At 62.6% G+C, this 111,914-nt stretch carries 107 protein-coding genes, 2 tRNA genes and 3 pseudogenes (2 of these 112 running past the window's edge); 54 read left to right on the top strand and 58 right to left on the bottom strand.

The window, feature by feature from the left end; translation table 11 throughout:
- Positions 1-632, top strand: the 3' end of a protein-coding gene (locus ACFORG_RS18355) for an MFS transporter (RefSeq protein ID WP_386736992.1). It extends 688 nt beyond the left edge of the window; only the last 632 of its 1,320 coding nucleotides appear in the window; its start codon lies off the left edge, out of view; the stop codon is at positions 630-632.
- Between the two features lie 486 nt (positions 633-1,118).
- Here ACFORG_RS18355 and ACFORG_RS18350 read toward each other — a convergent pair.
- Together ACFORG_RS18350 and ACFORG_RS18345 are read right to left on the bottom strand one after the other, a co-directional pair.
- A tRNA-Val gene (locus ACFORG_RS18350) sits at positions 1,119-1,193 on the bottom strand.
- A 19-nt stretch (positions 1,194-1,212) separates the two neighbouring features.
- Complete coding sequence (locus ACFORG_RS18345; RefSeq protein WP_386736991.1) at positions 1,213-1,638, bottom strand: HU family DNA-binding protein; 426 nt, start codon at positions 1,636-1,638, stop codon at positions 1,213-1,215.
- Between the two features lie 193 nt (positions 1,639-1,831).
- Here ACFORG_RS18345 and ACFORG_RS18340 point away from each other — a divergent pair, with 193 nt between their 5' ends.
- Together ACFORG_RS18340 and ACFORG_RS18335 are read left to right on the top strand one after the other, a co-directional pair.
- Positions 1,832-2,707: a sulfurtransferase gene (locus ACFORG_RS18340; RefSeq protein ID WP_386736990.1), complete on the top strand. Its 876-nt coding sequence runs from the start codon at positions 1,832-1,834 to the stop codon at positions 2,705-2,707.
- A 54-nt stretch (positions 2,708-2,761) separates the two neighbouring features.
- Complete coding sequence (locus ACFORG_RS18335; RefSeq protein ID WP_386736989.1) at positions 2,762-3,148, top strand: lysozyme inhibitor LprI family protein; 387 nt, start codon at positions 2,762-2,764, stop codon at positions 3,146-3,148.
- Positions 3,149-3,235: 87 nt separating this feature from the next.
- On the opposite strand, the gene lon is transcribed toward ACFORG_RS18335, so the two are convergent.
- From lon to tgt, 3 genes are all read right to left on the bottom strand, one after another.
- Positions 3,236-5,647 carry an endopeptidase La gene (gene lon, locus ACFORG_RS18330; protein ID WP_386736988.1) on the bottom strand — a complete coding sequence of 804 codons (2,412 nt, stop codon included), beginning with the start codon at positions 5,645-5,647 and terminating at the stop codon, positions 3,236-3,238.
- 206 nt (positions 5,648-5,853) lie between these two features.
- A complete protein-coding gene (locus ACFORG_RS18325) occupies positions 5,854-6,930 on the bottom strand; it encodes an alkene reductase (protein WP_386736987.1) in 1,077 nt (358 codons plus the stop codon).
- Positions 6,931-7,158: 228 nt separating this feature from the next.
- Positions 7,159-8,289 (bottom strand): tRNA guanosine(34) transglycosylase Tgt, encoded by a 1,131-nt coding sequence (gene tgt / locus ACFORG_RS18320; protein WP_386736986.1) that lies wholly within the window; start codon positions 8,287-8,289, stop codon positions 7,159-7,161.
- Positions 8,290-8,468: 179 nt separating this feature from the next.
- Between tgt and ACFORG_RS18315 the strand changes: the two genes are divergently transcribed.
- The 6 genes from ACFORG_RS18315 (at position 8,469) to tpiA (ending at position 13,189) form a co-directional block, all read left to right on the top strand.
- Positions 8,469-9,362: an SPFH domain-containing protein gene (locus ACFORG_RS18315; RefSeq protein WP_386736985.1), complete on the top strand. Its 894-nt coding sequence runs from the start codon at positions 8,469-8,471 to the stop codon at positions 9,360-9,362.
- Positions 9,359-9,637, top strand: coding sequence for a hypothetical protein (locus tag ACFORG_RS18310; RefSeq protein ID WP_386736984.1), 279 nt, complete (start codon positions 9,359-9,361; stop codon positions 9,635-9,637). Before ACFORG_RS18315 ends, ACFORG_RS18310 begins: the two co-directional genes overlap by 4 nt.
- A gap of 88 nt (positions 9,638-9,725) precedes the next feature.
- Positions 9,726-11,384: a mechanosensitive ion channel family protein gene (locus ACFORG_RS18305; RefSeq protein ID WP_386736983.1), complete on the top strand. Its 1,659-nt coding sequence runs from the start codon at positions 9,726-9,728 to the stop codon at positions 11,382-11,384.
- Positions 11,385-11,538: 154 nt separating this feature from the next.
- Positions 11,539-11,901 carry an SUF system Fe-S cluster assembly protein gene (locus ACFORG_RS18300; RefSeq protein ID WP_386736982.1) on the top strand — a complete coding sequence of 121 codons (363 nt, stop codon included), beginning with the start codon at positions 11,539-11,541 and terminating at the stop codon, positions 11,899-11,901.
- A gap of 104 nt (positions 11,902-12,005) precedes the next feature.
- On the top strand, positions 12,006-12,371 hold the full coding sequence (locus tag ACFORG_RS18295; RefSeq protein WP_386736981.1) for a HesB/IscA family protein: 366 nt from the start codon (positions 12,006-12,008) through the stop codon (positions 12,369-12,371).
- A gap of 68 nt (positions 12,372-12,439) precedes the next feature.
- Entirely contained in the window at positions 12,440-13,189 is a 750-nt protein-coding gene (tpiA, locus tag ACFORG_RS18290; RefSeq protein WP_386736980.1) for a triose-phosphate isomerase, read from the top strand.
- On the opposite strand, the gene tsaA is transcribed toward tpiA, so the two are convergent.
- From tsaA to ACFORG_RS18275, 3 genes are all read right to left on the bottom strand, one after another.
- Complete coding sequence (gene tsaA, locus ACFORG_RS18285; protein WP_386736979.1) at positions 13,186-13,662, bottom strand: tRNA (N6-threonylcarbamoyladenosine(37)-N6)-methyltransferase TrmO; 477 nt, start codon at positions 13,660-13,662, stop codon at positions 13,186-13,188. The genes tpiA and tsaA overlap by 4 nt on opposite strands.
- 58 nt (positions 13,663-13,720) lie before the next feature.
- Positions 13,721-14,617 (bottom strand): RNA polymerase sigma factor RpoH, encoded by an 897-nt coding sequence (gene rpoH / locus ACFORG_RS18280; RefSeq protein ID WP_386736978.1) that lies wholly within the window; start codon positions 14,615-14,617, stop codon positions 13,721-13,723.
- Between the two features lie 132 nt (positions 14,618-14,749).
- The gene (locus tag ACFORG_RS18275) at positions 14,750-15,799 is read right to left on the bottom strand and encodes an RluA family pseudouridine synthase (RefSeq protein WP_386736977.1); all 1,050 of its coding nucleotides are present in this window, start codon (positions 15,797-15,799) and stop codon (positions 14,750-14,752) included.
- On the opposite strand from ACFORG_RS18275, the gene ACFORG_RS18270 reads away from it, so the two are divergent.
- Positions 15,798-16,109, top strand: coding sequence for a DUF6476 family protein (locus ACFORG_RS18270; RefSeq protein ID WP_386736976.1), 312 nt, complete (start codon positions 15,798-15,800; stop codon positions 16,107-16,109). The genes ACFORG_RS18275 and ACFORG_RS18270 overlap by 2 nt on opposite strands.
- A 72-nt stretch (positions 16,110-16,181) precedes the next feature.
- Here ACFORG_RS18270 and ACFORG_RS18265 read toward each other — a convergent pair whose 3' ends face one another.
- Positions 16,182-16,907, bottom strand: a complete 726-nt coding sequence (locus ACFORG_RS18265) for a Hint domain-containing protein (protein ID WP_386736975.1) — start codon at positions 16,905-16,907, stop codon at positions 16,182-16,184.
- Positions 16,908-17,093: 186 nt separating this feature from the next.
- Positions 17,094-17,741 (bottom strand): sulfotransferase family 2 domain-containing protein, encoded by a 648-nt coding sequence (locus ACFORG_RS18260; protein ID WP_386736974.1) that lies wholly within the window; start codon positions 17,739-17,741, stop codon positions 17,094-17,096.
- Between the two features lie 130 nt (positions 17,742-17,871).
- On the opposite strand from ACFORG_RS18260, the gene ACFORG_RS18255 reads away from it, so the two are divergent.
- Positions 17,872-18,885, top strand: a complete 1,014-nt coding sequence (locus ACFORG_RS18255; protein WP_386736973.1) for a hypothetical protein — start codon at positions 17,872-17,874, stop codon at positions 18,883-18,885.
- A gap of 7 nt (positions 18,886-18,892) precedes the next feature.
- Here the strand turns inward: ACFORG_RS18255 and ACFORG_RS18250 are convergent, their stop codons facing one another.
- On the bottom strand, positions 18,893-19,564 hold the full coding sequence (locus tag ACFORG_RS18250) for an SPOR domain-containing protein (protein WP_386736972.1): 672 nt from the start codon (positions 19,562-19,564) through the stop codon (positions 18,893-18,895).
- 145 nt (positions 19,565-19,709) lie between these two features.
- On the opposite strand from ACFORG_RS18250, the gene ACFORG_RS18245 reads away from it, so the two are divergent.
- Complete coding sequence (locus tag ACFORG_RS18245) at positions 19,710-19,964, top strand: hypothetical protein (protein WP_386736971.1); 255 nt, start codon at positions 19,710-19,712, stop codon at positions 19,962-19,964.
- A gap of 480 nt (positions 19,965-20,444) precedes the next feature.
- Here ACFORG_RS18245 and upp read toward each other — a convergent pair whose 3' ends face one another.
- From upp to ACFORG_RS18200, 9 genes are all read right to left on the bottom strand, one after another.
- Positions 20,445-21,077, bottom strand: a complete 633-nt coding sequence (upp, locus tag ACFORG_RS18240) for a uracil phosphoribosyltransferase (protein ID WP_386736970.1) — start codon at positions 21,075-21,077, stop codon at positions 20,445-20,447.
- A gap of 64 nt (positions 21,078-21,141) precedes the next feature.
- Positions 21,142-22,353, bottom strand: coding sequence for a phosphopentomutase (locus tag ACFORG_RS18235; protein WP_386736969.1), 1,212 nt, complete (start codon positions 22,351-22,353; stop codon positions 21,142-21,144).
- A complete protein-coding gene (locus ACFORG_RS18230; RefSeq protein ID WP_386736967.1) occupies positions 22,350-23,657 on the bottom strand; it encodes a thymidine phosphorylase in 1,308 nt (435 codons plus the stop codon). Before ACFORG_RS18230 ends, ACFORG_RS18235 begins: the two co-directional genes overlap by 4 nt.
- 5 nt (positions 23,658-23,662) lie before the next feature.
- On the bottom strand, positions 23,663-24,055 hold the full coding sequence (locus ACFORG_RS18225) for a cytidine deaminase (protein ID WP_386736966.1): 393 nt from the start codon (positions 24,053-24,055) through the stop codon (positions 23,663-23,665).
- A gap of 187 nt (positions 24,056-24,242) precedes the next feature.
- On the bottom strand, positions 24,243-24,482 hold the full coding sequence (locus ACFORG_RS18220; RefSeq protein ID WP_386736965.1) for a YdcH family protein: 240 nt from the start codon (positions 24,480-24,482) through the stop codon (positions 24,243-24,245).
- A 118-nt stretch (positions 24,483-24,600) separates the two neighbouring features.
- On the bottom strand, positions 24,601-26,259 hold the full coding sequence (gene betA, locus ACFORG_RS18215) for a choline dehydrogenase (protein WP_386736963.1): 1,659 nt from the start codon (positions 26,257-26,259) through the stop codon (positions 24,601-24,603).
- A gap of 6 nt (positions 26,260-26,265) precedes the next feature.
- Entirely contained in the window at positions 26,266-26,838 is a 573-nt protein-coding gene (gene betI, locus ACFORG_RS18210; protein ID WP_386736962.1) for a choline-binding transcriptional repressor BetI, read from the bottom strand.
- Between the two features lie 84 nt (positions 26,839-26,922).
- On the bottom strand, positions 26,923-27,831 hold the full coding sequence (locus ACFORG_RS18205) for a DMT family transporter (protein ID WP_386736961.1): 909 nt from the start codon (positions 27,829-27,831) through the stop codon (positions 26,923-26,925).
- Between the two features lie 40 nt (positions 27,832-27,871).
- A complete protein-coding gene (locus tag ACFORG_RS18200) occupies positions 27,872-28,468 on the bottom strand; it encodes a LysE/ArgO family amino acid transporter (RefSeq protein WP_386736959.1) in 597 nt (198 codons plus the stop codon).
- Between the two features lie 90 nt (positions 28,469-28,558).
- On the opposite strand from ACFORG_RS18200, the gene ACFORG_RS18195 reads away from it, so the two are divergent.
- From ACFORG_RS18195 to ACFORG_RS18170, 6 genes are all read left to right on the top strand, one after another.
- Positions 28,559-29,440 carry a LysR family transcriptional regulator ArgP gene (locus ACFORG_RS18195; RefSeq protein WP_386736958.1) on the top strand — a complete coding sequence of 294 codons (882 nt, stop codon included), beginning with the start codon at positions 28,559-28,561 and terminating at the stop codon, positions 29,438-29,440.
- Between the two features lie 129 nt (positions 29,441-29,569).
- Entirely contained in the window at positions 29,570-31,528 is a 1,959-nt protein-coding gene (gene thrS, locus ACFORG_RS18190; protein ID WP_386736957.1) for a threonine--tRNA ligase, read from the top strand.
- A 211-nt stretch (positions 31,529-31,739) separates the two neighbouring features.
- The gene (locus tag ACFORG_RS18185; RefSeq protein ID WP_386736956.1) at positions 31,740-32,045 is read left to right on the top strand and encodes a BufA1 family periplasmic bufferin-type metallophore; all 306 of its coding nucleotides are present in this window, start codon (positions 31,740-31,742) and stop codon (positions 32,043-32,045) included.
- 104 nt (positions 32,046-32,149) lie between these two features.
- Positions 32,150-32,998, top strand: a complete 849-nt coding sequence (gene bufB, locus ACFORG_RS18180) for an MNIO family bufferin maturase (protein ID WP_386736955.1) — start codon at positions 32,150-32,152, stop codon at positions 32,996-32,998.
- Positions 32,995-33,750, top strand: coding sequence for an HvfC/BufC family peptide modification chaperone (locus tag ACFORG_RS18175; protein ID WP_386736954.1), 756 nt, complete (start codon positions 32,995-32,997; stop codon positions 33,748-33,750). The genes bufB and ACFORG_RS18175 overlap by 4 nt, the downstream gene beginning before the upstream one ends.
- 3 nt (positions 33,751-33,753) lie before the next feature.
- Positions 33,754-34,272, top strand: coding sequence for a DoxX family protein (locus tag ACFORG_RS18170; RefSeq protein WP_386736953.1), 519 nt, complete (start codon positions 33,754-33,756; stop codon positions 34,270-34,272).
- Positions 34,273-34,275: 3 nt separating this feature from the next.
- On the opposite strand, the gene ACFORG_RS18165 is transcribed toward ACFORG_RS18170, so the two are convergent.
- Both ACFORG_RS18165 and ACFORG_RS18160 read right to left on the bottom strand, forming a co-directional pair.
- Positions 34,276-34,644, bottom strand: a complete 369-nt coding sequence (locus tag ACFORG_RS18165; protein WP_386736952.1) for a hypothetical protein — start codon at positions 34,642-34,644, stop codon at positions 34,276-34,278.
- A 41-nt stretch (positions 34,645-34,685) separates the two neighbouring features.
- Positions 34,686-35,003, bottom strand: coding sequence for an ArsC/Spx/MgsR family protein (locus tag ACFORG_RS18160; protein ID WP_386736951.1), 318 nt, complete (start codon positions 35,001-35,003; stop codon positions 34,686-34,688).
- 184 nt (positions 35,004-35,187) lie between these two features.
- Here ACFORG_RS18160 and ACFORG_RS18155 point away from each other — a divergent pair, with 184 nt between their 5' ends.
- Complete coding sequence (locus tag ACFORG_RS18155; protein WP_386736950.1) at positions 35,188-35,394, top strand: cold-shock protein; 207 nt, start codon at positions 35,188-35,190, stop codon at positions 35,392-35,394.
- 10 nt (positions 35,395-35,404) lie between these two features.
- On the opposite strand, the gene ACFORG_RS18150 is transcribed toward ACFORG_RS18155, so the two are convergent.
- Together ACFORG_RS18150 and thyX are read right to left on the bottom strand one after the other, a co-directional pair.
- A complete protein-coding gene (locus tag ACFORG_RS18150) occupies positions 35,405-35,647 on the bottom strand; it encodes a hypothetical protein (protein ID WP_386736949.1) in 243 nt (80 codons plus the stop codon).
- 117 nt (positions 35,648-35,764) lie between these two features.
- Positions 35,765-36,673 carry an FAD-dependent thymidylate synthase gene (gene thyX / locus ACFORG_RS18145; protein ID WP_386736948.1) on the bottom strand — a complete coding sequence of 303 codons (909 nt, stop codon included), beginning with the start codon at positions 36,671-36,673 and terminating at the stop codon, positions 35,765-35,767.
- Positions 36,674-36,872: 199 nt separating this feature from the next.
- Here thyX and ACFORG_RS18140 point away from each other — a divergent pair, with 199 nt between their 5' ends.
- The 4 genes from ACFORG_RS18140 (at position 36,873) to ACFORG_RS18125 (ending at position 40,552) form a co-directional block, all read left to right on the top strand.
- Positions 36,873-37,916 (top strand): hypothetical protein, encoded by a 1,044-nt coding sequence (locus tag ACFORG_RS18140; RefSeq protein ID WP_386736947.1) that lies wholly within the window; start codon positions 36,873-36,875, stop codon positions 37,914-37,916.
- A complete protein-coding gene (locus ACFORG_RS18135) occupies positions 37,916-39,301 on the top strand; it encodes a surface lipoprotein assembly modifier (protein ID WP_386736946.1) in 1,386 nt (461 codons plus the stop codon). The genes ACFORG_RS18140 and ACFORG_RS18135 overlap by 1 nt, the downstream gene beginning before the upstream one ends.
- Positions 39,302-39,371: 70 nt before the next feature.
- A complete protein-coding gene (locus ACFORG_RS18130; protein ID WP_386736945.1) occupies positions 39,372-39,800 on the top strand; it encodes a VOC family protein in 429 nt (142 codons plus the stop codon).
- A 59-nt stretch (positions 39,801-39,859) separates the two neighbouring features.
- Positions 39,860-40,552, top strand: coding sequence for a DUF1194 domain-containing protein (locus tag ACFORG_RS18125; RefSeq protein ID WP_386737050.1), 693 nt, complete (start codon positions 39,860-39,862; stop codon positions 40,550-40,552).
- Between the two features lie 25 nt (positions 40,553-40,577).
- Here ACFORG_RS18125 and ACFORG_RS18120 read toward each other — a convergent pair whose 3' ends face one another.
- From ACFORG_RS18120 to ACFORG_RS18110, 3 genes are all read right to left on the bottom strand, one after another.
- Entirely contained in the window at positions 40,578-41,075 is a 498-nt protein-coding gene (locus ACFORG_RS18120; protein ID WP_386736944.1) for a MarR family winged helix-turn-helix transcriptional regulator, read from the bottom strand.
- Between the two features lie 76 nt (positions 41,076-41,151).
- Positions 41,152-41,409 carry a succinate dehydrogenase assembly factor 2 gene (locus tag ACFORG_RS18115; RefSeq protein WP_386736943.1) on the bottom strand — a complete coding sequence of 86 codons (258 nt, stop codon included), beginning with the start codon at positions 41,407-41,409 and terminating at the stop codon, positions 41,152-41,154.
- A complete protein-coding gene (locus ACFORG_RS18110; RefSeq protein ID WP_386736942.1) occupies positions 41,406-41,795 on the bottom strand; it encodes a helix-turn-helix domain-containing protein in 390 nt (129 codons plus the stop codon). The genes ACFORG_RS18115 and ACFORG_RS18110 overlap by 4 nt, the downstream gene beginning before the upstream one ends.
- A gap of 106 nt (positions 41,796-41,901) precedes the next feature.
- Between ACFORG_RS18110 and ACFORG_RS18105 the strand changes: the two genes are divergently transcribed.
- Genes ACFORG_RS18105 through ACFORG_RS18090 form a run of 4 tightly spaced genes read left to right on the top strand, consistent with a single transcriptional unit; the run spans position 41,902 to position 45,327 of the window.
- Entirely contained in the window at positions 41,902-43,104 is a 1,203-nt protein-coding gene (locus ACFORG_RS18105) for a pyridoxal phosphate-dependent aminotransferase (protein WP_386736941.1), read from the top strand.
- Positions 43,101-43,478, top strand: coding sequence for a bleomycin resistance protein (locus ACFORG_RS18100; protein WP_386736940.1), 378 nt, complete (start codon positions 43,101-43,103; stop codon positions 43,476-43,478). The genes ACFORG_RS18105 and ACFORG_RS18100 overlap by 4 nt, the downstream gene beginning before the upstream one ends.
- Positions 43,475-43,897, top strand: coding sequence for a hypothetical protein (locus tag ACFORG_RS18095; protein WP_386736939.1), 423 nt, complete (start codon positions 43,475-43,477; stop codon positions 43,895-43,897). The genes ACFORG_RS18100 and ACFORG_RS18095 overlap by 4 nt, the downstream gene beginning before the upstream one ends.
- Positions 43,898-43,956: 59 nt before the next feature.
- Positions 43,957-45,327, top strand: coding sequence for a dipeptidase (locus tag ACFORG_RS18090; protein ID WP_386736938.1), 1,371 nt, complete (start codon positions 43,957-43,959; stop codon positions 45,325-45,327).
- Between the two features lie 5 nt (positions 45,328-45,332).
- Here ACFORG_RS18090 and ACFORG_RS18085 read toward each other — a convergent pair whose 3' ends face one another.
- On the bottom strand, positions 45,333-46,682 hold the full coding sequence (locus ACFORG_RS18085; RefSeq protein WP_386736937.1) for an MATE family efflux transporter: 1,350 nt from the start codon (positions 46,680-46,682) through the stop codon (positions 45,333-45,335).
- A gap of 139 nt (positions 46,683-46,821) precedes the next feature.
- On the opposite strand from ACFORG_RS18085, the gene ACFORG_RS18080 reads away from it, so the two are divergent.
- The 6 genes from ACFORG_RS18080 (at position 46,822) to ACFORG_RS18055 (ending at position 53,565) form a co-directional block, all read left to right on the top strand.
- On the top strand, positions 46,822-48,111 hold the full coding sequence (locus ACFORG_RS18080) for an alpha/beta hydrolase family protein (protein WP_386736936.1): 1,290 nt from the start codon (positions 46,822-46,824) through the stop codon (positions 48,109-48,111).
- A 73-nt stretch (positions 48,112-48,184) separates the two neighbouring features.
- Positions 48,185-49,078, top strand: a complete 894-nt coding sequence (locus ACFORG_RS18075) for an alpha/beta fold hydrolase (RefSeq protein ID WP_386736935.1) — start codon at positions 48,185-48,187, stop codon at positions 49,076-49,078.
- A complete protein-coding gene (locus ACFORG_RS18070) occupies positions 49,075-49,686 on the top strand; it encodes a glutathione S-transferase family protein (RefSeq protein WP_386736934.1) in 612 nt (203 codons plus the stop codon). Before ACFORG_RS18075 ends, ACFORG_RS18070 begins: the two co-directional genes overlap by 4 nt.
- A 67-nt stretch (positions 49,687-49,753) precedes the next feature.
- Entirely contained in the window at positions 49,754-50,755 is a 1,002-nt protein-coding gene (locus ACFORG_RS18065) for an HWE histidine kinase domain-containing protein (RefSeq protein ID WP_386736933.1), read from the top strand.
- Positions 50,756-50,844: 89 nt separating this feature from the next.
- Positions 50,845-52,803, top strand: coding sequence for a DNA topoisomerase IV subunit B (gene parE, locus ACFORG_RS18060; protein ID WP_386736932.1), 1,959 nt, complete (start codon positions 50,845-50,847; stop codon positions 52,801-52,803).
- A 21-nt stretch (positions 52,804-52,824) separates the two neighbouring features.
- Positions 52,825-53,565, top strand: coding sequence for a hypothetical protein (locus ACFORG_RS18055; RefSeq protein WP_386736931.1), 741 nt, complete (start codon positions 52,825-52,827; stop codon positions 53,563-53,565).
- A 342-nt stretch (positions 53,566-53,907) separates the two neighbouring features.
- Here ACFORG_RS18055 and ACFORG_RS18050 read toward each other — a convergent pair whose 3' ends face one another.
- Positions 53,908-54,585, bottom strand: coding sequence for a glycosyltransferase (locus ACFORG_RS18050; RefSeq protein ID WP_386736930.1), 678 nt, complete (start codon positions 54,583-54,585; stop codon positions 53,908-53,910).
- Positions 54,586-54,656: 71 nt separating this feature from the next.
- Between ACFORG_RS18050 and ygfZ the strand changes: the two genes are divergently transcribed.
- From ygfZ to ACFORG_RS18035, 3 genes are all read left to right on the top strand, one after another.
- Entirely contained in the window at positions 54,657-55,394 is a 738-nt protein-coding gene (gene ygfZ / locus ACFORG_RS18045; RefSeq protein ID WP_386736929.1) for a CAF17-like 4Fe-4S cluster assembly/insertion protein YgfZ, read from the top strand.
- Between the two features lie 30 nt (positions 55,395-55,424).
- Positions 55,425-56,237 (top strand): efflux RND transporter periplasmic adaptor subunit, encoded by an 813-nt coding sequence (locus tag ACFORG_RS18040; protein ID WP_386736928.1) that lies wholly within the window; start codon positions 55,425-55,427, stop codon positions 56,235-56,237.
- A gap of 64 nt (positions 56,238-56,301) precedes the next feature.
- A complete protein-coding gene (locus tag ACFORG_RS18035) occupies positions 56,302-57,228 on the top strand; it encodes an ABC transporter transmembrane domain-containing protein (protein WP_386736927.1) in 927 nt (308 codons plus the stop codon).
- A 45-nt stretch (positions 57,229-57,273) separates the two neighbouring features.
- On the opposite strand, the gene efp is transcribed toward ACFORG_RS18035, so the two are convergent.
- Positions 57,274-57,837: an elongation factor P gene (efp, locus tag ACFORG_RS18030; RefSeq protein ID WP_386736926.1), complete on the bottom strand. Its 564-nt coding sequence runs from the start codon at positions 57,835-57,837 to the stop codon at positions 57,274-57,276.
- Between the two features lie 219 nt (positions 57,838-58,056).
- Between efp and ACFORG_RS18025 the strand changes: the two genes are divergently transcribed.
- The gene (locus ACFORG_RS18025; protein WP_386736925.1) at positions 58,057-58,377 is read left to right on the top strand and encodes a DUF6280 family protein; all 321 of its coding nucleotides are present in this window, start codon (positions 58,057-58,059) and stop codon (positions 58,375-58,377) included.
- 609 nt (positions 58,378-58,986) lie between these two features.
- Here the strand turns inward: ACFORG_RS18025 and ACFORG_RS18020 are convergent.
- Positions 58,987-60,459: a DUF3604 domain-containing protein gene (locus ACFORG_RS18020; RefSeq protein WP_386736924.1), complete on the bottom strand. Its 1,473-nt coding sequence runs from the start codon at positions 60,457-60,459 to the stop codon at positions 58,987-58,989.
- 20 nt (positions 60,460-60,479) lie between these two features.
- Between ACFORG_RS18020 and ACFORG_RS18015 the strand changes: the two genes are divergently transcribed.
- Together ACFORG_RS18015 and ACFORG_RS18010 are read left to right on the top strand one after the other, a co-directional pair.
- Positions 60,480-60,824 (top strand): hypothetical protein, encoded by a 345-nt coding sequence (locus ACFORG_RS18015; RefSeq protein WP_386736923.1) that lies wholly within the window; start codon positions 60,480-60,482, stop codon positions 60,822-60,824.
- Positions 60,825-61,521: 697 nt separating this feature from the next.
- Entirely contained in the window at positions 61,522-62,979 is a 1,458-nt protein-coding gene (locus ACFORG_RS18010; protein ID WP_386736922.1) for a cobyric acid synthase, read from the top strand.
- Between the two features lie 3 nt (positions 62,980-62,982).
- Here ACFORG_RS18010 and ACFORG_RS18005 read toward each other — a convergent pair whose 3' ends face one another.
- The 3 genes from ACFORG_RS18005 to ACFORG_RS17995 all read right to left on the bottom strand — a co-directional run bounded on the left by ACFORG_RS18005 (position 62,983) and on the right by ACFORG_RS17995 (position 66,076).
- Complete coding sequence (locus ACFORG_RS18005) at positions 62,983-63,822, bottom strand: hypothetical protein (protein ID WP_386736921.1); 840 nt, start codon at positions 63,820-63,822, stop codon at positions 62,983-62,985.
- A gap of 76 nt (positions 63,823-63,898) precedes the next feature.
- A complete protein-coding gene (locus ACFORG_RS18000; RefSeq protein WP_386736920.1) occupies positions 63,899-65,305 on the bottom strand; it encodes a TolC family outer membrane protein in 1,407 nt (468 codons plus the stop codon).
- Positions 65,306-65,422: 117 nt separating this feature from the next.
- Positions 65,423-66,076 carry a protein-L-isoaspartate O-methyltransferase family protein gene (locus ACFORG_RS17995; RefSeq protein ID WP_386736919.1) on the bottom strand — a complete coding sequence of 218 codons (654 nt, stop codon included), beginning with the start codon at positions 66,074-66,076 and terminating at the stop codon, positions 65,423-65,425.
- A 218-nt stretch (positions 66,077-66,294) separates the two neighbouring features.
- On the opposite strand from ACFORG_RS17995, the gene ACFORG_RS17990 reads away from it, so the two are divergent.
- Positions 66,295-66,368 (top strand) — tRNA-Cys (locus ACFORG_RS17990).
- A gap of 312 nt (positions 66,369-66,680) precedes the next feature.
- Here the strand turns inward: ACFORG_RS17990 and ACFORG_RS17985 are convergent.
- The gene (locus tag ACFORG_RS17985; RefSeq protein ID WP_386736918.1) at positions 66,681-67,205 is read right to left on the bottom strand and encodes a DUF3768 domain-containing protein; all 525 of its coding nucleotides are present in this window, start codon (positions 67,203-67,205) and stop codon (positions 66,681-66,683) included.
- Between the two features lie 195 nt (positions 67,206-67,400).
- On the opposite strand from ACFORG_RS17985, the gene ACFORG_RS17980 reads away from it, so the two are divergent.
- Entirely contained in the window at positions 67,401-68,555 is a 1,155-nt protein-coding gene (locus ACFORG_RS17980; RefSeq protein ID WP_386736917.1) for a type IV secretory system conjugative DNA transfer family protein, read from the top strand.
- Positions 68,556-68,567: 12 nt separating this feature from the next.
- Entirely contained in the window at positions 68,568-70,193 is a 1,626-nt protein-coding gene (locus ACFORG_RS17975; RefSeq protein ID WP_386736916.1) for a recombinase family protein, read from the top strand.
- A 9-nt stretch (positions 70,194-70,202) separates the two neighbouring features.
- Here ACFORG_RS17975 and ACFORG_RS17970 read toward each other — a convergent pair whose 3' ends face one another.
- Entirely contained in the window at positions 70,203-70,346 is a 144-nt protein-coding gene (locus tag ACFORG_RS17970; protein WP_386736915.1) for a hypothetical protein, read from the bottom strand.
- Between the two features lie 134 nt (positions 70,347-70,480).
- On the opposite strand from ACFORG_RS17970, the pseudogene ACFORG_RS17965 reads away from it, so the two are divergent.
- The 3 pseudogenes from ACFORG_RS17965 to ACFORG_RS17955 all read left to right on the top strand — a co-directional run.
- A pseudogene (locus ACFORG_RS17965) lies at positions 70,481-71,119 on the top strand (DUF6880 family protein); the annotation flags it as partial.
- Positions 71,114-71,620: pseudogene (locus tag ACFORG_RS17960) on the top strand (IS66 family transposase); the annotation flags it as partial. The pseudogenes ACFORG_RS17965 and ACFORG_RS17960, both read left to right, overlap by 6 nt.
- 85 nt (positions 71,621-71,705) lie before the next feature.
- Positions 71,706-71,873, top strand: a pseudogene (locus ACFORG_RS17955) (DNA methylase); the annotation flags it as partial.
- A gap of 54 nt (positions 71,874-71,927) precedes the next feature.
- Here ACFORG_RS17955 and ACFORG_RS17950 read toward each other — a convergent pair.
- The 9 genes from ACFORG_RS17950 to ACFORG_RS17910 all read right to left on the bottom strand — a co-directional run bounded on the left by ACFORG_RS17950 (position 71,928) and on the right by ACFORG_RS17910 (position 82,130).
- Positions 71,928-72,584 carry a DUF3299 domain-containing protein gene (locus ACFORG_RS17950; protein WP_224985298.1) on the bottom strand — a complete coding sequence of 219 codons (657 nt, stop codon included), beginning with the start codon at positions 72,582-72,584 and terminating at the stop codon, positions 71,928-71,930.
- A gap of 20 nt (positions 72,585-72,604) precedes the next feature.
- Positions 72,605-73,927 (bottom strand): ABC transporter permease, encoded by a 1,323-nt coding sequence (locus ACFORG_RS17945; RefSeq protein ID WP_386736914.1) that lies wholly within the window; start codon positions 73,925-73,927, stop codon positions 72,605-72,607.
- Entirely contained in the window at positions 73,927-74,613 is a 687-nt protein-coding gene (locus tag ACFORG_RS17940; RefSeq protein WP_386736913.1) for an ABC transporter ATP-binding protein, read from the bottom strand. The genes ACFORG_RS17945 and ACFORG_RS17940 overlap by 1 nt, the downstream gene beginning before the upstream one ends.
- A 43-nt stretch (positions 74,614-74,656) precedes the next feature.
- Positions 74,657-75,712, bottom strand: coding sequence for a carbohydrate porin (locus tag ACFORG_RS17935; RefSeq protein WP_386736911.1), 1,056 nt, complete (start codon positions 75,710-75,712; stop codon positions 74,657-74,659).
- 259 nt (positions 75,713-75,971) lie between these two features.
- Positions 75,972-76,706, bottom strand: a complete 735-nt coding sequence (locus ACFORG_RS17930; RefSeq protein ID WP_386736910.1) for a DUF3299 domain-containing protein — start codon at positions 76,704-76,706, stop codon at positions 75,972-75,974.
- 29 nt (positions 76,707-76,735) lie between these two features.
- Positions 76,736-78,364, bottom strand: a complete 1,629-nt coding sequence (locus tag ACFORG_RS17925) for an aminoacylase (RefSeq protein WP_386736909.1) — start codon at positions 78,362-78,364, stop codon at positions 76,736-76,738.
- A gap of 94 nt (positions 78,365-78,458) precedes the next feature.
- Positions 78,459-78,980, bottom strand: a complete 522-nt coding sequence (locus ACFORG_RS17920; protein ID WP_386736908.1) for a DUF1269 domain-containing protein — start codon at positions 78,978-78,980, stop codon at positions 78,459-78,461.
- A gap of 76 nt (positions 78,981-79,056) precedes the next feature.
- Entirely contained in the window at positions 79,057-80,286 is a 1,230-nt protein-coding gene (locus ACFORG_RS17915) for a serine hydrolase domain-containing protein (protein WP_386736907.1), read from the bottom strand.
- Positions 80,287-80,579: 293 nt separating this feature from the next.
- Positions 80,580-82,130 carry an amidohydrolase family protein gene (locus ACFORG_RS17910; protein WP_386736906.1) on the bottom strand — a complete coding sequence of 517 codons (1,551 nt, stop codon included), beginning with the start codon at positions 82,128-82,130 and terminating at the stop codon, positions 80,580-80,582.
- 203 nt (positions 82,131-82,333) lie between these two features.
- Here ACFORG_RS17910 and ACFORG_RS17905 point away from each other — a divergent pair, with 203 nt between their 5' ends.
- Positions 82,334-83,335 carry an AraC family transcriptional regulator gene (locus ACFORG_RS17905; RefSeq protein ID WP_386736905.1) on the top strand — a complete coding sequence of 334 codons (1,002 nt, stop codon included), beginning with the start codon at positions 82,334-82,336 and terminating at the stop codon, positions 83,333-83,335.
- Between the two features lie 435 nt (positions 83,336-83,770).
- Here ACFORG_RS17905 and cls read toward each other — a convergent pair whose 3' ends face one another.
- The 10 genes from cls to ACFORG_RS17855 form a co-directional block, all read right to left on the bottom strand.
- Entirely contained in the window at positions 83,771-85,201 is a 1,431-nt protein-coding gene (cls, locus tag ACFORG_RS17900) for a cardiolipin synthase (RefSeq protein WP_386736904.1), read from the bottom strand.
- Positions 85,202-85,404: 203 nt separating this feature from the next.
- Positions 85,405-88,863: an indolepyruvate ferredoxin oxidoreductase family protein gene (locus tag ACFORG_RS17895; protein ID WP_386736903.1), complete on the bottom strand. Its 3,459-nt coding sequence runs from the start codon at positions 88,861-88,863 to the stop codon at positions 85,405-85,407.
- Between the two features lie 149 nt (positions 88,864-89,012).
- Positions 89,013-90,398 (bottom strand): FAD-binding oxidoreductase, encoded by a 1,386-nt coding sequence (locus tag ACFORG_RS17890; protein ID WP_386736902.1) that lies wholly within the window; start codon positions 90,396-90,398, stop codon positions 89,013-89,015.
- A gap of 3 nt (positions 90,399-90,401) precedes the next feature.
- A complete protein-coding gene (locus ACFORG_RS17885; RefSeq protein WP_386736901.1) occupies positions 90,402-90,806 on the bottom strand; it encodes a RidA family protein in 405 nt (134 codons plus the stop codon).
- An 11-nt stretch (positions 90,807-90,817) separates the two neighbouring features.
- Complete coding sequence (locus ACFORG_RS17880) at positions 90,818-92,266, bottom strand: M81 family metallopeptidase (protein WP_386736900.1); 1,449 nt, start codon at positions 92,264-92,266, stop codon at positions 90,818-90,820.
- On the bottom strand, positions 92,263-93,747 hold the full coding sequence (locus ACFORG_RS17875; protein WP_386736899.1) for a M81 family metallopeptidase: 1,485 nt from the start codon (positions 93,745-93,747) through the stop codon (positions 92,263-92,265). Before ACFORG_RS17875 ends, ACFORG_RS17880 begins: the two co-directional genes overlap by 4 nt.
- Before the next feature lie 91 nt (positions 93,748-93,838).
- On the bottom strand, positions 93,839-94,360 hold the full coding sequence (locus tag ACFORG_RS17870) for a TRAP transporter small permease (RefSeq protein WP_386736897.1): 522 nt from the start codon (positions 94,358-94,360) through the stop codon (positions 93,839-93,841).
- A 4-nt stretch (positions 94,361-94,364) separates the two neighbouring features.
- Positions 94,365-95,339 (bottom strand): TRAP transporter substrate-binding protein, encoded by a 975-nt coding sequence (locus ACFORG_RS17865; protein ID WP_386736896.1) that lies wholly within the window; start codon positions 95,337-95,339, stop codon positions 94,365-94,367.
- Positions 95,340-95,385: 46 nt separating this feature from the next.
- Complete coding sequence (locus ACFORG_RS17860) at positions 95,386-96,669, bottom strand: TRAP transporter large permease (RefSeq protein WP_386736895.1); 1,284 nt, start codon at positions 96,667-96,669, stop codon at positions 95,386-95,388.
- Entirely contained in the window at positions 96,666-97,808 is a 1,143-nt protein-coding gene (locus tag ACFORG_RS17855) for an NAD(P)/FAD-dependent oxidoreductase (protein WP_386736894.1), read from the bottom strand. The genes ACFORG_RS17860 and ACFORG_RS17855 overlap by 4 nt, the downstream gene beginning before the upstream one ends.
- A 96-nt stretch (positions 97,809-97,904) precedes the next feature.
- Here ACFORG_RS17855 and ACFORG_RS17850 point away from each other — a divergent pair, with 96 nt between their 5' ends.
- From ACFORG_RS17850 to ACFORG_RS17840, 3 genes are all read left to right on the top strand, one after another.
- Entirely contained in the window at positions 97,905-98,507 is a 603-nt protein-coding gene (locus ACFORG_RS17850) for a helix-turn-helix domain-containing protein (RefSeq protein WP_386736893.1), read from the top strand.
- An 876-nt stretch (positions 98,508-99,383) separates the two neighbouring features.
- Positions 99,384-99,737 (top strand): helix-turn-helix domain-containing protein, encoded by a 354-nt coding sequence (locus tag ACFORG_RS17845; RefSeq protein ID WP_386736892.1) that lies wholly within the window; start codon positions 99,384-99,386, stop codon positions 99,735-99,737.
- Positions 99,738-99,747: 10 nt separating this feature from the next.
- A complete protein-coding gene (locus ACFORG_RS17840; protein ID WP_386736891.1) occupies positions 99,748-100,188 on the top strand; it encodes a hypothetical protein in 441 nt (146 codons plus the stop codon).
- A gap of 59 nt (positions 100,189-100,247) precedes the next feature.
- On the opposite strand, the gene ACFORG_RS17835 is transcribed toward ACFORG_RS17840, so the two are convergent.
- Positions 100,248-102,104, bottom strand: a complete 1,857-nt coding sequence (locus ACFORG_RS17835; protein WP_386736890.1) for a ParB/RepB/Spo0J family partition protein — start codon at positions 102,102-102,104, stop codon at positions 100,248-100,250.
- Positions 102,105-102,434: 330 nt separating this feature from the next.
- Positions 102,435-103,151 (bottom strand): DUF932 domain-containing protein, encoded by a 717-nt coding sequence (locus ACFORG_RS17830; RefSeq protein ID WP_386736889.1) that lies wholly within the window; start codon positions 103,149-103,151, stop codon positions 102,435-102,437.
- A gap of 467 nt (positions 103,152-103,618) precedes the next feature.
- Here ACFORG_RS17830 and ACFORG_RS17825 point away from each other — a divergent pair, with 467 nt between their 5' ends.
- From ACFORG_RS17825 to ACFORG_RS17810, 4 genes are all read left to right on the top strand, one after another.
- A complete protein-coding gene (locus tag ACFORG_RS17825) occupies positions 103,619-104,038 on the top strand; it encodes a hypothetical protein (protein WP_386736888.1) in 420 nt (139 codons plus the stop codon).
- Positions 104,039-104,293: 255 nt separating this feature from the next.
- Complete coding sequence (locus tag ACFORG_RS17820) at positions 104,294-104,611, top strand: hypothetical protein (RefSeq protein ID WP_386736887.1); 318 nt, start codon at positions 104,294-104,296, stop codon at positions 104,609-104,611.
- Positions 104,611-107,013, top strand: coding sequence for a type IV secretory system conjugative DNA transfer family protein (locus tag ACFORG_RS17815; protein WP_386736886.1), 2,403 nt, complete (start codon positions 104,611-104,613; stop codon positions 107,011-107,013). Before ACFORG_RS17820 ends, ACFORG_RS17815 begins: the two co-directional genes overlap by 1 nt.
- A 187-nt stretch (positions 107,014-107,200) precedes the next feature.
- Positions 107,201-108,097 (top strand): replication-relaxation family protein, encoded by an 897-nt coding sequence (locus ACFORG_RS17810; RefSeq protein WP_386736885.1) that lies wholly within the window; start codon positions 107,201-107,203, stop codon positions 108,095-108,097.
- 158 nt (positions 108,098-108,255) lie between these two features.
- Here ACFORG_RS17810 and ACFORG_RS17805 read toward each other — a convergent pair whose 3' ends face one another.
- A complete protein-coding gene (locus ACFORG_RS17805; RefSeq protein WP_386736884.1) occupies positions 108,256-109,317 on the bottom strand; it encodes a helix-turn-helix domain-containing protein in 1,062 nt (353 codons plus the stop codon).
- A 169-nt stretch (positions 109,318-109,486) separates the two neighbouring features.
- On the opposite strand from ACFORG_RS17805, the gene ACFORG_RS17800 reads away from it, so the two are divergent.
- Positions 109,487-111,914, top strand: partial view of an arylsulfatase gene (locus tag ACFORG_RS17800; protein WP_386736883.1) — the 5' portion only. Its footprint extends 80 nt past the window's final position; the window shows 2,428 of its 2,508 coding nt (coding positions 1-2,428); its start codon is at positions 109,487-109,489; its stop codon lies beyond the right edge, outside the window.

Here is a 111,914-nt window from a genome sequence, read left to right as displayed (position 1 = left end):
CGATGGTGCTGGTGAACTCGGTGGTTCTGGTACGCGGGCAGCTTGGCCTTGGCGAAAGCGCGCTCGCATGGACAATGGCCGCTTTCGGCGCGGGCAGCATGATTGCGGCGCTGGTCCTGCCCCGGATACTTGAACACCGCGCCGACCGGCCGGTGATGCTGGCCGGTGCCTGCGCCATGGTGGCGACGCTTCTGGCGCTGGCCGCCGCGATCACCGTGACCGGCCTGACATGGCCACTGCTCCTTGCCGCCTGGCTGGCCGTGGGGCTGGGATACTCGACGGTTCTCACGCCTTCGGGCCGTCTGCTGCGCCGCTCCGCCCACCCCGAGGACCGCCCGGCCGTTTTCGCCGCGCAGTTCGCCCTGTCACATGCCTGCTGGCTGGTAACCTATCCGCTGGCGGGCTGGCTGATGACCGCGTTCGGCACCGTTCCCGCCCTCGTGGCGCTTGCCGCATTGGCACTGCTCGGCCTCGCCGCCGCAATGCGCCTCTGGCCCGCCGCCGATCCCGATACGCTCGAACACATCCACGATAACCTGCCGCTCGACCATCCCCACCTGCAAGGCCACAGGCGCCACGCCCACAGCTTCGTGGTCGATGACAACCACCCCCGCTGGGCGACGCGTTTATAGGCTCATGCATTCGCGCGCCATGCCTGGCAAGCTGCCACGCTCCAATCAAAGTATCAAAACGAAACTAACCTGTACTCACTTTCAAACGATACTACCGACAAGGTTGTAAAGAGTGAGAGCACGTAAATGATACCGCGGGCAATAAGGACATTATCCGAATCCGACAGCCCCGTTTTGGTACTCGAGGGCGGGCTCACGATGATCGCGGCCTTTGTAGACGGCCACTGGTGGCGGGTCGGCATATTGACCGAGGACCACAGCACCGAAGGCGGCAGTGTGGGCGACTGGCCGTTCAGACTCAAAGGCCTTGGCATGGCTTCGCACTGGCGACCGATCCCGCCTTGGTTCGGCTAGGCCGTTCGCGTCCCGCCTTGCCCGCACCCCGACACACTTCGCGCCGCTTGCCCCGCATCAGGCAAATGGCCTGGCCGACCAGGACATAAGCCCTTGAGGGCACCGGGACAAGGCGATCACACCGTGAGGAAATGGTGGGTGATAAGAGATTCGAACTCCTGACATCTTCGATGTGAACGAAGCGCTCTACCACTGAGCTAATCACCCGTGAGCCGGGGTATTACCCTCACTCGGCGGGCTCTGCAAGAGGGGTTTTGGGCTCTTCAGAATCGTTGTCGGCCGGAGCGCTCTGGCGGATCTTGGCGACCGTCACGCGGCCATTCGCCTTGTCCTCGGCACGGTTCACGCGCAGCTTTCCAAGCGGTTGCAGGTTCAGCGGGCGACCGTCGGCAATGGCCTCGCCCAGAACGGCCAGCATCGCCTCGACAGCGGGCTTGGCGAATTTCTTCTTCACGCCCGAACGCTCGACCACGAGGTCGATCAGTTCCTTCTTCTTCAGGTCCGGTTCGGCCACGACGGGCTCGGTCGTCTTGACCACCTTGGGCAGGACCGTCTCGGGCGCGGCCTCGGGCAGGTCCAGCGACGGTTTCGCCGTCCGCCGCACCGGGGTCTTGCGCGCAGCGGTGGTGGTCTTGGTTGTCTTGCGTGCCATGTGTTGTGCCTCTTTATCTGGGCTGCTCTTGTGGCCCGACCATAGCGTCTTGTCTCGAAAACCGCCACTGTTTCTCGAAACGGAACCCATATCCTGTGTTTCGGCGGTCTCTTCGGCACAAATCGAGGGCGGTTTGTGCCCATCCATGCCCGTGAGACCGGCACGGCAGGTCGGAACGTGCTATGCTCTGCCCATGACCGATCTCAGACATCCCGACGCCCTTGTCGACACCGCCTGGCTCGAGGCCCATCTCGACGACCCGAAACTGCGCATTTTCGATTGCTCCACGGTGCTCGATTTCAAGACATCCGATGGCCGGCCCTACCGCGTCCTGAACTGTAAACCGGAACACGATGCCGGGCATATCCCCGGGGCCGGTATCTTCGACCTGCAGGCAGAGTTCTCGGACCCTGACAGCCCCTATGGCATGACCCTGAGCCCGCCGGACAAGGTCGCCGCCGCTTTCGCGCGCCACGGCGTGGACGACGAGACCCGCGTCATCCTCTACAGCCGCCGCAGCCCGTCCTGGGCCACGCGCTTCTGGTGGATGCTGCACTGGCTGGGCTTTGACCGGGCCGCTGTCCTCGATGGCGGTTGGGAGAAATGGGCCGCCGAAAAACGCCCGCGCTCCACGACGCCCTGCACCTACCCACAAGGCCACCTTACCGTCAGGCCGCGGCCCGGCGCCTTCGTCGGCAGGGACGAGGTCCTCGCCGCCCTGCCCGAGCCGCAGACCTGCCTCGTCAATGCGCTCGGTGCGGATATCTTTCACGGACGCAACGCCCGCTATGGCCGACCCGGCCGCATCCCGGGCAGCGTCAACGTGCCAAAGGTCGACCTCGTCGATGCACGCACCCATGCGTTCCTGCCGCCGGACCAGATTGCAGCCGCCTTCGCCGCGGTGGGCGCCGACCGCGCGGACCGCCACATCACCTATTGCGGCGGCGGAATCTTTGCCACTGTCGATGCGTTCTGGCTCTACCAGCTGGGCCATGACAAGGTTGCGGTCTACGACAATTCGATGAGTGAATGGGGATCGGACGCAACGCTTCCCATCGAAACCGGGTGACACATGGCCTGTTCTGCCCCCTCATCCCCTTTCGACCGCCAAGGAGCCCACGCCATGTTCAGACCCGCCGCCTGCCTCGCGCTTGTCACCGCCCTCGCCGCCCCCGCCCTTGCCGATCCTGCCACCGAATGCGGCGGCAGCAGCCAGGTCGAGATCGGGGCCTGCGTTGCCGACACGCTCAAACGTGTCGATGCCACGGTCGAGCTGTACCTCGGCTTCGCGCGGGCCTCGGCTCAGGAGCTTGATGACGTCACGGGCCGCAGCGCGGCCGTGCCCGCGCTCGAGGCCGCACAGGCGGCATGGTCGGCCTATCGCGATGCCCAGTGCACTTTCGTCGGCGCCACGTTCGGCGGCGGTTCGGGCACCGGCATCGGGATAGACTCCTGCCGGATCGAACTGGGCCGGGACCGCGCCAAAGAGCTTTTGGCCCAGGTGCAGTAACCGCGACCGGCCAGCCCGGGAACTCATACAGACCAACGAAAAAGGGCGAGCCCGAAGGCTCGCCCCTTGTCTTGACTGGTTTCAGGCTCAGTGCGCCGTTGCACTTGCCGCCGCTTCGGCGGCCTTGGCGGCCGCTGCGGCCGCCGCGGCTTCCTCCGCCGCCTCGTCCCACTCGATGGGTTCGGGCTGACGGACCAGCGCATGTTTCAGCACTTCCGAGACGTGGCCGACGGGGATGATCTTCAGCCCCTCCTTCACGTTGTCGGGGATCTCGGGCAGATCCTTCTCGTTTTCCTCCGGGATCAGCACCGTCTTGATGCCGCCCCGCAGAGCCGCGAGAAGCTTCTCCTTCAACCCGCCGATCGCACTGGCATTGCCGCGCAGCGTCACCTCGCCGGTCATCGCGATGTCCTTGCGAACCGGGATACCGGTCAGCACCGACACGATCGCCGTCACCATCGCCAGACCCGCGCTGGGGCCATCCTTGGGCGTCGCCCCGTCCGGCACGTGAACGTGGATGTCCAGCGTGTCGAACCGCGGCGGCTTCACGCCCAGCTGCGGACTGACCGAGCGCACATAGCTCGATGCCGCCTCGATGGATTCCTTCATCACGTCGCCCAGCTTGCCGGTGGTCTTCATCCGGCCCTTGCCCGGCAGGCGCAGCGCCTCGATCGACAACAGCTCACCCCCGACCGAGGTATAGGCCAGCCCGGTCACGACACCGACCTGATCCTCTTTCTCGGCCAGACCGTAACGGAACTTGGGCACGCCAAGGAAATCAGGCAGGTTCTCGGGCGTCACCGTGACGGCCTCGGTCTCCTTCTTGATGATCTTGGTCAGCGATTTCCGTGCCACCTTGGCGATTTCGCGTTCAAGGTTCCGTACCCCCGCCTCGCGGGTATAGGTGCGGATGATCTCGGTCAGCGCCTCGTCCGTCAGGGTGAATTCCTTGGCCTTCAGGCCGTGGTTCTTCACCTGCTTCGGAACCAGGTGCGCCTTGGCGATCTCGCGCTTCTCGTCCTCGGTATAGCCGGCCAGCGGGATGATCTCCATCCGGTCAAGCAGCGGCCCGGGCATGTTATAGCTGTTGGACGTGGTCAGGAACATCACGTTCGACAGGTCGTATTCCACTTCCATGTAGTGGTCCACAAAGGTCGAGTTCTGTTCCGGGTCCAGCACCTCCAGCATCGCCGAGGCCGGGTCGCCACGGAAATCCTGTCCCATCTTGTCGATCTCGTCGAGCAGGATGAGCGGGTTCGTGGTCTTGGCCTTCTTCAGCGCCTGGATGATCTTGCCCGGCATCGAGCCGATATAGGTCCGGCGGTGACCGCGGATCTCGGACTCGTCACGCACGCCACCCAAGCTGATGCGGATGAACTCGCGCCCCGTCGCCTTGGCCACCGACTTGCCCAGCGAGGTCTTGCCCACGCCCGGAGGGCCGACGAGACACAGGATCGGCCCCTTCAGCTTCTTCGAGCGCTGCTGCACCGCAAGATACTCGACGATCCGCTCCTTGACCTTCTCCAGGCCATGGTGATCGGCGTCCAGGATCTCCTGCGCGCGGCCAAGATCCTTCTTGACGCGGCTCTTCACGCCCCAAGGGATCGACAGCATCCAGTCCAGATAATTGCGCACGACCGTCGCCTCGGCGCTCATCGGGCTCATGTTCTTGAGCTTCTTGAGCTCGGCGTCAGCCTTCTCGCGCGCTTCCTTGCTCAGCTTGGTCTCGGCGATCTTCGCTTCCAGCTCGGCCACTTCGTTCGAGCCGTCCTCGCCATCGCCCAGCTCCTTCTGAATGGCCTTCATCTGCTCATTCAGATAGTACTCGCGCTGGGTCTTCTCCATCTGGCTCTTGACGCGGGTCTTGATCTTCTTCTCGACCTGCAGCACCGACATCTCGCCCTGCATCAGGCCATAGACCTTCTCAAGCCGCTCGCTCACGCTCAGCGTCTCCAGAAGCTCCTGCTTCTGCTCCACCTCGATGCCCAGATGCCCGGCCACGAGGTCGGCCAGCTTGGCCGGTTCCTGCGTCTCACCGACGGCTGCCAGCGCCTCCTCGGGGATGTTCTTGCGCACCTTGGCATAGCGCTCGAACTCGTCCGCAACGGTGCGGATCAGCGCCTGTGTCGTGGTCACGTCACCGGGAATCTCCTGCAGGTACTCGGCCCGCGCCTCGAAGAAGCTGTCATTGTCGATGAAATCGGTGATCTGCACACGCGCCTGGCCCTCGACCAGCACCTTGACGGTGCCATCGGGCAGCTTCAGCAGCTGCAGCACGTTGGCCAGCACACCGGCGCGAAAGATGCCGTCGGCATCGGGGTCGTCCACCGACGGGTCGACCTGGCTCGACAGCAGGATCTGCTTGTCGTCCTGCATCACCTCTTCGAGGGCCCGCACCGATTTCTCGCGGCCCACGAAAAGCGGCACGATCATGTGGGGAAACACCACGATGTCGCGCAACGGCAGAACGGGGTAGGATGCGTTGAGGGGGTCTGACATGCTCTATCCTTATCACTGGCAAGATGGCTCCGGTCCCTCTCCGAGGCGACGCCCGGCCATCTCCTGTCTTGGAGGCTACAAATGGGGCTGAACTGGCCCCGCTTCAACCTCTGTCGCCGATCACAATGACCGACGGTTCTGGCGGGGGCAAGGCACGAATTGATCCGCCCCGCCCGCCGCACCGGTTGGATTACCCGGTTATACGGTTACGCGTTCTCGAGAACGGGATAGTCGGTATAGCCCTCGGCGCCGCCGCCATACCAGGTCGACTTGTCGCCCTCGTTGAGCGGCGCATCCCGGCGCAGACGCTCCGCCAGGTCGGGATTGGCGATGAACGGACGGCCAAAGGCCACGAGGTCCACCGCCCCCGATCCCGCACGCTCTAGTGCAAGATCGCGGTCATAACCGTTGTTGCCCATATACGCCCCGGTCCACAGCTTGCGTAGATCGTCGAACGCGCCGGTACGCGCGCCACCCGTCTCGCCCTCGACCATGTGCAGATAGGACAGGCCCATCCCGTTCAGCCGCTCGATGATGGGGGTATAGGTCGCGACCGGATCGCTGTCGGAAATCCCGTTCGCGGGCGAGAAGGGCGACAGGCGGATGCCCACCCGGCCCGGCTCCCAGACACCCAGAACCGCGTCCATCACCTCGAACAGGAACCGCGCGCGGTTCTCGACGCTGCCGCCATAGGAATCGCTGCGGTCATTGGCGCCATCCTTCAGGAACTGCTCGATCAGGTATCCATTGGCGGCATGCACCTCGATCCCGTCGAATCCGGCCTCCTTGGCGCTGCGCGCGGCATGGGCGTAATCGGCGACCACATCGGCAATCTCGGCCTCCGTCAGCGCGCGGGGGGTCGATGTCTCGACGAACCCCTCGCTGGTAAAGGTCTTGACCCCCGCGGGCTGCGCCGTGCTCGACACAGGGGCCGCGCCGCCCGGTTGCAGATCGACATGCGAGATCCGCCCGACATGCCACAGCTGGATGACGATCTTGCCGCCTTCCGCGTGAACCGCATCCGTCACCTTGCGCCATGCCGCGACCTGCGCGTCGCTGTGAATGCCCGGTGTCGCGATATATCCCTTGCCCTGCGGGCTGATCTGCGAGGCTTCGGTCACGATCAGCCCCGCACCCGCGCGCTGGCGGTAATACTCGACATGCAGATCGCCAACCTCGCCGGTCCGGTCATCGGCCCGGTTGCGCGTCAACGGCGCCATCACCACGCGGTTGGCTACTTCGATATCGCCCGCCGAAAAGGGGTCAAACAGGGGTTCGGTCATGCAAAAGCTCCTTGCTGTCGCGACGGCGCCGCGCGCCGCCTTCGCATCGAAGCTATGGGCGTTCCGGCCGCGAACAACCCCGACCCGCGACAAAGCCCCCCGCCGCTGCGGGAGGGTGGGCGGGGCGATCCGCGCGCATCGCGCGGGAGCGCCGTCCCACCCGACGCCCCCGAACCGAAACAAGATACCGCGCAGGCTCCGCAACCGGGAACCGCGCCTCCGTTTCGCTCACAGCGGCGGAATATCTCCCTCGGCCCGCAGCGCGTGGAACCCGGCTTCCCAGGCATCGAACCGACCCTCGGCAATCGCTGCGCGCATACCGGCCATGATCTCCTGGAAGTAATGCAGGTTGTGCCAGGTCAGCAGCATCCCCGAGATCATCTCGCCCGCCCGGAACACGTGATGCAGATAGGCCCGGCTGTATCCCGTACAGGCAGGACAGCTGCACTCTTCGTCCAGCGGGCGCGGGTCGTCCTGGTGGCGCGCGTTCTTGATGTTCACCACCCCGCGGCGGGTAAAGGCCTGCCCCGTCCGCCCCGACCGCGAGGGCAGCACGCAATCCATCATGTCGATGCCGCGCTTGACCGCGCCCACGATGTCGTCGGGCTTGCCCACACCCATCAGGTAGCGCGGCTTGTCCTGCGGCAGGAACCCCGGCGCATGGTCGAGGCAATCGAACATCGCCTCCTGCCCCTCGCCCACGGCAAGCCCGCCCACCGCGTAGCCGTCGAACCCGATCGCCTTCAGCGCCTCGGCACTCTCTTCGCGCAGGTCGCGCTCCAGCCCGCCCTGCATGATCCCGAACAGCGCATGCCCCGGCCGGTCGCCGAACGCGTCCCGCGACCGCGCCGCCCAGCGCATCGACAGGCGCATCGACTCCGCGATCCGGTCACGGTCGGCCGGCAGCGCCGGGCATTCGTCGAAACACATCACGATATCCGAGCCCAGCAGCCGCTGGATCTCCATCGACCGTTCCGGCGTCAGCTCATGTTTCGAGCCGTCGATATGGCTCTTGAAGGTCACGCCCCGCTCCGTCAGTTTGCGCAACCCGGCCAGGCTCATCACCTGGAACCCGCCCGAATCCGTCAGGATCGGCCGATCCCAGTTCATGAACCTGTGCAGCCCGCCCAGCCGGTCGATCCGCTCCGCCGTCGGCCGCAGCATCAGGTGATAGGTGTTGCCCAGCAGGATATCGGCCCCCGTCGCGCGCACCGATTCCGGCATCATCGCCTTGACGGTCGCCGCCGTGCCCACCGGCATGAAGGCCGGGGTGCGGATCTCTCCGCGCGGGGTCGAGATGACGCCGGTGCGCGCCGCCCCGTCGGTCGCTTTGAGATCGAACGAAAAACGCGCAGACATGCCCAGACCTTTCCCAAGACGTAAAAAACACCGCGGAAGTGCCGCAACCGGACCGGTTTGGCAAGCACCCCGCCATCAACCCGGCCTGATATCCCCGTCCCGCCCTTGCCAAGCGACAGCGCAGGAGGCACTCCTAACATTACCGTAGTCAGTAGCGTATCAAGATCAGGAGCCGCCCCATGAACGAAGACCAGATCCTCGGTCTCATATCCCAGAACATCCTCTACCTTCTGGGTGCGCTCTTCGTGGTCATCGTCGTACTCAAGGGGATCAAGATCGTCCCCCAGTCCGAGAAATACGTGATCGAACGCTTCGGCCGGCTGCACTCGGTTCTCGGACCCGGCATCAACTTCATTGTGCCCTTCCTCGACAACGTCGCGCACAAGATCTCTATCCTGGAACGCCAGCTGCCAACCGCCAGCCAGGACGCCATCACCCGCGACAACGTGCTGGTCGAGGTCGAAACCTCGGTCTTCTACCGCATCCTCAACCCCGAAAAGACGGTCTACCGCATCCGTGACGTCGATGGCGCCATCGCCACCACCGTCGCCGGCATCGTCCGGGCCGAGATCGGGCGCATGGATCTCGACGAGGTGCAGTCGAACCGCGCCGAACTGATTTCCACCATCAAGGCCTCGGTCGAGGACGCTGTCGACAACTGGGGGATCGAGGTCACCCGCGCCGAGATCCTCGACGTCAATCTCGACCAGGCCACCCGCGACGCGATGCTCCAGCAGCTCAACGCCGAACGCGAACGCCGCGCACAGGTGACCAAGGCCGAGGGCGCGAAACGCGCGGTCGAGCTCAACGCCGATGCCGAGCTTTACGCCGCCGAACAGCTCGCCAAGGCCCGCCGCATCGAGGCCGAGGCCGAGGCTTATGCCACCTCGGTCGTGGCGCAGGCGCTGCGCGAGAACGGCATCGAGGCCGCGCAATACCAGGTCGCGCTGAAACAGGTCGAGGCGCTCAACGCGCTTGGCGACGGCGCCGGCAACCAGACGATCGTGGTCCCCGCCCAGGCGCTCGAAGCCTTCGGCGACGCGTTCAAACTCTTCCGAAAGCCCACGTCATGACCGGCGCGCTCTGGTCGACATGGTGGGTCTGGGTCGCGGGCGCGCTGGTGCTCGCCATTCTCGAGGTCCTCGCCCCCGGTTACGTCTTTCTCGGCTTCGCGATCGGCGCGCTCGGCGTTGGCCTCCTGCTTCTGAACACGGGGCTGGGCCTGTCGCTGCCGCTCCTGCTGCTGATCTTCGCCCTGCTGTCGCTTGCGGCGTGGCTGGTGATGCGCCGCCTCTTTGCCCTGCCCAAGGGCCAGGTCACCCGTTTCGAGGACGACATAAACGACTGACCGCCACCGCCCCCGGTGAACCGATCCCCGTTTGACGCGTTACCTCCCCGCACGAGGGCAACACACGGCGGGTGGACGGGATCGGCGAATGAGAGTTTTTGCAAGGTTCGGCCTGATCCTCATCGTGGCCTGCGCGCTGCTGCTGCCCGCCCCCGCGCGCGCGCAGGACAGCCCGCTGGCTTGGTTCGAGGTGGACACACTCAATCCCGGCCTTGGCACGCCCCCCGACATCAACCGCGACAGCCCTCGCGCTGCCGTCGAAACCCTGATGGGCCTGCTCGGTGCCAGGGATTACGAGGGCGCCGCGCATCTTCTCGACCTGTCCGACCTCTCTCCCGGCGAACAGGGTTTTCACGGCCCCGACCTTGCGCGCAAGCTGGGCGTGGTGATCGAACGTCAGGTCGTCATCCCGTGGAACGACCTGACGGACCGCCCCGATGGCTGGATCGCGGGCGCGGACAAGGAACCCGGCACCGGCCGTGTGCGCCGCTCGATCCTCGTCAGCCTGCTCGAACTTGACGACCACCCCGTTCCGCTGCGCCTCAACCGGGTCAAACCGCAGGCCGACGACCCGGTCTGGATCATCGCACGGCAAAGCGTCCGCGACATCCCGCTGCTCTACGACCGGTTTCAACCGACCCGTCTGGAACGCGCCATGCCCGACTGGGCCCGCAAGGAGGGGCCGTTCGGGATGTATGTCTGGGAATGGCTGCTGCTGCCCGTGATCGGCCTTGTGGCGCTGGTTGCGGGATGGCTCGCCTATCACGTCGTCAGCAGGCTGGGTCGCATCAGCGACCGCCGCTTCGTGCAGTCCATCGTGCGCGCCTTTCGCTGGCCCGCCACGATCATCGTGGTGGCCATGATCCTCGGGCTTGCCACCTCGCGGCTGCTTGTCGTTACCGGCCCGGTGTCGCTGGTGGTGAAACCGCTCGTCCTGCTGCTTTACGTCACCGCGATCGCCCTCGCTGCCGTGCTGGTCGCCGACGAGGTGTTCGACCGCGTCTCGCTCAACTCGCCCAAGGATCTCGCCGATCCCGACAATGCCAGCTATCGCAGCCTCGCAACGTTGATCTCGGGCATCCGGAAATTCGTGATCATCGTCGCGGTGATGGTGGGCGCGGGCACGCTTCTCTCCTCGATCGAGGTCTTCAATTCGCTTGGCTACACGCTGCTGGCGGGGGCCGGTGCCATCACCATCGTACTGGGCTTCGCTGCGCGCGAGGTTCTGGGCAACATCCTTGCCGCCGTGCAGATCGCACTGAACCGCTCGGCCCGGATCGGCGACCTCATCGTGTTCGAGGGGAATTTCTGCACCGTCGAGCGGATTCACTTCACCTATGTGCAGCTTCTCATCTGGACCGGAACGCGATACATCGTTCCGGTTTCTGACTTCGTGACCGAGAAGTTCGAGAACATCTCGGCCAGCGAAGAACGCATGGTCCGACCGATCGAGATGACTTTCGCCCAATCCGCAGACGTCGCCGCGCTGCGCGACGCGTTCGACCGGGTCGTCGCGCGCATCGACGACGGCTCGCTTGCCCCCGACTGCGCAGTAACCCGCGTGATCGCGCAGGACGTGTTCGGCAAGACGGTCCGGTTCGAGTTGCCCACCACCAACCAGGCTACCTTCTGGGAATTGGAATGCCGCGCCCGCGAAGAGCTCCTGGCCGAGGCCGCCCGCATCGAGGAAGAAACCGGCCACCCCATCCTGCCCCAAGGTCCCCAGCGCGATCTGCCGGACGGCTGATGCGGGCCCCATACAGGGGGTACCACGATGTACAAAACGGACAAACCGGCCCCGCAGCCATGTACAAAACGGTCAATTCGCAGGGTACCGCCCACTGGACGACGGTTGCGGCATTTCCTATATAATCGCTCGGATACAGGAAACCGAGGACCAGATGACCCAAGCGACCGAACCGCTCGAAGGCGCTCCCCTGATCGCGCCCTCTACCGTGGACCACCCCCTCTACGACCAGGTCGTCGAGGCGTGCCGCACGGTCTACGACCCCGAGATTCCGGTCAACATCTACGAGTTGGGCCTAATTTATACTATTGATATCAATCAGGAAAACGAGGTTCGCGTCATCATGACCCTCACCGCGCCGGGGTGTCCGGTGGCGGGTGACATGCCGGGTTGGGTTGCCGATGCGGTCGAACCCATCGCGGGCGTCAAGCAGGTCGATGTCGAACTGACATGGGAACCGCCCTGGGGCATGGAAATGATGTCGGACGAAGCCCGGCTCGAACTCGGATTCATGTAAAAAACAACGCGGTAGCAAAGGGTTACACACCCGCAGCCGCATCCCTCTTGAGCCACAGGACACGCCCGCCTAGATTGAAATGGCGTGCGAGGATGGAGACACCGATGTTCGGCATACCCGGCAAACAGGCCGTGACCATGACACCCAAGGCCGCAGGCCAGATCGCCAAACTGATGGACAAAGGCGGCCACGCCGGCCTGCGCATCGGCGTGAAAAAGGGCGGCTGCGCGGGCATGGAATACACGATGGAGTATGTCGACACTGCCGACCCACATGATGAAGTGGTCGAGCAGGACGGCGCCCGCATCATGATCGCGCCCATGGCGCAGATGTTCCTCTTCGGGACCGAGATCGACTACGAGGTTTCGCTGCTCGAAGCGGGTTTCAAGTTCAAGAACCCGAACGTGGTCGATGCCTGCGGCTGCGGCGAGTCCATCAAGTTCGACGAAACGCTGAACCAGTCCGGCTGAGCATCCCGAGATTGCCCCGCCCGCCCCCTGATGCTATTGCAAGATCAACAGGATAGGGAGCGAAACTCATGCGGCGCAAACTGGCGGCGGGCAACTGGAAGATGAACGGAACCAGCACTTCGCTGGCCGAGCTCGAGGCGCTTGCACAGGCGCATCCCGCCCCATCGGTCGACGTGCTGATCTGCCCTCCCGCCACGCTGATCGACCGGGCCGCCCGGATCCTGCGCGAATCTTCCGTCGCTACCGGCGGCCAGGATTGCCACAGTGAGATGACCGGCGCGCATACCGGCGATATCAGCGCCGAAATGCTTCGCGACGCCGGCGCAACCGCGGTCATCCTCGGCCATTCCGAGCGCCGCGCCGACCATGGAGAAACCGATGAACGCGTGCGCGCCAAGGCCCGCGCCGCCCTTCAGGCAGGATTGATTGCCGTCATTTGCGTGGGCGAGAGCCTGGCGGAACGCGAAGCGGCGAATACGCTCGACATCATTGGCGGGCAACTCTCGGGCTCGATACCAGACCTCGTGACCGGCGAACAACTGGTTGTCGCCTACGAACCGATCTGGGCCATAGGAACCGGAAAAGTACCGGAAATCAATGAGATCGGAGAAGTGCACGAGTTCATTCGAGCCCGGTTGGAGCGTCGCTTCGGTGCCGGTGTCGGCCGGTCGGTTCGCCTGCTCTACGGCGGCTCGGTGAAGCCATCGAACGCTGCAGAGATCTTTGCCGTGCCCGAAGTGGATGGCGCGCTGGTCGGCGGGGCCAGCCTCAAGGCTTCGGATTTCTCGCCAATCATCACGGCGCTCGAGGCCGCCTAAAACTCCGCGCTTTGCTTGGGCGGTGCGATCGGTGAGAACGCGCAGATGTCCGGCTTGATATCGATCAGCGGCGTTCCGTCGATGCAATCTAGACCGCGAACCACAACTTCGCCCCCGTCAATCCCGACCAGCTTGACCTTTGACAGACCGATCGGGTTGGGCCGCACCGGGGAACGCAAGGCAAAGGTGCCGACCGTGCGCCCATCGCTCTTGGGGCTTTGCGTGACAAGGTCCCTCCGGCTGCGATCAAGCCAGTACAGGACGTCGATCATCTCGAACTTTTCAAGCCCTTGCAGCGCATCGCACCATTGGGGCTGAAGGACAAGCCGACACTCCGGTCCATCCAACCGCCCTTGCCTTGGACAAAGGGACCGATCCGGCCACGGCGTGCGGATAATGCCGATGAAGGCAACGCTTGCATCGGACGACACGGGCGCATCAGCACGAATCTCATTCTCTCGGATATCGGTCATTCGGAAAGACTGCTGAACCCTCCAGCCAAAGGCCAGAGGGTTTCAGGGCTTTGCTGGATCATTTCGCGCCCATCATGCCCTTTTCGCGGGCCAGTTCGCGCATCCGTTTCTGCAACTTTTCGAATGCGCGTACCTCGATCTGACGGATGCGTTCACGGCTGACATTGTACTGGCCGCTCAGATCCTCAAGCGTGACCGGCTGATCCATAAGGCGACGCTGGGTCAGGATGTCCTTTTCCCGATCGTTCAGAACATCGAGCGCCGCAGCGAGCAATTCGCGCCGCGCCTCAAGTTCGTCACGCGCCTCATAATCCTCGGCCTGGTTCGCCTCTTCGTCCTCAAGCCAGTCCTGCCACTGCATGGACCCCTCGCCCTCGGATCCGACCGTGGCGTTCAGAGATGCATCGCCGCCCGACATACGCCGGTTCATGCTGATGACCTCTTCTTCGGTGACGCCCAGATCATTAGCGATCTGCTTGACGTTTTCGGGGCGAAGATCGCCCTCTTCCAACGCACCGATGCGCGCCTTTGCCTTGCGCAGATTGAAGAAAAGCTTCTTCTGTGCCGAGGTGGTTCCCAGTTTCACAAGGCTCCACGACCGCAGGATGTATTCCTGGATCGAGGCGCGGATCCACCACATCGCATACGTCGCAAGGCGGAAGCCCTTTTCAGGGTCGAACCGCTTGACCGCCTGCATCAGGCCAACATTGGCCTCCGAGATGACCTCGGCCTGCGGCAGGCCATAACCGCGATAGCCCATGGCGATCTTGGCAGCGAGCCGCAAATGGCTCGTCACCAGCCGGTGTGCGGCCTCGGTATCCTCGGCTTCGACCCAGCGCTTGGCCAGCATGTATTCCTCTTCCGGTTCCAGAAGGGGAAACTTGCGGATTTCCTGCATGTACCGGTTCAGACCACCCTCGGGCGTCGGCGCCGGCAGATTCCCGTAATTTGCCATCGTCCCTTTGTCCCTCCTTAAATGTTTAAGGACTTAACATGCCATATGTGATCGCTACCACACACAGTCAAGACCGCTGAAGTGATAAGGCAATCAACGCTTGTTGAACGAATTGGTTGCCGTTTTCCGTCGCTAAATCGATTCGACCATCGGATTTTCGCCTCGAAGCGTCAGCAAGAGCAACGTCAGATCTGCGGGCAATTCGCTCTCGAACCGCAAATTTTCGCCAGAAATCGGGTGGTTGAAGCCCAAAACCGCCGCGTGGAGCGCTTGGCGCGGAAAGGACTGCACGGCGTCCTGCGCAGCTTGCGGCAAGGCGTTCGCGGGCAGTTTCCGCTTGCCGCCATAGACCGGATCACCGATCAACGCATGCCCGGCATGCGCCATGTGCACGCGGATCTGGTGTGTCCGGCCGGTTTCCAGCCAGCACTCGAGAAGCGCGGCCACGGACGGCGAACCGAACCGCTCGATAACCCGCGCCCGTGTCACGGCATGTTTGCCGCCATGAAAGGTCACCGCCTGTTTCTGCCGGTCGGTCTTGTGGCGTGCGATCTGCGTGGTCAGGCGCAGTACGTTGCCTGCCTCGAAACTCGCGCCGCGCACACCGCGCAGCCTCGGGTCACCGGCATCCGGCACGCCATAGCACAGGGCGCGATAGACACGCTCGACACTGTGCGCGGCGAATTGCTCGGCCAGCCCATGATGTGCGGCATCGCTCTTGGCCACGACCAGCAGGCCGCTTGTTTCCTTGTCGATCCTGTGCACGATCCCAGGACGCTTGACTCCGCCAACACCGGACAGATCCGCCCCGCAATGATGCAGCAGGGCGTTCACCAGCGTGCCCGAAGGGGTACCGGGCGCCGGGTGCACCACCATCCCCGCAGGTTTGTCGACAACGATCAGGTCGGCATCTTCGTAGACGACCGACAACGGGATCGCCTCGGGTCCGATGTGGCTGTCCTGCGCTTCTTCCACCTCGATCGTCACCTGCGCGCCCTCGGCGATGCTGGCCTTGGGGTCGACCACGACCGTGCCATCCACCGATACGGCTCCCTCACCGATCAGCCGCGCCAGCCGCGTGCGCGACAGCGCCGCCTCGTCTGGCACATCGCGGGAAAGCGCCTTATCAAGGCGGGGCGGCGGTGCGGCCGCGATCGTGAATTCTATCCGGCGGGTGGCCATGTCCGACAATTCCAGTTCGTCCGAGCCTGTAGAGACGCCGCAACTTCGCCTGCTGCGGCGAATGGTGATGCTTCTCACGGCGGTGATGATTGGGGGCGTCATACTGACCTTCGGCCTGATTGTCATCCGCCTGTCGGACCGTACCCCGACCCTGCCCGAAGATGTCGAACTGCCCGACGGCGCGCGTGCGCAGGCCGTAACGATCGGGCCGAACTGGTATGCGGTCGTGACGGCCGATGAACGCATCCTGATCTTCGACAAGGCCACCGGTCGCCTACGGCAAGAGATCCGCCTGAACGCCGCCCCATAAAAAGGGCCGGCACTTTGCAAGGAAGCGCCGGCCAAATAGGGAGACCGAGGGGGGTAGTCTCTCCTGAAAGCGTTACGGGTGCTCTGCGATCATCGCAGGGCGGCGCGGCCTGACGTGGCTGCTCGGGATACCTGCGGGCATGCATTCCGGCGGTGACGCCACGGCGCGAATGTCGTCATCTTCGCGCAGGCATTTCATCAAGAAGCGCCCCGCACGGCCATCGACCCGCTCGTACAATCCGCGGCCCACATCGTCACCACCGGGAAAGAGCGCAACGGGTCGGGGACAATAGGCCAGCATGCCACCTTCGACATAGACCGCCTCATCCCGCGCGAAGGCCAGTGTCACGACCTCAAGCGCATGCGCGGGGCGGCCGCGGTCTATTCCCCGCAACCCGCAAAGAAGACGGGCGGGAACTACGGCATAGGGTTCGCCAACGGCATCATGCACGGCATCGCATTCGATCAGCATTCCCTGTTCGGGCATCAACCACAGGTCACACCGGTTATAAAGCGCGCCCTCGGGGACATGGATCGGGAGGTGATCCTCGCCCAACTCGCACTCTGGCAGGACGAGGCGGTCGCGCTGGATATCCGTAACCGTCTGCATGGCATTGTCGAAGGTCAGCACCTTCTCGCCCACGCGCAGCTCCTCGACCGCGCGCCAGCCCAGGTTCGAGGCGACCTGCGTGCCGGCCATCAGGCCGGTATGGCCTGTAATCAACAGCCCATCGCCGATCGGGCTGGGCATCTCTTCTCGGCGGTCTTGCACCGCACGTCGTTCCAACCATTCGAACACGCCTTGTCCTTTCCTGTGGCAGCAGCAAGTGGCGTCTCGCCGTGTTCTCTATACGAGTGTCATCCAGCCCGATTCGCGTGCCCCCACTGTGCCGTTGTCGCGGCATGATTGTGGCAATGTTTCGGCAAATGCGAAAAATGCCCCCCGTTAACCGCGATTGGCGCATGAACGGAAACGCAGAGTAGGTTACCCGAAAGAATAGCCGAACCGGGCGATATCCTCGGCGCAAGCGGTTGCAATCGCCTCGGCGCTGCGGTCCGAGAAATAGGGACGGTAATCCCTGTCTCGCTGTGACCGGTTCTGGTGTGGCGGATCGAGCTTGAAACCCAGATGCACAGCAAGCGGGGCCTGATCCGCGACCAGTTCCTCGATACGGATGTAGGCGGCACATTGTTCGACCCCGTCGGCGCGCGTCATGTAATGACGTGCTGGCGTTGCCGAAAACGCGGCGAGCGTGTCGGCATGGGTCACGAACCGTTCGAATTCCAAGCTTTTTGCCAACCCTACGGCGGGATGATCGAACGCCTGCACCCGCAACCAGTGATAGTAGCTGACAGCCCGGTCCCACGGGTTGCGTACGAGGGTGAAGGCGAACAAACCGGCAAGCTGCTGAGGGGCGATCAGCCCATCAATATCGGCGAGTGTGGCGTGTTTCCACAATCGTCCCCGGGTCTTTGCCCCCTTGACACGGTGCCTACGCTGCCGGGCCTTGGGCGTGTCACCCAGCATGATATCATCCTTCTTCGCCCGCGCCTCAAGCGCGAGGGCCAGCGAGGTGCCGCCCGTCTTGGGGATGTGCACAAAGATGTAGCCGCGACCCGGCGAGATGATCATGCCGCGCAGGCTAGACGGGCAGTTCCAGCTTGAAAAGACCTGTACTCAAGATGCCGTGTAACCGGTTTGCTCCCGTCATGCACCGCGTGCTAACCTTCCCGCAAAACAAGAATTCGAGCATCCCCGACGCATGACTGCGCTCAAGCAATACCAGCGGATCGAAGCGACCGGGCTGTGGCGTCCCGCGCCGGACGAACAGCGCCGCGAGGTCGTTATCTCGATCGGCGAGGCCACGCTGACGATTTCTGATTTCAACGACCGCGCGCTGACGCATTGGTCGCTGGCCGCCATCGAGCGGCAGAACCCCGGCGCCTTTCCCGCGCTCTACCATCCGGATGGCGACAACGGCGAGACGCTGGAGATCGACAAGAGCGAAACGATGATGATCGAGGCCATCGACCGTCTGCAGGACGCCGTCCGGCGGGCGCGGCCGCATCCCGGTCGGTTACGCTGGATCTCGGTCGCCGCGACCGTTTCGCTGGTTCTGGCGCTGCTGACCTTCTGGATGCCCGGGGCACTGCAACGGCACGCGGTCTCCGTGGTGCCGCCGATCAAGCGGCAAGAGATCGGTGAAACCGTCCTCGACCGGATCGAACGGGTATCTGGCCAGGCCTGCACCAGCGAGGAAACGACCGGGGCGCTTGCCCGCCTTGCCCAGCGAACCGGCGTCAGACGGATCGTGATCCTGCCCGATGGCGTTCCCGACAGCCTTCATCTGCCCGGCGGTATCGTTCTACTGAACCGCGAATTGATCGAGGATCACGAGGATCCTGCCGTTGCGGCGGGTCACGTGCTGGCAGAGCGTGCCCGCGCCGAGACGTTCGACCCGTTGGCGGAGCTTCTCTCCCATGCCGGAATCGGCGCGTCCTTTCGCCTGCTGACAACCGGCGCGCTGACACCCGAGATCCTCGACCGCTACGCGGAGCGGGTTCTGGCACAAGCCCGTCCCGACCTGTCGGACGAGGCCCTGCTGTCGGTTTTCGGGCAGGCGGCCATCCCCTCCTCGCCCTATGCCTATGCGCGCGACATAACTGGCGAGACCGTGCTGCCCCTGATCGAGGCCGACCCGATGGCTGGCCGCACGCTGGAACCGGTGCTGCCGGATCGCGACTGGGTCCTGCTCCAGACGATCTGCGGAAATTGAGCGCCGCTCAGCGTGTCAGGCTTGCACCGCCATAGCCTGCCGCGCGCAGCCGGTTCAACGTGCTGGCTGCCTGATCCCGATCGGAATAGGGCCCTGCAAGCACAACCCGCACATCGCCCGAGCGCCGCTTGATGGTACCCAGACGAACCGGAAGGCCCTGCCCTGCCAGGGCTTTTGCAGCCTTGCGTGCTTCGGCGTCGCTGCCAAAAGTCGCGACACGAACGTAAGACGGTTTGGCGCGGGCCTCGACCGTCGCCGGTGCCGCGCTGCCCGGCGCATTACGTGAGGACAAGCGATAGGTCTGCGCGCCACCCTCTGCGGTATTCACATAGGCCCGGTCAGGATGAGTGACCGTGATCGTACGGGGGTTGGTTGCGACCGGCCGCAATTCACGCGGAATCGTATCGGTCCAGATCTGGTTCGTCGCTGTATCGCCCTGCGCCGTGCGCAGCCCGCGATTCGGATTCAGGCGGTCATCCTCACGATCGACCTTGCGATAGCCTTGTGGCGGCGTGAAGGTGCTGAGCGCAATCGGCGGGCGCAGCGTATGCTCTGCGCGCTGCGGGTTGAGCCGGTCATCGGTCCAGGCCGGACGATACCCGTTGGGCACCGAGACATTGGTCGTGTTCTGACGGTTGTCATAGATATGCTTGGCGACGATCCGTGTCTCAAGCGACATGGGCACACCATCGCTCTGGGCCGGGCGGGTGCTGACCGGCACGGCCGCGGGGGTCGTTTCACGTGGTGTGAGTGCCGAGTTCCTGTCCCACCCCCGGCCGTAGGTGATCGGCGCTTCGGCCTGTGGGCCGCACCGGACACCGCTCTTGTTGATGTATCGCTGGCTGAAGGCCGATGCGTTCGAGCACCCGCCAGATGCCGCCGGTGTGGCGGCCGGCGCCGTTGCTGCGGCACTGGGTGCGGTGGCAGCGGTTGCGGGTACACGCTTTGTAATCGTGGTCTGCGGGGTAACCGTGCTCGCCGGCACCTTGCGGACGGTACGTACCGTGGGCGCTGGCGCAGGTGCCGTCCGCACAGCCGTTGCCGTCGTGGTCGGTCTGGCCGTCGTCGCGGCGGGCTGAGGCGCGGGGCGCGGAGCCGCCGTTCGGGTCGGCGCGGGTGCCGGCGCTGGCGCCGCCTGACGCGGGGCCGCCGAAGCGGTAGCCGTCGGCGGCGACTCGATCGTGATCTCGGTGGGTGTGGAGCTGCGCGGGGCCGCTGTCGTCGCGCCCGCAACCGCAGTAGGTTTATAGCCGCACACCTGGCGCCGGTCACGCGTCACACGCGGAACCCAGGTCGTGTTCCCGTCTATGCCCGCACGGATGTAGATGCATCCGCGGCTGTCCACATATTGCTTGCCCTTGAAAGAGGCCGGAGGAAACTCCGCGGGCGGCGAGGCGTTCCGGAGCGTCTGGGCGTCCAGCTGGCTGAGGCTCGCGGATGCGCCGATAACAATGGCGGCAATAACTCTGGTAAGTCGCATGACATCCCCCACAAGATGTGGAAGGAGGATGACACGGAACCCCGTGGCGAGTAAAGGATTGAGTTGCCTTGATTTCGTCCTATTTCGTTCCGAACATCCGGTCACCCGCATCGCCCAGCCCGGGCAGGATGTAGCCCTTGGAATTGAGCTCGCGATCGAGCGAAGCCGTGACGATCGGCACGTCGGGATGCGCCTCTTTCATGCGTGCCACCCCCTCGGGCGCAGCCAGCAGACAGAGGAAGCGAATGTCGGTCGCGCCTTGCTCTTTCAAAAGGTCGATCGCGGCCGCCGAACTGTTGCCGGTGGCCAGCATCGGGTCGACCGCAATCACGAGCCGGTCCTTCAGCCCCTCGGGCACCTTGAAGTAATACTGCACCGGCTTCAGCGTCTCCTCGTCACGATACAACCCGACAAAGCCGACACGGGCCGAGGGGATCAGTTCCAACACCCCGTCGAGCATCCCGTTGCCCGCCCGCAGAATCGAGATCAGCGCCAGTTTCTTGCCGGCGAGAATGGGCGCGTCCATCTCCTCCATCGGGGTCTCGATTTGACGGGTGGTCAGGTCCATCTCACGCGTGATCTCGTAGGCGAGCAGCATGGTGATCTCGTTCAGCAGCCTCCGGAATTCGGCGGTCGAGGCGCCCTTGTCCCGCATCAGGGTAAGCTTGTGCTGAACCAGCGGGTGGTCGACGACGGTCAGATGCTCGGACATGGGTGCTCTCCGCTGTTGATCTCGCGCGTGTTCTAAGGGCAGCGCGGGGTCGCTGGCAACCCGGTCAAAGGAAACTGCGCCCCGGACCCCGGGCCGGTATGCCAAGGTGATCGGCGATGCTGGCCGCCACGTCGGCAAAGGCCACCTGCCCGACCTCGCCCGCGCCCAACCCTGCGACGAGCACCGGGACTTGCTCACGCGTGTGATCTGTTCCGGTCCATGACGGATCGTTTCCATGGTCGGCAGTCAGGACCATCATGTCGCCTGGCTTCAGGCTTTGCACAATCGCACCTATCTCCCGGTCGAACCACTCCAGTGCGCGGGCATATCCGCAGATGTCGCGACGGTGGCCATAGAGGCTGTCGAATTCGACGAAATTCGCGAATGTCAGGCTTCCGCCCTCGGCCGTGTCCACCAGTTGCGCGAGATGCTTCATCAATTCGGCGTCGCTGCCTTTGACCACGTCGTCGATTCCGCTCATGGAAAAGATGTCGCCGATCTTGCCGACGGCATGCACGGTCCCACCAGCCTCCTGCACCCAGTTCGTCAAGACCGGCGCAGGCGGAGCAATCGCGAAATCGCGGCGGTTCGTGGTCCGGGTGAACCCGGTTTCGGGCGACCCGACAAAGGGTCGCGCGATCACGCGGCCCACCTTCATCGCGTGAAGCGTGGGCGCAAGGCTGCGGCACATGTCCAGAAGCCGCTCGAGCCCGAATGCCTCTTCATGTGCGGCGATCTGGAACACGCTGTCGGCGGAGGTATAGCAGATGGGCCAGCCGGTCCTCAGATGTTCGGCACCGAGCCTTGCAAGGATCTCGGTGCCCGAGGCATGGCAATTGCCGAGAATGCCCGCGGTGCCCGCCGCCTGCGCGGCGGCCTGCGTCACAATCTCGGGGAAGGCAGGTTCCGTATTCGGGAAATAATGCCAATCCCAGGGCACTGGCAGGCCTGCCAGTTCCCAGTGGCCCGAGGGCGTGTCCTTGCCGGGGGAGCTTTCGCGGGCGCTGCCCCACATGCCTGAAGGGGTCGCATCCAGCCCCGGCGTCGGATCGCCCGAGGCGAGGCGGACCGCGGCGCCCAGCCCCAGCGCATCCAGATTGGGCAGGCAAAGCGGCCCGCTGCGCCCATCCTCGGCCCTGCCTTCGGCACAGGCCTGCGCGATATGGGCAAGGGTGTTCGCGCCGGTGTCCGGCACGGTCCCGTTAAAGAAACGATCCGCATCAGGCGCTCCGCCGATCCCGACCGAATCCATCACCACCAGAAAGGCGCGGCTCATCCCCCGACCCTTTCATGCACCAGCTTGGGCGGTGTTACCCGCTGCGGCCCGATTGTGACCGCCTTGCGCAACGCCGCCTCGGCCCGCCGCGCTGCATCCTCGCGCGATGCGTGGATGCGGGCGAGCGGTGTGCCCTTGCTGACCTTGTCGCCCAGCGCCACCATGTTCGACATGCCCACCGCCGGGTCGATCGTGTCGCTTTCGACCTGCCGACCGCCGCCCAGCGCGACCACGGCAAGGCCAAGCGCCTCGCCGTCGATCGCGGTGACATAGCCCGCTTCGCGCGCGGTCACCTCCTGGATCACGTTGGCCTCGGGCAGGAACCGCTCCCACGTGTCGACGAAATGCACGGGGCCTCCGACAGCTGCCATCATGCGGCCGAACCGTTCGGCCGCTGCCCCGCTGCGGATCACATCGCGGATCTGCTCGGCGCCTGCTTCGGCCGATTTGGCGATCCCCGCCGTGTCCAGCAGGGCGCCGCCTAGCAGTGCCGTCAGCTGCGCCAGACGGTTATCTGCCCCGCCTGTCAGCACGCGCATCACCTCTGCCACCTCGAGCGCGTTGCCAAGGCTCGGGGCAAGCGGCTGGCTCATATCCGTGATCATCGCGGCGGTCCGACAACCGGCGGCATTGGCGGTGCGCGTCAACGCCTCGGCCAGCTCGCGCGCGGCATGCAGCGTCTTCATGAAGGCCCCGCTGCCAAGCTTTACGTCCAAGATCAGCGCATCGGGGCTTGCGGCCAGCTTCTTTGACAGGATCGAAGCGGTGATGAGGTCGAGGCTGTCCACCGTCGCGGTCACGTCCCGGATGGCATAGAGCCGCTTGTCCGCCGGGGCGACACGGGCCGATGCCCCGACGATGGCCGCGCCGGTTTCCCGCAGGATCTGGTGCAGCCTCTCCTCGCTGACCTGCGTCGTGACGCCCGGGATCGCTTCGAGCTTGTCGAGCGTCCCGCCGGTATGTCCCAGCCCGCGCCCCGAGATCATCGGCACGTAGGCCCCGCATTCGGCCAGCGCGGGCGCAAGGATCAGCGAAACGCAGTCTCCGACCCCGCCGGTGGAGTGCTTGTCGATCACTGGCCCATCGAGATTCCAGCTCAGCACATCGCCGCTGTCGCGCATTGCAAGCGTCAGCGCAGTGCGCCCCGCCTCGCCAAGGCTTCCCATGCAGACCGCCATGGCAAAGGCCCCTGCCTGCGCATCGCTGACCCCGCCATCTGCAAGGCCCTCGGCGAACCAAGCCAGTTGCTCGGCACTCGGGACCTGCCCGCGCCGCAGCGCTCCAATGATTGCACGTGCATCCATGACGGTCAGCTCCCCGCCATGTGGTCCGCGCCAAAGGCCCCGGGCAAGAGCGCGCCGATCGTCGTCTTGCGTTCGACCCCGTCGGCAGTGGCCAACGTCACCGGAGTGTCGGGCGCGCCGAACTCTGCCAGTTTCTGCCGGCACCCACCGCAGGGCGGCACCGGCTCGGGGCTTGACGCAACGACATAGACCTCGACCAGTCGGGTTTCACCGCCCGCAACCATCGCGGCAATGGCACCCGCCTCGGCACAGGTTCCCTCGGGATAGGCGACGTTCTCGACATTGCATCCGCCATAGACGGCACCCGATGCAGAACGCAGCGCGGCCCCCACCTTGAACCGCGAATAGGGCGCATAGGCATTTTCGCGAAGGGCAAGAGCGGTTTCTTTCAGCGTCATGGCGATTCCCGTGATGGTGGTGACAGGTCAGGTGGCCAGACTAGCCGCCACATCCGGGTAAGGTGAAGCCCAGTTTGCCGAGCGGACGCCACGGGAGGCCAGATGCGCATGCGTGAAAGGAAAAACCGCCCGGTCCATCGCGGGACCGGGCGGCTAGATTCTCGGATGAGGCCCGAGCCTCCTGCCGTCAGGCTTTCGACAGGATCGACCAGATCTCGTCCTTCAGCGCGGCGCGCTTCTTGCGCAGATCGACCTCGGCCAGCTCCTCCATCGGTTCGATATTGGTCTCGGCCCGGTGAACGCTGCGGTTGATCTCGTGATACTCGTCGAAAAGCCGCGCGAAATGCGAATCGTCCTGCTTCAGACGATGCATGAGCTCGACCTTGTCGGGAAATTCCGCGGCGAGTTCATGGGGGGTGTGAGACATCTGTTCGCTCCTTACTTTGCGTTGGACCACAGGCTAGGGAAAGCCCGCTGGCCAGACTTTGACCCGGATCAAATCAATTGGACATCGGGCGGGTTTTTTCAACCGATCCCCGGTTATTCTATCGCTGTGCCTGCTGCCAGTCGGGATGCACCCACGGACGCTCGTTCGCGCGCGGCAGCGGGTCGCGGCCCAACAGGTGATCCGAAACCTTTTCACCCACCATGATCGACGGCGCGTTCAGGTTCCCGTTGGTGATCTGCGGAAAGACCGAACTGTCCGCCACGCGCAGCCCGTCGACCCCGATCACACGCGCCTGTCCGTCGACCACGGCCCCCGCATCGTCTGACCGGCCCATCCGGCATGTACCACAGGGGTGATATGCACTTTCGGCATGATCCGCGATGAACGCATCCAGCGCGGCGTCGCTTTGTGCCTCTGTCCCCGGCTGGATCTCCTTGCCGACATAGGGCTTGAACGCGTCCTGCCCGAAAATCTCGCGCGTCAGGCGGATACAGGTGCGGAAATCCTCCCAGTCCTGTTCATGGCTCATGTAGTTGAACCGAATGACCGGAGCTTCCTTTACCCGGCCGGACCGCAGGCTGACCGACCCGCGCGAGGGGGAGCGCATCGGCCCGACATGCGCCTGGAAACCGTGCCCTTCGGCCGCGGCCTGCCCGTCATAGCGAACGGCGATGGGCAGAAAATGATACTGGATATCGGGATAGGGCACCCCGGCCTTCGACCGGATGAAGGCCGCGCTTTCGAACTGGTTCGACGCTCCAAGCCCGGTCTTGGTAAACAACCACTGCGCCCCGATCCGTGCCTTGCCGAACAGGTTCCAGTGCCGGTAGAGCGTGATCGGCTGACGCGATGCCATCTGGATATAAAGCTCCAGATGATCCTGCAGGTTCTGCCCCACGCCGGGGCGGTCTGCGACCACGTCAATCCCATGCTCGGCCAGATGCGCGCCCGGCCCGATCCCCGACAGCATCAAGAGCTTCGGCGAGTTGATCGATGAGGCCGCCAGAACCACCTCCCGGCGGGCACGGATGACCTGCCGCTTGCCGCCCTGTTCGACCTCGACCCCGCGCGCGCGGCCCTCTTCCAACACCACCCGGCAGGCCAGCCCGTTCACCAGCGCGCAATTTTCACGCTTGAGAGCAGGCCGCAGATAGGCATTGGCCGCCGACCAGCGCCGCCCGCGCCAGACGGTCTGCTCCATCGGGCCGAACCCTTCTTGCTGTTCGCCGTTGTAATCGCCGGTGACCTCGTAGCCCGCCTGCCTACCGGCCTCGACGAAGGCATGGAACAGCGGGTTGTCGCGTGGGCCGCGCGTGATATGCAGCGGGCCGTCGGTGCCGCGCCAGGCCGGGTCGCCCCCCTGCCCGCCATCATGCCAGGTTTCCATACGTTTGAAATAGGGCAGCACATCGGCATACGACCATCCATCGGCTCCCATCTCGGCCCATGTGTCATAGTCCATCGCGTGACCGCGCACATAGACCATCCCGTTGATCGAGGACGATCCGCCGATCACCTTGCCGCGCGGACAGGCAAGCCTGCGGTTGTTCAGATGCGGCTCGGGCTCGGACCGGTACCCCCAGTCATAGCGCTTCATGTTCATCGGGTAGGACAGCGCCGCGGGCATCTGGATGAAGGGCCCCGCATCGGTGCCGCCATGCTCGATCACCAGAACCGAGGCGCCCGCCTCGCTCAGCCGATAGGCCATGGCGCAGCCAGCCGAGCCTGCGCCGACAATCACGAAATCCGCTTCCATTATGATTCAGCGCCCCACCTTCAGCAGCCTGTCCAACACGCGCAGGCCCTGATCGACAGCGCGCTCCGGCGCATCCGGCGCTTCCAGTGCTGCCCGAATGTAAAGCCCGTCGATCAACGCGACGAGCGTTGCTGCATCCTCGACCGGGTCATCCACGTGCCCGCGCAGCGCATGAACGAGGTTCGACCGCAGCCGCGACTGGTAAATCTGCCAAAGTCGCAGCGCCTGCGGATTGGTCTGCGCCAGCACATAGAAGGTCATCCATGCCGCGATCACGTCGGGCGTAAAGCAGGATTGCGCGAAACACGCCCGGATAATCGCCGCAGCGCGGTCTTCGGGGGCGGCGCTACGCAACTCGGACCGGGCCTCGGCCCCGAAATCGGTCAGGATCCGGCGCATCGCGGCCAGGAATATCTGGTCCTTGCCGCCGAAATAGTGATGGGCCAGGGCGCTCGAAATGCCGGCGCGCCGGGCGATCTGGCTGACCGTGACATCCAGCGATTTCTGCACGCCCAACTCGGCAATCGTCGCTTTTACGATCGCATCCCGCCGAAGCGGCTCCATCCCAAGTTTCGGCATAGCTCAACCTTTCACGCTGCACACGCGAAAAGGCTAGGTGGTTTTTATTGACTCGTCAATCAACAACCCGAAGTCCCGGCACCCTCACAACTTAGTCAGCATCGCGGGCGGCGTAATCGCCCGCCTTTTCAGCACGGCTTCGCGCCACGCGATGAAACTCACCGCGCTGACGATCAGAGTGCCGCCCGCGACCACCCAGATATCGACCGGCTCGCCAAAGGCGAAGGCACCCAGAAGCGTGGCCCAGAGCAATTGCAGGAAGGTGACGGGCTGTGTCACCGCGACAGGGGCCGCACGCAAAGCGTGCGACATGAAATAATGTCCCGCCGTCGCGAAAAAGGCCACGCACAGCAGGATGAACAGCTCGTACCAGCTTGGCGGCGTCCAGACCGCGATGGCCGGCGGCAACAGGGCCAGCGTCACCCAAAGCGACAGTTGCGCCACCACCACCGCCGGGTCGATCTCGTCCACCGTGACCTTGGCCAGCAGGTACGAGCCACCCAGAACCAGCGTCGTGCCCAGCATGGCAAGATGCGCCGGTTCCAATTCCCGAAAGCCGGGCCTCAGGATGATGAAGGCCCCGATGACCGCCACGCCGATCGCCGCAACCCGTCGCAGCGCGAACTTCTCGCCCAGAAACAGCGCCGCCCCCAGCGTGACATAAACCGGCGTCAGGTAATTCATTGCCGTGACCTCGGCCAGCGGGATGCGCGCCATGGCGAAAAACCACAACACCACGCCCACCGAATGCAATGCACCGCGCACACCGAACAGCGTCCAGTGCCTGCGCGTCAGCTTGGTCGCGAGGATCATCCTCAACGCTGGAAGAAAGAAGATAAGGCCCAGAACATAACGCAGAAAGGCGGTCTGCACCGGATGCAGCTCGGTCCCCAGCAGCTTGACCAACGCGGTCAGCGCGACAAAGGAAAATCCCGCCGCCAGCATCCACAGCACGCCCGCAACCGGGCGCGAATTGGGAACAACACTCGCCATGAGACCCGTTGAACACCCATTCGGGCGCCGGGGCAACCCTTCACATGACAAGGAGTTTCACGGCAATCCCCAGCATCGTCAGGCCCACCAGCGTGTCCAGCACCCGCCACGCTGCCGGACGGGCAAAGAGCGGCGCCAGTAAACCGGCCCCGTAACCCAGCGAGAAGAAAAAGACGAAACTCGACACCATTGCGCCGATCGCAAACGGAAGGCGCTCGTACTGGGCCGAGATCGAACCGATCAGCACGACGGTGTCGAGATAGACATGCGGGTTAAGCCAGGTGAAAGCCAGAACCGTCAGCAACGCCGAGCGCAAACCCGTTCCTGCGCCGTTCCCGACATCCATGACCGCCCCGCCACGCCAGGCCGATGCAAGGCTGCGCAACCCATACCAGATCAAAAAGCCCGCGCCACCGATCCGCATCGCCGTTTCCAACCAGGGGAGCCGCTCGGCCAGGCTTCCGAACCCGGCCACCCCTGCCGCGATGAGAACCGCGTCGGACAGCGCACAGGTCAGGCAGATGACAAAGACATGCTCCCGCCGCAGCCCCTGCCGCAGGACAAAGGCGTTCTGCGCCCCGATGGCAAGGATAAGGCTGAAGCCGAGAAAGAACCCGGCGGCAAGTGAAACGGTCATCTGGCGAACTCCGGCGCGATACACGGTTTGACTAAGCGCCGGCAGACCATTTATCCAATTAAAGATACTCACGCAGATGAAGCCTGACTAATGCAGTTCGATCCCCATCACCTCTCGGCCCTCTCGGCCATTCTGCGGCTCGGCAGTTTCGAGGCTGCCGCGGCCGAGCTGTCGGTCACGCCCTCGGCCGTTTCGCAACGGATCAAGGCGTTCGAGGATCGCATTGGCGCCGCACTTGTGCATCGCGGGCCGCCCTGCACCGGAACGCCGACGGGCTTGCGGCTTGCCAAACATGCCGAGGATATCGGCCTGCTCGAGGCGCAGCTTCTGCGCGAACTCGGTCTCGCTGGTGCCCCCCGGCCAGCCCGCATCCGGCTGGCCGTGAATGCCGACAGCCTTGCCACCTGGTTCATCCCCGCCCTCGCAGCTGTTGACGATACGCTCTTTGACCTCGTCATCGACGATCAGGACCATTCGGCCGACTGGCTGCAACGGGGCGAGGTCAGCGCCGCCATCTGCGCCGGCGGCAAACCGGTTCCGGGCTGCGACATGCATCCGCTGGGAAACCTGCGCTACCTCGCAACCGCCAGCCCGGATTTCATGGCGCGTTGGTTTGCCGAGGGCGTCACACCGGCCTCGCTGGCGCGCGCGCCCTGTCTGACCTTCAATGCCAAGGACGCTCTGCAAAAGGCATGGATCACCCAGCAATTCGGCACGCGCATCGCGCCGCCCAGCCATTTCCTGCCCGCAAGCCATGCCTTCGTGGATGCCGCGCGCCTTGGGCTCGGCTGGGGGATGAACCCGCTCTCGCTGGTGCGCGACCCCATAGGAAACGGTCGGTTGGTGCCTCTCCTGCCCGACAGCGCGCTCGACGTGCCGCTGGTCTGGGCGGTGAGTCGCGTCATGGCCCCCGCCCTTGCGCCCCTGACCCATGCCATCCGCAACGCGGCGCAGAACGGGCTGAACGGCTAGTCCCCTGCTCCGTGCCAGGCGCCGGGCATTCTCCGTCCTTGACACCTGCCGCGCCGCCTGCCAAGTCAACGCCGAACCATACCCGCAACCGGGCGTTCCGTGGGCGCCAAACCGACGAGGAGACAGGCCATGAGCCTCGATCACAGCAAGATCTCTCTCACTTTCCCCGATGGCAATGCGAAATCCTATGACGCCGGCGTCACGCCCGCGCAGGTCGCATCCGACATCTCGACCTCGCTGGGCAAGAAGGCCATCAGCGCCACCGTCAACGGCCAGCATTGGGACCTGCAATGGCCCATCGACGCGGATGCCGCGATCGCCATCCACACGATGAAGGATGCCGCACAGGCCAACGAACTGATCCGCCACGACCTTGCCCACATCATGGCCCGCGCCGTGCAGGAGATCTGGCCCGCAACGCGCGTCACCATCGGCCCGGTGATCGAGAACGGCTGGTATTACGATTTCGACCGCGCCGAACCCTTCACGCCCGAAGATCTCGGCCTCATCGAGAAGAAGATGAAAGAGATCATCAACCGCCGCGATCCGGTCACGACCGAGATCTGGGAGCGTGACCGCGCGATTGCCTACTACACGGCGAACAACGAGCCCTACAAGGTCGAGCTGATCGAGGCGATCCCCGGCGACGAGCCACTGCGCATGTATTGGCACGGCCATTGGCAGGACCTGTGCCGTGGCCCGCACCTGCAGCATACCGGCCAGGTGCCCGGCGATGCGTTCAAGCTGATGTCCATCGCGGGCGCCTATTGGCGTGGTGACAGCTCGCGCCCGATGCTGCAGCGGATCTACGGCGTGGCCTTCCCGAACAAGGAACAGCTCAAGGCGCATCTCAACATGCTTGAAGAGGCCGCCAAGCGCGACCACCGCAAGCTGGGCCGCGAGATGGACCTGTTCCACATGCAGGAAGAGGCCCCCGGCCAGGTCTTCTGGCACCCCAACGGGTGGACCGTCTATACTCAGCTTCAGGACTACATGCGCCGCATGCAGCGCAAGGACGGCTACCGCGAGGTCAACACCCCGCAAGTCGTTGACCGCAAACTGTGGGAAGCATCCGGCCACTGGGACAAGTACCAGGAAAACATGTTCATCGTCGAAGTGGACGAGGACCATGCCCGCGAGAAGTCCATCAACGCCCTGAAGCCGATGAACTGCCCCTGCCACGTCCAGGTTTTCAACCAGGGGCTCAAATCCTATCGCGACCTGCCGCTGCGCATTGCCGAATTCGGAGCCTGCAACCGGTACGAGCCCTCGGGCGCGCTGCACGGCATCATGCGGGTGCGCGGCTTCACGCAGGATGACGGCCACATCTTCTGCTCCGAGGATCAGATCGAATCCGAGACCGAGAAGTTCATCGCCTTTCTCTCAAAGGTCTATGCAGATCTCGGGTTCCACGACTGGACGATCAAGCTCTCGACCCGCCCCGAAAAGCGGATCGGCTCGGACGAGACGTGGGACATGCTGGAACAGGCGCTTGGCGACGCGTGCAAGGCCGCCGGCTATGATTTCGAGATTCTCGAGGGCGAAGGCGCGTTCTACGGTCCAAAGCTCGAATTCACGCTGACCGACGCGATCGGTCGGACCTGGCAATGCGGTACGCTGCAGGTCGACAGCAACCTGCCGGAACGTCTTGGCGCATCCTACATCGGCAAGGACGGCAACAAGCACATACCGATCATGCTGCACCGCGCGACTCTGGGTTCGTTCGAGCGCTTCATCGGCATCCTGATCGAGGAACACGCAGGCAAGCTGCCCTACTGGCTGGCCCCGCGCCAGGTGGTCGTGGCCTCCATCACCTCCGAGGCGGACGACTACGTGCAAGAGGTCGTCAACCGGCTGGTCGAGGCCGGCGTGCGCGCCGAGGCCGACACCCGCAACGAAAAGATCAACTACAAGGTCCGCGAACATTCCGTCGGCAAGGTGCCCGTGATTCTCGCCGTCGGTCACCGCGAAGTCGAAGAGCGCACCGTTTCGGTCCGACGCCTTGGCGAAAAACAGACGCGCGTCGAATCCCTCGATTCCGTGATCGAGACGCTCGCGCGCGACGCGACACCGCCCGACCTTCTGTAACATTCGCAGCCCGATCTCCGGAAAACGGCCCCCGCGCGGGGCCGTTTTTGTAACATCCGGCCAAATCCAAGGGAAAAACCGCCGCCCGCACGGGTATTTCCGATGACGGAACCTGACAGGGGCGTGAAGGCACGGTCTCGTGAATACCGTGAAACGAAATCCGCCGTTACCTTCCTAAGTGTCTCAACCAACCGCGAAAGGAAGTTCCGAGATGTCCAATACCGCAAAAACCCTCGCCGTCGCCGCATCCGTCGCAGCCGCGATGACCGCAGCCGTCGCCACCTCCGCTTCGGCTCAGGCCAAGGAAAAGTGCTACGGCGTGTCGCTCGCCGGCAAGAACGATTGCGCCGCGGGCCCCGGCACCACCTGCGCCGGCACTTCCAAGGTCGACTACCAGGGCAACGCCTGGACGCTGGTCGACGCAGGCACCTGCGCCGAGATTGAACTTCCCGCGATGTCGGATGGAACCGAGCGTATGGGATCGCTCGAACCGCTCGAGCGCGACCTGCCGGCATAAGCCACCCGCGGCGGGGCGTCCCCCCGCCCCACCGCGAAAGAGCCTCGCCCTCCCTTCCACGGGATGGGCGAGGTCAACAGACCGCCCCCCGACCGGAGGCCATCATGCTCGACGCGACCCGCACCCTCCCCGCCGCACCTGGCGTCGGTTACAAGCCGCAGCATTTTTCCCAGATCCTGGATGACGCGGCACCGGTCGAATGGCTGGAAATCCACGCCGAGAATTACATGGGTGATGGCGGCCGTCCCCTCGCACAGCTTCGCCACCTTGCCGAACGCTTCCCGATCTCCGTGCACGGGGTGGGCCTCTCGATCGGCGGCGAGGCTCCGCTGGACGCCGATCACCTCGCCCGACTGAAACACCTGTTGGGCTGGCTGAACCCGGCAAGCTTTTCCGAGCATCTGGCCTGGTCGACCCATGACAGCCACTTTCTGAACGACCTGTTGCCCTTGCCCTATACCGACGCCACGCTTGCGCGCATCTGCTCCCATATCGACCAGGTGCAAGAGACGGTTGGCCGCCGCATGCTGCTGGAAAACCCCTCCTCCTACCTCGCATTCGACGAAAGCACCTGGGAAGAGCCCGCATTCCTCAAAGAGATCGCCCGCCGCACCGGCTGCGGCCTGCTTCTCGATGTCAACAACGTCTTCGTCTCGGCCACCAATCTCGGCTTTTCGCCACAGGGCTATATCGACGCCTACCCCCTCGATGCCGTGGGCGAAATCCATCTCGGCGGTCATGACGAGGACGAGGATGACCACGGTGCACCGCTCTTGATCGACAGCCACGGGCGCGAGGTGGTCGATCCGGTCTGGGCGCTGCTCGACTACACGCTTGAACGCGCGGGTCCGCGCCCTGTCCTCATCGAATGGGATACGGACGTGCCCGACTGGCCCGTCTTGCAGGCCGAGGCCCTTCGCGCACAGGCCGCTTTGGACAAGGTGCCGGCATGAGCGTGTCGCAACGGGAATTCCACACCGCCCTGCTCGCGCCGGAACAGCCCCACCCGCAAGGTCTGCGCGATGGCGCGGATCGCCCGGCGGGGCGGCGCTTTGACGTCTACCGCAACAACGTGGCCGTGTCGCTGACCGAAGCGCTCCACGATGGGTTCCCGGTCATCGCGAAACTGCTGGGCAAACAGAACCTAGACGGGCTTGCAGGCATCTACCTGCGCCAACACCCGCCGGCCTCACCGCTCATGATGCATTTCGGCGCGGCCTTCCCCGCGTTTCTCGCCGGGATGCCCCAACTGGCGCATCTGGGTTACCTGCCCGACATTGCACGGCTGGAGCTTGCACTGCGGCAGTCCTATCACGCAGGTGATGCAGAGCCTGTTCCGCCACAGTCTCTTGCCCTCTCACCCGAGGCGCTGATGGGCGCGACGCTTGGCTTTGCGCCCTCGGTGCAGCTTCTTCGCTCGCCCTGGCCGATCCACGATATCTGGCGGTTCAACACCGAACCCGGCGCCCCAAAGCCGCGCGCCGCCGCTCAGGATGTCCTTGTGACCCGGCCCGAATACGATCCGCTGCCGCGCCTTCTGCCTCCCGGCGGCGCGGAGTGGATCACTGCTACCCAGGCGGGCGAAACTCTCGGTACCGCACAGGACCGTGCGACCAGCGCCGCCGCAGATTTCGACCTCGCCGCCCTTCTGGCCATGCTGCTGGGTGACGGGGCCATCACTTCTCTCTCCCCACCGAAAGCCTGACCCATGACTGCCATTATCGATCGCTACACCGACGCCTCCGACACGCTGGGGCGCTCGGCCGACCTGCTGACGCCCACCCTCGCACGGCTGGCTTTCGCCGCTGTCCTGCTGGTCTATTACTGGAATTCCGCCGTACTCAAGATCGACGGCTCGATCTTCACACCCTCTGCCGGGGCTTTTGGCCAGATCTTTCCCGCCGCGGCCGAGGCCGCGCTTTACGACGTGACTCAGATGAGCTTCTTTCAGCGCCTCGTCATCTTTGCCGGAACCGTGGCCGAGTTTGTCCTGCCCGCGCTGATACTGGTCGGTTTGCTGACCCGGCTTGCCGCCGTGGGCATGATCGGCTTCGTCTGGGTGCAAACCCTCGTGGACGTGACCGGCCACAATGTCGCGCTCGGCAGCCTGTTCGACCCTTCGCAGGACCTCATCGACCAGCGCGTCCTCTGGACTTTCCTGCTCGCCGTCCTCGTACTGCGTGGCGCAGGCCCGCTGTCGCTGGACCGGCTTATCTTTCGCCGCTGACCCTCAGAAATGCGCCTTTGGCTCGTCGGGTTTTCCGGCGGCCAACGCCATCACCCCGCCCGTCACCGCAAAAGCGATCGGGAACATGGTGAAGACGTTGAAGCCAAAGGCGTGATACATCCCGCCTGCCGACACCAGCAGCAGCACGCCGGCCCACAGTGCACGGGCATGAGCCATCGCCCCGCCCGCCAGCGCCAGCATCGGCGCAATGATCGCGGCGGCTTTCACCAGATCGGGATTGTCCAACTGCTGCGCCAGCCCTTCGACCTCTCCGAAATGCTCGATGGCGGCGACATACCCGTATCCCGCGAATCCGACGATCATCCCGATCAGCCCGGCCACGAGGCCCAAAACCAACGCTGCATTTCGCATCCTGCTCTCCGTCCAGTCCGCGCTTTCACATAAGGACGGGGTCAGGAAACACCAAGGGCGGCGCGCGTCTTGGCGTCCCACCCGAGGTACAGTTCGCCATCGGCTTCGATCAGCGGCCGCTTCATCAGCGTGGGATGCTCGGCCAAGAGCTCCGCCGACGGGCGGCCGCGTTCCGCCTCGGACAGGCCGCGCCACGTGGTCGACCGCGTGTTCACGAGGGCTGCGTCAAATCGTGCCAGCGCGCGATCCATGACATCCGACGGCACACCATCGGCACGCACATCGACGAACTCGGCATCCGGCAAGGATTTCAACGCCTTGCGGCAGGTATCACAGGTTTTCAATCCAAAAAGACGCATCTTTACCTCTCCGGCGAGCGAACAAAAAACGGGCAGCGCGCCCCGCGCGGCCCCCTTGTCCTTGATTTTTTACATGACCGTGCAATCCTTAAAAGGGCGAACACCGCGTCAATTTCAGCGGTAGGCGCTCGACCCCACCCCGACAAGTCCCGGGGCCACTTGAACGTAGAAGGAGACACGGGACATGCCAACCGGCACCGTGAAATGGTTCAATACAACCAAAGGCTATGGCTTCATTGCGCCCGATGATGGCGGCAAAGACGTTTTCGTACATATTTCAGCCGTCGAAAGATCCGGCCTGACCGGCCTCGCCGACAACCAGAAAGTGTCATTCGAGCTTCTGGATGGGCGCGACGGCCGCAAGATGGCGGGTGATCTCAAACCGCTTTGAGCGAGAGGCGTCAGGCCGGGTTTTCAGGCTCTGCCTGGCTCCAGTTCTCCCCCATCGCGACGATGCAGGACGTGCCGCTGGCATAGGTTACCACCAGCGTCCAATCGCCTTGCGCGTCGGTCCAGACCTCCATGATCTGCTCCGGGTCGCGGACGCCGGTCGCGCTGCGTGTTTCACCAAACTGGTGGCGCAGCTTGGCGTGCATTCTGTCGGTCGGCTCGCAGATGATCTCGGCCACAGGCGAACGCGCCACGGCCGGTGCAGCACACATGCAGGCGACAAACAAGACAAAGGGGCCACGTAACACCATGGCCCCAATGTAACGGTTTCACGACATTCTGTATAGCTACTTGCTACACAGATGCAGCGATCAATCCGCCAGCACCGCCTGGAATTCACGCCATTCCCGCGCCGTCAGGCCCGAGTTCTCCTGCGTGACCGCCTCGCCCGCCAGCATCCGACGCAGGCAGGCCAGCATCTGCGCCGACAGCGTCACGGCGCCCAGCCGGTAATCTTCGAACGCGCGATAGGCGAATGGCACCCAGTCGGCCACCACCTTGCAAAGCGCATCGGCATAGACACGGATCTCGTATTGCGCATGCGCGTCTGCCCGTAGCCGCAGGAAATGGAACAGGTTGTGCAGGTCGACCTTCCAATACCATTGCGTGTAGATATTGGCCGGCAGATTCATCCGCGCCAATTCGCGCGCAAGCCCCTGCTGTCCGTCCTGCCCGATCATCTCCTCGTAATGGTCATAGGCACGCGCGCTGTCGGCCTTGAGGTATTCCAGAACGCGCGCGGCCTCCTCTCCCTCCAGCGCAGCGCCGCGGCCCTGGTTGTTCACCTCGCTTTGCGCTGCGAGGTTTTCGGGCGCCGGGATATAGAACTCACGGTCGAGGATCGAGTAGCGCGCCGAGTATTCGTTGACGTTCGCCGTCCGGTGCCGGATCCACTGTCGCGCGACAAAAACGGGCAGCTTCACATGCAGCTTGATCTCGCACATCTCGAAGGGTGTCGAATGCCAGTGCCGCATCAGGTAGCGGATCAGCCCCTCGTCGTTCTGCACGCTTTTCGTGCCCTTGCCATAGCTCACCCGCGCGGCCTGGCAGATGGCCGCATCGTCGCCCATGTAGTCGATGACACGCACGAACCCGTGGTCGAGAACGGGATGCGCGGTGTACAGATGCGCCTCCATCCCTGGCGCGACCACGCGGCGCGTGGGGGCGGTCTGGTTGCGCTGCGCCTCGATTTCCTCGAGTTGCCCGGGCGAAAGCGGCATTGCGGATCCTTTCTCTAGATGAGTCGAGGCCGACTATATCTTGTTTGGCGCCCTCACGAAAACCCCACATCAGGTATGGCTTTTTCGCACCCCCCCGTGAACTTTCTTGCCTAACCCTCCGGCAAAGATTGACTTTCTGCGGCCCCGGCGAAATTGTCAAAAAAAACTCGTTCAGAGAAATGAGCAGAGGCAGGCAGTCATGAAACCAACTTTCGTTGCCCTGGCGACGTGCGCCTTTTTGGCGGCATGTGGCGGGGATGTCTTCAACGTCGAAGAAGAAGATACCGATTCCGGGACCGACACGGAAACGGATACCGGCACTCCCATCGACAGCGATCGCACGATACCGCCGGGAACCGCGTCTCCCTCGCCGCAGGTGGCGATCTTCCGCAGCGAGCCGACCAGCACCGAAGATGGCAAGCAGGGCAACGGCTTTGCAACCGGCATCAGCTATGACAGCCAGAACGACACGTTCACCGTCGACAACCTCGGCTTCGACGGCGACAACACCTATTCCCGCGGCACCGCGGTCAGCAGCCTCGGACCCTACGCCGTCTACGAGGCCGACGCGCAGTTCCCCGACACCGTGACACAGAACCCGATCAACCAGTTCACCCACCGGGCGATCTATGGTGTCAGCACCAGCGGCAATACCCAGTTCGCCATCGTCCGGACCGGTGCCTATGTCGATTACGGCTTTGGCGGCTTTGTCTACCAGCGGGACAATTCCGTCACCCTTCCCAGCACCGGTCAGGCGCTGTTCACCGGGAACCTCGCGGGCATGCGCGACTATCGCGGTCGCGGCGGGCTCGAATACACCACCGCCGACATCACCATCGCGATCGACTTCGACGATTTCAACGATGCCACCGGCACCCGCGGCGACGCGGTACGCGGCCATATCAGCAACCGCGTTATCTATGACACCGCCGGCAACGACATCACCTCGAACGTTCTGGGCCGCATCAATGCCGAGGAGAACATCAACCTCACCGCGCTGCCCAACGCGAATTTCGTCGTCGGCCCCAACGTGATGGATGAAAACGGCGAAATCGTCGGCTCGATCAACAGCTATTATGTGAACTCCTCCGGCGATACCGAGGTTTTCGAGGAAGGCAACTATTACGCCATCCTTTCTGGCGACAACGCAGACGAAATCGTGGGCGTGGTGGTGATGGAATCCACGATCGATCCCACGGCCGACTCGGTCCGCGAAACCGGCGGGTTCATCGTCTACAACTGATGACACGGTCGCGCCTTCGTACGGGCCTTGCACTGGCGCTTGCGCTCGCCGCCCTGCCCGGCGCAGCGCAAGAAGCCACTTTGACCCCCCGCGAATTGCGCGGCACGGCGGTCGAGGCGCTGCGTGCCGGCGCGCCCGGCCGCGCCTACGCCTATTCCGAGGCGTTGATCCAGCGTGACCCCAACGACCGCGAGGCGCACCTGATCCGGTCCCGCGCCGCCCGCGACATTGGCGAGTATGACGAGGCCAAGCGCTCGGCACAGGCGGCATGGAAACTCGCCGAAACGGATGGCGAGAAATTCGCGGCCTCCATGGTCATGGCGCAGGCGCTCTCGTCAAACGGGCAGCGCACCATGTCACAGCTCTGGCTGCGCCGCGCCGTGGAACATGCCCCCGACGAGGCGATGGCCCGCCGCGCCATCCGCGACTTCAAATATGTCCGCGCCCGCAACCCCTGGGCAACGGAACTGTCTTTTGCCATCACGCCCGACAGCAACATCAACAACGGCTCTTCCGAACGCTCCTCCTTTCTCAACTACCAACTGTCCGAGGTGCTCTACGGACAGCCAGTCGAATACCAGCTCGATGGCACCGCGCTCGCGCTGTCGGGCATCGAATACGCGCTTGGCATCAACACGCGCTACCGGTTTTCCGAAACAGCCACGCGCGCGCATGACGTGATCTTCACCGCCGATGTGCGCCATTACACGCTCAGCTCCGAAGCCAAGGCCATCGCTCCGAATGCCGAAGGCAACGATTTCGCCTTTGCCTCCTACTCCTTGGGATATGGTCACCGGGGCATCAACTTCGACCGGCGTGGCGAATACCGCATGTTGGTCGATCTCGGGCAAAGCTGGTACGGCGGCGATGAATATGCCCGCTTTGCCCGGCTCAGCCTCGGACAAAGCTACAAGCTGGAAAACGGCCATCGCGTGAATGCGCGCATTGCGGGCGAACACCAGATCGGCGTCAAGACCAGCGACATGGACACTGTCCGTGCCGATTTCTCGTACACGCTGCCCCTGCCGTCGGGCAGCGTGCTCTGGACCAACCTCACGCTTGCCACGGCCAGCTCGAACGTGGCGGCGGACGAGTTCGACGAGGCGGGGCTGCGTGCGCAGATAACCTTTGCCAAGCCGCTGATGGGCGCGACGGCGCAGCTTGGCCTCTGGGCGCGGACGCGCGACTACGATGTATCGCCCCACAGCCGCGACGGGCGTGAAGACAATCGCGTTCAGGCCGATTTCAACATGATATTCACGCAAGTGGATTACTACGGCTTCAACCCGACAATGCGGATCTCGGCCTCGAAGACCAATAGCAACATCAGCCTGTTCGACGCTGAACGCTTCGGGATAAATTTCGGTATCCAGTCCGCGTTCTGATCGGGTCTCGACACGCCCGCCCCTCGCGCTAAGGTCCCCTCACAACGAAACCACGCGAGGAATGCAAGCGATGGCGCTGAAATATCTCCATGTCATGGTCCGGGTGAAGGATCTCGAGAAATCCATGGCCTTCTACGAACTGCTCGGCTTGCGCGAGATCCGCCGCTACGACAGCGAAGAGGGCCGGTTCACACTGGTCTACCTCGCCGCGCCGGGCCAGGACGAAACACCGGTCGAACTGACCTACAACTGGGATGGCGACGAGGGGCTGCCCAGCGACAGCCGCCATTTCGGTCACCTCGCCTATGGCGTCGACGACATCTACGCAATGTGCCAGCACCTTGCCGATCACGGGATCACCATCAACCGTCCGCCGCGCGACGGTCGCATGGCTTTCATCCGCTCGCCCGACAACATCTCGATCGAGCTTTTGCAGAACGGCGATGCCCTGCCCCCGCAAGAGCCTTGGGCGAGCATGGAAAGCACCGGCCACTGGTGAGACGCGCTTCGGCATCCTCGCATGGCAAACGCGGGTTGAGGCGCGCCGCGGCGGCCTCGATGCTCGCGGTCTGCGCGACCGCGGCGCAGGCAGAGGATTGCCGGCTCGCGCTGGTTCTTGCGATGGATGTGTCCTCCTCGGTCGACGCGGCCGAGGATGCGCTTCAGCGTGGCGGGCTGGCCGCCGCGCTGATCGCTCCCGAGGTGCAAACCGCCTTCTTTGCCGCGCCGCAGCCGGTGGCGCTGGCCGTCTACGAATGGAGCGGTCGCTGGAACCAGGAGCTGCTGCTCGACTGGCGGCTGATCAAAACCCCCGCCGACCTGCTCGCCGCGGCCGAGATCATCGCCCGCTCGGAACGCTCGCAGACGGAATCGCCTACCGCGCTGGGGCATGCGCTGGGATATGGCGCGGGACTGCTCGACCGGGCGCCACCGTGCCTGTTCAAGACGCTCGACATGGCCGGTGACGGCCGCAACAACGAAGGCTATGGGCCGCGCATCGCCTATCGTCATTTCGATTACGGCTCCGTCACGGTGAACGGTCTCGTGGTGAACGGCGCCGATTTCGAGGGCGAGATCGAACTGATCCCCTATTACCGCGAAAACGTGCTGCACGGGCCGGGCGCCTTTCTCGAGATCGCGCAGGGGTTCGAGGATTACGAGCGCGCCATGCGACGCAAACTCGAACGCGAGTTGCGCCCGCGCGTGATCGGCGCCCTGCCCGCTCCCCACAACTCGGGCAGCCCCGGCTGAGCCATCCCCGGACACACCGGCCCCGTCAGTAGATGTACCGGATCTGGTCGGTCCAGTACCGCTCCACCCTCCGAAGCGCGCCGGTGATCTCCTCGATCCCCTCCGGGCCCAGCACGCCCTTGGACTGCAACCCGTCCGCATGTCGCGCAAACAGCGTGCCCACGGTATCGCGGATGTGCCGCCCCTTCTGGGTCAACCGCACCCGGACCGAGCGGCGGTCGATCTCGCACCGCTGGTGATGCATGTAACCCATCTCGACCAGCTTTTTCAGATTGTAGCTGACATTGCTGCCCTGGTAATAGCCGCGGCTCTTCAATTCTCCGGCCGTCACCTCGTTGTCACCGATATTGAACAGCAGCAATGCCTGTACCGCGTTGATCTCGAGCACGCCGACACGCTCGAACTCGTCCTTGATGACATCGAGAAGCAGCCGGTGCAGCCGCTCCACCAGCGCGAGCGATTCGAGGTAGCTCGCCATGAACCCCTTCGCGCCCGCACCGGCGATCTGCTTTTCCATACTCATGCGTCTCTCCGACTCGCTCAACCTTCCATCCAATCTGGAAAGAAAAGCCGAAGAATCGGTTAAACGCCGAAAATCGCTATTTCTGAAAGACTTGCGATATCTCGTCGATCATCTTGGCATAGCGCGCCGGTGCCGGAACCTGACCGGTCACCCATTGGTATAGGTCCTGATCGTTCTCGTGCAGCAACGCGTCGTAGAGGTCCAGCCCCGCCTCGTCCAGCGACTCGAGCCGGCGCTCGGACCAGGCCGTCAGGATCAGGTCCATCTCCTTGATGCCCCGGCGCATCGAACGCATCTTCATGCGCCGGATACGGTTTTCACGCGTCTCGCTCACGCCCCGCTCTCCATCATCCGCCGTATCCGCTTTTCCAGCCGCGCGGCCCGCTCGGCGGAGGTCCGCATCTCGGCGCGGATCCCGCGCAGCTCGGCCACGATGGCCGAGAGGTCGGTCGTCTCCTCGGCATCGGGGGGCTCGGCTCCCGCCCCTTCGCCGGTCAGCAACCACATGATCGACACGTTGAGCAGGCCCGCCATCATCGACAGCTTGTTGGCGCGCGGCTCCGAGACGTCGTCTTCCCAGCCGACCACCGTCGCTTTCTTGACACCCAGCCGGCGGGCCAGTTGCGCCTGGGTCATCCCGGCAGCCTCGCGCGCGCCCGCCACGCGGTCGCCAAAGGTTGCCGAATCCGGTCCGTACCAGTCTGCGCTTTCGCCGGTCATGATCTCTCCGTCCGTTTGCTGGAACTGCCTGTTTTGTCTGGGTGCTTGAACACCCAACCCCCGCACCCTATGACAAAGCCGACCCTGCTGCCAACCGAGGCCGACCATGAGTTTTCTTTCTGCGACATTGTCCCGCGTCAAACCTTCGCCCACCATGGCGATCACCGCCAAGGCCGGGGAGCTGCGCGCGCAAGGCCGCGACGTGATCGGGCTCAGCGCGGGCGAGCCGGATTTCGACACGCCCCAGAACATCAAGCACGCCGCCATCGCGGCCATCACCGCCGGGCACACCCGCTACACACCCGTCGACGGCATCCCGAAGCTGAAAGAGGCGGTCGTCGCCAAGATGAAACGCGACCACGGGCTGGACTACACCACCGCCCAGGTCTCGGTCGGGTCGGGCGGCAAGCAGACACTCTACAACGCGCTGATGGCCACGCTGAACCCCGGCGACGAGGTGATCATTCCAGCCCCCTACTGGGTCAGCTACCCCGACATGGTCCTGCTGGCGGGCGGTGAGCCGGTGGTCGTCGAGGCGACATTGGAAAACCGCTACAAGCTGACCGCAGAACAGCTTGAGGCCGCGATCACCCCAAAGACCAAGTGGTTCATCTTCAACTCGCCTTCGAACCCGACCGGCGCGGGCTATTCGCATGACGAACTCAAGGCACTGACCGACGTTCTGATGCGCCACCCCCATGTCTGGGTGATGAGCGACGACATGTACGAACACCTCGCCTATGACGGGTTCGAATTCTGCACGCCCGCACAGGTCGAACCGGGCCTTTACGACCGCACGCTCACCTGCAACGGCGTGTCCAAGGCCTATGCCATGACCGGCTGGCGCATCGGCTATGCCGCGGGCCCCGAGGTCCTGATCGGCGCGATGCGCAAGATCCAGTCGCAATCGACCTCGAACCCCTGCTCGGTCAGCCAGTGGGCCGCGGTCGAGGCGCTGATGGGTACGCAGGACTACCTCGCGCCCAATGCCCGGATCTTCCGCCGTCGTCGCGATCTCGTGGTCTCGATGCTCAACCAGATCGACGGGGTCGAATGCCCGACGCCCGAAGGCGCCTTCTACGTCTACCCCTCGATCGCGGGGCTGATCGGCAAGACGACATCCAAGGGCACCGTCATCGACAGTGACGAGACCTTCGCCACCGCGCTGCTGGAAGAGGCCGAGGTCGCCGTCGTCTTTGGCGCGGCCTTCGGACTTTCGCCGAATTTCCGGGTCAGCTACGCTGCGTCGGACGAGGCATTGCGCGAGGCCTGCACGCGCATCCAGGTATTCTGCAAGGCGCTTAAATGACCACAGGACGCATCACCGCGAATCTTCCCAGCCGCGACTTCGACCAGACCGAAGGGTTCTATGCCCGTCTCGGGTTCAAGAAGACCTATCGCGATGATGGCTGGATGATCCTCGTGCGTGATGGCATGCAGGTCGAATTCTTCCCCCACCCCGAGCTCGACCACCGGTCGAGCTGGTTCTCGGCCTGTCTGCGCCTTCCCGACATCGCGCCGGTTCTCGACGCATGGTCATCGCTCGACCTGCCCCGCGATCCGGCCGCCATCCCGCGCATCACCGACATCATGCCGGCCCGCGGGCCCGTTCCCGCCATGTTCGCGATGATCGATCCCGATGGAAGCCTCTGGCGCGTGATCGAAGAAAAGGCCGACGCATGAGCCCCGACCTGCCCGAATACTATTTCCGCGTCCGCGAAAACGGCGCTTTCGTCTTCCGCGTCGACACCGAGAACCGCCACCGCCGGATCGAGATGGAGCAGATCGCCGTCGTCAACGTCAAGAACGGCGAGATCAAGCCTCATGGCGGCCGCGACCTGACCAAGCAGGACCTCAGGGAAATCAAGCGCTGGATGGCCGAACGGGTCGCAACCCTCGCCGCCCGCGACATCGACGACATCCACCGCGCGGTGGACTACCTGAACCTCACGACCCATTGGGCACAGTCCCGCGCGACCGACGCCCAGCTCGACGAGGTCACCGATGCGCTGCTGCTGGCGATGCACGACCTGCGCTCGGTCCTTGTCCGCAAAAAGGCCGACCGCCTGATCGACCGTACCGGCACCGGCACCCGCGGCTGAGGCTTGCCCCCGCCGCGCTTTCGCCGCACCCTGCGCGCGATCACAGGCAGGAGGCAGACATGAGCTGGCAGGAATATCTCGACACGCATCAGGACCGGTTCGAACAGGAACTGCTCGACTTCGTCCGCATCCCCTCGGTCTCGGCCCGGCCCGAGCACATGCGTGATGTCGAACGCGCTGCGCGCTGGGTCGCGGACAGGCTCGCCGCCGCCGGTATCGAGAATGCCGAGATCCTGCCAACCACCGGCCACCCCGCCGTCTATGGCGACTGGCTCCATGCCGGGACAGACAAGCCCAGCGTGCTGATCTATGGCCATTTCGACGTGCAGCCTGCCGAACCGCTCGATCTCTGGACCAGCCCGCCTTTTGACCCCGAAATCCGCGATGGCCGCCTCTGGGGCCGTGGCGCATCCGACGACAAGGGCGGCATGTTCATCCCCATCCTCGCCGCCGAGGCGCTGATGGCCGAAACCGGCCGCCTGCCGGTCAACGTCAAGTTCCTGTTCGAAGGGCAGGAAGAGATCGGCTCGCCCGACATGCCCCCTGTCATCGCCGCCCAGCGCAACCGCCTCGCCTGCGACATGATCTTCTCGGCCGACGGCCTGCAATGGAGCGCGCAGGAAGCCCAGATCGTCATGGGTCTCAAGGGCCTGATGGGAGTCGAGATCACCGTCGACGGCGCGGCCACGGATCAGCATTCGGGCCTGCATGGCGGCGGCATCAACAACCCTCTGATGGCCCTTTCGCAGCTTCTGGCCAGCATGAAGGACGCGCAGACCGGCCGCATCACCATCGACGGGTTCTATGACGACGTGATCGACCTCTCCGACGAAGACCGCGCCGAGATCGCCCGCGTCCCCTTTGACGAGGCCGGTTATCTTGCCGAAACCGGTGCGCCCGCCAGTTTTGGCGAAGAGGGTTACAGCGTACGCGAACGGCTCTGGGCGCGGCCCACGCTCGAAATCAACGGACTCACTGGCGGCTACCAGGGCGCGGGCACCAAGACCGTGCTGCCCGCCCGCGCCAGCGCCAAGATCACCTGCCGCCTCGTGGCCGACCAGGACCCCGAACGCATCGCCGCGCTGATCGCCGCTCATGTCGAGGCGCATCTGCCGCCCGGCGTAACCGCGCAGGTCGACCGGCTGGCAGGCGATGCCGATCCTTTCCTCGTGCCGCGCGGCCACAACGCCACCCGCGCCGCCGAGGAGGTGCTGGCCGAAACCTACGGCGCCGCGCCCTACATCACCCGCGTCGGCGGCTCGATCCCGATCATGACGCTCTTCCTGCGCGAGCTTGGGGTGCATGGCGTAATGTTCGGCTTCTCCGTGGGCGATGAAAACCTGCACGCGCCCGACGAGTTCTTCCGGCTGGAAAACTTCCGCCGAGGGCAGACCGCCTATTGCCGCCTGCTGGAAAAGCTCGGCGGCTGACCGGCTCAGATCGTAGGGATCACGCGCCGCCAGAACCGGATCATCAGCATCACGGCGGCGCTGGCCAAGCCCAGCACAAGACCCAGCCACACGCCGATCCCCTCCAGCCCGAAGGTGAAGCCCAGAAGGTAAGAGGCCGGCATGCCCACCGCCCAGTAACTCAGCGCCGCCATCACCATCGGCACGGTCGTGTCCTGCACACCGCGCAACAGGCCAAGCGCCACCACCTGCGCGCCATCGACCAGCTGAAACAGCGCCGCGATAGCCAGCAGGCCGACACCGATGGCAAGGATCTCGGGCCGGTCCGGATCGTCAGGTTCCAGAAAGAGCGAGATCAGACCCTCCGCCCCGGTCAGGAACCACACGATCGTCAGCGCCGACATCGCCAGCGACAGCACGAACACGACCTTGGCGCCGCGCGCCATGTGCGGACCGTCGCGCCGGCCATAGGCATTGCCGGCCCGGATCGTCGCGGCGTTGGACAGGCCCAGATGCACCATGAAGGTCGCGCTGGCCAGCTGCACCGCGATCCCGTGCGCCGCCAGCGGCACCGCGCCCAGCCAGCCCATCATCATCGCCGAGGCCGCGAACAGCGACACTTCGGTCAGGCTGGTGATGCCGATGGGCACGCCCAGCCGGAACACCTGCGCCAGCATCTCCCAGTCCGGCCTCCAGAACCGCCGGAACAGTTCATGCTCGGGCAGAACCCGCAGCCCGTAGATCACCACTGCCACCAGCGACAGCGCATGCGTGACGACCGAGGCGATGGCCGCGCCCATGATGCCCAGCTCGGGCAGGCCCCAGTTGCCAAAGATCAGCCCGTAATTGACTGCCGCGTTGGCAAAGGCCGCGATCACCGTGATCCACAGCACGACCTGCGTGCGCTCCAGCGCGGCAAGGTAGGATTTCATCACCACCACCAGCAGCGCGGGAAAGATGCCCCACCCGGCCACGGTCAGGTATTCCGCCGCCAGCGCGGCCACCGTCTCGGTCTGGCCCAGCGACAGCAGGATCGGCTCGGACCAGATCATCATCGGCATCACCAGCACCGAGAAGAACAGCGACAGCCACAGGCCCATCCGTGTGGCCCGGCGAACGCTGGTCTCGTCATCCTCGGCCGAGGCGGCAGCGACCATCGGCATCACGGCCCAGCCGAATCCCGCCCCCAGCAGGAACAGGACAAAGAAATAGCTGCCTGCAAGCGTGACGGCGGCCAGCGCCTCGACCCCGTACCAGCCCAGCATGACGGTATCGGTCAGCCCGATCGCGAATTGCGCCAGATGGCCGCCGACAAGCGGCAGGCCCAGCCGGGTCACCGCGCGCACATGGCCGCCATATGTCATCACCTGCGTCATGTCCGCGCTTTAGGCCCGCCCCGTCCGCGCCGCAAGGGGAAGAACGCTTTGCCCGGACCCGGCCGAATTAGCGCTCGCCCTTTGCGCGCAATCGGTTAGGCTGGCCGCAACCGATCCATGACCCCCGGAGAACGCCCCCATGCGAACATCCCTTTCCGCTCTCGGCCTTGCCATGGCCACCGCCGCCACCGGTGCGGCCGCCGAGAATCGAATCGACCTCATCCGCCCCGACGCGCCCGAGCTTGCCGCCTTCGGCGCGTTTCCCGTCGGCGTGCAGACCCGCAGCTTCACCAATCCCGGACAGGCCGACATCCTAAACACCACCGCCGAGGCGCAGCCCAGCGCCGACCGCACGCTGACGACCGAGATCTGGTATCCCGCCGCCGAGGGTACCGGCGAGGGCGGCACCTACACCGCCATGCTGCGCGACGGCGTGACCGAGGTCACGCTGCACGGCCGCGCCGTGCGCGACGCCGAGCCCGCCAGCGGCCAGCAGTTTCCGCTCGTGGTGATCTCGCACGGCTATCCCGGCAACCGGTTCCTGATGTCCCACCTGGGCGAGAACCTCGCCTCCAAGGGCTATGTGACCGTCTCTATCGACCACACCGAAAGCACCTATTCCGACCAGGCCGTCTTCGGCTCGACGCTCTATCACCGTCCGCTCGACCAGAAGTTCATCATCGACAGCATGGCCGCGCTCGATGACGAGATCGGCGCGATCACCGATGCCTCGACCACCGGGGTGATCGGCTATTCGATGGGCGGCTACGGCGCGCTCATCTTCGCGGGCGCAGGCGTCACCCAGGCCTCGACCGAGTATAGCTGGGGCACCCCCGGCGGATTGCTCGCCCGCCATGTCGCCGGCTCGGACACGCATGAGGCGCTGATCGACGAACGCGTCAAGGCGGTGATCGCCGTCGGCCCCTGGGGCATGAACGCAGGCTTCTGGGACGCCGACGGGCTGGCCGGGGTTCGCAAACCGCTGCTGATGATGGCAGGCGGGGCCGACGATGTCTCGGTCTATGCCGCCATGCGCCAGATCTTCACCGGCGCCACCGGCACCGACCGTGCGCTGCTGACCTTCGAGGCCGCGAACCACAACGCCGCCGCACCGATCCCCGCCCCGGCCGAAAGCTGGGCACCGTCGGACACGCTCGACTTCATCCCGTTCGAGCATTACGCCGACGCGGTCTGGGACACCAACCGCATGAACAACATCGCGCAGCACTTCGCGACCGCCTTCCTCGACCTGCACCTCAAGGCCGATGACGAGAAATCCGCCTACCTGCAACTGGTGCCCCGCGCCGCCGAAGGCGTCATCGCCGTCGATGACAACGGCAATGAAGAGGCCGATCACACCTATTGGAAGGGCTTCCCGCCGCGCACCGCGCAGGGGCTGACATTCGAAACCCTGACGAAGGGTCAATAGGCCCGCCGCTTCCTTTTCGGGGGCCGGGCTGCTTGACTGCGCCCACCCGGCCCCCTGAGAGACAGAACCAGCCATGCAAACCGAAACCGTCACGCTGAACGGCCAGCCGTTCTTCCTGCGCCGCTGGGGCGACCCGGCCCTGCCCATCCTGCTGATGCTGCACGGCTTCCCCGAATATGGCGGCGCCTGGGCCGATCTTGCTCCGCATCTCGCGCATCGCTTCCATTGCATCGCCCCGGACCAGCGCGGCTATGGCCAAAGCTGGGCGCCCGAGGGCACCGCGCCCTATGCCACCTCGCATCTCGTGGCCGACATGGCCGCGCTGATCGACCATATCGGTCGCGGGCCCGTCACCGTGCTGGGCCATGACTGGGGCGCGGCCGTCGCCTACGGGCTGGCGATGTTCACCCCCGACCGTGTCACGCGCCTCGTGATCGCCAACGGGGTGCACCCGGTCCCGTTCCAACGCGCGCTTGCTGCGGGCGGGGCACAATCGCGCGCCTCGCAATACATTCTCGACTTCCGCAAGGACGACGCGCCCGAGCGCTACGCGGCGGATGACTTCGCCCTGCTCGAACGCTTCTTCCGCCGCGCCATGGGCAGCGACTGGCTGACCGACGAGCGGCTCGCCGAATACCGCGCCGAATGGGCGCGCCCCGGCCGCCTCGCGGGGATGCTGGGCTGGTACCGCGCCTCGCCGCTGGACGTCGCCGAACCCGGCACGCCGCTCACCGACCTGCCCGCCCTGCCGCTCGACCGGCTGCATGTGCGCTGCCCCCACCTGCTCATCTGGGGTCCCGAGGACCGCGCGTTGCTGCCCGAGGCGACAGAGGGGCTCGAAGACTTCGCCGCCGACCTCACCCGCATCACCATCCCCGGCACCGACCACTGGCTCTGCCACCAGGCCCCTGAACAGGTCGCCGCCGCAATGCTCGACTGGCTCCCCGACGAAAGGACCCGGCCATGATCACGGTCTACCACCTGTCCCAATCGCGTTCGCTGCGCATCATCTGGCTGCTCGAGGAGCTCGGCCAGCAATACGAGGTCATCCGCTTCGAGCGCGACCCGCAATCGCGCCTCGCCCCGCCCGCGCTGACCAGGCTCCACCCGCTGGGCAAGGCCCCGATGATCGAGTTCCAGGGTCGACTGATCGGTGAATCCGGCGCCATCGTCGAATTGCTCTGCTCCCGCTACGGTCCCCAGATGATCCCGCAGACGGGAACCGGCGCGCATATCCGCCATCTGGAATGGATGCATTTCGCCGAAGGCTCGGTCATGACACCGATCCTGCTGAACCTCTACTTGTCGCGCCTGGGCGAGGCCGCCGCCCCGCTGCAACCACGCATCCAGTCGGAACTGACCAGCCATTTCCAGTACATGGAAAACGGCCTGCGCCCCTCGGGCCATTTCGTCCTCGACGAGCTGTCGGCAGCCGACATCATGCTGTCTTTCCCCGCCCTGATCGCGCTGCGCATGGGACGCGGTGAAGAATTCCCTCGCCTCGCCGAATTCTGCCGCCGGATCGAGGCGCGCCCCGCCTGGCACCGCGCCATCGACGCCGCCGGCGGTGACTGACCCCGGAACGGCACCCCGGGGCCCGTGCCGGTTGACACCGCAGCCCACAATTCCAAAGATCGCTTGAATGGACGGATTGCAGAACCCCGCCGAGGCCCTGCCACTCACGGCCGAGGACATGACGGTCGGATTGACCGTGGCCGAGGTCGGGCTGGGCACGGTCGATTACCGTGCAGACACCGTCCGGTTCGACACGCTCGCCGCGCGTTTCTTCGACCTTCCAGCCGGTACCGACCTGCCGCGTGACACGCTGCACGACCGCATCCACCCCGATGACTGGCCCGCTGTCGCGGCCAAGCTCGATGACCTGCTGGCACCGGCCTGCGACAGCCGCGTGGTCGACATCTCGCACCGCATCGTCACCGGTGACGGCTCGATCCGCTGGGTCAACGCGCGCAAGCAGGTCCGCTTCGACGCGGATGCAAAACCCCTGCACGGTGTCTTTGCACTGGTCGACATCACCGCCCGCATCCGCGCCGAGGAACAGGCCCGTTTCCTGATCGGCGAACTCAACCACCGTTCAAAGAACCTCATCACCGTGGTTGCGGGTATCGCCCGTCAGATCTCGCGCCATTGCGACCCGCAGGACATGGCGGCCCAGCTCAACGACCGGCTCACCGCGCTTGCCCGCAACCAGGACGCCATCGTCAATGCCGACACCGGCAGCTTCGAACTGCGTGACATCTTCACCCGGCAACTCGCGCCCTTCTGCCTCGATACCGGGCGGCGGGTTACGCTGACCGGTCCGGCGCTTGCCCTGTCCTCCAGCGCCTCGCAAATCGTCGCCATGGTCGCTCATGAGCTGATCACCAACGCGATGAAACATGGCGCCCTGTCGGACGAGGCGGGCCAGGTCGCTGTGTCATGGACCGTGGGCGCGGATGACTGCCTTGAACTCCATTGGGCCGAAACCGGCGGCCCCGCCATTTCCCCGCCCATGCGAAACGGCTTCGGGACCGAGGTGCTGACGACGCTCACCGAAACCTCTCTCGGGGCCGAGGTCTCGCGCCGGTTCGACCCTGACGGGTTCCGACTGTCGCTGCGCGCCCCGATCGACCGGCTGCGCTAGGCCCGCTTATCCACAACCCCTAGCGTCCCCCTTTTCCCCGACCCCATCCCCTGCCATAATGCGGCTCACCCAATAAAAGAGCAGCACCCATGCCCGACGATCTTCTGACCGGCAGCCAGCAGGCCGCCTATGACGCCTCCTCCATCGAAGTGCTCGAGGGGCTGGAACCCGTCCGCAAACGCCCCGGCATGTATATCGGCGGCACGGATGAACGCGCGCTGCATCACATGGTGGCCGAGATCCTCGACAACTCCATGGACGAGGCGGTCGCAGGTCACGCCAACCGGATCGAGGTCGAGCTGCACGCCGACTACTCCCTCACCGTGCGCGACAACGGCCGCGGCATCCCCGTCGACCCGCACCCGAAATTCCCAGGCAAATCCGCGCTCGAGGTCATCCTCTGCACGCTCCACGCGGGCGGCAAGTTCTCGGGCAAGGCCTACCAGACCTCCGGCGGCCTGCACGGCGTCGGCGCCTCGGTGGTCAACGCGCTCAGCGATTCCATGATCGTCCAGGTCGCCCGCGACCGCGAGCTTTTCGAACAACGCTTCTCCCGCGGCCTGCCGCAGGGCCCGGTGGAAAAGATCGGCGCCGCCCCCAACCGTCGCGGCACCACCGTCACCTTCCACGCGGACGAGGAGATCTTCGGCCACCACCGCTTCAAACCCGCCCGCCTGTTCAAGTCGATCCGCTCCAAGGCCTACCTCTTCTCCGGCGTCGAGATCCGCTGGAAAACCGCCATCGACGACGGCGAAACCCCGACCGAGGCCACGTTCCACTTCCCCGGCGGCCTGTCCGACTACCTCAAGGAAACGATGAACGGCGCCTCCACCTATGCCGACAACCCCTTTGCCGGAACCGTCGAGTTCCAGGAACGCTTCGGCACACCGGGCAAGGTCGAATGGGCGATCAACTGGACCCCCTCGCGCGACGGCTTCATCCAGTCCTACTGCAACACCGTCCCCACGCCCGAGGGCGGCACCCATGTCGCGGGCTTCTGGTCCGCCATCCTCAAGGGCATCAAGGCCTATGGCGAGCTTGCCAACAACAAGAAGGCCGCCCAGATCACCCGCGACGACCTGCTGACAGGCGGCTGCGCGCTGGTCTCCTGCTTCATCCGCGAGCCCGAATTCGTCGGCCAGACCAAGGACCGCCTCGCCACGGTCGAGGCCCAGCGCCTCGTCGAAAACGCCGTGCGCGACCATTTCGACAACTGGCTCGCCGCCGACACCAAATCGGCGGGCGCCATTCTCGACTTCCTCGTGCTCAGGGCCGAGGAGCGCCTCCGCAGGAGGGCCGAGAAGGAAACACAACGCAAGTCCGCCACAAAGAAACTCCGCCTTCCCGGCAAATTGGTGGACTGCTCCGCTACCAACCGCGACGGAACCGAATTGTTCATCGTCGAGGGCGATTCCGCCGGCGGCTCGGCCAAGATGGCCCGCGACCGCAAGACACAGGCGCTGCTGCCCCTGCGCGGCAAGATCCTCAACGTGCTGGGGGCCGCCTCGTCGAAACTCGGCTCCAACCAGGAGATCAACGACCTCACCCAGGCTCTGGGGGTGGGGCTGGGCACCAAGTTCAGCATCGATGACCTGCGCTATGACAAGATCATCATCATGACCGACGCCGATGTCGACGGCGCGCATATCGCCTCGCTGCTGATGACCTTCTTCTACACCCAGATGCGGCCGATGATCGACGCGGGCCACCTCTACCTCGCCTGCCCGCCCCTCTACCGCCTGACCCAGGGGGCCAAGCGCGTCTATTGCCTCGATCAGGCCGAGCGTGACGAATGGCTGGAAAAGGGCCTCGGCGGCAAGGGCAAGATCGACGTTTCCCGCTTCAAGGGTCTGGGCGAGATGGACGCCAAGGACCTCAAGGAAACCACGATGGACCCCGCCTCGCGCAAACTCATCCGCGTCACCATAGACGAGGACGAACCCGGCGAAACCGGCGACCTGGTGGAACGCCTGATGGGGAAAAAGCCCGAATTGCGGTTCCAGTATATTCAGGAAAACGCTAGGTTTGTTGAAGAGTTGGATGTTTGAAGTTGACAGGGCGAAAAAAAGTTGGACACATCACAAATTGCGCAGAAGGTTTCGGTACCCACTGCGCGCGTAGTTACCATTGCCCTTCTAGTTGAGCTCTTCTCTATTCTTTCTGTAGGCAAATCACCTGCTTGGCTAACTGCGGCTGAAATATTGAATCAAGGCATAATTAACATTGGATATTACGCAATAATTTTCTCCCTAGTCCTGTTTCCGCTTTTGTTACCACTTATGGCGGTCGCTATGGCAGCGAATGAACTGTGCTACAGAATCATTAGTTGGCCGGTGAGGAAAATCCGTATTTTGGACGTCAGCATGCGATTCAGCCGCAGATCTCTATATGTCGAGGCGGAACTCGTCCGCAGCTATGCTGAATCGAGATCGGACAAAGATCTATTAGAAAAGATAAACAAAAAGGAGCTTCAGTCCACGGAACCATCATTCATGCTTCCATCTGCGATATTCACGCTTCTTGTTTCGATCATTTGGTTCTCGTCGAAAGAATCTCCGAATTTCTTCATGAAAGCATGCTCCATTAATGAGCCAGCCGACACCTGTAGCCTATACTATGTTGTGGTCGCGCTAGCATTCTTTCAGTCATTTTGCTTAATGGCGGTACATGGTGCGGCATTTAGGCTAGCCATGCTTTTTCCAAGGGCTGACTTACCCGCCCCACTTACAGAAATTCGGGCAGCCCCTCGTTCCGCAGTAGCCGAAAAGTTAAAAACAGCTATGAAAACGTGGATGCGCGGCGAGAAATAGAGAAAAAGGAAGTCATTTATCAATTATAGGAACTCCGGTCGAGCAAGCTGTAGGATGCGCTTCAGCGCTCCGTAATCCCTCCCCACACCCGTAGCGCCCGGCCCGTAGGAGGGCGCGGAACGCGCCCGCGTCGTGCCGAAGGCACGCCTCCGGCGTGACGGGGCGGGTCGGGCGCGTGCATGATGCTGCGCATCACGCATCAGACTGACAGCGCGCGCCCTCGACACAGGGGAGGCGCGACCGTTGAAACGGCCTCACGGCCCCCGAAATCTTAACCAAAAATTATGTACAAAACGGTCAATCGCCCCTCTGACCCATGTACAAAACGGTCAAAACACCGATCTAGCGGCGGTACCCCTCGGCCAGGCGCTCGGGGTCGGTGCCGGCGAAATACCGCGCCTGCGTCCACAGGTTCCGCGCCCCGCGCCGCATCCAGCCCTGTCTCAGGTACCGGTCCGCCCCCGTCATCGCCACCACCGGAAGGCCCACGAGGCGCGGCAGGGACCGCACCAGCGCCACGTCCTCCATCAGCGGCTGATCCGGGTAACCTCCTGATTTCTCGTACATAACCCGTGGCAGCAACAACCCCTGATCCCCGAATGGGAGCGACAGGAGTCCGGCCCGTGCGTTCGCCCAGCCCGCCACCAGCCGCGGCATCAGCCCCGGCGCGCGAAAGGCCAGCCGGAAATACGCACCCTGCCGGCTGCTCTCCACATGCTCCCGCACAACCTCCGCCCACCCCGGCATCAGGATTGTATCAGCATGTACAATCATCACCCACTCCCCCCGCGCCGCCCCGCACCCGCGCCGCAATTGCCCGCCGCGCGAGGCCGGCCCAGACACAACATCTGCCCCTGCCTCGTCGGCAATCAACAAGGTGTTGTCGGTGGAGCCGCCATCGCTCACGATCACTTCGCGGATGAGACCAAGGGGCAAACCCTCCATCAACGCCTCCAGGCACCGCCCCAATCCCTGCCCGGCATCGAGTGTCGGGATGACGATACTGATCGGCGCAGGCACGGGTCTCTCCTCTGGAAGGTCGCTTGGAATTTGATATATGCGGAATACAGGAAAAGCACGAGGACACCGCCATGCCAAACCGACGCATCCTGCGCCTGACGGGGTCGGACACGCTCGACTTTCTACAGGGGCTGGTGACGAACGACGTCAGAAAGCTTGACCAAGGCATTGTTTATGCAGCTATTTTGACGCCGCAAGGAAAGTACCTGGCCGATTTCTTCCTCGTTCCGGACGACGATGGCATCCTGCTCGACGTGGCAGAAGGGCTTGCCGATGGGCTCGTCAAACGGTTGGGCATGTACAAGCTGCGCTCCGACGTGACCATCGCCCCCGCCGATCTGGCCCTGCAACGGGGTACAGGTCCCGCCCCCGAAGGCGCCCTGCCCGACCCAAGGCATCCGGAGCTGGGTTGGCGCAAGTATATCAATGGGTTGGAAGAGGACGACGGCACCGATTGGGACGCCATCCGCGTCACCCACTGCATCCCTGAAAGCGGGATAGAGCTGACACCCGAGAGCTATATCCTCGAATGCGGGTTCGAACGGCTGAACGGCGTGGATTTCCGCAAGGGCTGCTATGTCGGGCAAGAGGTCACCGCGCGGATGAAGCACAAGACCGAGCTGCGCAAGGGCCTCGCCACCGTACATGTCGACGGTACCGCCCCTGTCGGCACCGAGATCACCGCCGACGGGAAACCCGCCGGTACGCTCTATACGCAGGCCAATGGGCACGGCATCGCCTATCTCCGCTTTGCCCGTACCGGCGATGCAATGCAGGCAGAGACGGCCCGGGTGGCCGTAATGGATTGACATGAGCCGTGGCTCGGAGAAGCTGGTAGCATGCTGCTCCGATCCGCCCTTTTGCTCTGCTTCAGCGCGCTGGCCGTGGTGGCGCAGGACGTGCGCGAGTTTCCCGGCCGTGTCGTCGCGCTGACCCGCGCAGACGTATCGAACGCAGTGGAAAGCACGGTTGCCGAGATACATTTTCAACCCGGCCAACGGGTTGCGAAGGGTGATCTGCTGTTCACCTTGGACACCACCGATTTCGAACAGGACCTCGCCAATGCACAGGCGAAGCTGTTGCATGCCGAAACCGCGCTTCTGAATGCCGAGGAGGATTACCGACGCCTGAGGACGCTGGAGGAACGCGGGTCGGCCACCGGCGTACAGCTGCTCAAGGCAGAGGTAGCACAGGGTTTTGCGAACGCGGTACGCAGCGAAACGCGCGCCAAGGTGGCAGAGGCTCAGGCCAATCTGGAGCGTACGCGCATCCATGCACCGTTGTCCGGCATCATAAGCGCGTCCAGCGTGAATGTCGGGACATACATCAAGAAAGGCAGAGCGCCGCTGGCGCATATCGTACAACTCGACCCCGTGCGCATTGCCTACCAGGTTCCTTATGTACAGCGGATCGAGGAGCTGAACCTTCAACACCTCAAGTTTCCCGAGAACCTGCTTTCGCAAACCGAGCTTTCGCTCAAGATCTCTGATGATTGGGTTTATCGCCTGACCACTGTTCCCTCGCAGATCGACGCCGAGGTCGACCCGGAAACCGGTCTGATCACGATCTGGGCCGATATTGGCAACCCGGATGCACAACTGCGGCCGGGTATGAGCGTCACCGTGGTCTCTCGCCCCAGAATGAACCGATAAACCGTCCGACGCTTGTCAATCCCGTCTCGTCAGGCCACTCTCGCGACAAAGAACGGGACGGCACATGATCCAACTCTACAAGGCTATCTGGCGCGTCAGTTGGCAGCGGCAGATCATGCTCATCCTTCTTTCGCTTGCGATCGCCGCCCTTGCCGCAGCGCCGCTGGAATTCCAGAAACGCATCATCAATCTGCTGACCGAGGAAAGCCTGGACAAGGACCTGTTATTCTCGCTTGGTGCGGGGATGATGGGCGTCATTCTGGCAAGCCTGGCGTTCAAATGGGCACGTGGATTTCTGGCCAGCGTCCTCGGCGAAGACACGGTGCGTCTGATCCGCACGCGCCTGCTGTCCGAGGCGGAGCGGGAGGAAACAGAAGGCCGTCCGCTGGGACGCGGCACCCTGACCACTGCGATATCTGCCGAGGCCGAGGAACTCGGGCATTTTGCCGGGGCTGCCTATTCCGAACCGGTCGTGCAGATCGGCACGCTGGTCAGCGTGATTGCCTATATCTCGTCGACACAACCCATGCTGGGACTCGTGGCGCTGTCGATGATCGTGCCGCAGATCGCAATCGTTCTGATATCGCAGCGGCAGGTGAACTTGTTCGTGGCAGCGCGGGTCAGGGCCCTGCGCGCGGCGACCGACCAGGTGAGCGTCGAGCGTGTGCGCGAAGTGACGGACGAGGTCATGACCCGCTTCGACGAGATCTACGACACCCGCAGGCGCATGTTCATATGGAAAATGTCGGCAAAATTCCTGCTAAGCGCGATCAACGGCTTGGGCACCGTCGGTGTCCTGATGCTGGGCGGCTGGCTGGTCCTCGAAGGACAAACCGATGTCGGCACAGTTGTTGCGGCAACGACGGGCCTGACGCGTATTCAGGGTCCGACGACATTCCTCATCGCATTCTATCGTCAGGTCAGCGCCAACCGGATCAAGTTCGACCTGTTGCGCGAGCTGATTGCGCCTCAACCCGATCCCGCAAAATAGAAAGGGGGCCATGAGCCCCCTTGCGTACCGTATCAGAACGTGACGTCACGCGCGTTCGACATATTCCATGGTTTCCGTGTTCACGACGATATCTTCGTCCTGTCCGACGAAAGGCGGAACGGTAATGCGGATGCCATTGTCGAGAAGCGCCGGCTTGAACGAGTTGGCCGCGGTCTGACCTTTCACGACCGGTTCTGTCTCGACGATCTTGCAGATCACCTTTTGCGGCAGGGTCGCGTTCAACGCCTCGGTCTCATAAAACTCCACGACGATTGTCATGCCATCTTGCAAGAAGGGCCGGCGGTCGCCGAGGATCTCGGCCGGCAGTTCGATCTGCTCGTAGGACTCGGTATCCATAACGACCAGCATCCCATCGTTTTCATAGAGAAATTGCTGATCCTTCTGCTCGAGGCGGACGCGTTCGACCTTGTCCGCCGAGCGGAACCGCACGTTGTCCTTTGATCCGTTTCGCAGGTTGCGCAGCTCGACCTGGGCAAAGGCCCCCCCCTTGCCGGGCTTCACATGGTCGACCTTCACCGCCGCCCACAGGCCGCCGTTATGCTCCAGCACATTGCCGGGGCGGATCTCGTTGCCGTTGATCTTGGGCATGGATTGAATCCTTCACAGATGGTTGATGCGCCAGCTTGCGACCCTATATCTCTCGTGCGCGAAGCTGACAAGACAACGATACCTAGTAGTGCGGATGCAGCGAGCCATGCACGAAATGCAACACGCCTATGCATCTTCGGGGTATCCGAATCGAGTTTGATCGGTCATAACCACCGCTACGCCGAAAATTGCAAGAGCAAGAACAACAAGGAAGACGAGATGCGAGATTTCGTTGACGGCACTGCCTTTAACAATGAACAGGGCAACCGTGCACGCAAACTGTTTGCGGCCGTTGTGCTGGCTGCGCTGGATGACGCGATTGCCGATGACAAGAAGTACGGCAATGGCCCGGACCAGATTGCCCGCTGGGCGCGGTCGCGGGACGGGCGCGAAGTTCTGACCTGTGCCGGCATCGACCCCAATGAGCGGGTTGTGCACGGCCTCATGGAATTCGTGAGCCGTGGTGTACGCACCTCGGTCGCCCTGTCGCGCGAGGAAAGTGAGCGTCGCAACGCCGCCCAGCAGGCAGAAGCCGCCTGACCAAGCAAACCGAAGACTGCCAGAAAAGGCGCGCCCGAATGTGATGGCGCATACCGGATTTTGGCAAACAAAGACCTCGGCGACCAGTCGCCGAGGTCTTGTTTTTTGCGGGGTTGTCGTGCACCGGGTTGGTTCGACATGCGTACCTTGCTGCCCTTCGCAGCGGGTCTTCGTCATGAGCAGAGATTGCGCGGTGTATCCCGAGATGGGGAAGGACTCAGGTCATTCGCCCCCGATGCGAAGCACTTGTCTGAACCAGCGAGAGCAGGCGTTCAGAATGCCTGGAAACCAAGCGCGTCGTTGGAGGCCGCATGTTGGTTTTTGACCGATCGCGCTACAAGCCTCCGCGCTCGAAAAATCAGCAAGAAATCTTGGGAAATTTTCTTCGGAACGGTCAATCTGAATTACGATTTGCAGAATCAAACCTTAGAGGAAACTGCTCCGCCGAATTGCTCAGTGTTTCCATGTGGCTGAGCGGCTCAACACTATCACCTCAAAGCGGGCTGCAAAGGAAGCGACGGCAACAAACCGGGAGGACGCCATCTCCTTCATCTCCTTCGTCAATTGGACCGGCTGAGGCTGATCCGCCAGTGCTCCGCTGTCTCAAGCCTATGGCGTGTACCAGATTGGCGATGTAAAAGCACGATCCCTTACCGTTATGGCCGTACCCTCGGGCATCTTTACACCGAAGTATGGAGCGTCGTAGGCCGTCCAACGCGGTGACGGTATCTGGATCACCCGCACGTAGTAGGAGGCCCGTAGCGACGGGTCGAAGTCGGGGTCTTCCCACCATCCGCTCAGGACGCCGCGACCGATGTCATTGGTGTAGGTCGCGGTCGCGATGTCGACGGTGCTGCCAACATCGCCGGCGCAAGCGTTATCAACAATCTCCCGGTCCGCACAGGCAACTTCGTAGATCCGCTCCTGCAGGTCTCCGTTCCCGTCAACCCAACCCTTGATGATTTGCACGCGGTCAAGGTTCGCACCCTCTGGATCGCGCAGGGCACGCACCATGAAGCGCGGTGATGCCCCCTCGGGGCCGGGTCGCAGGTCGCCGCCCATCGGGACGCCCCGCGCATATCCTTCGGCGGCGAAATCAGGCAGCTGCACCTCACTTTCTGCGAAGTCCCATCCCGCGAACACGCGCACGCGCAGGCGGGTGCCGCTGGTCGCATAAACCTCGCGGCGTTTCATCGCGTCCCAGATCGCTTCGCGGGTATTTTCCGTTGCCCAAACCGCCGCGAGACCGGAAGCGCCCAGATCTCGGTCGTAGATGGAGAACCGCGGGTCGACTGCACTCTCGATAAAGATCCCGTCCTTACGGTGATCAGAAGGTTCAACGTAATAGATTTTACCGAACCAGTTTTCCTCGCGCGTGGACGGAATGGCATTGTGGTTGTCCGTCGAGCCGACCATGCCAAACTTGAACGGGTTGACCCCAAGGCGGACTTCTTCCGCCATTCCAAGTTTCAACGCCTCACGCGCGTATTCGGTCTTCAACATTTCCGGTGTCTTGGGCACGGTCCCAATGAGATTCGAAGCATCCATGATCTCGAAATCCGCGAAAGCATCGTCGGGCGACAAAAGCGGATGGGCCTCGCCAGTGCCCTTGGATTGGGTCACTTCCAACAGCGGTTCATAACCGGCTCGGGCCGTTGCGTACTCGGCGTCAAACGGCTCGCCGTCAAAGGTTTCGAGCATGGACATCATGCCGTTCGAAAGGTTACCATTGTGCGGAATGGCCAAGGCCCGGCCACCGGTCCGAACCTCGTAATCCGCGAGGTAGCGCCACAAATCCTCCGGGTCGTCGCTATCAAAGGCAGAGAACGGTACGACTTGGCGGGTTCTGTCCGCGTTGTCGCGGAAAATGACGTTACGATGCAGATTGTTGCTACCGGGGCCCGACGTCCATTCATAGCCGATGAACGCCGTAAACACACCGGGCTGGTTGTAGCGCTCGGCGTTGTCGATGACCCGGTCCCAGACGCGCCTCTGCATCTCCGGACTGTCGATCGGATCCTCGCCGGCAGCATTCGCCGCACTCCATTCGTAGGCGGCGTCAAGACCGGTGCATACACCCAACCGAAGCGGCGGTCCTCGCCTTGGTCGTCGCCCTCTCGACCCCGGCCTTTGAGCAGGAGGTGCCGCAAGACGGCTCGGTCTTACCGCTGCCGCCCGCGCCTTTCACGGGTGTCACAAAGGAGGCATTTGAGGGCGCTCCTCAGGACTATCCGCAACCGGTGACGCCATCCGACGGCGCGCCGAAGATTGTAACGGTGCCAATCGACCACCTCGGCTTCGGCCAGCCTAGAACCTTCGGAGGCTCGGTTCCCACATCCGCCATGATCGCGCTGGTCAACGCGGGGTTACGCTACACCCGTTTCCACACCACCGCGATCTGCTCGCCCAACCGCGCTGCCGTGCTGGCCGGGCGCAACCACCACTAGAGCGGCTTCGACACCATCACCGAACTGTCTACCGGCTATCGCGGTTACAATAGCATCTGGCCTCAGTCGACCACCAGCATCGCCGAGACTCTGAAACACGACGGCTATTCAATTACGGCGTCGTGAAAGTGGCACAATACGCCCGATTGAAAGACGTCCCCGTTAGGCCTACGCGTCCATTGGCCCATCGGGTCGGTTTCGAATACCGGTACGGCGCTCAGGGTGGCGAGACAAGCCAATGGAACCCGCAACTGTTCCGCACCACCCACCCACAAGGGAGAGATTTGGCACGGACTTGCCCACGACACAGCCCTTTCCGTTTCGTTTCGAGAAGTTGCCCTCTGGTTCGACCGATCGGATATTGGCCGATGGCTCAAAGCCCGAAGCCATTTCCGGTTTTCTTTCTGCGCGAGATGCTCCGGAACTCTTCTCCCAGCGGCCGCCGTAGTGACCAAGAATAACCCGTTGTGAAAATCGAATGCCTGCCGAGAAAAACCCGGCAGGCTTTACTCGCATGTGCCAATACCCGGAATACGCCAGCAACCGGGGGGACGCCTTTTCGTTGGCTTCTCAGTGAGGTTGCGGCTTGGGGTTCTCCATTCGAAAGCCCGTGATTGTCGTTTGGCCCTCCACTCAGTTCCGCCTTTCCCTCGGCATCGAATCGCGGTCATCTGCGCGCCACGACAAAGGGAGTCACATGGCGCGATCCATCATGATCCAAGGCACCGGCAGCGATGTCGGCAAGTCCATAATTGTGGCCGGCATGGCGCGGGCCTTTTCCCGCCGTGGCCTGTCGGTAGCCCCGTTCAAGCCGCAGAACATGTCGAACAACGCCGCTGCAACGCCCGATGGCGGTGAGATTGGCCGTGCTCAGGCGTTACAGGCCCGTGCGGCAGGGCGAGCGCCACATACCGATATGAACCCCGTCCTGCTCAAACCCGAGAGCGAGACCGGCGCACAGGTTGTCGTACAGGGGCGTGCGGTCGGCAGCCTTGGCGCACGAGACTATGGCCGCGACAAACCGGACCTGATGCACGCCGTCCTCGAAAGCTATCGGAGGCTTTGCGCCGATGCTGATCTGGTCCTTGTCGAAGGGGCCGGCAGCCCTGCGGAAACCAACCTGAGACGAGGCGATATTGCGAACATGGGGTTTGCCTGCGCGGCAGGTGTACCCGTCGTGCTGGTTGGCGATATCCTGCGGGGCGGCGTCATCGCGCAGGTCGTCGGCACACGGGCCGTACTGGACGAGCAGGATCTCTCTTGGGTTCGGGGGTTCGCCGTGAACAGGTTCCGCGGAGACGTTTCGCTGTTTGACGACGGGCGCGACGATATAGCCGCGCGCACCGGATGGCCCTGTCTGGGCGTCGTACCGTGGTTCCATGATGCATGGCGCCTGCCAGCCGAGGATTCTATGGACATCCGCTCTGCCCCGGGTGTCGGGTTGAAGATTGTTGTGCCGCACCTGCCGCGCATGGCCAATTTCGATGATCTCGACCCGCTCTCTGCGGAACCCGAGGTCAGTGTCGAGATCATACCGGAAGGTCGCCCCCTGCCCGGCGATGCGGACCTAGTGCTCATTCCGGGCAGCAAATCCACGATCGCCGATCTGGCGTCCTTTCGGGAACAAGGTTGGGATATCGACCTGCTGGCCCATGTGCGAAGGGGTGGCCACGTGTTGGGGCTTTGCGGCGGTTACCAGATGCTGGGTCGAAAGATCAAGGATCCGCACGGCTTCGAAGGCGTAGCGAGCGAGGTTGATGGGCTAGGCCTCTTGGACATCGAAACCGTCATGCACGGCACAAAGGAAGTGAGCCCGCGTCAGGCAATCGCACTGCCATCGGGTGCCCCTGTGACGGGTTATGAAATCCACATAGGCCGCAGTTCCGGGCCGGACTGTTCGCGCGCCTGGCTTGAGGTCAACGGTCGACCAGAGGGCGCATCGTCGTCCAATGGTCGCATTCGCGGCTGTTATCTCCACGGTTTGTTCGCCTCGGATGCTTTCCGAGCCGATTACCTTGGCACATTGGGGGCCGGATCAGTTCCGGGTTACGAAGACGGGATCGACGACGTACTGGACCGGCTTGCAGACCACTTGGAACGCCACATGGACCTCAACCGCCTTCTGTCGCTTGCCGAGGTGCCTGCGAATATCTGACAGTTAGTCGAATTCCTGCGCCGTCAGGGCACGGTGGATTTCGCGTCGCACGAGTTTGCGCACGTTTCGTGTTATGCGCTCGCCCAGGGCGCCCTGAAGCTCCTGTCGGACGATATCGGCGACCAGTTCACGCAGCATTTCCTCGTCCATCACAGCTTCGTCCAGCGAGAACGCGCCCTGATCGTCAACGTCTTCATCCTCCGCATCGGTGAGGACGGCATCTTTGCTTGGCGCGGGCTCTTCTACTGGCGGTGTCGCAGCGGTTTTTTCGTCAAAAGACACGTCCGCCGTTACCTCGGGATCGTGATCTTCCCACTCGATCTCTTCGACGCTGCCGCCATAGACATCCTCGTCGCTGCCATCGGGCTCCCACTCGTCATCGGCGGTCTCCGAGATAGCGGTCTCCAAAGCCTCGAAACGTGCCGAAAGGCTTTCGAATTCCACATCTGGCGAAGCCGCCTGATCCTCCTCGTCGGAAAGGCTCACCTCGACACCGGCCGTATCTGGAACAACGTCTTCCGGCCGCAACATCATCGGCTCGGACTCGTCGGATTGCGCCTCGAGACGTGCCTCACCTGCGATCACATGCGCGGCCTCATAAAGGGTCGCCTCGGGATCTGACCAAGGTGCTTCCGGATCGATTGGGTTGCGTTCCGGCTCTTCCGGCTCTGCGTCTTCTTCGGTCTCGCCAACCCGCAAGGCAGGGGTCAGAACCAGCCGATCATGCTTGACAGGTTCCGGGCGCGCTTTTCCACGTGGCTCTGAACGGGTCTCTTCGCTGACCAGGCGACGGATCGACGACAAAACATCCTCGATCTCACTTTTCGTGACGGGATCAGACATCTATTACTACCACTCTTGCCCTCAGGAAATGAGTGTAGCCAAAAGATGCTGTCCCGGCAACGAATAGCACGATTTGTTACCTTTTTCCCAAGGCCTTCATAACGCGGTCCAGATCCTTGCTGCGCTGGCTGACCACCGCAGGCGCGTCCTTGACCAGATTGTAATAGAGGGTCGGATCGTAGATCTGGACGGCAAGTCCAAGATGTTCGGCCGTCAAAACGCCTTGGGCCGACAGCAGCTGGTAGGCCGCCAGCGAGCGTTCGATACGGTCCTGCACAAGGGCCAGCTGCGCATCCAGCAAGTCCTGTTCAGCCGTCAGCACATCCAGTGTCGTCCGCGCGCCAAGTGTTGCTTCTTCGCGGATACCCTCGAAGGCGACCTGTGCCGCACGCACACGCTCGTTCGACGCCGTAAGCGAAGCGGTTGCCGTCTGATAGCGCACATAGGCGTCATTCACGCCTTGGATGACATTCTTCTGGACGTTGATGAGGTTCGCCTTTGCCGCGTCACGAACGGCCATGGACCGGCGCACCAAAGCTGCAAGGCGACCGCCGGCATAGATGTTCTGGGAAAAAACGACCCCCGCGCTGGCGGAGTGGTTGTAGTTCGCATTCCCGTAATTCTCGGTCACCCCCACGTCGGCCTGCAACTGGACGCTCGGGCCAAGGTTACGGCGCTGTTGCTCGACCGTCAGTTCAGCGGCGCGCACATCGTGCTGTGCGCCAAGGATCTGCGGATGGTTCCGCACGGCCAAGGCGACCGCAGCATCCAGCGAGGACGGCAGCGGCGGCAGGCGAGGTTCGCCCGCCGTGCGACCGGGCGCACGGCCGACCGCGTTGACATACTCGGCCTGTGCCGATGTCAGGTCACCCCGAGCCGTCGAGAGGTTCGCCCGTGCAAGCGCAAGGCGCGATTCCGAAAGTGCAACATCGGTCCGGGTGACTTCGCCGACTTCGAACCGGTCATTCGACGCGCGCAGTTCTTCACCCAGAACCCGCACGTTGTTCTGCCGCAACTCGACCGTCTGTTCCTGCAACAGTACCCGCAGATAAGCTGTTACCGCGCGGAACAGCACTTGCTGTTCGATATCGATGAGCGCCTGCCGGGTTGCCAGCACGGTCTCTTGCGCGGCTTGCTTGGCCAGAACCGCAGCGCCGCCATCATAAAGAAGCTGCCGGAAGGTCAGACCTGAGAAGAACGTAGCCGTATCGGTGTCGGTCACCAATGCCCCGGTCCGCGCGCGGTTGAAGCTTTGCTGAATGCGCGTGGTCCAGTCGATGATCGGACGAAGTGCCGAAACCGCGATGGCCACATCCTCGTCCGCGGCCCGCAGAAGCGCCCTGTTCTGTTCCAGCAGACCGCTTGTGTTGTAGGCACCGACCAGCGCGTCGGCAAGATTGTCCGCCGCAGCCTGGTTGCCACCGAGCCCTGTCGCGAACAACGCGAACGACAATACCGCCGCCTTCGCCAGTCTCCGGCTCATTCCCCTACGCATGCCTGTCCCCTTTGCCCGAAGATTGCGTATGCTCTGATTTGTGTTTTGAACGCAGCTTGCGCGCAGCGAGTCCGCAAGGCAACCCGTACCCTGCAATTCCCACCGCTATAGTGCAAAGCTGCGACGCTTTTCGAAGCCTTCCAGCACCGGCGCGCCCGCATTGAAGGCAAACCGCCATGTAATCTGCCCGGCATTGGAATAACCGACCCGAACCGTGCCCAGATTGTTATCCATGAAGATACAGGCGATCCGGCCGCCATCCTTGAGCTGATCGAGCAGCGCTTGCGGCACTTCCTCGACCCCGCCCTGGATCATGATCACGTCATAGGGGCCATGTTCTTCGGCCCCTTCGGCAAGGGGTCCGTTGTGCACGATCGCGTTGTCGGCCGAGACCTCGGACAGGATTTCCTGCGCCTCCTGCGCCATCGCCTCGTCCGATTCCACTGCGACGACGAATTGAGCCATGTGAGCAGCGACCGCCGCAGAGTACCCGTAACCGGACCCGATATCGAGAACCGAGTCTTCCAGCCCAATGCTGAGCCAGTCGAGTATCTTGGCGAGTGTGCGTGGCTCCAGCATGTAGCGCCCGCCGCCCAACGGCACCATCTGGTCGGCATAGGCCGCCTCGCGCTGCGCATTCGGCACGAAGGCTTCGCGCGCAACCTTGAGCATCGCGTCAATGATCGGGAACTTCGTAACATCCGAAGGCCGCACCTGGGTGTCTACCATCATGCGGCGGCGCGCGGCGAAATCTGTCATGGGTACGCTCTTTCTATCCCTCGGCTAAGGGGCTTTTGCCACATCCCCAAGGTCCGGGCAACGGCCCAAACCCGCCAGTCCTGCACCCGCCCTGTCGATTTTCGGCACAGGCGAACCGGTTTGACCGCACAGATTCATCAAATGGTCACTGGACCTGCCGGTGCAAACCTGTTAGAACCCGCCGCACACCACGACAAGTGATTGATTTCACTGCACAAGGCGAGTTGGCGGAGTGGTGACGCAGCGGATTGCAAATCCGTGTACACCGGTTCGATTCCGGTACTCGCCTCCAAATCGTTTCAATGACTTATCCGAAATAGACCTACTCAAGAAGCAACGTCAGTCTCTTTTTAGTCTCTTTGATCAACTGCGTTTCCATGGACCGAGATGTTCTGCGTTGGACACCGCCAATGCTCTCAAAACCGTGCTTTCAGGTCGAGAACCGGCTCGAAATTCGCGCAAAAGCTGGTTTCGGGTTAGACTCCGACAACGAGGCGGAAACTTCTGTGGCGTCCGATGGCCGTCGAGGAAAACACCCGCCTCGATCAAAAGACGGGTGTGGTTTGCGTTTGCGATCTTCGGAAACGTCTATCCTGAATCTCGCTTAATATTCGCTTGCCAACATCACCGTCAGCACCCTGCAGGTGACTTCCGGATTGGCGGCGTCGGGCGAGTGGTATGTGAGGTCCCGGTCGAACGTGTCGATTTTCCAGAAGACCCTGTCGCCTTGGCAATCGAACGCCCCGAAGTCGTGCTCGCCGCGCGGGTCCTTGTCCTCGGAGAAGGCGTCGAAGGCAGCGATGGTGGCCATGATCCGGGGCAGTGCATCGTCGCCAAGCGCGCGGATGCCTTCAGTGATCACGACGGTTCCGTGCTGGACGTCGCCACGGCGGAACGCGTCGTTAAGGCGGCGGATGCGCTTGGTGCGGAAGTCCTCGTCCACCTCCCAGGCCAGCCGCGTGTTGCCGCCGCAGGCTTCGCAATGGGCCTCATCGAAGATCGCCTGCAACTCCCAGGCGCCGGTCATCCGGTTCCACATCGCCCAGGCATCGCGCAGCACGGCCGTGGCCTTGCAGGCCCCGCAGACCGGGTAGGCGCCGACAAACCCGCTCAAGTCTTGTGTCGTCATCTCTTCTCTTCCTTCGCTGGGTGGCCGCCCGAACCGATTTCGGGCGTACCCGCCGAAGGACGAGCGTGACGGCGGGAAGGAACTGATCCGGTGTCAGTGTACAGGCACCGCTGAGGCTGACTACTGCCCCTCGTGGCCAAGACGGAGCTGCGCGCGTCCCTATCGCAACGATGAGGTCGGCGGGACAATGCTGGAATGCACGTCCCCGTCACAATGCTTGGCAATGCCTGGAGCCGGTATGGCAGCCGGGCCTTCGGCATCCGGCAAACTGACCGGATGCAGCATCTCTACATCATCGGCCAGACCGGAGCCGGCAAGTCGACCCTGCTCTTGAACATGGCGCTGCAGGATGCCGCGCAGGGTACCGGCTTCTGCCTGATCGATCCGCATGGCGATCTGGCCGAAGAGCTTGGGGCCCGGGTCGGCGACCGCGCCCTGGTCTGGCGGCCCTACGACCGGGACTGTCCGCTGGGATACAACCCGCTGACCCGGACCTCGCCGGCCCTGCGTCCGTTGGTAACCTCGGGCCTGATCGCCACCCTGCGCCACCAATGGGCCGATGCCTGGGGCGTGCGCATGGAGCATTTGTTGCGCCACGCGGTGCTGGCGCTGCTGGATCAGCCCGCAACCGACCTGCGCGACATCATGCGGCTGTTCCTGAACCGGGAATTCCGCAAGGACGTGATCTCCCGCATCACCGATCCGCAGCTCCTGCAGTTCTGGACCGAGGAATATCCCGGTATGAACTACAAGACGGCCGCAGACGGCGTGGTGCCGATCGCCAACAAGCTCGGTACGTTCCTGAGCCATCCGGTGGTGCGTCAAGCGCTGTGCGAGCCGCGAGAGCCGCTACGGTTCCGGGCGCTGATGGACGAGGGCGGCATCCTGATCGTCAACCTCGCCAAGGGCCGGCTCGGCTCGGACATCGCCAACCTGCTGGGCGGGTTGGTGGTGTCGTCCCTGACCCATGCGGCCTTTACCCGTGATCTGTCCAGCGCCCGGCGACCCTTCATGCTCTACGTGGACGAGTTCCATAACTTCACCACAGACGCGCTGGCCGAGACTCTGTCGGAGACCCGCAAATACGGGCTGTCGCTCACGCTGGCGCAGCAGCATTGCCGACAGAGCTCGGACGCGCTCTTTACCGGCATCATGGGCAATGTCGGCAGTCTCGTCGCCTATCGCACCGGCCCGCTCGACGCCGGCCTCATCGCCCAGCAGCTGGGCGACGTGACACCCGAGCAGCTGATCGGGTTGCCCAATTACCAAACCCTCGTGCGCCTGATGGTGGATGGCACCCAGACCCGCGCCTTCTCGGCCGACATGCCACCACCGCCAGCACAGGTTTAACACCCAAATCTTATGAAATACTTTATTTACTGCCGGAAATCCCAGGAAGCGGAGGACCGGCAAATACTCTCGCTTGAGAGCCAGCAGGCAGAAGTTTTGCAGCTTGTGGACCAGGACAATGACATCGAGATTGTCGAAACCTTCATTGAAGCCTACAGCGCCAAGGCGCCGGGCCGGCCGCAGTTCAACGCCATGCTCGACCGGATCGAGGCCGGCGAAGCCCAGGGCATCATCGCCTGGCACCCCGACCGTCTGGCCCGCAATTCCATGGATGGCGGCCGGATCATCTATGCCCTCGACCGAGGGCTGCTGCGGGACCTGAAGTTCTGCACCTACAGCTTCGAGAACAGCAGCCAGGGCAAGTTCATGCTGAACATCATCTTCGGCTATTCGAAATACTACGTCGACAGCTTGAGCGAGAACGTCAAACGTGGCCAGCGCGCCAAGGTCCGCAATGGCTGGATGCCGAACCGGGCGGCGCTGGGGTATCGCAATTGCCGGGAGACGCAACGGATATTGCCCGACCCCGATCACTTCAAGGCCGTGCGCGACATGTTCGATCTGCTCTTGTCGGGCCAATACTCTGTAGCGGAGATTCATCGGATCGCGCGGGATCAATGGGGATATGTCACACCGATCCACAAGACGATGGGCGGCAAGCCCCTGTCCCGCTCTCAGGTTTACAGGCTCTTCACCAATCCGATCTATGCTGGCTATGTCCGTTGGAACGGGGAGCTCTTTCCCGGTGCGCACAAGCCTGTCGTCACCAAAGCCGAGTTCGAACAGGCCCAGGTACTTCTTGGACTGAGTCCGCAAACCCGGCCGGCCCGGCGCTGCTTTGCCTATGCCAAGATGTTCACCTGCGGGGCCTGCGGCCGGGCAATCACCGCAGAGCGCAAACGCAAGCCCAGCGGGCGCATCTACACCTATTATCACTGTACCCGGGTCCATACCTCGCCGCGCTGCAGTCAGCCCTCCATTGAAGAGCGGCAATTGGCGGAGCAGATCGACAGGTTCCTCGACAGCCTGCATGTCCCGAAGAAGATTGCAGATGACATCGTCGCGGCCTTCAGGGACCTGCCGGAGCGGGACGCGGAGCGACAGGCGGACCGCATGCGGCAGAGCGAAGCGACGGTTGCGCGGGCAGAACGCCAGCTCGCCAACCTAATGGACCTGAGGTTGGACGACCGGATCACGGATGCCGAGTTCGAAGCCAAGCGCCGGGAGTTGCAGCTCGAGCGGGACGCCGCCCTCGAAAGAGCCCGATCGGCAACGGTGGCACGTGGAAAGTTCGAACCGCTGGAATTGCTCGCAAAGTTCAGCACCAGAGCCAGATCCTTGTTCGAAGAGGGTGACAACGCGATGCGCGCACGGGTCCTGAAAATCCTGTGTTCGAACCCGCAGATCAGGGACAGACGAGCCTTGCTGCAAGCCGCCAAACCATTCGAAGACCTGCGCAAGATGCGCGATTGTCTCATTCTGCGGGGGGAATGCGACAGTGTTCGAACCTCGTCAGCCGCCCGAAACCTGCGGCCGCTCACGAAACTGTCCCGAAAACCGGACGCGATCCCGTCCGCTGAAATGGCCTTCCTTCTGGATGGTAAGGAACCAGCGGCACCGACCGCGCTCGATGCCTGACGCCACCCGCTACAGCGTCTTGAGCTCCTCGTAGAGCGCATACATCCGTTCGGCGATTTCCAGCGCTTCCGCCTCATCAAACGGCCGCGCATAGACCTGCTCAAGGCTCTTGCGCAAATCCTCGATCTTGTCCGGGGTAAGCTGAACTCGCATGGGGACAGTCTATCGTCCTGACATACCGGCGCCAGTGCCCCGCAACGTCATGCGCGGTTGCGGCCGGCGTGCCGGCAAAGCATTGTCAATGTGAGCAATGAGAAGTCCGGTGCCCGACCAATGTCCAGAAAAACCTGAACAAGACCAACCTGCAAAAGCTAGGGGCGGAAAAGCTCGCGGACCTGGTCATGGACCTGGTGCAGGGCAGCGCCACGCTCCAGCGGCGCGCCCGGATGGAGCTGAGTGCCGCCGAGGGCCCGAAACAAGTGGCCTCGGACTTGCGCAAACGGTTCGCGTCGCTGCGGCGGGCGACAAGCTTCGTCGATTGGCGTAAACAAAAGGCGCTGGTCAAGGACCTCGATGGTCTGTTGCAGATGATCGAAAACCAGATCGCCCCGCAGGATCCTGATGAAGCCTTCGACCTGCTCTGGTCGTTGCTCCTGCTGGCCCCGTCGATTCATGAACGCACCGATGACAGCAACGGTGCGATCGGCGATGTGATGCGCGAAGCGGTGGAGATCATCGCGCAGATCGCGCATGCCGTTTCCATGGACGGAAGGGCACTGGCAGAGCGCATTCTGGATGCCGTTGCAGATGCAGGATACGGCGAGTTCGACGGAATCATCCCGGCGACGGCAGATACGCTGGGCCAGGACGGACTCGAACATCTCAAGATGATCACGCACCTCTGGGCCGAGGCGCCACCCACCGACCACGAACTGGACCGGTATCGCGGCTGGGGACTGTCTTCCTCCCCCGCGGAAAACGAGGTAACCCAGTCCAGCACGGCCCCGATTGCGCAGGAAGGTCTGGCCCGAATCCAGGCGCTCTTTCACATCGAAAAAGACCTGCGCGGCCTGCCGGCAGACCAGCGCCATGACGCTCGACAGGATCGCTCAAAACCCCTCATCGACGCCTTCGAACTCTGGCTCGCCCAGAACCGCGCCCGTGTCTCGGCAAAATCGCCAACCGGAGAAGCCCTGAAATACATCGCCAAATACAGGGACGGGCTGATCCTGTTCCTCGACGACGCGCACATAGAACTGGATTCCAACGCCGTCGAGCGCACCATCCGTCCCATCGACCTCAACCGCAAAAACGCGCTCTTCGCTGGCCATGATGTCGGCGCACAAAAATGGGCTGTCATCGCGTCCCTGATCGAGACCCGCAAACTTAACCGGATTGAGCCCCATGGCTATCTATCCAGTGTCCTCAAAGCCATCGCAGCCGGACACAAACAAACCGATATCAACCTGCTGCTGCCCTGGAACTAAGGCAATCCGGTGTGAACGGCGCACCGCTTACACCCTGCCCGTCTCAACCGGAATCCCTCTGACAGGACCGTGGAGACAGCACGAGGCCGATGTGGTCGGGCGACTGCTGGGCGATGTGCGACCGCTTCTGATGGTCACCGACGCACCCTATGGTGTCGAGTGTGACCCTTCCTGGCGCAACCAGGCCGCCGAGGCGAAAACCAAGCGCACCGGCAAGGTGCTAAACGACGACCGAGCCGACTGGCGAGAGGCGTGCCCGTCTGAACCGATTTCCTTCTGACACCGACGTCTGGAGCCGAAAAGATCCTCAGCTGCTATAGTCCTCGACCAGCAGCGGCTGCATCGAATAGCTGACGGAAACCGGAGCCTGCCCGTCGACATAGCCAACCGTCTGAACCGAACTCTGGGCGACCATGGTCCCGGTGATCCATACGGGGGTGAAGAGGCCATTCACCTCGATGCCTTTGGGATACACGACATGGACGATCTGGTTGGCGGGGGGCGGCGGGGTGTGGATACAGGCACCCACCGTCGGCACGAGAAGAAACTCGACGACCTTGCGGTCCTTGAATTCCAGGGGCAGAACATAGCCCGGCAGGCGGACGCTCATGCCAACGAGGTCCTCGTTCACCTCCGAGGCCGCCGCTTCGCGTTTCTCCATGATCACCAGACGCGCGGCGAACAATCCGTCGACATCGAGGCCGTCCTTGGCTAGCTGGTCGCGTAAAGCTTGCGCTTCGGCGCGGGCTTCAGCGTCATCGCTCCGCTCCGCCCCTGCTTCGAACCGCAGGATCTGGCGCAAGCTGTCCATCTGATCATCGGTGAGGGTTTCGAACGGGTTTTCAATCACGGTGGCGGGAGGTGAAAGCGTATCCCACGAGATTTCCTGAGGTTCGGTCGCCCGTGCGAGGCCCGGAGAAACGGCAAGCGAGAATATCAAGACGAAACGGGCGAACATGGTCATGGAGAAATCCCCTTCTTTTATCATAGCCGAACCGACAGCCCGTCGGCCAGCGTCATGCGGTAGACCCGGACCGCCGGGAAAAGCGAGGCGAGGAGCCCGGCCCAGAAGATGACGAAAAGGGTGGCCATTTCGCGCATACCAAAGACATTCAATCCCAACCTCATACCGAAGCGGGCAGACAGGATCGGGTCGGTCACGAACGTGGCAACCGTGAGCAGAACAAGGCCGAGGATCAGCCCCGCCGCGGTGAGGATGGCAGCCTCGGCGACGATTAGCGAAAAGATACGGGTGGGCGTGGCGCCAACAGACCGCAGGATCGCAAATTCGCGGCGGCGGGTGTCGAGGGTCGCGGAGAGCATGACCACCATGCCGATCATTCCTGCCAAAGCCACGGCCCACGCCATCAACCGCATCGCGCGCTCCGCTGTCCCGGTAATCCCCCAGAGCTCGGCGAGCGCGACCGCAGGGAGGACTGCGCTCAACGCATCGGAAGCGCGTTCGTTGACGGCCCGCTGCAGACCTAGGACATTCGTCCGATCGATCAGCCCAACGTAGACGGCATTGATCCGGTCCGGTTCGTGACTGTGTTTGGCCTCCGTGCCTTCGTGTTCGCCATGATCTTCGTGCGCGTCATGCCCGTCATGATCGTCATGATCGTCGGTGAGCATGGCGGCCGGGTCGAGGGGGTCGGCAGCAGGCGCGTATTCTTGCGCATGCAGGGCGTCGAACCCTTCGAGCGTGACGAAGACCATCCGGTCGACGGCGGTGCCCGTCGGCGCGAGCACGCCCGATATCGTGAAGGGCGCGTCGTCGTGCAGGTCGAAGGAAACCTCGCCCGCGCCGTGGGCGTTGACGATCACCGCACCGGGGGCATAGTCGAACCGCGCCGCGACCTCGGCCCCGACCACGGCGGCATCCGCCCCGTCACCGGAAAGGAACGTGCCCGCGGCGAGGGAGAGAGGCTGACCGCCAGAGTGCCGGAAATGCTCGAAATACGATGCAACCGTCCCGATCACCGGATAGCCGCGATGATTGTCGCCCATCTGGATCGGGACCGCCCAGGCCACCTCGGGCCGATCTTCCAGCCACTCGAAGCTGTCCCATGTCATGCCCGTCCCGGTGCCGCCGACGCCGAAGACGGTGGCCATCAGGATCTGCACCGAATTGCCGCGCGGCGCCACGATCAGGTCGATCCCTGACGCGGAGTTGGCAAAGCTGTCGCGCGCGCCGTCCCGGAGCCGCTCGACACCGAGGATCAGCGCGACGCTGAGGCTGATGGCCAGCACGGTCAGGCCGGCCACGAAGCGGCGGTTCCACAGGCTGCGCAGGCTGAACCCCAGCATCAGGCCGCGCCCCCGTTGAGGGCGACGAAATCAACACTACGGTCGAAATGATGCTCTAGGCTGCGGTCATGGCTGACGAAGAGCAGCGCGCTGCCCGCTTCGGCGCATTCCCTCGCCAGCAGGCCGACAAAGGCCGCCTTGGCCGCCTCATCGAGCGCCGAGGTCGGTTCATCCGCCAGGATCAGGTCCGGCTTGCCGATCAGCGCGCGCGCGGCGGCAACCCGTTGTTGCTGGCCCACGCTGAGTTCGCTAGCCGGCTTGCATAACAGGGACGTATCCGACAGCCCTAGTTCGTCGAGCAGCTTCCGGGCCGTTTTCGCAGGATCCTCGCCCGCGCGCGCAAGCCGACACTTGGAGAATGTACAGGGCAGAAGGACGTTCTCGAGCGCGCTCAGCCAGGGAATCAGATTGAACACCTGAAAGATTATGCCGATATGGTCCACCCGGAACCGATCCCGCGCACCGCCATTCAACGCGCCTACGTCGTTGTTCGCGACCAGGATAGCCCCCGGTGAAACATCCACCACGCCTGTGATAGCTGAGAGGAGCGTGGATTTTCCGCACCCGCTTGGGCCAAACAAGAAATTCCGCTCACCCTGAGCTAGCGACAGGTTTGGTATGCGCAGCGTCGCTTTTTCCGACCCGGGCCAAGTGAAAGTCAGGTTTTCGACGTGCAACGCCCTCATTCGATACACTTCCCTCGGCTACTTTGACCCAGCCCCAATAGTGTTAGAATACTGCTCTCAAACGTACTCCGAAGACCATGATGCCGTCGGAACTCGGATCGCCGATCGGATTCGCAACATATTGAACCTGAGGCGTGATCTGGAAGAAATCGTTCAGACCATAACGGTAAAACGCTTCCAACGCGTACTGATTCAGCGAACTTCTAGGTGCACGTCCCCAATTCAATCCAAGGCCGGCGAAGTCCTTCCCACCGCGTGCCTCGTATGCAGTCGCAAAGCTGATCGAACGATCCAGCGCAGTGCCACCACCGTCGGCAAACCCGACGCGGAACGTTCTGTGCCAGGGACCAGAACGGCCGCTTGCGGCGAAGGAGATACCGTGGCCCTCTGGCACGCCAGCGGCAGTGCGTTCATCGACCTGCCAGACTGTCAGTTGCAAAAGGCGGTCAAAGCGTTCCCCCCATTCCGGGGTCCAGCCTATCGCGAAATGCTTGAAGGTTTCGCCAGTCTCGAAAAGGTCTTGCGCGCTTCGGACCGGGTCAGATGGATCACTGTTTGCGTTCGCGAAGCCGCCCAGAATGACCCAGTTTTCGCCGATCCGCCATCGAAGGGCAGCGCCCAAGCCCTGATTGGGTGCCGGAAAAGTAGATTGCTGCTGGAACTCGAGGTTGGTGAAAGCCGTCCACGGGTTCGCAAGGCCATCGACATTCACATAGTCGGTCACATCGACCTGCCCGACCACGAAACTGCCGCGTCCTCCAGCGAAGCGCTGACGCCAATAGAAGTTGGTCAAGACCCAGCCCGCGTCACTGAAGGTAGAGGAGAACAAACCGGCATACCCGAGGGATGGTCCAAGCGCCTGAGGCGAGATCCTGCTTCCGAGCGCAGATCGGTTCTCGAACTTGAAAACAAGTGCACCTTCGTCCAGCGTGTCGCGGCCCACTGCTGTCCATGTGCCATAGAAGCGGAACGCGTTCGCTGCGGCGTCAGAAGGCGTCTTGGCGGAATGCGAACCAAGATACTGGATTTGATTGTCGAAACCGAAAGATAACCCGGTTCGAGTTTCGAGCGCCTTTTTTCGGGCGCTCAGCTCTTCCATGGAGCCCGGACTGTGACCCGCAGACTGGGTAGCGATAGTTCCCAATACACTGCGACCCGTCGAGAAGCCAACGTTGTCCAAACCTTGTGCCAGTAACTGATCGGCGAACACTGGAAGCAAAAAAAGAACGCAGATCGCGAAGCCTGTCCGGAATCTGCAAAATCTGCACCCTGACAATGATCCGAAGAGTAAGCCGGTCATCGCTCGGCGCCTTCAGGATGCGAACAGGAAAGCGCACGTCGTGTTCGCTTAAGGCTGATCATTCCGAACCTTGCACCACCGCCAAAGGATCAATCCCGCTCCGCGCAGCTTTGTCGCCTTCGGTCTTTCCAAAGGGTCCATTTGCGATGATCTTGTCAGCGGACAACTGCCACATACTGATCATTCGAACCGAACCGTCCAACAGGAATATTGTCTGATCTGAGGGATCATTGAGCAAGGTGCCAACGACGGAGACGGGTACGTACAAGTTCCGGGACGGAAAGCTTCCCTCATAGCGGACGCGCACCAACTGGTTCGGAGGGGGCGCCGGCTTGTGACTGCAGAGCCCGACCTCAGACACAAGGTAGGCCGCCGAGGCACCATCAGGGTCGGGCTCAGCGGGGATCAGGAACCCGTCCAATGCGACTTCGGCGCCGTCAAAAAGGGGATTTGTGGCGAGACGGGCGCGCTTTCGTAGAACCGCAACCTCCCAACGGGCTGCCAGCAGTTTCTCAATGTCATGACCTTCTTCTGTCAGCGCCTCGCGTGCGTCGGCAACGAGGGCTGAAAGCCTTTCTCGCGTGGCGGTGTCGAAGTTCTCATTGTCAAGTCGCTCCTGCAAGCGCACGACAGTACGCAACTCTTCAAGACTCCGAAGTCCCATCGCCTGGAAGGGATCTTCGAATGCTGCCGCCGCAGGATCCGGTAGCTGGTCGAAATCGATTACGCGAGTATCAGCCAGCAAGGGCGCGGCGGCCAGAATGGCCACCACAGTCTTCAAAAAGAGTCGCATTTCATGTCTCACAACTGCGTTGGGAAGTCTCAATTGCTACCCTTCGGAGGAATTCCCGGCGCGACCTCGGGCATGCCAGTCGAGAACTCGAGATTCCACGCCTCTTCCGACACTGTCTCGAAACGCGCCCGATCTTCGGGCTCGTAGCGGATCGGCTGGCCGGCGAAGACTTCAAGAAGTTCGTCGTCACGCACGGTCACTTCGCCGTGGACAACGACCGCCTTGAACCCTGTCGAGGGGATCGACCCCTGATCATAGGTCGCGTTGTCGGTCACGATTTCGGGATCGAACACTACGATATCGGCGACCATGCCCTCCTGCATCCGGCCGCGCTCCTGCATCGCCTTCAGCCCGGTACGGCCCAGACGGTAGGCCGCGTTGTAGCTGAGGATCGACAGAAGCTGCATCATCGGGATGTCGTTCTCGCGCCCGAGGCGCAGCGTTGCGGCGCGTGCACCGGCACCGCGTGGATGCATGTTGCCCAGTTCCTCGAACGGCGTGTTCCAGGCGCCCATCAAGGGTTCGGCGAACATCGCGTCGCTCGCCATGGTCGTGCCCTTGAGAGTCAGCCACCTCACCGAGTCTTCGGGTGGCGTCTTGAACAGAATGATTTCCTTGGTGGGTGTGGCCGCGACATCTTCATTATATTCGGCCAACGTATAGAAGTCGCCGGTGACAGGGTCCTGCAACGTGTCCTCGTAGCTGTGCCCCAGTCTTTCGACCCAGTTGTCGGGCTGAAGGAAGACGGCATTCAGCGTGGTCGACCCGGCGGAATAGGGGTAGATCTCACCCCAGACGTTGAAGCCTTGCTCCTGCAGCCTGAACACGAGCTCGTGCGTCAGCCGCCATCCCGGATTGTTGAAGTGCATCATGATCGCCGGCGCATCGAGCGCCAGGGCGTTGGCGAGGATTTCCTGCGCGCCCACATTCTCGAAGGTCGCTCCGTCCGGGGTGAAGCGCGTATGCACGCCGGTGTGACGACCATAGCGCGCTCCGACCCTCTGGACCTCGAACATCTCTCGGGACGAGACACCGTTGCGCATGTATCCGAGCGTCGAGCCGATACCGACCGCGCCCGCCCGGAGGCCTTCGTCGATGATCTGAAGGATCGCGTTTCCGGTATCGAAGTCGGCGGTGCCCTCGCTCCAGCCCGATCCCTTTCGCGTCTCAAGTGCCGCGACGGGACCGCGCCCCAGGATCTCGGCGTCGTCGTAGCCGTCGAGCACGATGGCCCTGGCAAGTTCGTGGCTGGATGCGCAGCCGAAATTGGCCTGGGTCGACCCTTCCCGATCCTCGTAGAACTGCTCGACATACGTTCCCGCGCAGCCTTCCTCGAGGTCCATGCTGGAGGTCAAACCGTCGCGCAGGCCGATTGCGTAGCCGAGGGGCTGCTGCCAGTGGAAATGCGTGTCGATGAAGCCCGGCGCGACGATGTGTCCGGAAGCATCGATTTCCTCGGCTCCCGTCAGCGGCTCCTTGGAAATCTCGACGATGCGACCGTTGGAAATCCCGACATTTGCGATGCTGTCGTACAGCGTCTCAGGGTCCATCACACGCCCATTCGAAATGACCAGATCATATTCCTGTGCGTCGACGGTTCCTGAGAGCAACACGAAGGACGCCAGGGCCGAAGCCATCAAGGCGGAGGAGTGTTTCATGGTGTTGGGTCCCTTGATTTCAGTTTGCAGTTCGGTAGATGGAATAGACGCATCGCGGGCCGCCGTTGATCGTGCGGCCCGCTCTGCCCGCCGGTCAACTGGAGTGCTTCAGTGCCTTGCGCAGTGCCTGGATGTCTTTCTCATCGATGTCTGTCGACACGATCGTACCACCAAGCGGTTCTATCGCCGACCCAAAATCGTCCAATGTCACCTTTTCACCCACCAGGATCAGAGCTGATGTGTCGCGGTCAAGAGAACTGGCAAAATCCTCCAGCACCGGATCGTCAAAAGCCAATTCGTCGATGGCGCCAAACATCGCGCCAAAGCTGCCGCCCATTGCCGCGCCCGCAGCCGCACCCGCAGGGCCGAACAACAGTCCAATCAGCGCACCCGTAATCAGGCCCCAGCCGGTCTCTTCTCCCAGCGCACCATCGGCCGACCAAGTGCTGTGAACGCTCAGAAAGCCAAGATTGTTGCGTGACACAATGGCCAAATCGTCGATCCAAGGATAGGCCGGCGTGTAGTCCTCCAGCGTGTTCAGCGCCTTTCGGGCGGTTTTCTTTCCATTGAATTTAACAGCTTTGAATCCGTACATTTGGGGACCTTCCTTTTCCATCTGTGTAGGTGTGGTTGACTGACCTTGGTGTTTGCTCCCGCTGCTGAACGCCGGCCTAGGAGCCAGAGTTTATTTGTTATTCGCCGGCCAGCAGCTTGGCCGCTGCACGCAAATAGCCCGGAGAGTGATCGACGCCGGCAACACTCTCGTCATTGGTGGCGAGACCGAAGTAGCAGCCACAGAAGTCGCGCCCGGGATCGACATATATGCCCTGGCCCATGTTGCCGTGTTTGAACATCGCACCATCTTCGAATGCGTGGTCCCATTGCGCCGTGTTGAAGGCCGGCGTCTCGCCGAACCAGCGCTGTCCATAAGCGATTTCCGTAGAGTTCGCATAAGCCTCCGGGTTTCCAAGCGTCTGGATTTCCTTCAGCAATGCGTCAGTTACGATCTGCTCTTCCGACACCACATTCCAACTCGGCGTGTAAATAAGCGCATAGCGCAGCATGTCCTCAAGCGTGGTGAAGTTAAGACCTCCACCCACCGGGGTGCCGTCCGGCGCAAGCCCGATCATGAACGGGCCACGCGCCCCGATCTTGGACCAGATACGCTGGTTCCAATATGCCTCCCAGGACATCTGGGTAACCTGTTCGACAAGCAGAACCAACGCCTGAGTGTTGGAAGTCGAATAGCGGAACACATCGCCGGGTTTTTCGTCAGAAAGCGGTTGGACCTCCTTTAGAAGAGAGCGCCACTCCGAAGGATCGTCCGCCGGTGTAAAAATAGCCGTGAAAAATTTCGTGATCCACGAGTCGGGGTTGCTCAGACTTTCGAAGGTTTCCTCGTTATCGACCCCGACCGACATGTTCATTGTGTTCTTGACACTGACATTGTCCCAGAAACTTCCAGCCAGTTCCGGAATGTAGGTCGACATCGGTTGTTCCATATCGATGGCGCCCTCATTCGCCAGCATCGACACCAGCAGCCCGGCCGTCGTCTTAGAAGCGGACATCCAGACGTGGTAGTCCATAGGGTTCATACCAGGAAAGATCTCGAAAACGACCTTGCCCCTATATGCCATCATCATGGCCTGAACCTGGCGCGGACCCACAAGGTATTCGCGCAAGGGCGGGTTCGTCGAACCATCAAGATTATCGAAGGTGATGTCGAGTAAATCGGCGTTGATGGCGCGATCCAGAAAGCTGAAATCAGGCTGCGCCGCGACGGTTCTCGACTTGAAGAAAGACGGGATGTTCAGGTTGTAGAAGATCGAATCATCATTGCCGGATTGCCAGTTCGGGAAACTAAATCGCGACGTTGCGGCTTCCACAAACCCCAAAGGCGGCGGGTTTTTCCAACGCGCCATTGGGCTATCAACCGAGAGCGGCTCGAACCCGGGCGCTCCGGCCAAAACCGGGCCGCTGCCTTTTGCGTCTGCGGCTCCGGGGGAAAGCCCGAACCCGGCGCCTCCCGCCAAACCACCGAGCGCAGCACCTCCGGCCAATACGGCGCGGCGACTTACGTTGTTCGGCCCGATTCCAGCATTTCTCTTAACTACCATTTCTACCTTTCTTCCTTTCTTTCGAAAATCACTCTTGCTATTTCCGATATCGAAGGATCACTCGGAAATTCGATTCAGTTGGTATTCCAGACCCCAATTCACTGTGCGACCGTGCGACGGATCGGCTGGCCATAAGCTTCTCCAATAACCAGTTCTCCGTTGCGAACAGCAAAGCCACCGTTCACGATTACGGTTTGTATACCTATGGCGGGCTGGTTGGCGTTCTCGAAAGTCGCTCGATCAGCTATCGTCTTAGGGTCGAATACCACGATATCGGCGTCCATGCCGACTTGTAGCCGGCCTTTCCGACGCATCTGCGGCACGAAGTCTTCCAGCGTCTGCGCCGGCATCAGCGACATCTTGCGGATCGCTTCGCTCATCGAGAGCACGCCACGCTCGCGCACGTAGGAGCGCAGGATCTTAGCGAACGTCCCGGCCGAGCGCGGATGGGCAAACACGTTGTCCGGCAGCGGCCATGCATCGCCTGTATAGGTCTGTATATTGCCGTCTTCGTCGAAATAGGACCAGAATGTCGCATCAGACGCGATCAACGTCGATGGGTGCGTTACCGACATGTCCAGCTTGGCCAGGTCCTCGGGCTTGGCTTCGTCGAGGAAGTGCCAGGTGATGAAGGTACCCGGCTTGTTCGCTTGGTAGTCCGCGAGTTCGTCTTCGGTCATGCGGTCGGCACCAAGCTGGAAATTCTCCGAGGTTGATTGCATCCGGTCCCGCCAGTCCGGCCCGGTGAACATGGCGGCGCCGACCACAGTGCTGGCCGCGCCGTAGGGATAGGCCTCGACGGTGATGTTGATGCCCTGCGCCATCGCCTCTTCCACGAGGGCCAGCGTGGCCTCGATGTCCGCCATCGAGGTACTGTTGATGTGGCAGATATGCATGTGCGCGCCGGTAATCGCCGCGTTGGAAATCAGTTCCTTCAGCGCCTCGAAGGAGCTTTGCGGCTCGATGACGCTGGCATAGCGGACATGGGTGTAGGTCGCGACGCCATATTCATTGGCCAGTTCGGCCAACGCGAAGTATTCTTTTTGACCGTATCCCGGCGCATAGCCCGCGTTGACCCCGATCCCTAGGGCCCCCTCCTTGAGCCCCTGTTCAACCAGCGACAGGATCCGCTCGGACTGGTCTTGGTTCGCGATGTCCATCTTCCAGTCGTTTTCGGATTGGGCATCCTGGAAGAATTCGATCGTCGCCAGCGGGTCGGTGTCGTCGAAGGTGGCGATCCGGCCATAGGTCCAGCCCGCCGCCGCACCGTAGTTGATCGGCAGGCTCTTGGCAGCCTGCCCGTCGTACCAGTCGCCGATGGGCAGGACGCCGGATTCAAGCTCGAGCGCTGTCGTCACCCCCTGCATGGCCTGCATCCGATAGTCGCCGATGCTCTGCCCATGTGCATGCAGGTCGATGAAACCGGGAGAAACGACATGACCCGTAGCATCGACCACGATATCGCCTTCAAGGGGGAACTCGCTGATCGCCGAGATGCGGCCATCTTGGATCGCTACGTTGCGGATTGCATCGAGACCCGTCTCGGGGTCGATCACACGACCATTCTGAAGGACGACGTCATTGGCCAGCGCCGTGGTGGACGTCGCGACAAATACGCCCAGGGCACTGATTTTTTGAACTATTTTCATTTGGATCATTTGCGATATCTGTCACTGTTGACAGGCTTCAGTAGTCGTGGCGCTTGCGCTCGATCTTAACATGTCGCCGACACATAACTGCATATCGCTGATGGACAGCCCCAGTTGATTTCTGTCCTCAAAGGATAAGTACAAAGAGGCAATGCAAGTGCTTGCAAATCACCGGGCGGAGTGTTCAGACAGAGGACAGCCGAATGATTAATGATGGGATCGCCTTCAACCGAGCACTGCAGCTTCAGCCGCTTCTTGAACTTTTCGAGCGGCTGGGCGGTAACACCGATCGAGTGCTCAGGGCCGCTCACCTCGAAAGCTTCGACCTCTCGGACCCCGCGACACTCATTACAGGCAATGCACTTTATCGTGCGGAGCAGGAAATGGCTGATGCGCTCGGTGATCCCTACTTCTCGGCCCGCGCCGCAGCGATGTTCGTCGAGGCTGGTCCTGTTTTTGTTCGAGAAAGCTTCAAAGCATCGCGCACGCTGGCCGAGTTTCTTCCTCGTGCAATCGTCGAAATCGATCGGCAGATCAGCAATATCCGCTATTCCCTTCAGATTAATGCAGAGTCCACCGTGATCTGGGGCAAGAGAACCTTTCACCCTTCGGCATCGATCATTCAGGCCGATGCCGCACTTGCGAGTACTTGGGTAACCTTGCTGAGATTGGCGGTCGCCCAAGAGTTCGACTGCTCGCGGATCTTGATCGTAGTGCAGGAAGACGCCGGCATTCCACCAGACCTTGTACCAAAGCCTTCGATCGTGAAACAAAAGTGGAACGGCGTAAAGATCCGATTCCCCACGGAATGGTTACAGCTGCCACTGGAATTGAACTGGAAAATCCCACCGACCAGGCGCGGAGAGTTCGATGATGCATCCCGACGCGAGGCCATAATGGCTTGGTTGGAAATCGCTTGTCGCAACGGTATCGGCGAAGGATCATTTGGCATGAAGGAGCTTGCCTATCGCCTCGATGTGCATCCAAAGAGCTTGCAACGCACCTTCACTTGGCTGGGGACGTCGTTCCAGAAGACTCGAGACAATGCTCGAAAACAGAAGGCACTAGAGATCCTTGGCAGCGAGCAATCCACCAGGAACGAGGAAATTGCCGAAATGCTCGGGTTTTCCAACGCTGCAAGTTTCTTTCGAGCATTCAAGAGATGGACCGGTGTCACACCTACCGAGTTTCGGTCGAAGCTGTGATTGGATCTGTTATTTGAAGACGTATAAGGACGCCGCCTGTTTGCAACGGCATGGTTGGACATGGCTCGGTGGTCAAGCTTGCTGACGTTTATCCGGCTTCTAGGGACCGCCTGATACATTCTCCCTGCGAGCCCCGATGGATTTCCACGCCCCTGTCACAGCAAATAGGACACGATTATTCCCTTGCCTCGATCTGCAATACTGCTGCACGAGCCTTCCTGATCTTGGCTCAATCCAAGCAGGCGAAGGCGACCGGCGCTGAGATTAAGATTGAGGAGCGTGGCAGGCCAATTTGTTCTCACAAAACCAACGGATGTAGATCATGTCCGCCAAGCAGATGATTTCCAGACCGCTCAGTTTCCGATGCCTGACGGAAGCTTTGCGTTGCAGATCGGTGACCTGATCTTTCAACCCGCGGCAGATAGGGGTCGGTGGTCAAAGAACGGGCCCGACGGTTGCCAAAGCGTTGTTCCAAAGCCGCTCGTGCCAAGGCCAGCCCTGTACCTGCTCCAGAGTGACCGCCCTGCTTTCGGCTATGTATAGCTTCTGGCGCGCACGCATGTCTGCGGTCAGCTTGGCGTCATGGAAAAGGATGTTGTTCTCGTAGTTCAGCTCGAAGCTGCGCCGGTCCATGTTCGCCGACCCGATCAGCGCTATCTCGCCGTCCACGGTCATGGATTTCGTGTGCAGAAGGCCGGGTTGAAATTCGTAGATCTTTACGCCCGCGGTCAGCAGATCCTCGTAATACGACCGGCTCGTCGCGCCGACTGCGAAATCGTCGTTGCGTGCCGGGAACACGATGGTCACATCGACACCCCGGTTGCCCGCGGCACAGAGAGCCGCCTGTATTGCCTCGGTCGGCACGTAGTAGGGCGTCGTGATCACAAGCTCTCGCCGTGCCGTGTACATGATGCTCTCGAACATCTCGGGCATCGCAGAATTTCGTACCGTCGGCCCCGTCGCCACCACCTGTGCCGTGAAACCAGGCGTTTGCGGGCCCAACGGCGCGTCGAGGACATCGCTAATGTCCTCGTCGAAGTTGGCCATCCAGTCGCTTGCGAAGAGGTGCTGCGCCTGTCGCACCACCGGCCCCTCGAACCGCATGACCGCATCAACCCAAGGCGCGTATTTCGCCTTGGGAAGAAAGGCAGGGTCGGCGCAGTTCTGGCTGCCGCAATAGGTGACGCGGTTGTCGATCACGAGGATCTTGCGATGATCCCTAAGATCGACCCGGCCGTCGAAAACCCGCCAGAGCGGATTGCCGATCTTCAAGGCACGGGCCAGCTTCACGCCGGCATCGCCCATCGCCTTCCAATGCGGACTTCGGATCAGGTCCCGCGAGCCGAGATCGTCGACCATGGCGCGGCAAGTCACACCGCGCGCAGCCGCGCGCTTCAGAGTCTCGACCATCTTGCCGCCGTTACCGTCGGGTAGCCAGATGTAGAACATCAGATGGACGTGGTCCTGAGCCCCATCGATATCGGCGATCATCTCGTCGATCGCAGCATCGGAATCTTTCATCAACCTGGCCCGGTTTCCGCCAACAGGGTCGTATCCGCTGATCGAGCAGCCAATGTTGAATAGCTGCGCGTATCGGTCCGGGACAGGGGTCGCGAGAACCTCGTTTTGCGCCGGTTCGGGTCCCGGTGGCTTCGGAAGCTCCCGAAGAATTTGTCTCAGTCGCTCTACACGCTTTCGGCCAATGCTCGTTTCGCCAAGGAGCAGGTAGGCGACAACGCCCGCGACCGGCAGCGCGAAAAGCACCGCCAACCATGCGACGCGCGCAGACGGGTCACGGTGCGGCCGCAGAAGAACGCGCGCCGCGCAGGCAAGTACCAAGGCATAGTGCAGGGCGATCCAGATCATAGGCTCGTGCCTCCTCGCTTGCGCCAGATGCTGCAAATGCCGCTCGTGCGCGCATGCGCAACTTCTCCCAGCCGATCTGTCTGACGCTGCCAGTGGCCGAACTCTTCCGGTTGGGTGCCGGTAGCCGACCGCAACACCCGCGCACCGATGTTTGTCTTGCCGGGTGTGACCTTGTCCGACCTCGGTTTCATACCGTGTTCTGGTCACGCCGCGTTGGCGGTGGGGTTGGTGACTGCCGCCTTGAGCGCGGCGCGGCGTTTGTCGGCAGCTTCGGCGTGGCGTTCGCGTACATGGCCATAGCCTCGGATATGTTCGGGCAGGTTCAGCAGTTCGGTCAGCGTATCAGCGGTGGCATCCGACCAGTTGGCCAGTGCGAAGTCGATATCGGCCTCGTATTTGGACAGGAGTTTGCGGGCGAGTTTTGCCTCGGCGCTGTTGCGGAACGGATCAAGACGCGTGCCGCTCAGTCCCCGGAACAGGTTCATCAGGCCGAAGAAGCGCATTGCCGTTTTGCCCTTGACCGCGCCCTTGACGTGCTTTCCCGTCTTCGGATCGACACCGCCATAGGGCCAGGCACCAAAATAGAAGGTCAGGTTCAGGTCGCCTTCGAAGGCCTCTTCGAGCTGCGCACGGAACTCCGGCTTGCAATAGAGCCGTGCCACTTCCCATTCGTCCTTGACCGCCATCAGCTTGAAATAGCCGCGCGCGACGGCGCGTTGCGCGGCCTCGTTCAGGCCCGTCTTGGCGACTCGGTCCAGCATGCCGGTGTAGCGGGAGGCGAAGGCTGCATCCTTGTAGGCAGTCAGCTCAGTCACGCGGGTGGCAATCACCTCTTCCAGCGGGGGCTTGCGATGGCTCTCCAGCAGGATAGGCGCGGCGTCGCCAGCGAGTTTTGCCGCCGCCTCCGGCTCGGCCAACGCCAGCCGGCCCAGATCGAAGGCGCGCTTGTTCTTATCGACCGCAACACCGTTCAATTCGATGGCGCGGTGGACGGCCTCCAGCGACAACGGGATACCGCCCTGCTGCCAGGACGCGCCCATCAGCAGCATGTTGGCAAAGACCCGGTCACCCATGACCTTTTCCGCCAGCTGCTGGGCATCCATGCTGCGCACGCCGTCACCCAGGGCTCGGGTCAGCCGCTCGACCTGCTCGGAGCCGTTCAGCCGCCAATCGGGGTTCTTGGAGAACTCGGAGGTCGGAACCACGGTGATGTCGGTTACCGCGACCGACTTGCCGGGGGTCAGCTTCGACAATGCTTCGTCCCCGGCCGCCACCACGAGGTCGCAGCCGATCAGCGCGTCAGCCTCACCTGCCGCGATCCGGGTGGCGCGCATGTCTTCTGGCGACAGCGCGATCTTGATATGGCTGTGCACCGCGCCGTATTTCTGGGCCAGCCCTGTGATATCGAGGTTTGAGGCGTAGTACCCGTCGGCATGCGCGGCCACGGCGAGCGTCTGGCCCACGGTCACCACACCGGCGCCACCAATCCCTGAGACCAGGATCGACCACGATCCGTCGATGGCACGGGGTGTCGCTGCGGGCAGGTGGCTGACGTCGATTTCCGTGTCGGCGGCCTTGGCCTTGCGGGGCCGCGCGCCGCTGATCGTCACGAATGAGGGGCAGAACCCTTCGACGCAGGAGAAATCTTTGTTGCAGGAGGATTGGTTGATCATCCGCTTCCGGCCGAACGCGGTCTCCAGCGGTTCGATGGCCATACAGCCCGACACGGTCGAGCAGTCGCCGCAGCCCTCGCAAACCTCGGGGTTGATGAAGACCCGCTTGTCGGGATCGACCCACTTGCCGCGCTTGCGCAGGCGGCGGCGTTCGGTGGCGCAGGGCTGGTCATAGATCAGCACGGTGACGCCCGGTAACTCGCGCAGCTCCCTCTGCACCAGTTCCAGTTGGTTGCGCGGGTGTAGCGTGACGCCGCCGCCGATGAAAGGCTTGCCTTCGAACTTGTCGGTTTCATCGGTCACCAGCGCGATGCGCTCCACGCCTTCGGCTTTGAGTTGAGCTACCATCATTTCCGGCGTGATCTCGCCGTCATGCGGCTGACCTCCCGTCATCGAAACGAAGCCGTTGTGCAACAGCTTGTAGGTGATCGGAGCGCCCGCCGCGATGGCGGCGCGGATCGCCATCAAGCCGGAATGGAAATAGGTGCCGTCGCCCATGTTGGTAAAGACGTGTTTTTCATCGGTGAACGGGAACTGGCCCAGCCACATCACGCCTTCGCCGCCCATGTGGCTCATCGAGTTCGTCGTCATGGGATCGCGCAGCATCGCCATGCCGTGGCAACCGATTCCGGCCAGCGCCCGGCTGCCCGCGATCACCTGGGTAGAGCGGCCGTGCGGGCAACCCGCGCATAAGGACGGCATTCGCACCGCGCGCGCCCCCAGGGTAGGGGGTTTTTCCGGCTGGTTGGACAGCGACAGGCCGGCATCGGCATCGGTTTCGTTGGCAACCCGCACGATCACCCGCGTGATCATGTTCGGGTCGACCTCGCCAAAATTCGGGAAGGCACAGTCGCCAGCATCGGATGCAAAGACCTGGCCGGCAAAGGTCTTGCCGACGATGCGCGGGGCCTGGTCCGTGCCGTAGAGGATCGCGCGGATCTGGTCTTCCAGCAGCGGGCGCTTTTCCTCGACCACGATCAGGGTGTCGAGTCCGCGGGCAAACGCGCGGATCGCGACGTCGTCCAGCGGCCAGACCATGCCCACTTTCATAAGCCGCGCGGGCAGGTTGCCCAACTGGCCGTCGCGATAACCCAGACCCGCCAGCGACTGGTTCAGGTCCTGCCAGGATTTCCCGGCGGCGACGATGCCGATGCGGGCATCTTTCGCGCCGCTGATCCGGTTCAGGCCGTTGGCACGCGCATAGGCCAGCACCTTCTTCAGCTTCACGTCCCATAACAGCCGTTCCTGCTCGAGAAACGGGGTGAAGGGCTTGATCGCGGTGTCCGGGCCATCGCTGTCCGGCAGGACGATCTTGGGGCTGTCCGGGGCGATATGCACCGAACCGCCGCCCTCGACCACGTCGGTGACCAGTTTCAGGCCGACCAGGGTCGAGGCGAACCGACTCATGGCGATGCCATGCAGGCCCATGTCCAGCACGTCCTGCGCATTGGCCGGCGCCAGCAGCGGCGCGCCCAGCGAGGCAAAGCTGAGGTCCGAGTAACAGGCCAACGTCGAGGACTTGGCCCCATGGTCATCCCCCACCAGCAGCAGCGTGCCGCCCTTGGGGTTGGTGCCCGCCAGGTTCGCATGGCGGATCGGGTCCATCGACCGGTCCAGCCCCGGCGCCTTGCCATACCAGATCGAAAAGACGCCATCGACCCTGGCGCCCGGGAACAGCCCGACCATCTGCGCTCCCCAGGTCGCGGTGGCGGCCATGTCCTCGTTCAACCCCGGCTGAAAGACGATGTTGTGCGCGTCAAGCGCCGCCTTGGCCTGCCACAGGTTCATGTCATAGGTGCCGACGGGCGAGCCGCGATAGCCCGAGATGTATCCGCCGGTGTTCAGCCCCGCCGCCATGTCGCGCTTGCGCTGCTGGATCGGCAACCGCACCAGAGCCTGCATGCCGGTCATGTAAACCCAGCCCTCCTCCTGATGCAGCCGATCCTCCAGCGTCATCTCTAGGCGTTTTTCGGAGAGTTGCTCGTTCATTAGTGCGTTCCTTTCGCAGCCGTATCACGTCACAAGTTCCGTGATAGCAATTCGACGAACCGGAAGGTTCATCCACGGCTTGAGATCGGGTCAAGCCTTGACCGTGTGTCTCCGTTTCTCAAGGTTCCAAAGTACCATTCTGAGCAATCTCATCCGACTGCTCCAATCGTCTTGCCCGGGTTCAGGATATTGTTCGGATCCAGCGCGGTGCGGATAGTCTGCATGAGGGCAATGGCGGATGAGGTTTTCCCCATTTCGAACCAGGGTAACTTGTCCATCCCTATGCCGTGCTCAGCCGAGATGCATCCTTTCATCGCAATGACGTGTTCATACACGATGGCGCTGATCTCGTCCTTTCTCAGCATCGTGTCCTGACCGATGGTCACGACGATATGCAGGTTGTTGTCACCCATATGCCCGAACCGGGCAAACCGGGCTTCCGGCCACTTTGCGGTCAGTTCGTCGTTCAGGGTATTCACATAGGATTCCATGCTCGAAACCGGCAAGGAAACATCAAAGGCCAGTAGGGGCGACATGGTGCGAATGATGGCTTCGATATCGTTCCGGATCGCCCACATATCCTGACGGTCCGCTTCGGATGCGGCAATGGCCATATCCTCGACAAGACCATCTTCATAAAGCGCGACCATCGCGTTTTCGAATGCTTCCGGGTCGCGTGCGGTTCCCGCCTCGCTCTCAAACAATAGATATATCCCGTTTGCGACCGGCAGCGGCAGCCGGCCTGACCTGTGGCGGGTGGTCATTTCATAGACCTCGGGCCACATCACCTCGAACGCTGTCAGATCATTGCCCAACGCGGTTTCGACCTTGCTCCGCAGTTCGAGCGCAGCGGAAAAATCCGAAATCAGCGCAAAGGCAGTGTGGACGTTCGGCAACTGCGGGCGCAGGCGCAACTGAACGCGTGTGACGATGCCCAGCGTCCCTTCGGCTCCGATGAACAGATGCTTCAAGTCATAGCCGGCATTGTTCTTGATCATCGAGTTGGACAGATCGAGGATTTGTCCCGAGGCCGTAACAACCTCCAATCCCAGGACCTGATCGCGCATCATGCCAAAGCGAAACGCCTTTTCACCCCCGGCATTGGTCGAGATCAACCCGCCAATCGTGGCGCTTCCGCGCGCGCCAAGGTCAACCGGGAACAAGAGGCCCACATCTTCCGCGGCCTGGTGCAGGTTTTGCAGAATGACACCGGCTTGAACCGTTGCCACGCGGTTGACGGGATCGATGCTTTCGATCCGGTTCATCAGTTCCAGCGACAGGTACAATTCCTTGCCCGTATGGCGAAGGCCGCCGACCAGCCCCGTGCTGCCGCCCATCGGGATGACAGGCGTCTTGTGGACCGAGCAGATTCCCAGGGCCTTGGCCAGTTCCTCGGTATCGCGCGGACGCAATATGGGGACAGGCGGCATTGCCTCTCCGGTGACCGAGAGCAGACGCCCCTCCGCGTCTTCGGGCTTGACGATGCGGTCATCGCCAAGTTGCGCTGAAATTGCCTCGCAAACCGAATTCCACATCGGTCAGTTTTTCTTGTCGGTCTCTGGAATCGCGGCGACGGCTTCGATTTCGACCAATGCGCCGGGGATAGCCAGGGCCGAAGTCACTGTCGAACGCGCGGGGAAGGCGTCTCCGAACGCTTCGGCATAGGCCGCGTTGAATTCCGCGAAATTGGCCAGATCCGTCAGCCAGACAGTTGTCTTGGCGACATCGGCTAGCGTGGCACCCGCTTGGGCCAGAACGGCCTGTAGATTGGCGATTGCCTGACGAGTCTGCGCCCCGACGCCGCCTTCGACCAGTTTGAAGTCGGCATCCACGCCCAGGGCACCTGAGCAGAAAATCAGATCGCCGACGCAGGTTGCAGGAACAAGCGGCACCCTGGCGCCATTGGGAAGGACGGGGGGTGTGCCGATGCGGTTTACAGTCATGGTGCTTTCCTTCAGTTGAACGGGTTTTCGACCTTGGGCCAGAAATTGCCGTCGCGTTTGGTAAAGGGAATGATGGTCATATCGGGCGTCACCGTACCGGGCGAGCGCACATGGATCACCTGCGGACTGATGCGCTCGAAATTCTGGTAGAAGTGATTGGTGGATTTCGGGATCAGGGCGCGCATCTCGTTGATGTCGATAGCGAGATCGGTATAGACCGAGGGCGAGAAGTTCTGGGTGCGCACCGACGAGACGACAAGGTGCACACCGTCGGCATCCAGCCAGACGCCGGTCCCCATCGGCATGTCGCTCTCGCCCAGTTTCTGGGTCATGTTCTCGCGGATGGCGCGCACGGTCACGTCCAGATCCACCGCGTCGCCGGATTCCTTGCAGATCTTGCCGCCCAGGCGCACCCGCATCCGTGCGCCGACTCCGGCGTCCTGGCACATGGTCACCAACACCGGATCCCAGAAGATGCCGTGGGCGATATCCGTCATGCCGCGCTTCAGAATTTCCTGCAGGAAGAAGGTCGAATCCGCGGGCGCACCACCGCCTGCGTTGTCCCCCATGTCGGCAAGCGTGATCGGGCCCTGGTTCGCAGCGGCGACGATATCCAACGCTTCCGAAATATCGGGGTAGTTCATCCGCAGGCCTTCGCGGATATCCCACAGCTTGCCGGCAAAATCCTTGGCCGTGCTGGCCGCCTTGTCAGCATTTCCATCCGCGATCACCAGCGTCTTGGCGCCCACATCGGCGACATCGGCCCAGGGGAAGCCATGGGTCAGCGACACCGACAGGATGCCGTCCTTGCCCTCGGCGTCCTTCATCGCCTGCACATAGGTCTTGGCCGGCTCTTTCATCGTCTCGATGATCGTCAGCATCCGGCAGTCATGCGCGCGCATCACCGGCCGTGTCCTTCCCTCGGCGGCATCCGCGGCCATGGCGAACAACTCGCGTGCGCGCTCGGGCGCGTCGACATGCGGGTATTCCTTGTAGTTGATGATCAGCGTGGCGTTGTCGAGCATCGTCTGGGTCAGGTGGTTGTGCGGGTCAAGCTCGAGCCCGATCACCTTGTCCAGCCCCATGATCACGCGGGCGCGGCTCATCATATCGCCTTCGCAGTCGTCATAGCCATCGGCAACCATCGCCCCATGCATCGACATCAACAGGACATCGGGCTGGTGCTTTTCAATATCGGCAAGGATTTCGTCGCGATAACTTTCATAGACCGCGCGCACGGTCGATCCCGCGGGCTGTGCGGCAGCGGACAGGCTTTCAACGACTTCCCAGCCGCGCTCTTCGGCCATGCGTCGCCATTCGTGCAGCGGGGCGGTAAACAGGTTCGCCGTAGATTTGGTGGCCTCGCGCGTAACCATTACGGACTCGAATGCCAGCTGCCCGGTTGGCATCGGTGAAAACGTGTTTGTTTCGGTCGCGAGGCAGGCGATCAGTAGCTTCATGAGGTTCTCTCCTCGATCATCTCGTGTTTCAGGTCAGGCGAAGGGTTTTCGACCTTTGGCCAGAAGGTCCCGTCGCGCTTGGTAAAGGGAATGATGGTCATGTCCGGCGTCACGGTACCGGGCGATCCGACATGGATCACCTGCGCGCTGACACGGGCGAAGTTCTGATAAAAGTGGTTCGTGGATTTTGGCACCATGAAACGCAAGGTCGATATGTCGAGCCCAAGGTCTTCTAACACAGACGGCGAGAAGCATTGTGTGCGCTTCGAGGACAGGATCAGGTGAACCCCATCCGCCTCCAGCCAAACACCAGTTCCAAGTGAGATCGACGCCTCGGCGACCGTCTGGCTCATGTTTTCGCGAATGCCGCGCACTGTCACCTCCAGGTCCATTGCGGCCCCGGATTCAGCGCAGATTTTTCCACCGATGCGCACGCGCATCCGCGCCCCAACGCCCGCGTCCTGACACATAGTGACCAAGACCGGGTCCCAAAACGGCGCCAAAGCAATATCCTTGATGCCACGTCGCAGGATTTCCTGCAGAAAGTATGTGGAATCCGAGGGCGCGCCGCCCCCCGCATTGTCGCCCATATCGGCCAGTGTGACCGGAAATTCTGTCGCCGCCTCGGCCATGTCGAGCGCGGTCGGGATGTTGGGATAGTCTGCCCGCAAGCCGTCGCGGATGTCCCAGAGCTTAGCTGCGAATTCCTCGGCCACGCGGGCTGCCTTTTCCGCATCGCCATCGGTGATCGCCAGCGTCTTGGCGCCAACGTCGGCCACGTCCCCCCAGGGAAAGCCATGCGTCAACGATACCGACAAAACGCCATCGTGCCCCTCGGCGTCTTTCATGGATTGCACAAAGCTCTTGCCCGGCTCCATCAAGGTCCGGATGATCGTCAGCATCCGGCAATCATGCGCGCGCATCACCGGGCGCGTTTTACCCTGGGCCGCATCTGCGGCCATTTCAAACAGCTCGACCGCCCGATCCGCCGGGTCGATATGGGGGTATTCCTTGTAATTGACGATCAGCGTGGCGTTGTCGAGCATCGCGTCGGTCAGGTGATTGTGCGGGTCAAGTTCAAGCCCGATCACCTTGTCCGGTCCTAGGATGGCGCGGGCGCGTGCTGTCAAATCGCCTTCGCAATCGTCATAGCCGTCGGCCATCATCGCGCCATGCATGTTGATCAGAAAGATGTCGGGCCTGTGGGTTTCCAGATCGCGCAGGATCTCGTCACGAAACGCCTCAAACACGGTACGCGTGGTCAGCCCCGCCGGCTGCGCTGCGGCGGTCAGGCTTTCCGCGATGTCCCAGCCGCGCTCTTCGCCCATGCGGCACCAAACATGCAGGGACACGTTGTGCATCCGTGGCTCTGCCCGGCTGCCCTCGCGGGTGAGAAGCCCGGTTTCAAACGCAAGGCGACCGGTCGGGATCGGTGAAAAGCTGTTGGTTTCCGTGACCAGAGACGCAATCATGAGTTTCATATCAGGGGTCTCGCAAACAGGTCCGTCAAAAGGACAATCGGCGGCGTGAACACGGGTTGACGTTGAACGCTGCGTCGGACCCCCGGGGCCGTCATTGCGTTTCCTTGTTCGTCAGAGCCGTAGCCAGGTGGGCGATGAGATGGATCATGATCAGGCCGAACCCGACGGGAATGGCCAGGGCAAAGACCGACATCGGCACGTCCAGTGTCTCGGCGGAGACCCTGGCATTGCGGGCAACATAGCCTGACGAGAACTTACCGTTCACCCCAATAAAGCAGTACCACAGAATCGGCGCGATTAAGACAAAGGCGCCCGCCGCCCGGATGGCGGCGTAGATGCGCCCGACCTTGTCCGTCCGCTCGCGCGCGGCCGGAAACAGGGATGGATCGGCATGAATCCGAAAGGCGCAGGATGCCCCCAGGAGCCCGGCCCAGACCATGAGGTAGCGTGCAAGCTCCTCGGTCCAGGCCGGTGGTTGGTCGAGAATATAGCGCGCGGCGGCCTGCCAAAAGGCGATGACAACAAGTGCCGTCACTGCCAGAACCGCACCCCAAAGCGCAATTCGGTTCAGGAATGCCGAGAAACGGTCCAGCCAGGAAAACGCCGCGCGCATCAGATCACATCCCGCTCGCGGTTTTCCAGGCGTCAAGAGCGCCTTCCGGCAGCGGCACCATGTTGTGCAGCGGCTCGCTGAGCGCTCTGAACTCGTTCCATGCCTCTGGCGTCAGCGTGGTCACTTCGATGCCCGCGTCACGCAGCTTGTCCAGCTCGGCCGAGCGAGTGGCAAGCCATTCGCGGTTGGCCTTGGTGGCCGCCGCTGCCGCGTCCATCACGATCTTCTGCTCGTCCGCCGACAGACCCTGATACCAGTCTTCCGAGACGATAACCGTGCGGGTGCCGAGGCCAACCTTTGCGTCGGTGAAGTACTTGATAAAGCCGGTGTGACCGAACATCAGCGGAACCATCGGCGGATTGAGGTAGCCGTCCGCAATTCCTGTCTGAAGCGCGTTGGGCACTTCGTCCCAGGCCACGATCGTGCCGTTGGTGCCCCAAAGCTTGTAGACCCCGATCTGGTTTTCATCCAGCGCGCGCATCCGCAAGTCGGCCATGTCGGCGGCCGAATTGACGGGCTTTTTCGTATTGAAGATACCTGCAGCCGAACCGAGCGCCGCTACGGCGATCACGCGGACGCCCTGGGGCGTGGTGCCTGCGTTGATCTTGTCCAGCATCCCGTTTTCTAGTCCGCGATCCACGGATGCAAAATCCGGGAAAAGATAGGGCAGCGTCAACGGAATGATGTGTCCATCGAGCGCGCCAACGCCTTTGGTGTCAGACACTGAAACTTCCAGCAGCCCCTGCTGCACCTGGTCCATCTTTTCTGCTTCGGCGCCGAGGGCGCCGCGCTCGTATTCCACGGCTTCCATGCCATTGGCGTTCAGGTATTCCGAAAAGGCGTGCGCCCAGACGTATGTGCCCGAGTTCTCAAGGTCTTTCGCCGAGTCGAGCGCGATCTTGACTTCGGCCGTGGCCGGTGCGGCGAAAGCGAAAGCCAGCGAAACGCTCGCAGCGCCCATAAGTTTCATGAATGACATTTTAAGTCCTCCTCCGTTGGCCCCAAGTTTTTTGGGGTGTTCAAGTTCAGTTCCACAAACCAAATGCCCGGGGCAGGAAGAGACTGATCTCGGGAACGAAGACCAGAACCCCCAGCACAAGGATTTCCACGATCACGAAAGGAATTACCGCACGCGCCAGGCTCCAGTAGTTGAGGCCTGTGACCGTCGAGACAATCAAGAGGCAGCCCCCCATTGGCGGCGAGACCAACCCGATGGTCAGGTTGAAGCAGATCACGATCCCCAGATGCACCGGGTCGGCCCCGTTCGCCAGAGCCACCGGGGCGATAAGCGGCACTAGAAGGGCCAGCGCCATCGGGATATCGAGGAACATACCCGCTAGGATGAACAACACGTTCATCGCCAGCATGAAACCAACCGGTCCCAAGCCCAGATCGGTGATCAGCGCCGAGATTGCCTGCGGCACCTTTTCAAGCGAGGCCAGATGGCCAAAGGCGGCAATCGCGCTCAGCACGATAAAGATCGACCCGGTCAGCATCGCGGTGCGGCGCAGGCTTTCGACTACGTCCTCGGCTTTCAGCCCTTCATAGAACAGCGCGGCCAGCGCAGCGACGATCACCGCCACGGCGGCGGCTTCGGTGGGGGTCATCCAGCCCAGCACGATGCCACCCACGATGATGATGGGCAGAAGCAATGCCGGCAGCGCGCGTCCGATGGCGGGCAGAACCGGCGGCGCCTCGCCCTTTTCGATACGTGGATGGTCGTCGCGCCAGGCGAAATAGCCATTCAATGCGAACAGGGCACCGGCCAGTAAGAGGCCCGGCAGAATACCGGCGACGAACAGCGCTGCAACCGATGTCTGCATGATCGCGCCGTAGAAAATCAGGACGATCGAAGGCGGCACGATCGGCCCGATGATCGATGAAACAGCCGTGATCGCTCCGGCGTAAAGACGGGTATAGCCGCGTTGTTCCATCGCGGGGACCAACGTGTTCGACAGTGACGCAGCATCGGCCACCGCCGAGCCGCTGATCCCGGCGAAGAACACGGAAGTCATGACATTCACATGTCCCAGCCCGCCGCGAATACGCCCGACAATCGCCATCGACACGTCGATCAACGCCTTGGTCACGCCGCCTCGGTTCATCAGTTCTCCGGCCAGGATGAACAATGGCATCGACAAAAGCGCGAAGACGCTGATCTGCGAAAAGACCTTCTGCGGGAGAATGGCAAGATAACGCGCGTTGTCAGTGAATATGAACGACATGACCGCCGTCCCGCCGACCACATAGGCTAGCCCCAGCCCCGAGGCGAGAAGCACAACGAGAATAACAGGAACAAGCAACATCATGCGCCGCTTCCCTTCCGTCCGGGCCGGATGGTATCCGGGTCAAGCCTTTCGGCCAGGATATGCGCCGGGATGGGTTGCCCCATGACTTCGGCGGCTGCGAATTGCGCGAGGCCGGGGGCGGACTGAATGCCGTATCCGCCCTGTCCCGCCAGCCAGTAGAAGCCCTCAACTTGCCCGGAAAACCCGGCAACGGGACATTTGTCCGCCACGAAGCTGCGCAGGCCCGCCCAGGGGTTTTCGATGCGACGCACCGAAACTTGGAAGGCACGTTCAATCCGGTCAACGCAGATTGCGATATCCATTTCGTCGGGCTGTACATCGCACGGTGGTTCAGGGTCTTCGTTGGCGGGGGAAATCAACAGCTTGCCGGCATCCGGCTTGAGATAGAACTGCTCGTCGACATCGACGACCAGCGGCAGGTTCTCCAGATCGGCGCCCTCTGGCGGGTCGATCATCAGGGCCGTGCGGCGCTTTGGCACCAGCCCTATGCGCTCGGCTCCGGCCATCTTTCCCACCTCATCAGCCCAGGCACCGGCCGCGTTGACCACGATGCCCGCGGTCAGTTCGCCCTTCTTTGTGGCGATCTGCCAGCCATCCGCGGTTGGTGTCAGCCCGGTCACCGGCGCATTCGTCAGAACGGTGCCACCACTGGCCTTGAACCGGCGCAGATACCCCTGGTGCAGTGCCGCCACGTCGATCTCGGACGTCCCATTGTCCCAAATCGCTCCGGCGGCATATCCAACCCGCAGCAATGGCAGACGCTCGGTCAGTTCCGCCCCGTCGAGGCGCTTAACCGTCGACGCGTCGGCAAGGTCTTTCTCCATCGCATCCAGCGACGCCGTCTGATCCGCGCGGGCGACAAAGGCCGCGTTAATCGGAGACAACAGCGGATGATCCGCGAACCCTTCAGGAGGGTGTTCGAAAAACCCGAGCGAAGCGCGCGTTAACGCCCTGATCGGTTGCGGCCCGTAGATCGGTGAATAGACCGCAGCTGACCTGCCCGTGGTGTGATATCCCGGCTGGCTTTCCTGTTCGATCAGTACAACACGCACCGACGCCGCAAGTTCTGCTGCGACCGAGGCGCCGGCAATGCCAGCACCTACAACGGCGATGTCATAGTCCTGTTGCTTATCCGGCAATTTCGGTCCCTGCATCAGAATCGTTTTTGTTTTCGACGAATACAGGTTACAGTATTTTCCGATAAGAAAACAGAATTTTTTCCGATAGGAAAATCCATGCACACGATCCTGAAAAGTCTCGAACCTAGTGCGACTGCAACCGAGACCGATCTTGGCGCCCGTGTGCGCGAGATCAGGAAGGCGCGCAAGTGGACCTTGAAGGAAGTGGCCGAGCGCACTGGCCTTGCTATTTCGACCATATCCAAGATGGAGCGGGGCGAGATTTCGCTGACTTATGACCGGTTCATGCGGCTGGCGCAGGGGCTGGGTCTCGACGTGGGCGAGCTGTTCGACGCCGAAGCCGAAGGTTTTGCTCATGGGACGGTTGCCGTGACGCGCGAAGGCGACGCGCCTGTGCACCGCTCGGCAACCTATGACTATGACATGCTGGCTTCGGACGTGACCGGCAAGCACATGGTTCCAATGCTGGGGCACATAAAGGCGCACAGTTTTTCGATCTTCGAAGACTATATCTCTCATCCCGGTGAGGAATTCATTTACGTGCTCGAAGGGGAAGTCACGGTCTACCTGAAAGGCCGGGACGCGGTGACCTTGAAAAAGGGCGACAGCATCTATTTCGATAGCGCACTGGGCCATGCATATGTGTCGACCGGAGAGGCGGATGCGACCGTGCTCGGGGTGTGCTGGAAGCCAGGTTAGTTGAGGCGCCCCTGGTTGTCTTGCGCCTTGCCTTTCTCAGTTTGAACGGTCTGGCTTCGGCACCTCTCTGAAACGAGTGCGCTTTCAGACCTCGAAATGTGGTGGTGCAGCGATTTCATTGCTCGAGGCGCGCTCCGAATGCCGGCTGTTGGCGATCTGCGCCAATCAGCATGCACCTGCTGCGAAAGCCCGGACCCGCCCGAGGTGCTATTTGCTGCAAACGCAATGTGCAGAAAACGGCCGTTGGGGTTGGTGCAGCGAAATGGTGCTTCGTCCGCATCTTCCCAGTTCGATACCCGCGCAGCGAACGACGGCAACGGATTCGGCAGTGGAAGGCACCCGCCAATGACCGGTCTGGGGAAACTCGCTGCGCTGGCGAACTCGCGTCGCCGCAGGCGCGAAGACCAGTAGCGGCTTTCAGCAATCACGCTCGCTGCATCAGCAACAGTCGGCTCTGTCCGCGTCTTCCCAGTTCGGCACCAGCGCGGCGAAAGGCCGGTTCAGTTTTGGGCTTGCCAGCCCGATTTGAAAGTCCGCTTCCGCCGTTTCGGCTTGGTTTCTCGCGCTTGCAGAGAATGGCCGGCGTCCGCCTTTCTCGCAGTGACAGTGCGCAGTATCTGCCGATCGGGGTCCCTTGCGGGATGCGTCGGATCGCCTAGAATTTCTCCTGTAAGGAATTTGAAAACGGGTTTTGCCTCGGTGTGCTCTGTCCGGGGCGACGCGAAACGGATCACCGTTTCGCCTCTGCCTCACCTCCCGGGACAGAGCGCGCTTCCGGCAAAACCCGTTTTCAAAATTCTGGCGATGAGGGTCAGTACCGCGGGGTTGGTCGGGGTGTAGAATGAGGATGGTTTAACAGTTTAAGACCACCTTTTCATGCACCACGACTTCAGCCTCGACTTGCGCGCCGCCCGGCGCAAGGCGGGGCTTACCCAGGCCGATTGCGGCCACCTTCTGGGCGGCAGCACCAAGATCATCCGTCAGCTGGAGGACGGCCAGCGGGCACCGACACTGACGGAGATCTCCATGCTGTCGCTGATCTTCGGGCGCAGTTTCGAGAGCTATTTCAGCGCGCTGATGCCAAGCCTGCGCGAGACGCTGTCGGAGCGGCTGGAGCGCCTGCCCCATCCCAGGGCGACACATGCGGCCACGTTCAACCGCAACGCCACGCTGGAGGCGCTGGCGGAACGTCTGGCCGACGAGATCGCGGTCGACCGTGAGCGGTTCTAGGCGCCAGCGGATGCTGGCCGTCGCCGTCCGGCGGGACCTTGCCTGCATGATGTACCTGCAGGGGAAGACGCTGAAAGACTGGCGGGTCTCGCACAAGGCGGCACGCTCACCGGGGGATGGGGTGAGCGTGCTCAGGACCTGGATGGCGATCTACGAGCCGGACGTTGTGATCTGCCAGAACCCGGATTCCGCTGGACGCAAGAGCGCGCGCAATATCCTGATCCTGACGGCGATGGCGCGGGTGATCTCGGATGCGGATGTGCTCGACCTGCTGGTGACGCGCCGGTATGCGTATCGGAATATCTACGAGGAAGCGGCGATGATCGCCCGGCGGTACCCGGCCCTGAAACAGAAGCTGCCAAAGAAGCCCCGCATCTGGGAGACGGAGCCGCGCCGGATCATCTATTTCGAAGCGATGGCGCTGGCACTGGCTGTTCTGGACGAGCAATAACACATGCCGCGCCCGGATCGGACGCGGCTTTCTTGTTTCTGGGTGAGGAAGCGACCGGCTCAGCCCATCTCGTCGGGCAGCCACGCATCGATCCGCTTGACCTGCGCCTCGGTGAGGCTGTGCGCTTTGCGGAACTCGGCATTGCCGAAGAGTTTTTCCAACCGCTCGGCCTTTTCCCCCTTCTTGAGCTTGGCAAAGGTGGTCGTGGTCGGATGCTCTGGCTTGAGACCCAGCAGGTCACGATGCAGATCGTCGAGGTAGCCACCACTGACCCGTTTGAAGAAATTGTCGGCAGTCGGGGTCCAGATGGCCCGGATGCCGGTCTTGGCCTCCTTGTCGATCAGCGCGCCGAGTTTGTCGTCGCTGATGGTCAGCAACGCGGCCAGCTGCCGGGTCAGGTCGGCGCGGACCTTCTCGCGACCCCGCTTTCGAAACGCCCGGAAAGCACGCACCAGATCGACGGCCCACGGGTCTGTCGGGGGGACAACAGGTTCCGTCAGGCGCGGATCGGGGTCATAGCCCTCGGCCTGTTCCGGCATGTTCGGCACGTCCTCGGTCCTGATCCCGAAGGCCCCGCGAGAACCCATGCGGCCGGACAACTGAAAGGCCAGCAGGTCCAGCAGCAGGTCCGGGTGATCCAGCACCGCGTTCTGCCGCGCCCCGGTTGCGACCCGGTTCAGATCGTCCTGCAGCTTGGCTGAGATGGCGGGTTTGGCGGTGTCGGATTTGCCATGCTGAGAGGGCTGCAGGATACCTGCGGCTTCCGCCGCCGCGCGATCTTCCTTGGCGATAAGACCGCCGCAGACGCTCAGGTCGCCATCGTGATCGACATAGACCATCGCCCCGGAGAGCGCCTTCTGGACCTCGCTGAATGTGCCATCGAGGATGGCCTGCAGATCGGCCAGTTCCGCCATCCCTTCTGCATCCAGCACATCACTTTCAGCCAGTTCGGCCAGATCGTCGAAGCGCTGCTGCTGATCCTCGTCGAGCATACCCGGTTCTGGATAAACCCGCGCCATCTTCCGTTCCTCGATCTGGTACCAGCCGAGATAAGGCTCAAAACAGGCCTCGGCCCATTTCCAGCCCTCCTCTGACTGGATTTCATCGGCGGCCTGTTCCAGTTTCTCGCGGAAGACCTGATCGAGGATTTCGGCGTCGTCGAACAGGGTTTCCTCGGTAAAGAGGTCGCGGGTCAGACGCCCGCCTGCCTCCGTGTAGGCCGCCTCGCCCACGAACAAGGCCCGGCGGTCTGTGCTCTTAACGCTGTCGGGTTTGAGCATCCGTTTCAGCACATGCTCGCTGACCGGCTCGTGCCGCACCCGCTCCAGCACCGCCAGCGCATGGGCCTCGTCCTCGCAGAGGGTGAAGCAGGTGGCCATGGCCAGCGTGATGCCGTCCGCCTTGAGCGCAGCCAGCACCGGCTCCGGCAGACCCGCCAGCTTGAGGCGGCGATAGACATGCGGTTCACTCACCCCGAAAGCCAATGCGATGGCGGGCACCGGCACGCCGTCCTTGGCCATCGCGCCGTATTCGCGGATTTCATCTGCGGGATGCAGACCCTCGCGCAGGTGGTTCTCGGAGGCCGCCCATGCTTTCGCCACCTGCGCGTCCCCGGTCACCTTGACCGGCACCAGATGGAACCGGGGATCGTCCTGCACCAGCGCCAGCGCACGCAGACGACGCCCGCCCGCAACGATCCCGACCGCGCCGTCAGCCTCGCGCAGACCGGCGAGGTTCTGGATCAGGCCCTTGTCGCGGATGTTCTCCGCCAGCTTTGCAATCGCGTCTTCATCGATCACCGACCGCTGGTTCAGGTCCGACACCCTCAGGTCCGCGAACGGCAACCACTCGACCGATCCTGCCCCGGCATCAGCGACCTCGTTCATCTTTGGTGTCACCACATTCTGCTTGTTCATCTCTGTCTCCATCAGTTGCGAACGGACCATCCGTCCGCTTAATCGGAGACCGTCCGGCTCTGCCGGTTCGGAAAGCCCCCGTGCTTTCCGAACCGGCAGAGCAGGACGGGCGAAGCCCGCCCTGCGGCCGCGGCGGCCGGTGAGACAGGGGGCCGGAGACGCGCATATGGGAGGGACCCGCGCGGCACGCGTGGGAGGAACCGGGATGCGGGGCGGAGGCTGACGCGGGCTCCGCCCGCGGCACCCCAGCCCCTGTTCACCGGACGCGGCGGATGCCAGGGGAAGGATCAGGAAAAAGCGCGGAACCGGTTCGGTTCCGCGCCATGGGTGTCACTCGCCAGGCTCACATATTCCGTCAATGACGGCATGCAGCTCCCGCGTGACCGTGGGGTTCTCCGCGACTCGTCCATTGAGGGCGAGCGTCGTCGCGTTGAAGAGCCGCCAGGCGGTCTTGTCGCCCCAGCCCAGGTCCTCGTCTTCCCAGTTCCGCATGACTTGCGCGATGCGCTGCACGGTGATGATCCCGCGCCGGTAGAGCTGCATGATCGCGTGGTCCACCATGATGTCATCGACCGGCGTCTGCCGGTAGAGCTCAATGACCCGGTTCTGCTCCTGACGGACCCCGCGCAGCGGCTCGACAACACCGGCGACGAGCCCGGGCAGGTCGCGCTTGGCATTCACCGTGTGCTTGCGCCGGATGACGGTATCGCCGAGGAAGGCGAGATTGTCACAGACAAAGACGCGGCTGCCGAAGCTGATCCCGATCGGGAAGCTTTTGTCGTGGCTGTTCCGCAGACCGACCGTATCAGTGTAATCGCCGTAAGCCGACCTGAGCGACAGAAGGCCGAAATAGCGATCGCCCCCCGGCGTGATCGCATGGGCTTCCTCGACGATATCGTGGCCGTGGAACCCGAGTGCGTATCTGACCATGTCGACGACGTCGATATGGGGGATCGGCACGTGGGAGGCCGTTGCGGCGGGGGTGTCGAGATCGCGCAGATCTGCCAGCGCAACCTCCTCCCCGCCTGTGTGCAGGCAGAGGGTCATCAGATGACTCCTTTCGAGTTGAGAGGTGGATTGAAGAGGCAGTTCAACCCGGTCGCGCTGACCGCGAGGTCAGCTCGAGTGAGCCATTGGCGCGGCGCAATGACCGAGGATATTCGAAGAAAAGAACTGCCGCATCAATCATAGCACGAAACGCCGGGACGCTGCCTACTGCCCCCGAATTGAGGCCCCCCTCGATTATCTCCGCCAATCGACGCGGAACCGGATTCGATTGACTCGACACAACCTTTGCCTGCAGGCTTTTCGAAAAATCTGCGGGAGGGGGACAAATGAGATCGTATGAAGCCGCGCGGACGTATTTCAGCATCTTGGGATTTCTATCCTGGTGCGTCATAATCGGCGGCGGGCTCTTTTTGCTCGCCGGTTTCACCGCTGGATCGCAATTTGGATCGTCTTACGGCCGATCTGGCGGAATGGCCGCTCTGAGCGCACTGCCCGGTTTGGCCGTCATGTTTCTCGGCTTTCTTGGGCTCGTCGCGGTCCAGATCGGTCGAGCGGGAGTCGATTCCGCCGAATACGCTCAGCAGAACCTGAAGATCGCGCGCGAGCAACTCGAGATATCCAGACAAAGGATGCGGGCTGACGGATACAGCGATGTCGCAAGCTTCGCGGACCAGGCCGATGCTGCCGCAGACGATGCCGGCCAGTCTTTCGCGGATTTGCGCGACACCACACCCGATGAACAGAACGCCCGTCCCAGCCGGTTATTGACGAATGGAACCGAACCCGAAGTCGAGGGTCCTAAACCCGGCCAATCGCTCACATACAATGGGCAGGAAATTGCAGTTGTTGAGTCAGGGTTCGTATATCGCGGGACCGTGTTCGGCACCCTAGAGAAAGCAAAAAGAAGCGTCGATCTATCAACTTAGAAATCCAAACACCTTCCCCCCATACACGCCCCCCATAAGGCACCCCCAACCTCTATGGGTATCGTGTATGGGGACACATAGCGGAACGAGGTTGAACATGGCTGCGCAAACACACCCCGATCTTTCCCGTGACTTCATATCTGAATCCTCTCGGATTCTATTTTCCCCCGACCGCCCACCCCTCCTAGATTGATCTGGGGGCGGTGTAGAAACATGCGGGTGTCGATCTCTCACCATACGGTTCGGAAGGGGTTCGTGCTCAAGACCACCTACCAGGAAGTTCGCCTGTCGGTGGCGTTCAGCCATGAAGAGAAACAGATCATCCGACAGCGCAATCTGCTGAAGATCAAACTTCTCGACCGGCGCCCTGCGAACGCCCGCGTCGATGACCGGGACGAGAAGTTCGAGCTCCGCGTCAGTCATCTGATGAATGAACAGGTCGACCGGTTTCTGTGTGCCAATCCAAGCCAGGCAAAGATCTACGAAGACAACCTGCTCGAGGTGCTCGGGCAGATGAAGCTTTGGCTCGACGACAATGCCGAGACCGGCAGCCGCACCGTGGTCGAGTTCTGATGTCGCGTGGTGTGTTTGAAGAAACCGCCGGGCTGTTCCTCGTCTTTGCGATTGTCGGCACGCTCCTTCTGATCGCGATCTTCATCACGCCGATCGCGATTGCCGGCATCGTGGCTTACGTCGGCTATCGCCTCTACACGGAAAGCCCGGCGCGGCTAGAGCGCCTTGCCCGCGAGGAAACCGAAACTCTATACCGACACGCACTCGCGGGCACGGTCGAACTCAGCGATGTAGAAATCGACGACGCGCTCTCACGGCACTGGCCACCGGACCTGCCGGGCGCGCTGCGCGTGCAACTCCTGGATGTGGGGCGCCGGCTCTTTGAACAGGAAGGCCTAAGCCCCGAGGTGCCGCCGCCACCGGCGCTGTGCAACACGGTCGAAGGGGCGCGCTATCGCGACATGCTGGCCAAGGCCGGCCAGGCGCGGAGCGACCGGGTTATGGTCCTCTCGGCCCTCGATATCCTTTCCGAGGCGCTGGCGCCCATTGCAAACGCCGTGCCGCCCATCGAGGGCGATGTGCTGGTCGAGATCACACAGTTCACCCATCCGCTGGGACAGACGATAGAGAACGTGGTCGCGCCCTTCTTCCGCGACAGCGACTACATGCACTTCAAGGCGCTCCGCCAGCGGCTCGATGCCAACCTGCAGGCCACGCATCGCACTACCCCGATCTTTCCCTCCGACTACAAGGGAGACGATCTCGTCGACACCTACCTGCGGGGTACCTACCTGAAGGATTTGTTCTCGCTCAGAACGCCGTTCACGGTTCCAGAAGATCGACGGTTCGAGCATACCCACATCATTGCCGGTTCAGGTCACGGCAAAACCCAGACGCTGCAATACTTCATCGCGAAAGATCTCGAGGACGTCGCCGAGGGAAAGAAGACCGTGATCGTTATCGACAGCCAGGGCGACATGATCAACACCATCCTCAAAGCCGACATCCTCGACCCCGATCGGATCGTTCTGATCGATCCCGAGGACATCCATTACCCGGTCTGCCTGAACCTCTTTTCGGTCGGCCAGGACCGGCTTGAGGGCTATGATCCGCTGGAACGCGAACGCCTGACCAATTCCATCATCGAGCTCTACGACTTCGTGTTGGGTTCGCTGCTCTCAGCCGGCATGACCGCCAAGCAGAGCGTGGTCTTTCGCTACGTGACCCGGCTCATGTTCCATGTCCCGGGCGCCACCATCCATACGCTGCGGGAACTTCTGGAGCCCGGCGGGACGCAGAAGCACCGGGCCAGCATCGAGAAGCTCGAAGGCACGCCCCGGCGCTTCTTCGAGACCGAATTCGACAGCAAGGAATTTGCCAATACGCGCACTCAAGTGCTGCGCCGCATCTACGGGGTCCTGGAGAACCAGACTTTTGAGCGGATGTTCTCGCACCCGCAATCCAAGTTCGACATGTTCGAGGAAATGAACGCGGGCAAGCTGATCCTGATCAACACGGCCAAGTCGCTGCTGAAGGAACAGGGCACCGAGATCTTCGGCCGGTTCTTCATCGCGCTGATTGCCCAGGCGGCGCAGGAACGCGCCACGCTTGCGGGTCACGACCGCCTGCCGGTCATGGTCTATATCGACGAGGCGCAGGATTACTTCGACCCCAACATCGGCATCATCCTGAGCCAGGCCCGCAAGTACCGGGTCGGCATGGTGATGGCGCACCAATATCTCGGCCAGCTCTCCCAGGGCCTGCAGGAGGCCTTCGAGGCCAACACCACGATCAAGCTGGCCGGCGGCGTATCCGCCCGCGACGCACGTGCGCTCTCCGGCCAGATCGGCACCGATGCCGACACGATCCAGCGTCAGCCCAAGGGCACCTTCGTCACCTACATCCGCGGCCTCACCGATCGCGGCGTGCCGATGAGCTTTCCGTTCTTCGTGCTCGAGAAGATGGGGCTGCGCTCGCCCGAGGACCTTCTGGCAATCCGCGAGACAAGCCGCGCCGCCTATGCCGAACCCTGGGGCACGGACACGCCATCTGACGAGACGCCACCGGAGGATCAGGGCGGATCGCCGCCGCCCGAGCCCGAGACTCCGCAGCCGCCATCCGGTGGCGGGTCGGGAGGCGACGGTGCAGGGGCAGCTGAACAGGAACCAGGCGAAGACTCCGGCGAACGCGCTGACGGGTCCGTCCGGACAAAACCCGGGGCCGCAACCGCTGATGCGGCCTCAAAGTCGTCACGCACGGTGACGCGGAACCCTAAATCCTCAACAGCCCGAAAGCCGCGCAAATCCACGGCCACAGCCAAAACCGCAGACAAGGGTGACATCGGCTGGGATGAACTCAGGAAAGCCATGGGACCGAGCTTCAAATCGCCGGGGACAGACGAAGACCCGGACGAGGAAACAAAGACACCCAAGGATCCGATGGAGCCGTCTGACGAGTTATGACGGTCAGATTGGCTTGCCTGTGGCAATCCGGAAACAGAACCCTGCCCGTGGCGACATGATCCTCTCGGAACATGCCAGATCACGGCAAACCAAGGCGGAACCGCTGGTCTGAACACCGTCGGAAAAATCGCTCACCAATCTGAATCCGGACCGGGAAACACCGCCGAAACCGGCATATCCTGCGTGCATGGCACATCCACAAACAGACCGCCTCGGCCGTGCGACCTTCCACTATATCGCGCCAGAGCGGCACGTCCGACCGACGGCGCGCGAGCTGCGCTGGCTCAAACATATAGAACGTCACGGGCCGCAAAGCTCGCAATATCTCTATGAGCTCACGCGCGATACACACAGGTGCCGCGACACCGCGCTGCGCCAAATGCAGAAACTGCGCGCTGGCGGCTATCTCTGCCTGCCCCCGCAGCAACGCGCCACCGAACGCGCCGAGTTCAACCCCTATATCTATGACCTGACCGACAGGGCCCACGACCACCTGGCTGAACTCGGCCTGGCAGAACCAACGCACCGCCCGACCGGACATTGGTGGCACGCCTATCTCACGGCCTGCGTCACCAGCTCCATCGACATCTGCGCCGCCCATGCGGGTATCCGCTACATCCCCGCCCATGAAATTCTAAACCGCAGCGGCGCATCCATCGCCATCCCGCACGGGCCTTCCACGCTGATTCCAGACCAGCTCTTCGCCCTCGACTATGACGGTCGATACCGTGCCTTCGCCCTCGAGGTCGATCGCGGCACCGAACCCAAGACCTCGCCCGCAAACCGCAAAAGCTGGGCTCGAACCATCGCGCAATATGACGACATTCTGGCCAACGAGACGTACAAATCGCACTACGGGCTCAAGGCGAACCTGGTCGTGCTCTGGGTGTTCACAAGCCGGTCAAAGCAGGAGCGGTTCCTGGCCTTGATGCGGGATCGGCCGGTCGCGGCGGATAAGGCGGTGTTGACGCAGGCGATGCTCAGTGTGCGTTGTGGCGGCGGTTTGTCCGGCGTTGCCAGGCGGCTGTTCGAGAAACCTTGGGAGCGGGTCAATGCGTCAGAGGTTTCGATCTGCGAGGTTTGACGGGGTTTCTGGAACGATGGGCGGATTCCGGACTTTCTCCGCAGGCGCGAACGGATCAAGCTGTTATGTTGAACGCCGACATCCGCATTCGCTTGTTATCGAGATGTTTTCTGCGCTGCCGCAAGTCGGCTCGGAGCCCGATGCGGACCAATTCCGTGCTATTTGGAGAGTCTGGTTTCGGACACAGGCTTGCCCGGTTCGATACGGCTTTTCAGGCCGCTTCGGAGGCTTCTTGGAGTCTGGCCGGTCCATCGACGTACAGCGCGCGAAAGGGTTGCTTGGTTGGCATATCCAAGGTCCGCCGCGATGGACCCGAGCGACACGTCAGTGTCGTTGCGCACCCGGTCGACAGCGATCTGCGCGCGCGTTCGCTCGACCACATCTGAAAAGCTGGTGCCGTTCTGCCGGAGGGCGCGCCGCAAGGTCCGACCGCTGATCCCGGCGGCCGCGGCGACCCGGTCCAGATGGGGTGTCGTCCGTGGAAGCATCACGGCGACCAGTGCCGAGACCTGGTCAGCCAGTGATGCGCCGGACGCTATCCGCCTTCCTGTTTCCCCATTGGCTTCTCGGGCACGCTCCTGCGCGCCCTTGGGGAAGCGCTGCGCGGCCACGTCCGAGCCCACGAGAAAATCCAGGGCACGCAACGGGGCGGGCTGCAAACGGTCTCCCAGCCAGGGTCGCAGGTGGTTCAATCCCGCCTCGGGATGGGGCACCATCTCCACCCTTTCCGCGCGCGGCGCTTCGGGGTGCGCGACACTGCAGATCATGTCGATAAGCGACGCCACGTATTGCTGCACCAGATACAGGGCTTCGTCATCGCCGAGGTCATAAGCCCATCCGTCACGAATGTGCAGACCATCGCCCGATAAGGCGACCGTGAATATCTCGTGGGTGCAATGGGCCGGCATCATGCGCGCGATCCGGGCGAAACCATCGCGCACGGTGGGTCCGCGGAACGCAGCCCTGCCGATCAGGCCGATCTCGAAACCGCCACGCCCGTTCACGATCCGATGGGGTGTATCCGGGCCCGCGGCGCGCGAAATCTCGACGAGCAAGCGCACGACACTGCGCAGGGGCACGGGCAGCGCAGGATCGTCCGCTGGCACCCAGCTCAGATCGGCACGTGCGAGGAACGGTCCGACATCCTCGCCCCGTTCCTCGACCCAGCGTCGTATGGGGGTGATCGCGGCTGCGCGGATCAAGGGGATGCTGTGCGGCATGGGGCTCGGCCTCGGTCAGGATCACGACATGGCCTCTAAAGTCAAATCGGGGCGCGGGGATTGATCCAGATCAAGTCCTCACTCCCGAGATCTTGGTGCCATTGCGCCCTGACCGCGGTCGGGCACGCCCGGCGGGCGTATCTCTATGCGAGTTTAGGAGGAATGAGCTATGGAGATGATCGAGATAAGGCGGAACTTGGCAACAGCAAGCTTACTTATCGCCGCGGCGGCCGCTCCGCTGCTTGCACAGGATGCCGCGCCGCCGCCGGGCTCTCCTGCCGCTACGACCACGATCGATGGACGGCAATTGCCGCCGCCACCCGCGCCTTTTGGCGGCCAGATCGAACAACAGGCCGAAAAATCCACGCCGTGGTGGCCGCCGCGCGTGGTGCCGCCCGAGGGCGCGCCAAACGTGCTGTTGATCATCACCGACGATGCCGGTTTCGGCGTGCCCAGCACCTTTGGCGGGGTGATCCCGACCGAAACCATGGACCAGCTCGCCGCCGAGGGGCTGAGCTATACCAACATCCACTCCACCGCGCTGTGCTCGCCCACCCGCGCCGCGCTGATCACCGGGCGCAACCACCATTCGGTGGGGTTCGGCGTGATTTCCGAGCGATCCACGGGCTATCCTGGCTACAACTCGATCATCACCGAGGACAAGGCCACCATCGGGCGGATCCTGGTCGAGAACGGCTATAACACCTCCTGGTTCGGCAAGGACCACAACGTGCCGGCCTTCCAGGCCAGCCAGTCGGGGCCGTTCGACCAGTGGCCGACGGGCCTTGGCTTTGAATACTTCTATGGCTTCGTTGGCGGCGACGCCAACCAGTGGCAACCGAACCTGTTCCGCAACACCACGCAAATCTATCCCTTCGACGGCGACCCGGAGTGGAACCTGATCACCGGCATGGCCGATGACGCCATCGACTGGATCACCGACATGCACCAGATCGCGCCGGACAAGCCGTTCTTTGTCAAATACGCGCCCGGCGCCACCCATGCGCCGCACCACCCGACCAAGGAATGGGTGGACAGGATCGCGGCGATGAACCTCTTCGACGACGGCTACGAGGCGCTGCGCCAGACCATCTTCGAGAACCAGAAGAAACTTGGGCTGGTGCCCGACGATGCCACGCTCACGCCCTGGCCGGCGGACAAGCTGACGCCTTGGGACAAGCTGAGCGATGACGAAAAGAAACTGTTCATCCGCCAAGTCGAGGTGTTCGCCGCCTATGCCGCCTACAGCGACCACGAGATCGGGCGGGTGATCGATGCCATCGACGACCTGGGCCAGCTGGAAAACACGCTGGTCATCTATATCAACGGCGACAACGGCACTTCGGCCGAGGGCGGCCCGGTGGGCACGCCGAACGAGGTGGCCTGGTTCAACGGCATCGCCGAGATGCCCATCGAGACCCAGATGAAATGGTATGACACATGGGGCACCGAAGAGACCTATAACCACATGTCGGCGGGCTGGTCCTGGGCCTTTGACACGCCGTTCGACTATTTCAAGCAGAACGCCAACCGCCTCGGCGGCATCCGGCAGAACATGGTGGTCAGCTGGCCCAAAGGGATCACCGACAAGGGCGGACGCCGCGACCAGTTCATGCACGTGATCGACGTGGTGCCCACCATCCTCGAGGTTGCCGGGATCACCCCGCCGATGCAGGTGGATGGCATCCTGCAACACCCGATAGAAGGCACCAGCTTTGCCTATACCTTCGACAAGGCCAATGCCGACGCACCGACCCGTCACCGGACCCAGTATTTCGAGATGATGGGCCAATGGGCGCTCTATCACGACGGCTGGCTCTTGAGCACCAAGGTCAACCGGATGCCCTGGGAAACCCCGGGTACGCCGAACCCCGACCCGCTCAACAACCAGGTGCTGGAGCTTTACGACCTCACCACGGACATGAACCAGCAAAAGGACGTGGCCAAGGATCACCCCGAGAAGGTCGAAGAGCTGAAGGCGATCTTCATCGAGGAGGCCAAGAAATACCAGCTGTTCCCGCTGGATGCCTCGGTCACCTCGCGCCTCGCCCAGCCGAGGCCTAACATCACCGCGGGCCGCACCGAATTTGTCTATACCCGCCCGATGACCGGGTTGCCGCAGGGGGATTCGCCCAGCATCCTGAATTCGTCCTACACCTTTACCGCCGAGATCGAGGTGCCCGAAGGCGGCGCGGAGGGCATGATCGTGACCTCGGGCGGGCGGTTTGCCGGCTATGGCTTCTACCTCAAGGACAGCAAGCCGGTCTTTACCTGGAACATGCTCAACCTCGAACGCATCCAGTGGCAAGGCAAGGAGGCGCTGGCCCCCGGCAAGCACGTGATCGAGTTCGATTTCAAATATGACGGGCTCGGCGCCGGGACGATGGCCTATGGCAGCACCAGCGGCATGGGTCAGGGCGGCACCGGCACGCTGAAGTTGAACGGCACCGTGGTGGACAGCAAGGAGATGAAGCACACCATCCCGGTCATCCTGCAATGGGACGAGGCGTTCGACGTAGGCTCTGACACGCTGACCGGGGTTTATGACGCCGATTACAAACCGCCGTTCAAGCTGACCGCCAGGCTCGACAAGCTGA

The sequence above is a fragment of the Lutimaribacter marinistellae genome (genome assembly GCF_042648365.1).
Classification (GTDB): Bacteria; Pseudomonadota; Alphaproteobacteria; order Rhodobacterales; family Rhodobacteraceae; genus Lutimaribacter_A; species Lutimaribacter_A marinistellae.
This window is presented reverse-complemented; position numbering and strand designations above follow the sequence as displayed.

What these genes read in the sequence shown, in the direction of transcription:
- ACFORG_RS18025 (WP_386736925.1), top strand. Translation starts at nt 58,057, where the DNA reads ATGCGAGATTTCGTTGACGGCACTGCCTTTAACAATGAACAGGGCAAC.
- ACFORG_RS18205 (WP_386736961.1), bottom strand. Translation starts at nt 27,831, where the DNA reads ATGGCGAGTGTTGTTCCCAATTCGCGCCCGGTTGCGGGCGTGCTGTGG.
- lon (WP_386736988.1), bottom strand. Translation starts at nt 5,647, where the DNA reads ATGTCAGACCCCCTCAACGCATCCTACCCCGTTCTGCCGTTGCGCGAC.
- ACFORG_RS18090 (WP_386736938.1), top strand. Translation starts at nt 43,957, where the DNA reads ATGAGCTGGCAGGAATATCTCGACACGCATCAGGACCGGTTCGAACAG.
- upp (WP_386736970.1), bottom strand. Translation starts at nt 21,077, where the DNA reads ATGTCCGAGCATCTGACCGTCGTCGACCACCCGCTGGTTCAGCACAAG.
- ACFORG_RS18130 (WP_386736945.1), top strand. Translation starts at nt 39,372, where the DNA reads ATGGCGCTGAAATATCTCCATGTCATGGTCCGGGTGAAGGATCTCGAG.
- ACFORG_RS18135 (WP_386736946.1), top strand. Translation starts at nt 37,916, where the DNA reads ATGACACGGTCGCGCCTTCGTACGGGCCTTGCACTGGCGCTTGCGCTC.
- tgt (WP_386736986.1), bottom strand. Translation starts at nt 8,289, where the DNA reads ATGTCTGCGCGTTTTTCGTTCGATCTCAAAGCGACCGACGGGGCGGCG.
- ACFORG_RS17810 (WP_386736885.1), top strand. Translation starts at nt 107,201, where the DNA reads ATGGCACATCCACAAACAGACCGCCTCGGCCGTGCGACCTTCCACTAT.
- ACFORG_RS18185 (WP_386736956.1), top strand. Translation starts at nt 31,740, where the DNA reads ATGTCCAATACCGCAAAAACCCTCGCCGTCGCCGCATCCGTCGCAGCC.
- ACFORG_RS17920 (WP_386736908.1), bottom strand. Translation starts at nt 78,980, where the DNA reads ATGGAAAAGGAAGGTCCCCAAATGTACGGATTCAAAGCTGTTAAATTC.
- ACFORG_RS17895 (WP_386736903.1), bottom strand. Translation starts at nt 88,863, where the DNA reads ATGAACGAGCAACTCTCCGAAAAACGCCTAGAGATGACGCTGGAGGAT.
- ACFORG_RS17905 (WP_386736905.1), top strand. Translation starts at nt 82,334, where the DNA reads ATGATTAATGATGGGATCGCCTTCAACCGAGCACTGCAGCTTCAGCCG.
- ACFORG_RS18260 (WP_386736974.1), bottom strand. Translation starts at nt 17,741, where the DNA reads ATGATCATCTCGCCGGGTCGCGGCTACATCTTTGTGCACATCCCCAAG.
- ACFORG_RS17995 (WP_386736919.1), bottom strand. Translation starts at nt 66,076, where the DNA reads ATGACAGATTTCGCCGCGCGCCGCCGCATGATGGTAGACACCCAGGTG.
- ACFORG_RS17825 (WP_386736888.1), top strand. Translation starts at nt 103,619, where the DNA reads ATGTTTCTCGGCTTTCTTGGGCTCGTCGCGGTCCAGATCGGTCGAGCG.
- ACFORG_RS18310 (WP_386736984.1), top strand. Translation starts at nt 9,359, where the DNA reads ATGACCGGCGCGCTCTGGTCGACATGGTGGGTCTGGGTCGCGGGCGCG.
- ACFORG_RS18200 (WP_386736959.1), bottom strand. Translation starts at nt 28,468, where the DNA reads ATGACCGTTTCACTTGCCGCCGGGTTCTTTCTCGGCTTCAGCCTTATC.
- ACFORG_RS18075 (WP_386736935.1), top strand. Translation starts at nt 48,185, where the DNA reads ATGCAAACCGAAACCGTCACGCTGAACGGCCAGCCGTTCTTCCTGCGC.
- ACFORG_RS18100 (WP_386736940.1), top strand. Translation starts at nt 43,101, where the DNA reads ATGACCACAGGACGCATCACCGCGAATCTTCCCAGCCGCGACTTCGAC.
- ACFORG_RS17915 (WP_386736907.1), bottom strand. Translation starts at nt 80,286, where the DNA reads ATGGCGCGTTGGAAAAACCCGCCGCCTTTGGGGTTTGTGGAAGCCGCA.
- ACFORG_RS18255 (WP_386736973.1), top strand. Translation starts at nt 17,872, where the DNA reads ATGACTGCGCTCAAGCAATACCAGCGGATCGAAGCGACCGGGCTGTGG.
- ACFORG_RS17985 (WP_386736918.1), bottom strand. Translation starts at nt 67,205, where the DNA reads ATGACGACACAAGACTTGAGCGGGTTTGTCGGCGCCTACCCGGTCTGC.
- ACFORG_RS17925 (WP_386736909.1), bottom strand. Translation starts at nt 78,364, where the DNA reads ATGAAACACTCCTCCGCCTTGATGGCTTCGGCCCTGGCGTCCTTCGTG.
- parE (WP_386736932.1), top strand. Translation starts at nt 50,845, where the DNA reads ATGCCCGACGATCTTCTGACCGGCAGCCAGCAGGCCGCCTATGACGCC.
- ACFORG_RS17865 (WP_386736896.1), bottom strand. Translation starts at nt 95,339, where the DNA reads ATGTCATTCATGAAACTTATGGGCGCTGCGAGCGTTTCGCTGGCTTTC.
- ACFORG_RS18175 (WP_386736954.1), top strand. Translation starts at nt 32,995, where the DNA reads ATGAGCGTGTCGCAACGGGAATTCCACACCGCCCTGCTCGCGCCGGAA.
- ACFORG_RS17940 (WP_386736913.1), bottom strand. Translation starts at nt 74,613, where the DNA reads ATGAGGGCGTTGCACGTCGAAAACCTGACTTTCACTTGGCCCGGGTCG.
- ACFORG_RS17875 (WP_386736899.1), bottom strand. Translation starts at nt 93,747, where the DNA reads ATGAAACTCATGATTGCGTCTCTGGTCACGGAAACCAACAGCTTTTCA.
- ACFORG_RS18340 (WP_386736990.1), top strand. Translation starts at nt 1,832, where the DNA reads ATGACCGATCTCAGACATCCCGACGCCCTTGTCGACACCGCCTGGCTC.
- thyX (WP_386736948.1), bottom strand. Translation starts at nt 36,673, where the DNA reads ATGCCGCTTTCGCCCGGGCAACTCGAGGAAATCGAGGCGCAGCGCAAC.
- ACFORG_RS17970 (WP_386736915.1), bottom strand. Translation starts at nt 70,346, where the DNA reads ATGCGAGTTCAGCTTACCCCGGACAAGATCGAGGATTTGCGCAAGAGC.
- ACFORG_RS18270 (WP_386736976.1), top strand. Translation starts at nt 15,798, where the DNA reads ATGTCCGACAATTCCAGTTCGTCCGAGCCTGTAGAGACGCCGCAACTT.
- ACFORG_RS17840 (WP_386736891.1), top strand. Translation starts at nt 99,748, where the DNA reads ATGCTGGCCGTCGCCGTCCGGCGGGACCTTGCCTGCATGATGTACCTG.
- ACFORG_RS18160 (WP_386736951.1), bottom strand. Translation starts at nt 35,003, where the DNA reads ATGCGTCTTTTTGGATTGAAAACCTGTGATACCTGCCGCAAGGCGTTG.
- ACFORG_RS18070 (WP_386736934.1), top strand. Translation starts at nt 49,075, where the DNA reads ATGATCACGGTCTACCACCTGTCCCAATCGCGTTCGCTGCGCATCATC.
- ACFORG_RS17945 (WP_386736914.1), bottom strand. Translation starts at nt 73,927, where the DNA reads ATGCTGGGGTTCAGCCTGCGCAGCCTGTGGAACCGCCGCTTCGTGGCC.
- ACFORG_RS18325 (WP_386736987.1), bottom strand. Translation starts at nt 6,930, where the DNA reads ATGACCGAACCCCTGTTTGACCCCTTTTCGGCGGGCGATATCGAAGTA.
- betI (WP_386736962.1), bottom strand. Translation starts at nt 26,838, where the DNA reads ATGCCGAAACTTGGGATGGAGCCGCTTCGGCGGGATGCGATCGTAAAA.
- ACFORG_RS17885 (WP_386736901.1), bottom strand. Translation starts at nt 90,806, where the DNA reads ATGACTGTAAACCGCATCGGCACACCCCCCGTCCTTCCCAATGGCGCC.
- ACFORG_RS18275 (WP_386736977.1), bottom strand. Translation starts at nt 15,799, where the DNA reads ATGGCCACCCGCCGGATAGAATTCACGATCGCGGCCGCACCGCCGCCC.
- ACFORG_RS18095 (WP_386736939.1), top strand. Translation starts at nt 43,475, where the DNA reads ATGAGCCCCGACCTGCCCGAATACTATTTCCGCGTCCGCGAAAACGGC.
- ACFORG_RS18010 (WP_386736922.1), top strand. Translation starts at nt 61,522, where the DNA reads ATGGCGCGATCCATCATGATCCAAGGCACCGGCAGCGATGTCGGCAAG.
- ACFORG_RS18085 (WP_386736937.1), bottom strand. Translation starts at nt 46,682, where the DNA reads ATGACGCAGGTGATGACATATGGCGGCCATGTGCGCGCGGTGACCCGG.
- ACFORG_RS18315 (WP_386736985.1), top strand. Translation starts at nt 8,469, where the DNA reads ATGAACGAAGACCAGATCCTCGGTCTCATATCCCAGAACATCCTCTAC.
- ACFORG_RS18295 (WP_386736981.1), top strand. Translation starts at nt 12,006, where the DNA reads ATGTTCGGCATACCCGGCAAACAGGCCGTGACCATGACACCCAAGGCC.
- ACFORG_RS18335 (WP_386736989.1), top strand. Translation starts at nt 2,762, where the DNA reads ATGTTCAGACCCGCCGCCTGCCTCGCGCTTGTCACCGCCCTCGCCGCC.
- ACFORG_RS17950 (WP_224985298.1), bottom strand. Translation starts at nt 72,584, where the DNA reads ATGACCATGTTCGCCCGTTTCGTCTTGATATTCTCGCTTGCCGTTTCT.
- ACFORG_RS18170 (WP_386736953.1), top strand. Translation starts at nt 33,754, where the DNA reads ATGACTGCCATTATCGATCGCTACACCGACGCCTCCGACACGCTGGGG.
- ACFORG_RS17975 (WP_386736916.1), top strand. Translation starts at nt 68,568, where the DNA reads ATGAAATACTTTATTTACTGCCGGAAATCCCAGGAAGCGGAGGACCGG.
- ACFORG_RS17935 (WP_386736911.1), bottom strand. Translation starts at nt 75,712, where the DNA reads ATGGAAGAGCTGAGCGCCCGAAAAAAGGCGCTCGAAACTCGAACCGGG.
- ACFORG_RS18155 (WP_386736950.1), top strand. Translation starts at nt 35,188, where the DNA reads ATGCCAACCGGCACCGTGAAATGGTTCAATACAACCAAAGGCTATGGC.
- betA (WP_386736963.1), bottom strand. Translation starts at nt 26,259, where the DNA reads ATGGAAGCGGATTTCGTGATTGTCGGCGCAGGCTCGGCTGGCTGCGCC.
- ACFORG_RS17850 (WP_386736893.1), top strand. Translation starts at nt 97,905, where the DNA reads ATGCACACGATCCTGAAAAGTCTCGAACCTAGTGCGACTGCAACCGAG.
- ACFORG_RS18300 (WP_386736982.1), top strand. Translation starts at nt 11,539, where the DNA reads ATGACCCAAGCGACCGAACCGCTCGAAGGCGCTCCCCTGATCGCGCCC.
- ACFORG_RS17930 (WP_386736910.1), bottom strand. Translation starts at nt 76,706, where the DNA reads ATGCGACTCTTTTTGAAGACTGTGGTGGCCATTCTGGCCGCCGCGCCC.
- ACFORG_RS17805 (WP_386736884.1), bottom strand. Translation starts at nt 109,317, where the DNA reads ATGCCGCACAGCATCCCCTTGATCCGCGCAGCCGCGATCACCCCCATA.
- ygfZ (WP_386736929.1), top strand. Translation starts at nt 54,657, where the DNA reads ATGCCAAACCGACGCATCCTGCGCCTGACGGGGTCGGACACGCTCGAC.
- ACFORG_RS18230 (WP_386736967.1), bottom strand. Translation starts at nt 23,657, where the DNA reads ATGGATGCACGTGCAATCATTGGAGCGCTGCGGCGCGGGCAGGTCCCG.
- ACFORG_RS18080 (WP_386736936.1), top strand. Translation starts at nt 46,822, where the DNA reads ATGCGAACATCCCTTTCCGCTCTCGGCCTTGCCATGGCCACCGCCGCC.
- ACFORG_RS18195 (WP_386736958.1), top strand. Translation starts at nt 28,559, where the DNA reads ATGCAGTTCGATCCCCATCACCTCTCGGCCCTCTCGGCCATTCTGCGG.
- ACFORG_RS17880 (WP_386736900.1), bottom strand. Translation starts at nt 92,266, where the DNA reads ATGAAGCTACTGATCGCCTGCCTCGCGACCGAAACAAACACGTTTTCA.
- ACFORG_RS18035 (WP_386736927.1), top strand. Translation starts at nt 56,302, where the DNA reads ATGATCCAACTCTACAAGGCTATCTGGCGCGTCAGTTGGCAGCGGCAG.
- tpiA (WP_386736980.1), top strand. Translation starts at nt 12,440, where the DNA reads ATGCGGCGCAAACTGGCGGCGGGCAACTGGAAGATGAACGGAACCAGC.
- ACFORG_RS17890 (WP_386736902.1), bottom strand. Translation starts at nt 90,398, where the DNA reads ATGTGGAATTCGGTTTGCGAGGCAATTTCAGCGCAACTTGGCGATGAC.
- ACFORG_RS18165 (WP_386736952.1), bottom strand. Translation starts at nt 34,644, where the DNA reads ATGCGAAATGCAGCGTTGGTTTTGGGCCTCGTGGCCGGGCTGATCGGG.
- ACFORG_RS17815 (WP_386736886.1), top strand. Translation starts at nt 104,611, where the DNA reads ATGTCGCGTGGTGTGTTTGAAGAAACCGCCGGGCTGTTCCTCGTCTTT.
- efp (WP_386736926.1), bottom strand. Translation starts at nt 57,837, where the DNA reads ATGCCCAAGATCAACGGCAACGAGATCCGCCCCGGCAATGTGCTGGAG.
- ACFORG_RS18220 (WP_386736965.1), bottom strand. Translation starts at nt 24,482, where the DNA reads ATGTCTCACACCCCCCATGAACTCGCCGCGGAATTTCCCGACAAGGTC.
- rpoH (WP_386736978.1), bottom strand. Translation starts at nt 14,617, where the DNA reads ATGGCAAATTACGGGAATCTGCCGGCGCCGACGCCCGAGGGTGGTCTG.
- ACFORG_RS18235 (WP_386736969.1), bottom strand. Translation starts at nt 22,353, where the DNA reads ATGAGCCGCGCCTTTCTGGTGGTGATGGATTCGGTCGGGATCGGCGGA.
- ACFORG_RS18000 (WP_386736920.1), bottom strand. Translation starts at nt 65,305, where the DNA reads ATGAGCCGGAGACTGGCGAAGGCGGCGGTATTGTCGTTCGCGTTGTTC.
- ACFORG_RS18250 (WP_386736972.1), bottom strand. Translation starts at nt 19,564, where the DNA reads ATGTCGCTTGAGACACGGATCGTCGCCAAGCATATCTATGACAACCGT.
- ACFORG_RS18065 (WP_386736933.1), top strand. Translation starts at nt 49,754, where the DNA reads ATGGACGGATTGCAGAACCCCGCCGAGGCCCTGCCACTCACGGCCGAG.
- ACFORG_RS18005 (WP_386736921.1), bottom strand. Translation starts at nt 63,822, where the DNA reads ATGTCTGATCCCGTCACGAAAAGTGAGATCGAGGATGTTTTGTCGTCG.
- cls (WP_386736904.1), bottom strand. Translation starts at nt 85,201, where the DNA reads ATGATCTGGATCGCCCTGCACTATGCCTTGGTACTTGCCTGCGCGGCG.
- ACFORG_RS17870 (WP_386736897.1), bottom strand. Translation starts at nt 94,360, where the DNA reads ATGCGCGCGGCGTTTTCCTGGCTGGACCGTTTCTCGGCATTCCTGAAC.
- ACFORG_RS18140 (WP_386736947.1), top strand. Translation starts at nt 36,873, where the DNA reads ATGAAACCAACTTTCGTTGCCCTGGCGACGTGCGCCTTTTTGGCGGCA.
- ACFORG_RS18345 (WP_386736991.1), bottom strand. Translation starts at nt 1,638, where the DNA reads ATGGCACGCAAGACAACCAAGACCACCACCGCTGCGCGCAAGACCCCG.
- ACFORG_RS18040 (WP_386736928.1), top strand. Translation starts at nt 55,425, where the DNA reads ATGCTGCTCCGATCCGCCCTTTTGCTCTGCTTCAGCGCGCTGGCCGTG.
- thrS (WP_386736957.1), top strand. Translation starts at nt 29,570, where the DNA reads ATGAGCCTCGATCACAGCAAGATCTCTCTCACTTTCCCCGATGGCAAT.
- ACFORG_RS17845 (WP_386736892.1), top strand. Translation starts at nt 99,384, where the DNA reads ATGCACCACGACTTCAGCCTCGACTTGCGCGCCGCCCGGCGCAAGGCG.
- ACFORG_RS18125 (WP_386737050.1), top strand. Translation starts at nt 39,860, where the DNA reads ATGCTCGCGGTCTGCGCGACCGCGGCGCAGGCAGAGGATTGCCGGCTC.
- bufB (WP_386736955.1), top strand. Translation starts at nt 32,150, where the DNA reads ATGCTCGACGCGACCCGCACCCTCCCCGCCGCACCTGGCGTCGGTTAC.
- ACFORG_RS17980 (WP_386736917.1), top strand. Translation starts at nt 67,401, where the DNA reads ATGCACGTCCCCGTCACAATGCTTGGCAATGCCTGGAGCCGGTATGGC.
- ACFORG_RS18305 (WP_386736983.1), top strand. Translation starts at nt 9,726, where the DNA reads ATGAGAGTTTTTGCAAGGTTCGGCCTGATCCTCATCGTGGCCTGCGCG.
- ACFORG_RS18105 (WP_386736941.1), top strand. Translation starts at nt 41,902, where the DNA reads ATGAGTTTTCTTTCTGCGACATTGTCCCGCGTCAAACCTTCGCCCACC.
- ACFORG_RS17830 (WP_386736889.1), bottom strand. Translation starts at nt 103,151, where the DNA reads ATGACCCTCTGCCTGCACACAGGCGGGGAGGAGGTTGCGCTGGCAGAT.
- tsaA (WP_386736979.1), bottom strand. Translation starts at nt 13,662, where the DNA reads ATGACCGATATCCGAGAGAATGAGATTCGTGCTGATGCGCCCGTGTCG.
- ACFORG_RS17835 (WP_386736890.1), bottom strand. Translation starts at nt 102,104, where the DNA reads ATGAACAAGCAGAATGTGGTGACACCAAAGATGAACGAGGTCGCTGAT.
- ACFORG_RS18110 (WP_386736942.1), bottom strand. Translation starts at nt 41,795, where the DNA reads ATGACCGGCGAAAGCGCAGACTGGTACGGACCGGATTCGGCAACCTTT.
- ACFORG_RS17860 (WP_386736895.1), bottom strand. Translation starts at nt 96,669, where the DNA reads ATGATGTTGCTTGTTCCTGTTATTCTCGTTGTGCTTCTCGCCTCGGGG.
- ACFORG_RS18225 (WP_386736966.1), bottom strand. Translation starts at nt 24,055, where the DNA reads ATGACGCTGAAAGAAACCGCTCTTGCCCTTCGCGAAAATGCCTATGCG.
- ACFORG_RS18120 (WP_386736944.1), bottom strand. Translation starts at nt 41,075, where the DNA reads ATGAGTATGGAAAAGCAGATCGCCGGTGCGGGCGCGAAGGGGTTCATG.
- ACFORG_RS17910 (WP_386736906.1), bottom strand. Translation starts at nt 82,130, where the DNA reads ATGAAAATAGTTCAAAAAATCAGTGCCCTGGGCGTATTTGTCGCGACG.